This window comes from Streptomyces sp. NBC_01294 (assembly GCF_035917235.1).
Taxonomy (GTDB): domain Bacteria; phylum Actinomycetota; class Actinomycetes; order Streptomycetales; family Streptomycetaceae; genus Streptomyces; species Streptomyces caledonius.
This window is the reverse complement of sequence record NZ_CP108423.1, coordinates 1,137,204-1,250,696: the sequence shown is the minus strand read 5'-3', so window position 1 is coordinate 1,250,696 and position 113,493 is coordinate 1,137,204. Positions and strand designations below refer to the sequence as shown.

Annotated in this window: 101 protein-coding genes, 1 tRNA gene, 1 pseudogene and 1 riboswitch (2 of these 104 running past the window's edge); of the genes and pseudogenes, 66 read left to right on the top strand and 37 right to left on the bottom strand. The window is 72.5% G+C overall.

The window, feature by feature from the left end; translation table 11 throughout:
* Positions 1–352, bottom strand: the 5' portion of a protein-coding gene (locus OG534_RS05825; protein WP_326587000.1) for a helix-turn-helix domain-containing protein. It extends 266 nt beyond the left edge of the window; the window shows 352 of its 618 coding nt (coding positions 1–352); it begins with the start codon at positions 350–352; its stop codon lies off the left edge, out of view.
* A 65-nt stretch (positions 353–417) separates the two neighbouring features.
* Between OG534_RS05825 and OG534_RS05820 the strand changes: the two genes are divergently transcribed.
* Both OG534_RS05820 and OG534_RS05815 read left to right on the top strand, forming a co-directional pair.
* On the top strand, positions 418–1,422 hold the full coding sequence (locus OG534_RS05820) for an NAD(P)/FAD-dependent oxidoreductase (RefSeq protein WP_326586999.1): 1,005 nt from the start codon (positions 418–420) through the stop codon (positions 1,420–1,422).
* A gap of 116 nt (positions 1,423–1,538) precedes the next feature.
* Positions 1,539–3,017: an NAD(P)-binding protein gene (locus tag OG534_RS05815; RefSeq protein ID WP_326586998.1), complete on the top strand. Its 1,479-nt coding sequence runs from the start codon at positions 1,539–1,541 to the stop codon at positions 3,015–3,017.
* A 30-nt stretch (positions 3,018–3,047) separates the two neighbouring features.
* Here OG534_RS05815 and OG534_RS05810 read toward each other — a convergent pair whose 3' ends face one another.
* Positions 3,048–4,127, bottom strand: coding sequence for an ATP-dependent DNA ligase (locus tag OG534_RS05810; RefSeq protein WP_326586997.1), 1,080 nt, complete (start codon positions 4,125–4,127; stop codon positions 3,048–3,050).
* A gap of 75 nt (positions 4,128–4,202) precedes the next feature.
* Here OG534_RS05810 and ligD point away from each other — a divergent pair, with 75 nt between their 5' ends.
* Positions 4,203–5,222 (top strand): non-homologous end-joining DNA ligase, encoded by a 1,020-nt coding sequence (gene ligD, locus OG534_RS05805; RefSeq protein WP_326586996.1) that lies wholly within the window; start codon positions 4,203–4,205, stop codon positions 5,220–5,222.
* Positions 5,223–5,311: 89 nt separating this feature from the next.
* Here ligD and OG534_RS05800 read toward each other — a convergent pair whose 3' ends face one another.
* Complete coding sequence (locus OG534_RS05800) at positions 5,312–6,205, bottom strand: NAD(P)-dependent oxidoreductase (RefSeq protein WP_326586995.1); 894 nt, start codon at positions 6,203–6,205, stop codon at positions 5,312–5,314.
* 48 nt (positions 6,206–6,253) lie between these two features.
* Between OG534_RS05800 and OG534_RS05795 the strand changes: the two genes are divergently transcribed.
* Complete coding sequence (locus OG534_RS05795) at positions 6,254–6,607, top strand: winged helix-turn-helix transcriptional regulator (RefSeq protein ID WP_326586994.1); 354 nt, start codon at positions 6,254–6,256, stop codon at positions 6,605–6,607.
* A gap of 160 nt (positions 6,608–6,767) precedes the next feature.
* Positions 6,768–7,016, top strand: coding sequence for a WhiB family transcriptional regulator (locus OG534_RS05790; protein ID WP_326586993.1), 249 nt, complete (start codon positions 6,768–6,770; stop codon positions 7,014–7,016).
* A 1-nt stretch (position 7,017) separates the two neighbouring features.
* Here OG534_RS05790 and OG534_RS05785 read toward each other — a convergent pair whose 3' ends face one another.
* From OG534_RS05785 to OG534_RS05765, 5 genes are all read right to left on the bottom strand, one after another.
* On the bottom strand, positions 7,018–7,599 hold the full coding sequence (locus tag OG534_RS05785; protein ID WP_326586992.1) for a hypothetical protein: 582 nt from the start codon (positions 7,597–7,599) through the stop codon (positions 7,018–7,020).
* A complete protein-coding gene (locus OG534_RS05780; RefSeq protein ID WP_326586991.1) occupies positions 7,596–8,216 on the bottom strand; it encodes a hypothetical protein in 621 nt (206 codons plus the stop codon). The genes OG534_RS05785 and OG534_RS05780 overlap by 4 nt, the downstream gene beginning before the upstream one ends.
* A complete protein-coding gene (locus tag OG534_RS05775; RefSeq protein WP_326586990.1) occupies positions 8,213–9,346 on the bottom strand; it encodes a hypothetical protein in 1,134 nt (377 codons plus the stop codon). The genes OG534_RS05780 and OG534_RS05775 overlap by 4 nt, the downstream gene beginning before the upstream one ends.
* Positions 9,339–9,641, bottom strand: coding sequence for a hypothetical protein (locus tag OG534_RS05770; RefSeq protein WP_326586989.1), 303 nt, complete (start codon positions 9,639–9,641; stop codon positions 9,339–9,341). Before OG534_RS05770 ends, OG534_RS05775 begins: the two co-directional genes overlap by 8 nt.
* Before the next feature lie 142 nt (positions 9,642–9,783).
* Positions 9,784–10,755 carry an acyl-ACP desaturase gene (locus tag OG534_RS05765; protein ID WP_326586988.1) on the bottom strand — a complete coding sequence of 324 codons (972 nt, stop codon included), beginning with the start codon at positions 10,753–10,755 and terminating at the stop codon, positions 9,784–9,786.
* Positions 10,756–11,218: 463 nt separating this feature from the next.
* Between OG534_RS05765 and OG534_RS05760 the strand changes: the two genes are divergently transcribed.
* Positions 11,219–11,680: an ATP-binding protein gene (locus OG534_RS05760; RefSeq protein ID WP_326586987.1), complete on the top strand. Its 462-nt coding sequence runs from the start codon at positions 11,219–11,221 to the stop codon at positions 11,678–11,680.
* 92 nt (positions 11,681–11,772) lie between these two features.
* Here OG534_RS05760 and OG534_RS05755 read toward each other — a convergent pair whose 3' ends face one another.
* Positions 11,773–13,413, bottom strand: a complete 1,641-nt coding sequence (locus OG534_RS05755) for an ABC-F family ATP-binding cassette domain-containing protein (protein WP_326586986.1) — start codon at positions 13,411–13,413, stop codon at positions 11,773–11,775.
* A gap of 233 nt (positions 13,414–13,646) precedes the next feature.
* Positions 13,647–14,063: an SsgA family sporulation/cell division regulator gene (locus OG534_RS05750; RefSeq protein ID WP_326586985.1), complete on the bottom strand. Its 417-nt coding sequence runs from the start codon at positions 14,061–14,063 to the stop codon at positions 13,647–13,649.
* Positions 14,064–14,363: 300 nt separating this feature from the next.
* Between OG534_RS05750 and OG534_RS05745 the strand changes: the two genes are divergently transcribed.
* Positions 14,364–15,434, top strand: coding sequence for a WD40/YVTN/BNR-like repeat-containing protein (locus tag OG534_RS05745; RefSeq protein ID WP_326586984.1), 1,071 nt, complete (start codon positions 14,364–14,366; stop codon positions 15,432–15,434).
* A gap of 87 nt (positions 15,435–15,521) precedes the next feature.
* On the opposite strand, the gene OG534_RS05740 is transcribed toward OG534_RS05745, so the two are convergent.
* Complete coding sequence (locus tag OG534_RS05740; protein ID WP_326586983.1) at positions 15,522–15,821, bottom strand: YciI family protein; 300 nt, start codon at positions 15,819–15,821, stop codon at positions 15,522–15,524.
* 27 nt (positions 15,822–15,848) lie between these two features.
* Between OG534_RS05740 and OG534_RS05735 the strand changes: the two genes are divergently transcribed.
* Positions 15,849–16,526 (top strand): endonuclease V, encoded by a 678-nt coding sequence (locus OG534_RS05735; RefSeq protein WP_326586982.1) that lies wholly within the window; start codon positions 15,849–15,851, stop codon positions 16,524–16,526.
* Positions 16,527–16,541: 15 nt separating this feature from the next.
* On the opposite strand, the gene OG534_RS05730 is transcribed toward OG534_RS05735, so the two are convergent.
* The gene (locus tag OG534_RS05730; protein WP_326586981.1) at positions 16,542–17,777 is read right to left on the bottom strand and encodes a saccharopine dehydrogenase family protein; all 1,236 of its coding nucleotides are present in this window, start codon (positions 17,775–17,777) and stop codon (positions 16,542–16,544) included.
* A 156-nt stretch (positions 17,778–17,933) separates the two neighbouring features.
* Positions 17,934–19,526: a hypothetical protein gene (locus tag OG534_RS05725; RefSeq protein WP_326586980.1), complete on the bottom strand. Its 1,593-nt coding sequence runs from the start codon at positions 19,524–19,526 to the stop codon at positions 17,934–17,936.
* Between the two features lie 278 nt (positions 19,527–19,804).
* Here OG534_RS05725 and OG534_RS05720 point away from each other — a divergent pair, with 278 nt between their 5' ends.
* From OG534_RS05720 to OG534_RS05690, 7 genes are all read left to right on the top strand, one after another.
* Positions 19,805–20,197: an MmcQ/YjbR family DNA-binding protein gene (locus OG534_RS05720; RefSeq protein WP_326586979.1), complete on the top strand. Its 393-nt coding sequence runs from the start codon at positions 19,805–19,807 to the stop codon at positions 20,195–20,197.
* A 94-nt stretch (positions 20,198–20,291) separates the two neighbouring features.
* On the top strand, positions 20,292–21,446 hold the full coding sequence (locus OG534_RS05715; protein WP_326586978.1) for a CaiB/BaiF CoA transferase family protein: 1,155 nt from the start codon (positions 20,292–20,294) through the stop codon (positions 21,444–21,446).
* A complete protein-coding gene (locus tag OG534_RS05710) occupies positions 21,446–22,471 on the top strand; it encodes an LLM class F420-dependent oxidoreductase (protein WP_326586977.1) in 1,026 nt (341 codons plus the stop codon). The genes OG534_RS05715 and OG534_RS05710 overlap by 1 nt, the downstream gene beginning before the upstream one ends.
* A 28-nt stretch (positions 22,472–22,499) precedes the next feature.
* On the top strand, positions 22,500–23,642 hold the full coding sequence (locus OG534_RS05705; protein ID WP_326586976.1) for an acyl-CoA dehydrogenase family protein: 1,143 nt from the start codon (positions 22,500–22,502) through the stop codon (positions 23,640–23,642).
* A 47-nt stretch (positions 23,643–23,689) separates the two neighbouring features.
* Entirely contained in the window at positions 23,690–24,904 is a 1,215-nt protein-coding gene (locus tag OG534_RS05700) for an acetyl-CoA C-acetyltransferase (protein ID WP_326586975.1), read from the top strand.
* Positions 24,905–24,957: 53 nt separating this feature from the next.
* Positions 24,958–27,129: a 3-hydroxyacyl-CoA dehydrogenase NAD-binding domain-containing protein gene (locus OG534_RS05695; RefSeq protein WP_326586974.1), complete on the top strand. Its 2,172-nt coding sequence runs from the start codon at positions 24,958–24,960 to the stop codon at positions 27,127–27,129.
* A gap of 63 nt (positions 27,130–27,192) precedes the next feature.
* A protein-coding gene (locus OG534_RS05690) for an IS5 family transposase (protein ID WP_442807038.1) occupies positions 27,193–28,115 on the top strand; the annotation gives its coding sequence in 2 pieces (ribosomal slippage) (positions 27,193–27,582 and positions 27,585–28,115; 921 coding nt in all).
* A gap of 73 nt (positions 28,116–28,188) precedes the next feature.
* Here the strand turns inward: OG534_RS05690 and OG534_RS05685 are convergent.
* From OG534_RS05685 to OG534_RS05670, 4 genes are all read right to left on the bottom strand, one after another.
* Positions 28,189–29,160 (bottom strand): antibiotic biosynthesis monooxygenase, encoded by a 972-nt coding sequence (locus OG534_RS05685; RefSeq protein WP_326586973.1) that lies wholly within the window; start codon positions 29,158–29,160, stop codon positions 28,189–28,191.
* Positions 29,157–31,883, bottom strand: coding sequence for a molybdopterin-dependent oxidoreductase (locus tag OG534_RS05680; RefSeq protein WP_326586972.1), 2,727 nt, complete (start codon positions 31,881–31,883; stop codon positions 29,157–29,159). Before OG534_RS05680 ends, OG534_RS05685 begins: the two co-directional genes overlap by 4 nt.
* A complete protein-coding gene (locus tag OG534_RS05675; protein ID WP_326586971.1) occupies positions 31,880–32,707 on the bottom strand; it encodes an FAD binding domain-containing protein in 828 nt (275 codons plus the stop codon). The genes OG534_RS05680 and OG534_RS05675 overlap by 4 nt, the downstream gene beginning before the upstream one ends.
* A 178-nt stretch (positions 32,708–32,885) precedes the next feature.
* Positions 32,886–33,626: a MerR family transcriptional regulator gene (locus tag OG534_RS05670; RefSeq protein ID WP_326586970.1), complete on the bottom strand. Its 741-nt coding sequence runs from the start codon at positions 33,624–33,626 to the stop codon at positions 32,886–32,888.
* An 85-nt stretch (positions 33,627–33,711) separates the two neighbouring features.
* Here OG534_RS05670 and OG534_RS05665 point away from each other — a divergent pair, with 85 nt between their 5' ends.
* Positions 33,712–35,565: an AMP-dependent synthetase/ligase gene (locus OG534_RS05665; RefSeq protein WP_326586969.1), complete on the top strand. Its 1,854-nt coding sequence runs from the start codon at positions 33,712–33,714 to the stop codon at positions 35,563–35,565.
* Between the two features lie 58 nt (positions 35,566–35,623).
* Here the strand turns inward: OG534_RS05665 and sph are convergent, their stop codons facing one another.
* Together sph and OG534_RS05655 are read right to left on the bottom strand one after the other, a co-directional pair.
* Positions 35,624–36,610, bottom strand: a complete 987-nt coding sequence (gene sph, locus OG534_RS05660; protein ID WP_326586968.1) for a sphingomyelin phosphodiesterase — start codon at positions 36,608–36,610, stop codon at positions 35,624–35,626.
* Between the two features lie 125 nt (positions 36,611–36,735).
* Positions 36,736–36,939 carry a hypothetical protein gene (locus OG534_RS05655; RefSeq protein ID WP_326586967.1) on the bottom strand — a complete coding sequence of 68 codons (204 nt, stop codon included), beginning with the start codon at positions 36,937–36,939 and terminating at the stop codon, positions 36,736–36,738.
* A gap of 99 nt (positions 36,940–37,038) precedes the next feature.
* Here OG534_RS05655 and OG534_RS05650 point away from each other — a divergent pair, with 99 nt between their 5' ends.
* Positions 37,039–37,941 (top strand): oxygenase MpaB family protein, encoded by a 903-nt coding sequence (locus tag OG534_RS05650; RefSeq protein WP_326586966.1) that lies wholly within the window; start codon positions 37,039–37,041, stop codon positions 37,939–37,941.
* A gap of 318 nt (positions 37,942–38,259) precedes the next feature.
* Here OG534_RS05650 and OG534_RS05645 read toward each other — a convergent pair whose 3' ends face one another.
* Entirely contained in the window at positions 38,260–39,828 is a 1,569-nt protein-coding gene (locus OG534_RS05645; RefSeq protein ID WP_326586965.1) for a M1 family metallopeptidase, read from the bottom strand.
* Between the two features lie 121 nt (positions 39,829–39,949).
* Positions 39,950–40,585 carry a LysE family translocator gene (locus OG534_RS05640; protein WP_326586964.1) on the bottom strand — a complete coding sequence of 212 codons (636 nt, stop codon included), beginning with the start codon at positions 40,583–40,585 and terminating at the stop codon, positions 39,950–39,952.
* A 54-nt stretch (positions 40,586–40,639) separates the two neighbouring features.
* Here OG534_RS05640 and yczR point away from each other — a divergent pair, with 54 nt between their 5' ends.
* From yczR to OG534_RS05610, 6 genes are all read left to right on the top strand, one after another.
* Positions 40,640–42,103, top strand: a complete 1,464-nt coding sequence (yczR, locus tag OG534_RS05635) for an aminotransferase-like domain-containing protein (RefSeq protein ID WP_326586963.1) — start codon at positions 40,640–40,642, stop codon at positions 42,101–42,103.
* 102 nt (positions 42,104–42,205) lie between these two features.
* Positions 42,206–43,069, top strand: a complete 864-nt coding sequence (locus OG534_RS05630; RefSeq protein WP_326586962.1) for an SCO6745 family protein — start codon at positions 42,206–42,208, stop codon at positions 43,067–43,069.
* An 84-nt stretch (positions 43,070–43,153) separates the two neighbouring features.
* Positions 43,154–45,625, top strand: coding sequence for a Tex family protein (locus OG534_RS05625; protein WP_326586961.1), 2,472 nt, complete (start codon positions 43,154–43,156; stop codon positions 45,623–45,625).
* Positions 45,626–45,895: 270 nt separating this feature from the next.
* Complete coding sequence (locus OG534_RS05620) at positions 45,896–46,396, top strand: hypothetical protein (RefSeq protein WP_326586960.1); 501 nt, start codon at positions 45,896–45,898, stop codon at positions 46,394–46,396.
* Entirely contained in the window at positions 46,386–47,561 is a 1,176-nt protein-coding gene (locus OG534_RS05615) for an MAB_1171c family putative transporter (protein ID WP_326586959.1), read from the top strand. The genes OG534_RS05620 and OG534_RS05615 overlap by 11 nt, the downstream gene beginning before the upstream one ends.
* A 7-nt stretch (positions 47,562–47,568) precedes the next feature.
* On the top strand, positions 47,569–48,366 hold the full coding sequence (locus OG534_RS05610) for an SDR family NAD(P)-dependent oxidoreductase (RefSeq protein ID WP_326586958.1): 798 nt from the start codon (positions 47,569–47,571) through the stop codon (positions 48,364–48,366).
* A gap of 87 nt (positions 48,367–48,453) precedes the next feature.
* Here the strand turns inward: OG534_RS05610 and OG534_RS05605 are convergent, their stop codons facing one another.
* Positions 48,454–48,732: a hypothetical protein gene (locus OG534_RS05605; RefSeq protein WP_326586957.1), complete on the bottom strand. Its 279-nt coding sequence runs from the start codon at positions 48,730–48,732 to the stop codon at positions 48,454–48,456.
* A 337-nt stretch (positions 48,733–49,069) separates the two neighbouring features.
* Positions 49,070–50,707 (bottom strand): ABC-F family ATP-binding cassette domain-containing protein, encoded by a 1,638-nt coding sequence (locus tag OG534_RS05600; protein WP_326586956.1) that lies wholly within the window; start codon positions 50,705–50,707, stop codon positions 49,070–49,072.
* A gap of 110 nt (positions 50,708–50,817) precedes the next feature.
* On the opposite strand from OG534_RS05600, the gene OG534_RS05595 reads away from it, so the two are divergent.
* Positions 50,818–51,783: a GlxA family transcriptional regulator gene (locus OG534_RS05595; RefSeq protein ID WP_326586955.1), complete on the top strand. Its 966-nt coding sequence runs from the start codon at positions 50,818–50,820 to the stop codon at positions 51,781–51,783.
* 273 nt (positions 51,784–52,056) lie between these two features.
* Complete coding sequence (locus tag OG534_RS05590) at positions 52,057–52,686, top strand: DJ-1/PfpI family protein (RefSeq protein ID WP_326586954.1); 630 nt, start codon at positions 52,057–52,059, stop codon at positions 52,684–52,686.
* Positions 52,687–52,690: 4 nt separating this feature from the next.
* Here the strand turns inward: OG534_RS05590 and OG534_RS05585 are convergent, their stop codons facing one another.
* The gene (locus OG534_RS05585; protein WP_326593482.1) at positions 52,691–53,431 is read right to left on the bottom strand and encodes an enoyl-CoA hydratase/isomerase family protein; all 741 of its coding nucleotides are present in this window, start codon (positions 53,429–53,431) and stop codon (positions 52,691–52,693) included.
* A gap of 88 nt (positions 53,432–53,519) precedes the next feature.
* Between OG534_RS05585 and OG534_RS05580 the strand changes: the two genes are divergently transcribed.
* Both OG534_RS05580 and OG534_RS05575 read left to right on the top strand, forming a co-directional pair.
* The gene (locus OG534_RS05580; RefSeq protein WP_326586953.1) at positions 53,520–54,230 is read left to right on the top strand and encodes an HdeD family acid-resistance protein; all 711 of its coding nucleotides are present in this window, start codon (positions 53,520–53,522) and stop codon (positions 54,228–54,230) included.
* 130 nt (positions 54,231–54,360) lie between these two features.
* Entirely contained in the window at positions 54,361–54,867 is a 507-nt protein-coding gene (locus tag OG534_RS05575) for an ATP-binding protein (RefSeq protein WP_326593480.1), read from the top strand.
* A gap of 44 nt (positions 54,868–54,911) precedes the next feature.
* On the opposite strand, the gene idi is transcribed toward OG534_RS05575, so the two are convergent.
* Together idi and OG534_RS05565 are read right to left on the bottom strand one after the other, a co-directional pair.
* A complete protein-coding gene (gene idi, locus OG534_RS05570) occupies positions 54,912–55,511 on the bottom strand; it encodes an isopentenyl-diphosphate Delta-isomerase (RefSeq protein WP_326586952.1) in 600 nt (199 codons plus the stop codon).
* Between the two features lie 141 nt (positions 55,512–55,652).
* Positions 55,653–56,966, bottom strand: coding sequence for a bifunctional class I SAM-dependent methyltransferase/N-acetyltransferase (locus OG534_RS05565; protein ID WP_326586951.1), 1,314 nt, complete (start codon positions 56,964–56,966; stop codon positions 55,653–55,655).
* A gap of 370 nt (positions 56,967–57,336) precedes the next feature.
* Between OG534_RS05565 and OG534_RS05560 the strand changes: the two genes are divergently transcribed.
* The 16 genes from OG534_RS05560 to OG534_RS05485 all read left to right on the top strand — a co-directional run bounded on the left by OG534_RS05560 (position 57,337) and on the right by OG534_RS05485 (position 75,157).
* Positions 57,337–59,121: a DUF5941 domain-containing protein gene (locus tag OG534_RS05560; protein WP_326593479.1), complete on the top strand. Its 1,785-nt coding sequence runs from the start codon at positions 57,337–57,339 to the stop codon at positions 59,119–59,121.
* The gene (locus OG534_RS05555) at positions 59,118–59,870 is read left to right on the top strand and encodes a phosphocholine cytidylyltransferase family protein (RefSeq protein ID WP_326586950.1); all 753 of its coding nucleotides are present in this window, start codon (positions 59,118–59,120) and stop codon (positions 59,868–59,870) included. The genes OG534_RS05560 and OG534_RS05555 overlap by 4 nt, the downstream gene beginning before the upstream one ends.
* Positions 59,858–60,919: an iron-containing alcohol dehydrogenase family protein gene (locus OG534_RS05550; protein ID WP_326586949.1), complete on the top strand. Its 1,062-nt coding sequence runs from the start codon at positions 59,858–59,860 to the stop codon at positions 60,917–60,919. Before OG534_RS05555 ends, OG534_RS05550 begins: the two co-directional genes overlap by 13 nt.
* Positions 60,897–61,676, top strand: coding sequence for a CDP-alcohol phosphatidyltransferase family protein (locus tag OG534_RS05545; RefSeq protein WP_326586948.1), 780 nt, complete (start codon positions 60,897–60,899; stop codon positions 61,674–61,676). The genes OG534_RS05550 and OG534_RS05545 overlap by 23 nt, the downstream gene beginning before the upstream one ends.
* An 8-nt stretch (positions 61,677–61,684) precedes the next feature.
* A complete protein-coding gene (locus OG534_RS05540) occupies positions 61,685–62,557 on the top strand; it encodes a glycosyltransferase family 2 protein (RefSeq protein WP_326593478.1) in 873 nt (290 codons plus the stop codon).
* Between the two features lie 94 nt (positions 62,558–62,651).
* On the top strand, positions 62,652–63,581 hold the full coding sequence (locus OG534_RS05535) for an ABC transporter permease (protein WP_326586947.1): 930 nt from the start codon (positions 62,652–62,654) through the stop codon (positions 63,579–63,581).
* Positions 63,574–64,356, top strand: coding sequence for an ABC transporter ATP-binding protein (locus OG534_RS05530; RefSeq protein ID WP_326586946.1), 783 nt, complete (start codon positions 63,574–63,576; stop codon positions 64,354–64,356). Before OG534_RS05535 ends, OG534_RS05530 begins: the two co-directional genes overlap by 8 nt.
* Before the next feature lie 409 nt (positions 64,357–64,765).
* Positions 64,766–65,659 (top strand): squalene synthase HpnC, encoded by an 894-nt coding sequence (gene hpnC / locus OG534_RS05525; protein ID WP_326586945.1) that lies wholly within the window; start codon positions 64,766–64,768, stop codon positions 65,657–65,659.
* A 44-nt stretch (positions 65,660–65,703) separates the two neighbouring features.
* Complete coding sequence (gene hpnD, locus OG534_RS05520; protein ID WP_326586944.1) at positions 65,704–66,636, top strand: presqualene diphosphate synthase HpnD; 933 nt, start codon at positions 65,704–65,706, stop codon at positions 66,634–66,636.
* On the top strand, positions 66,636–67,022 hold the full coding sequence (locus tag OG534_RS05515; RefSeq protein WP_326586943.1) for a hypothetical protein: 387 nt from the start codon (positions 66,636–66,638) through the stop codon (positions 67,020–67,022). The genes hpnD and OG534_RS05515 overlap by 1 nt, the downstream gene beginning before the upstream one ends.
* On the top strand, positions 67,019–68,398 hold the full coding sequence (gene hpnE, locus OG534_RS05510; protein WP_326586942.1) for a hydroxysqualene dehydroxylase HpnE: 1,380 nt from the start codon (positions 67,019–67,021) through the stop codon (positions 68,396–68,398). Before OG534_RS05515 ends, hpnE begins: the two co-directional genes overlap by 4 nt.
* Positions 68,399–68,469: 71 nt before the next feature.
* Positions 68,470–69,570, top strand: a complete 1,101-nt coding sequence (locus OG534_RS05505) for a polyprenyl synthetase family protein (protein ID WP_374776764.1) — start codon at positions 68,470–68,472, stop codon at positions 69,568–69,570.
* A gap of 121 nt (positions 69,571–69,691) precedes the next feature.
* Positions 69,692–72,004 (top strand): squalene--hopene cyclase, encoded by a 2,313-nt coding sequence (gene shc / locus OG534_RS05500; protein WP_326586940.1) that lies wholly within the window; start codon positions 69,692–69,694, stop codon positions 72,002–72,004.
* Positions 72,004–72,669, top strand: coding sequence for a phosphorylase family protein (locus OG534_RS05495; RefSeq protein ID WP_326586939.1), 666 nt, complete (start codon positions 72,004–72,006; stop codon positions 72,667–72,669). The genes shc and OG534_RS05495 overlap by 1 nt, the downstream gene beginning before the upstream one ends.
* A 5-nt stretch (positions 72,670–72,674) precedes the next feature.
* On the top strand, positions 72,675–73,706 hold the full coding sequence (gene hpnH / locus OG534_RS05490; protein ID WP_326593476.1) for an adenosyl-hopene transferase HpnH: 1,032 nt from the start codon (positions 72,675–72,677) through the stop codon (positions 73,704–73,706).
* A gap of 35 nt (positions 73,707–73,741) precedes the next feature.
* Positions 73,742–75,157, top strand: coding sequence for an aspartate aminotransferase family protein (locus OG534_RS05485; RefSeq protein WP_326593474.1), 1,416 nt, complete (start codon positions 73,742–73,744; stop codon positions 75,155–75,157).
* 18 nt (positions 75,158–75,175) lie between these two features.
* On the opposite strand, the gene OG534_RS05480 is transcribed toward OG534_RS05485, so the two are convergent.
* On the bottom strand, positions 75,176–75,967 hold the full coding sequence (locus OG534_RS05480) for a tyrosine-protein phosphatase (protein ID WP_326586938.1): 792 nt from the start codon (positions 75,965–75,967) through the stop codon (positions 75,176–75,178).
* A gap of 316 nt (positions 75,968–76,283) precedes the next feature.
* A riboswitch (cyclic di-AMP (ydaO/yuaA leader) is annotated at positions 76,284–76,459 on the top strand.
* 2 nt (positions 76,460–76,461) lie between these two features.
* Here OG534_RS05480 and OG534_RS05475 point away from each other — a divergent pair.
* The 10 genes and pseudogenes from OG534_RS05475 (at position 76,462) to OG534_RS05430 (ending at position 85,479) form a co-directional block, all read left to right on the top strand.
* Positions 76,462–77,400: a LysM peptidoglycan-binding domain-containing M23 family metallopeptidase gene (locus tag OG534_RS05475; RefSeq protein ID WP_326586937.1), complete on the top strand. Its 939-nt coding sequence runs from the start codon at positions 76,462–76,464 to the stop codon at positions 77,398–77,400.
* A 162-nt stretch (positions 77,401–77,562) separates the two neighbouring features.
* The gene (locus OG534_RS05470) at positions 77,563–78,348 is read left to right on the top strand and encodes an SGNH/GDSL hydrolase family protein (RefSeq protein WP_326586936.1); all 786 of its coding nucleotides are present in this window, start codon (positions 77,563–77,565) and stop codon (positions 78,346–78,348) included.
* 208 nt (positions 78,349–78,556) lie between these two features.
* A complete protein-coding gene (locus OG534_RS05465; protein WP_326586935.1) occupies positions 78,557–79,756 on the top strand; it encodes an MBL fold metallo-hydrolase in 1,200 nt (399 codons plus the stop codon).
* 243 nt (positions 79,757–79,999) lie between these two features.
* On the top strand, positions 80,000–82,714 hold the full coding sequence (locus OG534_RS05460) for an ATP-binding protein (RefSeq protein WP_326586934.1): 2,715 nt from the start codon (positions 80,000–80,002) through the stop codon (positions 82,712–82,714).
* Positions 82,715–82,749: 35 nt separating this feature from the next.
* Complete coding sequence (locus tag OG534_RS05455; protein WP_326593473.1) at positions 82,750–83,184, top strand: roadblock/LC7 domain-containing protein; 435 nt, start codon at positions 82,750–82,752, stop codon at positions 83,182–83,184.
* Positions 83,181–83,594 (top strand): DUF742 domain-containing protein, encoded by a 414-nt coding sequence (locus OG534_RS05450; RefSeq protein ID WP_326586933.1) that lies wholly within the window; start codon positions 83,181–83,183, stop codon positions 83,592–83,594. Before OG534_RS05455 ends, OG534_RS05450 begins: the two co-directional genes overlap by 4 nt.
* Complete coding sequence (locus OG534_RS05445) at positions 83,572–84,186, top strand: GTP-binding protein (protein ID WP_326586932.1); 615 nt, start codon at positions 83,572–83,574, stop codon at positions 84,184–84,186. Before OG534_RS05450 ends, OG534_RS05445 begins: the two co-directional genes overlap by 23 nt.
* Positions 84,183–84,719: pseudogene (locus tag OG534_RS05440) on the top strand (GAF domain-containing protein); the annotation flags it as partial. The gene OG534_RS05445 and the pseudogene OG534_RS05440, both read left to right, overlap by 4 nt.
* A 186-nt stretch (positions 84,720–84,905) precedes the next feature.
* Complete coding sequence (locus OG534_RS05435) at positions 84,906–85,268, top strand: MmcQ/YjbR family DNA-binding protein (RefSeq protein WP_326586930.1); 363 nt, start codon at positions 84,906–84,908, stop codon at positions 85,266–85,268.
* A 137-nt stretch (positions 85,269–85,405) separates the two neighbouring features.
* Positions 85,406–85,479 (top strand) — tRNA-Pro (locus tag OG534_RS05430).
* Between the two features lie 80 nt (positions 85,480–85,559).
* Here OG534_RS05430 and OG534_RS05425 read toward each other — a convergent pair.
* Positions 85,560–86,321 carry an IclR family transcriptional regulator gene (locus OG534_RS05425; protein ID WP_326586929.1) on the bottom strand — a complete coding sequence of 254 codons (762 nt, stop codon included), beginning with the start codon at positions 86,319–86,321 and terminating at the stop codon, positions 85,560–85,562.
* Positions 86,322–86,713: 392 nt separating this feature from the next.
* Here OG534_RS05425 and OG534_RS05420 point away from each other — a divergent pair, with 392 nt between their 5' ends.
* The 4 genes from OG534_RS05420 to OG534_RS05405 all read left to right on the top strand — a co-directional run bounded on the left by OG534_RS05420 (position 86,714) and on the right by OG534_RS05405 (position 92,399).
* Positions 86,714–88,132 carry a phenylacetate--CoA ligase family protein gene (locus OG534_RS05420; RefSeq protein WP_326586928.1) on the top strand — a complete coding sequence of 473 codons (1,419 nt, stop codon included), beginning with the start codon at positions 86,714–86,716 and terminating at the stop codon, positions 88,130–88,132.
* A complete protein-coding gene (locus OG534_RS05415) occupies positions 88,129–89,061 on the top strand; it encodes a hypothetical protein (protein WP_326586927.1) in 933 nt (310 codons plus the stop codon). Before OG534_RS05420 ends, OG534_RS05415 begins: the two co-directional genes overlap by 4 nt.
* A gap of 147 nt (positions 89,062–89,208) precedes the next feature.
* Positions 89,209–90,822: a phospholipase D family protein gene (locus OG534_RS05410; protein ID WP_326586926.1), complete on the top strand. Its 1,614-nt coding sequence runs from the start codon at positions 89,209–89,211 to the stop codon at positions 90,820–90,822.
* Between the two features lie 131 nt (positions 90,823–90,953).
* Positions 90,954–92,399 carry a glyceraldehyde-3-phosphate dehydrogenase gene (locus tag OG534_RS05405; RefSeq protein ID WP_326586925.1) on the top strand — a complete coding sequence of 482 codons (1,446 nt, stop codon included), beginning with the start codon at positions 90,954–90,956 and terminating at the stop codon, positions 92,397–92,399.
* Positions 92,400–92,410: 11 nt separating this feature from the next.
* On the opposite strand, the gene OG534_RS05400 is transcribed toward OG534_RS05405, so the two are convergent.
* The gene (locus OG534_RS05400; RefSeq protein ID WP_326586924.1) at positions 92,411–93,715 is read right to left on the bottom strand and encodes an MFS transporter; all 1,305 of its coding nucleotides are present in this window, start codon (positions 93,713–93,715) and stop codon (positions 92,411–92,413) included.
* Between the two features lie 56 nt (positions 93,716–93,771).
* On the opposite strand from OG534_RS05400, the gene OG534_RS05395 reads away from it, so the two are divergent.
* Positions 93,772–94,761, top strand: a complete 990-nt coding sequence (locus OG534_RS05395) for an ArsR/SmtB family transcription factor (RefSeq protein ID WP_326586923.1) — start codon at positions 93,772–93,774, stop codon at positions 94,759–94,761.
* A gap of 42 nt (positions 94,762–94,803) precedes the next feature.
* On the opposite strand, the gene OG534_RS05390 is transcribed toward OG534_RS05395, so the two are convergent.
* The 3 genes from OG534_RS05390 to OG534_RS05380 form a co-directional block, all read right to left on the bottom strand.
* Positions 94,804–95,994, bottom strand: a complete 1,191-nt coding sequence (locus OG534_RS05390) for an MFS transporter (protein WP_326586922.1) — start codon at positions 95,992–95,994, stop codon at positions 94,804–94,806.
* 59 nt (positions 95,995–96,053) lie between these two features.
* Complete coding sequence (locus OG534_RS05385) at positions 96,054–97,088, bottom strand: NUDIX hydrolase (protein WP_326586921.1); 1,035 nt, start codon at positions 97,086–97,088, stop codon at positions 96,054–96,056.
* Positions 97,089–97,167: 79 nt separating this feature from the next.
* On the bottom strand, positions 97,168–97,791 hold the full coding sequence (locus OG534_RS05380) for a LysE/ArgO family amino acid transporter (RefSeq protein WP_326586920.1): 624 nt from the start codon (positions 97,789–97,791) through the stop codon (positions 97,168–97,170).
* A 69-nt stretch (positions 97,792–97,860) separates the two neighbouring features.
* On the opposite strand from OG534_RS05380, the gene OG534_RS05375 reads away from it, so the two are divergent.
* The 7 genes from OG534_RS05375 to OG534_RS05345 all read left to right on the top strand — a co-directional run bounded on the left by OG534_RS05375 (position 97,861) and on the right by OG534_RS05345 (position 105,185).
* Positions 97,861–98,766 carry a LysR family transcriptional regulator ArgP gene (locus OG534_RS05375; protein WP_326586919.1) on the top strand — a complete coding sequence of 302 codons (906 nt, stop codon included), beginning with the start codon at positions 97,861–97,863 and terminating at the stop codon, positions 98,764–98,766.
* A gap of 29 nt (positions 98,767–98,795) precedes the next feature.
* On the top strand, positions 98,796–99,188 hold the full coding sequence (locus OG534_RS05370) for a TOBE domain-containing protein (protein WP_326586918.1): 393 nt from the start codon (positions 98,796–98,798) through the stop codon (positions 99,186–99,188).
* Positions 99,189–99,306: 118 nt separating this feature from the next.
* Positions 99,307–100,386 carry a magnesium/cobalt transporter CorA gene (gene corA, locus OG534_RS05365; protein ID WP_326586917.1) on the top strand — a complete coding sequence of 360 codons (1,080 nt, stop codon included), beginning with the start codon at positions 99,307–99,309 and terminating at the stop codon, positions 100,384–100,386.
* Between the two features lie 88 nt (positions 100,387–100,474).
* On the top strand, positions 100,475–101,152 hold the full coding sequence (locus tag OG534_RS05360) for a GNAT family N-acetyltransferase (protein WP_326586916.1): 678 nt from the start codon (positions 100,475–100,477) through the stop codon (positions 101,150–101,152).
* A gap of 129 nt (positions 101,153–101,281) precedes the next feature.
* Positions 101,282–102,097 carry a chitosanase gene (locus OG534_RS05355; protein WP_326593471.1) on the top strand — a complete coding sequence of 272 codons (816 nt, stop codon included), beginning with the start codon at positions 101,282–101,284 and terminating at the stop codon, positions 102,095–102,097.
* 313 nt (positions 102,098–102,410) lie between these two features.
* A complete protein-coding gene (locus tag OG534_RS05350) occupies positions 102,411–102,764 on the top strand; it encodes a DUF805 domain-containing protein (RefSeq protein WP_326586915.1) in 354 nt (117 codons plus the stop codon).
* Between the two features lie 201 nt (positions 102,765–102,965).
* Entirely contained in the window at positions 102,966–105,185 is a 2,220-nt protein-coding gene (locus tag OG534_RS05345; protein WP_326586914.1) for an NADP-dependent isocitrate dehydrogenase, read from the top strand.
* A 142-nt stretch (positions 105,186–105,327) separates the two neighbouring features.
* On the opposite strand, the gene OG534_RS05340 is transcribed toward OG534_RS05345, so the two are convergent.
* The 4 genes from OG534_RS05340 to OG534_RS05325 all read right to left on the bottom strand — a co-directional run bounded on the left by OG534_RS05340 (position 105,328) and on the right by OG534_RS05325 (position 110,718).
* Entirely contained in the window at positions 105,328–105,789 is a 462-nt protein-coding gene (locus tag OG534_RS05340) for a hypothetical protein (RefSeq protein WP_326586913.1), read from the bottom strand.
* 140 nt (positions 105,790–105,929) lie between these two features.
* On the bottom strand, positions 105,930–108,179 hold the full coding sequence (locus OG534_RS05335; protein WP_326586912.1) for a terpene synthase family protein: 2,250 nt from the start codon (positions 108,177–108,179) through the stop codon (positions 105,930–105,932).
* Positions 108,180–108,191: 12 nt separating this feature from the next.
* Complete coding sequence (locus OG534_RS05330) at positions 108,192–109,601, bottom strand: family 2B encapsulin nanocompartment shell protein (protein WP_326586911.1); 1,410 nt, start codon at positions 109,599–109,601, stop codon at positions 108,192–108,194.
* A gap of 91 nt (positions 109,602–109,692) precedes the next feature.
* Positions 109,693–110,718 carry a polyprenyl synthetase family protein gene (locus OG534_RS05325; RefSeq protein WP_326586910.1) on the bottom strand — a complete coding sequence of 342 codons (1,026 nt, stop codon included), beginning with the start codon at positions 110,716–110,718 and terminating at the stop codon, positions 109,693–109,695.
* A gap of 254 nt (positions 110,719–110,972) precedes the next feature.
* Between OG534_RS05325 and OG534_RS05320 the strand changes: the two genes are divergently transcribed.
* Positions 110,973–112,343 carry a tetratricopeptide repeat protein gene (locus tag OG534_RS05320; RefSeq protein WP_326586909.1) on the top strand — a complete coding sequence of 457 codons (1,371 nt, stop codon included), beginning with the start codon at positions 110,973–110,975 and terminating at the stop codon, positions 112,341–112,343.
* Between the two features lie 39 nt (positions 112,344–112,382).
* On the opposite strand, the gene OG534_RS05315 is transcribed toward OG534_RS05320, so the two are convergent.
* Positions 112,383–113,493, bottom strand: the 3' portion of a protein-coding gene (locus OG534_RS05315; RefSeq protein ID WP_326586908.1) for a family 2 encapsulin nanocompartment cargo protein terpene cyclase. 32 nt of this gene lie beyond the right edge of the window; 1,111 of the gene's 1,143 nt are visible here — the last part of the coding sequence; the start codon falls outside the window, past its right edge — the gene reads right to left on this strand; it ends in the stop codon at positions 112,383–112,385.

Sequence of the window (113,493 nt, the reverse complement as noted above, 5' to 3'; positions counted from 1 at the left end):
GCGGCGGGAGGATCTGCTTGAAGGCGTGCACCCCGCCGAAGTTGCGGGTCAGCGGTACGAAGGTGTGGCCGTGCCGGACGAAGGGGCGCGGGCGGATCCGGGGATCCCCGGTCTCCGGCGCGCCGACCAGCTCGTCGAGCGCCACCCGGTGCGCCCTGGCCAGCGGAAGCAGCAGCTCCAGCGTCGGCCTGCGCTGCCCGGACTCCAGCCGCGAGAGGGTGGAGAGCGAGATGCCGGTGGTCTCGCTGAGCTGGGCCAGCGTGGTGCCGCGCTGCCGGCGCAGCGCGCGCAGCCGCGGGCCCACGGCGGTCAGCACGCCGGCGAGTTCCTCGTCCTGCTCCTCGGTGGCCATGGCTCCATTTGCCGCTTCGGCAAGAACATTTGTCAAGTGAGCCCCGAGGGCAGACGCTCACAGGCATGGACAACGCAATGGACAGGTCGTTCGACGTGGTGGTCGTGGGCGGCGGGGCCGCCGGGCTCGCCGGGGCGCTGACCCTGGTCAGGGCCCGTCGTTCGGTGCTGGTCATCGACTCGGGCAGCCCCCGCAACGCCCCGGCCGCGCACATGCACGGATACCTCGGCCAGGACGGGCAGAGCCCGGCCGGACTGCTGGCCAAGGGGCGCGCGGAGGTGGCCGGCTACGGCGGCGAGATCCGGCCGGGCACGGTCGTCGCCGCGGACCGGCTGCCGGACGGGAGCTACCTCGTCCGCTGCGGGGATGGCTCGACCGTCCGGGCGGGGCGGCTGCTGGTCGCCACCGGTCTGGTGGACGAGCTTCCCGCGGTGCCGGGCCTCGGGGCGCGCTGGGGGCGGGACGTGCTGCACTGCCCGTACTGCCACGGGTGGGAGGTCAGGGACCAGGCCGTCGCGGTGCTGGCCGACGGCCCCGTCGCCGTGCACCAGGCACAGCTCTGGCGGCACTGGAGCGAGCGGACCACCCTGCTGGCGCACACCTGGCGGCTCACCGACGAGGACCGGGAACTGCTGGCCGCCCTGGGCGTCCGGGTCGTCGAGGGCGAGGTGACCGGCCTCGCGGTCGAGGACGACCGGCTGACCGGGGTGATCCTGGCCGACGGCGCCGTGGTGGAGTGCCGGGCCCTGGTGGTGGCCCCGCGGTTCACCGCCCGGTCGGGTGTGCTGACCAGCCTGGGCCTGCCGACCGCCACCGTGGAGCGGGACGGCCACGTGATCGGCACCTGTGTCGAGTCCGACCCGGCCACCGGCGCCACCGCACTCCCCGGGGTGTGGGTGGCGGGCAACGTGACCAGCCCGATGGAGAAGGTCGCGGGCGCGGCCGCCCAGGGAGTGGCCGCGGCCGTCGCCGTCAACACCGACCTGATCGAGGCACAGACGTGCCGGGCCGTGGCGGCCTACCGTGCGGGAGCGGGAGCGGGAGCGGGAGCGGGAGCGGGGCGCGGCTGAGCGGGCCGGCGTACCACTCGAACTCGGACAACTGTGCGGGTTTCGGCCTGCTCCCGTACGCGCAGGCTCTGAGCGGTGTGATCGTCGTACGGTCCAACGGCTCGGGGGGACTCTCTATGGCACATGTGCTGGTCATCGGTGGAGGTGTCGCAGGGGCGGCCACCGCCCTGCTCGCCGCGCGGCAGGGACACACGGCCGAACTCTTCGAGCGCGACACGCGCGCCCCCGGCACCGCACTCGACCGCGACTTCTTCGGCTGGCGGCGGCCGACCGTGCCGCAAGCGGCGCAGCCGCACGCACTGCTCGGGGCCGCCCGCACCGTCCTGCGGGACGAACTGCCCGACGTCTACGAGGAGATGCTGCGGCTCGGCGCCCGTGAACGGCACGAGCTGGACTGGTTCGATGTACGGCCCCCCGAGCTCCCGGGCGACGAGGGCCTCGTCATGCTGCAGGCCCGGCGCATCGTCCTGGAGAGCGCGCTGGCCACGGCGCTGCGCGCGGAACCGGGGGTCGTCGTGCGCTACGGGGAGCTGGTCACCGGACTGACGACGGCCGCGGACCTCTCGCACCTCTCGCCCCTCTCGCACCTCTCGCCCCTCTCGCCCCTCACGGAGCTTTCGGAGTCGCAGGATCCGGAGCCGTACGCGACCGCCGGGATCCACGTCACGGGAGTGACCACCGAGGCCGGGAACTACGCGGGGGACCTCGTCGTGGACGCGGGCGGGCGGCGCGGGGGCATCGAGCGCAGGCTGGCCGCGGTGGGCTGCCGGCCGCCCGTCGTGGAACGGCACCGCACGGGGCTGGCGTACTTCTGCCGCTGGTACCGGCTGCCCGAGGGCATGGACGAGGGACCGCGCCGCCCCTGGGCGGTGACCGGCGGGGCCTTCGCCGGGTGCGCGGTCTTCCCGGCCGACAACCGGGTGTTCGCCGTGACGCTGTTCGTGCACACCACGGACACCACGCGCTCCGCGCTGCGCGACCCCGTGCTCTTCGAGCGGGCCGCGCGCGCCTTCCCGCCCGGCGCGGCCTGGCTGGCCCTGGGCGCCGAGCCGCTGTCGGGGGTACTGGCCACGGCGAGCCTGGACAACCGGTGGAGCGCCCTGGTCGACGAGCAGGGCCCGGTGGTGACCGGGCTGGTGCCGGCCGGGGACTCGATCACGCACACCAATCCGACCCTCGGGCAGGGCACCTCGCTCGCCCTGTGGGCCGCGCACAGGGTCGCCCGTACGGCACATCAGGACCCGGGATCGGCGCGTTTCGCCCTCGACCACCACGCCTGGGCGGTGCGCACCCTCAAGCCGTGGTTCGACTTCCAGGTGGTCGCGGACGCGGCCATCGGGGAGCGGTTCGCGACCCGGGCCGGGCGTACGGGTTCGGCGCGCGACGTGGCCGCGCTGTTCGACTGCGCGCTGGAGGATCCCGAGGTGATGCGGGCCCGCGCGAAGGTGCGGCACCTGGTGGAGCCGCCGGAGCGGGCGTACGCGGATCCGGAGATCCGGGCCCGGGTGGCGCGCTGGCTGGCCGCGCGGCCGGACTACGCGCCGAACGAGGTGGGGCCGGACCGGGAGGAGTGGGAAAAGCTGACGGCGGGGTGAGGCGGGCCGGGCCGGCGTGCCGCCGCCGACTCAGCCGGCGGTGCCGGCGGCCGGGCCGAGCACCTCGGCGAGGTCGTAGCCGACGACCTCCTCCAACTGGGCGTAGGTGCAGCTCTCCGGGGCCCGGTCGGCCCGCCAGCGGCCGAACTGGGCGGTGTGCCGGAAGCGGTCGCCCTCCATGTGGTCGTACTTCACCTCGACGACCCGCTCGGGGCGCAGCGGCACCCAGGACAGGTCCTTCTTGCCGGTCCAGCGGCTCTGCGCGCCGGGCAGCCGGGCGCTCTCGTGGGCGGACTCCTCGGCCCAGGCCGCCCAGGGGTGCCCGGTCGGGTCGGGCATCCGCAGGGGTTCGAGTTCCTCCACCAGCTCGGCGCGGCGCTTCATGGGGAAGGCGGCGCACACGCCCACGTGCTGGAGGGTGCCGTGGTCGTCGTACAGGCCGAGCAGCAGCGATCCGACAATCGGACCGCTCTTGTGGAAACGGAAACCCGCGACGACCACGTCGGCGGTACGTTCGTGCTTGATCTTGAACATGAGACGGGCATCGGGCCGGTAGAGGAGATCGAGGGGTTTGGCGATCACCCCGTCGAGCCCGGCGCCCTCGAACCGCTCGAACCACTCCTGCGCGAGCGCGGGATCCGTGGTCGCGGGCGCGAGATGGACGGGGGGACGGGCCGTGGAGAGGCACTGGACCAGGGCGGCACGGCGATCGGCGAGCGGGGTGTCGAGCAGCGACTCGTCGCCGAGCGCGAGCAGGTCGAAGGCGACGAAGCTGGCGGGGGTCGTCTCGGCCAGCAGGGCGACGCGGGACTGCGCGGGATGGATCCGCTCGGTCAGCCGGTCGAAATCGAGCCGCCCGCCATGAACGATCACGATCTCGCCGTCGACGACGCAGCGGCTGGGCAGATTGCTCTTCAGGGCCTCCGCCAGCTCGGGAAAGTACCTGGTCAGAGTCTTTCCCGTGCGGCTGCCCAGCTCGATCTCATCACCGTCGCGATGCACGATGGCCCGGAAGCCGTCCCACTTGGCCTCGTACTGCATGCCGGGCGGGATCTTCGCCACGGACTTGGCGAGCATCGGTTTCACGGGAGGCATCACGGGCAGATCCATGCCTCTGATTCTGCGGTGGTACGTCCGGACCCGCCCGGTATGCGCGTATGACCGGGCCCGCCTACCGTGGCGCACATGGGTGCTGCCGGTAATGCGATCGAGCTGGACGCGGGCGGGCGGACGGTACGCCTGTCCAGCCCGGACAAGGTGTACTTCCCGGAGCGCGGGCTCACCAAGCGGCACGTGGCCGAGTACTACCTCGCGGTCGCGGACGGCATCACGCGCGCCCTGCGCAACCGGCCGACGACCCTGGAGCGCTTCCCGGACGGGGTGGAGGGCGAGTCCTTCTTCCAGAAGAGGGCGCCGAAGAACCTTCCCGACTGGATTCCGACCGCCCACATCGCCTTCCCGAGCGGCCGCACGGCCGACGAGATCTGCCCGACCGAGCCGGCCGCCGTCCTGTGGGCCGCCAACCTGGGCTGCCTCACGTTCCACCCCTGGCCCGTGCGGCGCGACGACACCGACCGGCCCGACGAGCTCCGGATCGACCTGGACCCGCAGCCGGGCACCGACTACCACCACGCGGTGGCCGCCGCCCACGAGCTGCGCGCCCTGCTGGAGGAGCTGGGTCTGCGCGGCTGGCCCAAGACCTCGGGAGGCCGCGGGCTGCACGTCTTCGTGCCGATCGAGCCGCGCTGGACCTTCACCGAGGTCCGGCGGTGCGCCATCGCCCTCGGCCGGGAACTGGAGCGCCGGATGCCGGGCAAGGTCACGACGGCCTGGTGGAAGGAGGAACGAGGCGAGCGGATCTTCGTGGACTACAACCAGACGGCCCGCGACCGCACGATCGCCTCCGCGTACTCCGTCCGCCCCCGCCCGCACGCCCCGGTGTCGGCGCCGCTGCGCTGGGACGAGGTGGACGACGCGGAGCCCCGTGACTTCGACATCGTGACGATGCCGGCCCGCTTCGCCGAACTGGGCGACCTGCACGCGGACATGGACGAGCACGCCTTCTCCCTGGACGCCGCGCTGGAGCTCGCGGCCCGCGACGAACACGAGCACGGCCTGGGCGACATGCCCTACCCCCCGGACTACCCCAAGATGCCGGGCGAACCCAAGCGGGTCCAGCCCAGCCGGGCCAAGCACGAGGACTGAGGGTCCATCCGCTCCCGGCATCCGGGGACCGGACCTGATGCGCCTGCGGTCTCAGGCGACCGGTTCGTGGGTCGCCCCGCGCGGCTTCCTCAGCGGCGCCCCAGCAGCTCGGCGATCCGCATGAACCCGTCGGTTCCGTGGCCCTGCCCGATGGCCCGCCGGGCCAGGCCTTCGGCCGCGCGCATCACGCCAGCGTCGATGCCGTGGGCCTCGGAGGCGTGGACGATATGGGCCATGGACGACGCCGCCGAGGTGAGGGGGTTGCCCTCGCCGGAGAACGTTCCGTTGTCCACCTCCTCCGCGAGCCCTTCGAAGATCGGCGGCAGTATGTCGCCGATCCCCTTGGCGAACGGCGCCAGCTGTCGCGCGGTGACCCCTTCCGCTCGCGCCACCGCCACGGCGTGGGCATAGCCCGTCATGGCGGTCCAGAAGATGTCGAGCAGCGCGATGTCGTATGCCGCCGCCCGGCCGATCTCCTCGCCGAGGTGGGTGTGGGTGCCGCCCAACGCTTCCAGGACGGGCCGATGTTCGTGGTAGAGGTCCTCCGGGCCGCTGTGGATGAACACGGCGGCCGGAGTGCCGATGGTCGTGGTCGGCGTCATGATCGCACCGTCCAGGTAACGGATGCCGTGCTCGGCCGCCCACGCCGCGGCATCCCGGGCCCGGTCCGGCGTGTCTGCGGTCAGGTTGACCACCGTGCGCCCCTTGAGTGCGTCGGTGACCGCCGTGCGCCGCAGCACGGCGTCCACCGCGTCGTAGTTCACCACGCACACCACGGTCAGCCGGCTTGAGGCAGCGGCTTCCTCGGCCGACCGGGCACTGACCGCACCCCGCGCGATCAACTCCCGGTCCCGGCCCGGCGTCCGGTTCCAGACCGCGGTGCGCAGGCCGGCGTCCAGGAACGCACCCGCCAGGGATCGGCCCATCGGCCCCAGACCGAGGACGGTGACGGTGACGGCAGACTGTTCGGTGTGTAAAGACATGCTTCAGCTCCGTGCAGATATCGGCAACAGGTAAGGATTGGGGTGAAGATGACGCGCAGTCGTGCCCAGGACCCGAATGTCTGTGGGGTAACCGCCGCGATCGCTGTGATCGACGGGAAGTGGAAGACGGCTCTGCTCTGGCTGCTGGAATCCGGTCCGCACCGCCCGGGCGAACTGCGCCGTCGATTGCCGGGACTCAGCGAGAAGGTGCTGACCCAGGCGCTCCGCGACATGGAGACCGACGGGCTGGTGCACCGGGAGGTGCACGACGCACTCCCGCTGAAGACCGTGTACTCCTTGACCGCGTTCGGCCGGGAACTCTCCGAGGCGTTGGCTCCCCTCTCCGACTGGGGCCACCGACGCCTGGAAAAGCTCACCGACGCCCCGTCGTCGGCCTCCTGACGCATCACATGACCACTCCCCGCGTCACCAGGATCGGCCCGCTGCCGACCGCAGCCAAGTACCCACAAAAAAGTGGGTACGGCCCGCCGCGTCTGGTTGACGTGGCGCTGTTGATCAGTCGTTGATCGGACGTCCATCTGCGGCGGTCAGGCTCTCCGGCATGTCGATGAACACCACTGCCGCAGCTACTGACACCGCCTGGTACGACCTGGCCCTGTGCGCCCAGACGGGCCCGGGCTTCTTCTTCCCGGAGCCGGGCTCGTCCCTGCGCGACGCGAAGCGGCTGTGCGGGGCGTGCGAGGGGAGGGCGGCATGCCTGGAGTACGCGCTGGCCAATGACGAGCGCTTCGGGGTCTGGGGCGGCCTCTCGGAGGCCGAGCGCCTCGCGCTGCGCGCCCGCCGCCGTTGACTCAGGTGCGCGTGGCCTTTCCGCTGGCACGGACCAACCCCACCCGCCGGGCGAGGTCGAACCCCTCGCCCCCGCACTCCTCGCGGCGCGGCGTGTGGGGCACGACCCGCACCGGGTAGTGCCCCCCGACGGGAGAGACGACCCCACCGAAGCGAGGGTCCCCCGCGAACCAGATCCGGTCCGGGTGGTCACCGTCCAGTGCGGCGAGAACGACGGGGAACGGGATGATCCGGAACGTGGCCGTGAAGTTGTCCCCGAACGGGATGACGATGGTCGCGGGGCTTCCGGGCGGTCGTACAGGGTGTCGGCACGGCCACTCGCGCCAGGGGTAGGCCTGGAGTACGGCTGCGACCCGGAGTCGACGGAAGTAGGCGATGACCACCCAGGGGAGGTAGGGGAACACGAGCATGGTCATGAGGGCGAAGCACGTTCCGGCGTGGGGGATGCGGCCGATGCAGGCCAGGGCGATCAACGGAGGACCGCCCAGGCTGAGCACCCACCCAAGGCGGCGGGTGACCAATCGCTTGTAGCCGACAGCCGTCGGCGGGTGGTCCCAGGCCGCTTTGGTGAGTGCGAGGCTCACAGGAGCACCTCCAGGATGCGTGAGGTCCCGGCAGCCGGCGGCACACTCGGTTCGGGGTCGGAGAAGAGGAGGGTGTGCGCGACCGCTTCGAGGATGTCCGTGTAGGCGTCGGCGTGTTGGGTGGCGGCGCTGGTCAGATCGAGGACGAGCAGGTGGAGTCCATCCGGATGCACCGTTGCCACTCTGGCCTGAAAGAGGCGATGCTCCACATCGGGCACGGCGATGATCCCGGCGACCAGGCAGCACGGGAGAGCTGACGGCAGGTCGATGAATCGGCGGATGGAGCTGGTCCACAACGGAGAGTCGGCCATGGCCAGAGCCGTACGTGCAACGGCGAGTCGGGAGTTGGGCTGCTCGACAGGCCGAACGGTCAGCGAGAACAGTGACGTGGTGACGCCGACCGGATCCTCGGGGTGAAAGCCGAGCGCGGTGTGCACGACATGGTGCCCCGTCAGTTTCTCCAGATCATCCATGAGGTGGGACAGCTCCCGTTGCGCGTCGGAGCTGCCCAAGGCCTCGGCGAACGAGTTCAATGACGCCCTGTTTTCAGGGCCGATGTCGTGAAAACCCGGAGGCAGACGAAACCAGACCGGCGGGAGATTGCCCTGCTGCGTCACGGCCTCAGCACCGACCAGACATGGCCGGTCTTCTTGATGGCTGAGGGGGCATCCTCCAGGACACCGCGGGTGCCGTCCACTGCCGTCGCGCTGTGTTCGCGAGCCTCGTTATCCGGGGCGTAGTCGAGTCCGGCGGTCACAGCACCCGTGGCGGCCACGCCCACCCCTACCCGATCTCTGGTTTCCTGGGTCGATGTCCGCAGTGCCCATCCTGTGAGGGGGCTTTCCACCTGCCGCACGTCATCGGCGCTGGTCCATGCCGCATGTCGGAACGCAGTGGCTCCAGGTGCGAGCCCCGTCAGCGCGCTGCCTTCCGGGGCGGCCGCGATCGCTGCGCGAGCGGCCGCCGTGCCTGCCTTGGCGCCAGAGGCGACTGCCGCCAGGCCGGGTACAGTCCCGGCAGCGTCGCCGATCAGCGTCGCTCCGCTCTTCCAGAAGTCCGCGTCGAACTGGCCCTTGGTGAAGCCGTCCGTCAGGGATTTGCGGAACTTCGGGTCCGAGGTGTGCATCACCAGGGCTGCCAAGGACAGGCCGCTGCCGACGAGCATGATCGCGAGCCCCGCCGGCGGGCAGAGGAGGGCTACCCCGGCCCCGATCGCCCCCAGGATCGCCGACGCGTTCGACAGCGCGTCCGCCGGATCCTCGACGATCTTGTTCCAGATCGAGGCCAGTAGGCCCGGTTCCTTCGGGGCCAGCTTGTCCGTCGCCGCGTTCAGGGTCTGCGCCACCCGGCGGGCCGCCGCCGCGTGTTCCGTGGCGAGTTCCTGGGCCAGGCGGCGGACGTCGGTGAGGGCCTCTTCCGTCTTGGCCGCCGCGGCCTGGGACTCGTAGCGTGCGGCCAGCTCGCGGTGGGCGACCAGGGTGTCGTGCCACCCCGTGAGCCGGCGGGCGGCCTCCGCGAGGGAGGTGTGGGCCGAGCCGAGGTAGCGGGGGAGGTCGCGCGAGAGGGAGGCGCGGAAGGCCGTCGCGGCCTCGCCCTGCCACGCCGAGCTGTGGGAGACCAGGTCCTTCACGACGCGGGAGGCCTCCCCGAGGGAGGTCGCCGAGGCGCTGAGCTTCTTGGCCAGGGCCAGGACCGCCGCGGGGTTCCCGGGGGCCGGGTCGAAGCCCAGGGCCGCGTGGTCAGCCATGTGCGGCCGCCGCCCGGAGGAAGGCCGCGCGGATGGCCGCCTCCAGCTCCCCGTACTCCGCGGCGCTGCGGTCCACGCCTTCCCGTACGCCTTTGACGCGTTTGGTCAGCTCCCGCGTGCCGTGGGCCCAGCGCTCCTGGAAGCGGTCGCACGCCGCGTCGAGGTCCGCCGTGCCCAGCTGGTCGGGCCGTACGTGGTCCAGCGCGCGCCGGGCGTCCCGCAGGGAGACCAGGGAGGAATCCAGGGCGCGCGTCAGACGGGTCAGCTGGTCGATGTCCACCTGGAGCGAGGTCATGACGCGAAACCCTGGCAGAGCGGGGCTCTGCCAGGGCAATCGGCATCACTCGCCCGAGCGAGCGGAAATCGGTCAGGCCGTACCGGTCAGGCCGCACCGGTACGGCCGTGTCGGGTCAGGCGTGTCGCGTCAGGCGTGTCGGTCAGCCCTTGCGGGCCGCGATGCGCGCGGCGCGGGCGGCCAGGCGCTCGTCGAACTTGCGGGCCTCGGAGTCCAGGCCGTTCATGAACAGGCCGAGCTCCTCCTGAGCCTTCTGGCCCTCGGGGCCGAGGCCGTCGATGTCCATGATCTTCAGGAAGCGGATCACGGGGCTCAGCACGTCGTCGTGGTGGATCCTCAGGTTGTAGACCCCGCCGATCGCCATCTGCGCGGCCATCCGCTCGAAGCCGGGCATGCCGTGTCCGGGCATCCGGAAGTTGACCACGACGTCCCGCACGGCCTCCATGGTCAGGTCCGGGGCGAGCTCGAAGGCCGCGCCCAGCAGGTTGCGGTAGAAGACCATGTGCAGGTTCTCGTCCTGCGCGATGCGCGCCAGCATCCGGTCGCAGACGGGGTCACCGGACTGGTGGCCGGTGTTGCGGTGCGAGATGCGGGTGGCGAGCTCCTGGAAGGCCACGTACGCCACCGAGTGCAGCATGGAGTGGCGGTTGTCGGACTCGAACCCCTCCGACATGTGCTGCATGCGGAACGCTTCCAGCTTGTCCGGGTCCACGGCGCGCGAGGCCAGCAGGTAGTCGCGCATCACGATGCCGTGGCGGCCTTCCTCGGCCGTCCAGCGGTGCACCCAGGTGCCCCAGGCGCCGTTGCGGCCGAAGAGCGTCGCGATCTCGTGGTGGTAGCTGGGGAGGTTGTCCTCGGTCAGCAGGTTCACGACCAGCGCGATCTTGCCGATGTCGGTGACCTTGGACTGCTCCGGGTCCCAGGCCTCGCCGTCCTCGAAGAAGCCGGGGAAGTTCCGGCCGTCGCTCCACGGGACGTACTCGTGGGGCATCCAGTCCTTGGTGACCTTCAGGTGGCGGTTGAGCTCCTTCTCGACCACCTCTTCCAGCGCGAACAGCAACTTGGCGTCGGTCCACGCCTCCGAGCTGCCGAGGTGGGGCGAGGTGATCGTCACGGGTACTCCTGGGTGCAAAGCGAATTACCTACGGTTCCGTAGCCTACGGAGTCGTAGGTTAAGCGTGACATCAAGGCCAGCCAAGCCCCGGGCGGGTGTATGTCCGGTTACATCCAGTTATCTATGCAGTTTGTGAGGGCCCTGAGAGGGAAGCGGAGGGGCAAAATCACGCCGGCAGGTGGTCGGCGGCCCCTGCCTTGACGACTGAATTGATACATCGGAGGCGTGAGTGGGCCACGCCCTTCCGGAATGGCCGCGGGGGTCGGCGTGCAGTCGCACCCGGCGGTCGTATCAGCAGTCGTATCAGTAGTCGTATCGTGCACATCGGGTTACGCTACGGTCGGTAGTGAAAGTCTCACACGGGGCGACCCGACGGCTCTCGTGACCACTCCACGACCATGCCGCGACCACCCCGGTCTTTGATCGCATCGCCGTCGATCACACCCGTACTTGGAGCAGCACGATGATGGGCACTCTCCGTGGCCTGCGGTCGGACCACGAACCTCGGCAGGTCCCGCCCGAGGTGGAGAAGCTGAACTACGCGATACGCCTGCCCGGCGGCGTCTCCTGCGTGGGCACCGCACGCTCCGCCGTCCGGTCCCTGGTCACCCGGCACGACCTGGGGGAGCTGTCCGACACCGCGGCCCTCGCCGTCTCCGAACTCGTCGCGTGCGCCCACTGGTTCACACCCGACAAGGAGATGATGCTGAAGATCCGCTGGCAGTTCGGTGCGCTGCGGATCGTCGTCTACGACCAGCACCCGCTGCACTCCTCGCCCGAGGTGAGCGAGGAGTGCCGGCGCCGGCGCAGCCGCGGGATGTGGCTGCTCGCCGCGGCCGTCGGGACCTGTGGCGGGGACTGGGGGCTGACTCCTGTCATGACCTCCGCCGGAGGCAGCAAGTCCTGGGCCTTACTGCCCGGTTAGCGCCGTCCCGCCCGTCCCGCCCGTCCGTCCCGTCCGTCCCGTCCGTCCCGTCCGTCCCGTCCGGTGGTCACCACCCGGCACGCTGTCACCTGTCACTCGTGCCACAGCGTCTCCCGGACCTCCTCGGCCGTGGTCGGCCGCAGCTCCCCGTCCAGCAGCAGCCAGCGGGTGATGCCGATCGACTCCAGGAACGGCACGTCGTGGCTCGCCACCACGAGCGCGCCCTCGTACGACTCCAGCGCGTCCGTCAACTGCCGGACGCTCGCCAGGTCCAGATTGTTCGTCGGCTCGTCCAGCATGAGCAGCTGCGGAGCCGGCTCCGCCAGCAGCAGCGCCGCCAGCGCCGCACGGAACCGTTCGCCGCCCGACAGGGTGCCGGCCGGCCGGTCCGCCCGGGCGCCCCGGAACAGGAAGTGCGCGAGCCGCGCCCGGATCAGGTTGTTCGTGGCCTGCGGGGCGAACCGCGCCACGTTCTCCACCACCGACCGGCTCTCGTCCAGTACGTCCAGGCGCTGCGGCAGGAACCGCGTGGTCACGTGCGCCTCGGCTGCCCCGGACACCGGCGCGAGCTGCCCCGCCACCGTGCGCAGCAGTGTGGTCTTGCCCGAGCCGTTGCGGCCCACCAGGGCGATCCGCTCCGGGCCCCGCAGCTCCCACTCGCCCGGTACGGCGGCCCCGTGGGCCAGACGCAGATCGCTCAGCGTCAGGACGCGCCGCCCCGGCGGGACCCGGGTCGCGGGCAGCTCGATCCGGATCTCGTCGTCGTCGCGCACCGCCTCCACCGCGTGGTCCAGGCGCTCCTTCGCCTGCGCCAGCCTCTCGGTGTGCATGATCCGGTGCTTGCCGGCCGACTCCTGCGCCGCCCGCTTGCGCGCTCCCATCACGATCTTCGGCTCGCGCTTGTTCTCGTACATCTTCTGGCCGTACCGCTTGCGCCGCGCCAACTTGACCTGGGCGTCGGCCAGTTCGCGCTTCTGTCGCTGTACGTCGGCCTCCGCGACCCGGACCATCCGCTCGGCCGCCTCCTGCTCGGCGGCGAGCATCTCCTCGTAGTCCGTGAAGTTCCCTCCGTACCAGCGGACTTCGCCGTCGCGCAGGTCGGCGATCTGGTCGACCCGCTCCAGCAGCTCCCGGTCGTGGCTGACCAGGAGCATCACCCCGGACCAGGACTCGACCGCCGCGTACAGGCGGCCCCGGGCCCGCAGGTCGAGGTTGTTGGTCGGCTCGTCCAGCAGCAGGACGTCGGGACGCGCCAGCAGCAGGGCGGCCAGACGCAGGAGTACGGACTCGCCGCCGGAGAGCTCGCCGACGGTACGGTCCAGCCCGATCCGGCCGAGACCCAGCTGGTCGAGCGCGGCAAGGGCCCGCTCCTCCACGTCCCAGTCGTCGCCGACCGCCGTGAAGTTCGCCTCGGTGGCCTCACCCGCCTCGATGGCGTGCAGGGCGGCGCGGGCGGTGCGGATGCCGAGCGCCTCGTCCACGCGCAGCGCGGTGTCGAGGGTGACGTTCTGCGGGAGGTAGCCGACCGAGCCGGCGACGGAGGCCTGGCCCTCGGAGGGCGTCAGGTCACCGGCGATCAGCTTCAGCAGGGTGGACTTCCCGCAGCCGTTGAGCCCGATCAGGCCGGTGCGGCCGGGGCCGACGGCGAGCTGGAACCCGTCGAAGACGGAAGTGCCGTCGGGCCAGTCGAAGGACAGGGAGGAGCAGGTGATGAAAGCAGGGGCATGACTCATGGAGGCCTCCAGGTTGCGTGAGTGGTGCGTGCAACGCGGGGAGACAGCCGACGACTCGGATGGTGACGGTGGTCGGTGTCTCGAACCTCAGACGAGCAATGTCCTGCTCCGTTTCGACGGCGATGGGGCGTCTACGAAGCTACGGGCGGCCGGAGCCGCCCGCAATCGAATAACGGGCGGCGGATCAGCGGGTGTCGCGCATCGGCTCAGCAGGTGGCGCGGCGCGCATCGGATCAGCAGGTGTCGCGCATCAGCTCGGCCAGACTGTGGTCCATGTCGAGGTAGAGGTGTTCGAGGCCGGGCGCGACCACGGTCGCGGCCCGCTCCAGGAACCGGTGCAGCTCGGCCGTCAGCATCAGCACGATCGCGACGCCCTCCGTCGCGTGGAACTCGATCGTGGTCCGGTCGCCGTCGTACGGGCGCACGCGCACGTCGCCGCAGCCCGACGGGCGGTCCAGGCCGGACTCCAGCAGCTCGCGCGAGAAGGTCCACGAGACCGCGACGCCCTCCAGCGTCGCCGGGGCGGGGAAGGCCATGCGCACGGCGAACGGATCCGCACGGTCGTAGCAGAGGGTGACGGGCACGGTCTCGACCTTCGGCGCGGTGGCGACCAGACGGGCCTGTGCGGCCTGCTCGATGACAGTGATCAAGGCTCACTCCCTTGCGGCGGATCTGCGGCCGGACTGTGGGGTGGAGGCCCGGCAATCCGATAGACGCGGGAAACGGCACATCCGTGCACGGGTGGTTGCGTGAGCTGTGTCACCGATTGGCCGGAACCGATCCGTCTGATCGCACAGAGTGACCGGGGGAGTAAAGGATCGCCGGGTTCCGCGGGTTCCGGACAGGTCTCAGAAGGGCTGGTTACCGCTCACTCCACAGGCGCAACGCACTCTGGACGGCGCTCGCGGGGTGCGTTAGCTTCCGGCGCCATGAGACTTCTGGGAATTGGCATGTGCGCGGCAGCCCTGCTGGTGGGCGTGGTGGCCGCCCCCGCCCAGGCCGATACGGGCCGGGACCCCGCGGCGCAGGGCTTACGCGGCGCGGGCTGGGCGCTGAAGGACACCGGGAAGGACGCCCGCTTCCGGGGGCTGGCGGCGGTCAGCCGCACCACGGCCTGGGTGGCCGGTTCCAAGGGGACGGTGCTGCGCACCCTGAACGGCGGCCGCAGCTGGCAGGACGTCTCCCCGCCCGGCGCGGTCGCGGAGGGGCTGGAACTGCGCGACATCGAGGCCTTTGACGCGCGCCGCGCCGTCGCCCTGTCCATCGGGGAGGGCGAGGCCTCCCGGGTGCTGCGCACCGAGGACGGCGGAGCCACCTGGACCGAGACCTTCCGCAACCCCGACCCGCGCGCCTTCTACGACTGCCTGACCTTCTTCGACGCCCGGCACGGACTGGCGATGAGCGACCCGGTGGACGGGAGGTTCCGCATCCTGTCCACGGACGACGGCGGCCGGAACTGGCGGGTCCTGCCGAGCGCGGGCATGCCCGACGCCCTGCCGGGCGAGGCGGGCTTCGCCGCGAGCGGCCAGTGCCTGGTCAGCGCGGGCCCGCGGGACGTCTGGCTGGCCACGGGCGGCGGCGCGAGCGCGCGGGTCCTGCACTCCGCGGACCGCGGCGTGACCTGGCGGGTCGCCGAGTCCACCGTTCCGGCGGGCGACCCGGCGCGCGGCGTCTTCGCCCTCGCCTTCCGGGACCGTACGAGGGGACTCGCGGTCGGCGGCGACTACCGCACCGGACAGGCCTCCCCGCAGGCCGCCGCCGTCTCCGCCGACGGGGGACGCACCTGGCGCCAGGCGCAGACCCCGCCGCCGGCCTACCGCTCGGGCGCGGCCTGGTACCCGTACAGCCGGGGAACGGCCCTCGCGGTGGGGCCGACGGGCACGGACCTGACCACGGACGGGGGCCGCAGCTGGCGCGCGCTGGAGGCGGGTTCGTTCGACACCGTCGACTGCGCGCCGGACACGGGGTGCTGGGCGTCGGGGGAGAAGGGGCGCGTGGCCCGGCTGGAGCACCTCGGCTGAGCCGGGGCGCACCCGCCCACGCCGCCCACCGCGCCTGCTCCGCGCACTCCGCCTACTCCGTCTGCTCCGGCTGCTCCACCCACGCCGCTACACCGCCGGGTTCTCCCGCACCGTCGACAGGTCCGCCGAGGTCTTCGTGGCGATGAACTCGGTGATGCGGTAACTGCAGACGCCCGCCACCGTGAAGGGGTCCTCGGCCGCGATCCTCTCGACCTCGGCCCGGGACACCCCGCCCGCCAGGATGACGCCACCGTCGCGCGGGACCTTGCGTCCCGACGCGAGGAACACGCCGGAGGCGTAGTAGCCGTCCAGCCAGGCGATGTGGGCGTCTATCTCGTCCTCGACGGCTTCGACGGGCGCGGTGTAGGTGAGCTCCATGACGAACATGATCGCCAGGCTACTGTTCGCACCATCATGACGAGTGTGCAGACCCCCGCCGACGAGGCCGAGGCCCGGGCGATACAGGACGAACTACGCCATCAGGTCGTGCTCACCCAGCCCGGCCCCCCACCCGGCCGCGGTCTCGTCGCGGGAGTGGACGTCGCCTATGACGACGCCCGCGACCTGGTCGCCGCCGCGGCCGTGGTGCTCGACGCCGCCACCCTGGAGGTCGTCGAGGAGGCCACCGCCGTCGGGCACGTCAGCTTCCCCTACGTGCCCGGGCTGCTCGCCTTCCGCGAGCTGCCGACCGTACTGGCCGCCCTCGACGCCCTGACCACCGAGCCCGGCCTCGTCGTCTGCGACGGCTACGGCCTGGCGCACCCCCGCGGCTTCGGCCTCGCCTGCCACCTCGGCGTGGTCACCGGACTCCCGGCCATCGGCGTCGCGAAGAACCCGTTCACCTTCACCTACGAGGAGCCGGGCGCCCGGCGCGGCGACGCCTCCGCGCTGCGCGCGGCCGACGGCGCCGAGGTCGGGCGGGCGCTGCGGACGCAGGACGGGATCAAGCCGGTCTACGTCTCCGTCGGGCACCGGGTCTCCCTGGACAATGCGTGCGCCCACGCCCTGGCCCTGAGCCCGAGCTTCCGGATCCCCGAGACCACCCGCCACGCCGACTCCCTGTGCCGGATGGCGCTGCGGGAGGCCTCGTGAGCCGGTGGCGGACCGTCAGCGGACGTCCGCCACCCGGAAGGTGATCCCCGCCTTCTGCAGGCGGTCGATCAGCGCGTCGCCCATGGCCACGGCCGTCGTCAGCTGTCCGGCGGCCTCCGGCAGGGCGTCGTGGGCCAGGCATAGCGCCGCATGCGCCAGCATCTTCGCCGTCTCCCCGTAGCCCGGGTCGCCGCCCGACACCTCGGTGAGCACGCGCCGGCCGCCGCCCTCGCCGACGAACCGCACGGTGAACCAGCTGCGCGCGCGGCGTTCCGCGTCCGGCCCGCTGCCCGGCTCCCAGCGGTTCATCAGCCACCGCCGGGCCGGCGGCACCTGGGCCAGGGCCACCGTCGCGCCCAGCGCCGCCGTACCGCCCACCGCGACCGGGAGGTGCTTGACGGAGGCGTAGTGCCGGTAGCGGAAGTCCGGGCCGTAGCGCTCCAGCGCGGCCGCCGACCGGGCCACGATCTTCGGGTCCAGGGAGGGCAGCGGCAGCGCCCAGGTGCCCGTCTCCCGGCTGAACCGCGGCGCCCCCACCGGCCCGCGCGCCCGCCGCCCCAGCAGCCGGGGCTCGTGCAGCCGGCGGGCGCGTGCGGCCGCCAGGGTCTGGGGGCCGCGGGACAGCGCGGTCAGTGCCGAGCTCAGGGTCCCGCCGGAGAAGAAGGCGTTGGACCGCATGAACCCGTCGACCGTCAGCGGGACCCCCTCCGGCAGCTGCCGGACGGTGAAGTACGCGCCGAGGTCGGCCGGGATCGAGTCGAAGCCGCAGGCGTGCACGATCCGCGCCCCGGTCTCGCGGGCCCGCGCGTCGTGCTCGACGTACATCCGGTCCACGAACTCCGGCTCGCCGGTGAGGTCCACGTAGTCGGTGCCCGCCTCGGCGCAGGCGGCCACGAGCTCCGCCCCGTACCAGATGTACGGACCCACCGTCGTGGCCACCACCCGGGTGGACGCGGCCAGCTCGCGCACCGCCGCCGGGTCGGAGGCGTCCGCGCGCAGCAGCGGCAGCCCGGCGCACGCCGGATCGATGGCGGCCAGCCGCTCGCGCAGCCGCTCCAGCTTCGCGAGGTCCCGGCCGGCGAGGGCCCACCGGCAGCCGGCGGGCGCGTGCGCGGCCAGGTACTCGGCGGTCAGCGCCCCCACGAAGCCGGTCGCGCCGAAGAGCACGACGTCGTAGGCCCGTTCGGGTGCCTCTCCGGGTCCCCGTGCAGGTTCACGTTCGGGCCGGTCCTGCCGATCCGTTGCGTTCATGACCGCTCCTCCCAGCTGGTGTCGGTGGCCGAGGCTAGCGCGGGTCCGCACCGCCCGCGCACCCAGGTGCCGTCTGTCCGGTGGCGAACGGGCCGCGCCCCGGGGACGGCCTGGACGGCCGTTCCCGGGGCGCTGTCGTTCACACCTGCCGGCGGATCAGTTCGTCTGGTAGCCGCCGAAGATGTCGACCACGAGGTCGATGTCGTCCCAGCCGCGGTTCCAGAAGTCGACGATGCCGTTGTTGCCCATGCCGGCCTGGACCAGGTTCGGGACGGTCTCGGACCGCTTCCAGTTCAGGTTGGAGGAGTTGGGCGGGGTGGGCCAGGTGTCCCAGCCGCCCTGGTAGGCGCTCAGCGTGTTCGGGTCCGGGGAGACCGTGAGGTACCCCTCGCCACGGGTGTTGGTGACCGTGGTGTTCAGCACGTAGGCCGTGTTGGTGGGGGTCTTGGTGGACAGCGGCATGTAGATGTAGCCCTGGCCCCCCAGCGGGCCCCACGCCCAGTCCGAGCTGTCACGGGTGTCGAGCAGACGCTCCGGGACGAAGGGCAGATAGGCGCCCCGGCTGCCGACGCGGTAGTAGCCGACGACGTCGACGATGACGTCGGTGCCGTTCCAGGCGCCGTTGCGGAAGTTGACCGAGCCGTCGGGGCCGACCGGCACGATCACCGAGTTGGCGACCGTCTGGCCGGCGCGGAAGTTCACGTTGGACGTGATCGGAACCGCGCCCCCGCTCGGGAAGACGGTCAGGTGGCCGTCCTCGCGCGGGTTGGTCACGGTCACGTTCAGCGCGACCGCCGTGGCGTCGTCCGGGATGCCGTTCCTGCCGGTGAACTTGGCGCCGAACGTGGTCTGCCCGCGGACCTGGCCCGGGGCGGTGCCGGTGCCGTTGCGGGTGTCGACGAAGCGCGACGGCTCCAGCGGGGTGTAGCCGCTGGACGTGGTCCGGGTGAAGTAGCCGGAGACGTCGGCGATCAGGTCGACCGACTCCCAGCCGCCGTTGTAAAGGCTGACGTAGCCGTTCTTGTTGACCGGCACGATCACCAGGTTCGGGACGGTCTGCCCCTTGGCGAAGTTGACGTTCGACGTGATCGGACGCTCGCTGCCCTCGGGCCAGACCGTGACGTGACCGCCGCTGGTGGTGTTGGTCGCGGTGACGTTGAGCACCACGGCCGTGACCCCGGCGGGAATGTCGCCGTTGCCGGAGATCTTCACCCGGGTGGTGCCGTACGCGGGGACCTTGGCCTTCGGACCACCCGTGCCGAGACGGGTGTCCAGGAGGCGGGTGGGCTTGTACGGCGTGAAGTCGGAGCCCGGCGTGACGACGTCGAGGGTGTTGATGCCGCGGTCGCCCGAAGCGTCCTTGAGGGTGACCTTGATCGTGTAGGAGCCGATCTCCGAGTAGGAGTGGGCCACGGTCTGGTTGGTGGGTCCGTAGGTGTCGAAGACGTCGTTGCTGCCGTCGCCCCATTCGATGAACGCCGTGATCTGGGCGTCCGGGTCGATGGCGACGGCCAGGTCCAGGCTGATCCCGCGGGCGCTGGTCCCCTTGGCGCTCAGGCCGACCGTCGGCTCCGAGGCGGCGGTCCCCTGCGCCGCGGCCTTGTCCTTGCCGGCCGGCGCGGTCCGGACCGTGCGCTCGGCGGCGCTGGTGAAGGTGCTGAAGTTCGACGCCGCGGCCTTGCCCAGGTCTGCGTCCGGAGCGCTCAGTCCCTGTGCGTCGGGCTTGGCCGGATCGGCGGCCTGGGCCATGCCCGGTACGAGACCTACGCCGGCCGCGATGACGGCAGCGGAAGCTATGAGTCGGCGATTGCGCACCGGCCCCCCCATTTTCTGTTAAGGCTTGAACGAGTTCGAAAGCTCGCTCAGAGTACACAGACTTCGAACGTTTGATCACCGGGATTTCGGTGCCGGGCGGCACTGTCTTCCGGGTGCCGGAGGTGTCCCGCCCACCTGGTGCGGTGTTGCCCCGAATGTCCGGGCGGGCTCCGTTAGCGTGGGCTGACGACCGACGCCGACGGGAGGCGCTGATGAAGTCCGGAGTGCGCAAGTGGGAGGCGGTACGGGAGTTCGCCCTCGGGCTTCCGGAGGTCGTGGAGGACCATCCGTGGGGTCCCGAGGACTGTGTGATGAAGGTGAACAAGAAGATCTTCGTCTTCCTGGGGAACGCCGACGGGCCCGAGCCGCCCGGCCTGTCCGTCAAGCTCAAGGACGAGGCGCTGCACGGGCACGCGATGACCGCGCCCGGAGCGGAGCCCACCGGATACGGCCTCGGCCGGTCCGGCTGGGTGTCCGTCCCGCTGGGGGAGAAGGGGGCGCCCTCCGCGCAGGTGCTGTGCGAATGGGTGGAGGAGAGCTACCGCACCGTGGCCCTCAAGCGGCACGTCAGGGAGCTGGACGACCGGATCCGGGCAAATGGCTAAGCGCTTGCTCTTGTGCTGAGTGGAACGCGTTCCTAGCATCGCCGGTGTTACATCAGTTGTGTCACACCGTGCGGCTACAGATGCTGGGGGCTCGATGGCAGTGACAGGGAACGGAAGCGGGTACGCGGGCGGGAACGGCCCGCTCGCCGGAGTGCGCGTCGTCGAGCTGGCGGGCATCGGCCCGGGACCGTTCGCCGCCATGCTCCTCGCCGACCTCGGCGCGGACGTCGTGCGCGTCGACCGGCCGGGCGGGGGCGGCCTCGCCGTCAACCCCGCCTACGACCTCACCAACCGCGGCAAGCGCTCCGTCCTGATCGACCTCAAGTCCGCCGACGGCCCCGCCCGCGTCCTCGACCTGGTCGAGCGCGCCGACATCCTGATCGAGGGCTTCCGGCCCGGGGTCGCCGAGCGGCTCGGCGTCGGCCCGGCCGCGTGCCACGCCCGCAACCCGAAGCTCGTCTACGGGCGGATGACCGGCTGGGGCCAGGAGGGCCCGCTCGCGCAGACCGCCGGGCACGACATCGCGTACATCGCCGTCACCGGGGCGCTGGGCATGATCGGCGACCCGGGCGGGCCCCCGGCCGTCCCCGCCAACCTGGTCGGGGACTACGCGGGCGGCTCGCTCTACCTGGTCGTCGGGGTCCTCGCCGCCCTCCAGCACGCCCGTACCCCCGAAGGCGCCGGCCAGGTCGTCGACGCGGCCATCGTGGACGGCACCGCCCACCTCACCGCCATGATCCACGGAATGATGGCGGCGGGCGGCTGGCAGGACCGCCGCGGCGCCAACCTCCTTGACGGCGGCTGCCCCTTCTACGGCACCTACGAGACCTCCGACGGCCGGTACATGGCGGTCGGCGCGCTGGAGCAGCAGTTCTACGACACCTTCGTGGAGCTCCTCGGCATCGAGGACCAGGCCCCGGCCCGCAAGGACCTCGCCCGCTGGGGCGAGCTGCGCGAGGCCGTCGCCGCCCGGTTCAAGACCCGTACGCGCGAGGAGTGGACGGCGGTCTTCGAGGGGAGCGACGCCTGCGTGGCGCCCGTGCTCTCGCTGCGCGAGGCCCCGGACCACCCGCACCTCGCCGCCCGCGGGACCTTCACCGAATTCGGCGGGATCGTCCAGCCCGCCCCCGCGCCGCGGTTCTCGGCGACCCCGGTCGCCGTCACCGGCGGCCCGGCCCGACCGGGCGCGCACACCGGGTCCGTGGCCGCCGACTGGGACGTGCCGTCCCTGCTCCCCGAGGAGAGCTGATGGAACTGTCGATGATGCTCGACTACGCCGGGGACCCGCGCCGGGCCGCCGACGAGGCGGCGGCGCTGGAGTCGGCCGGGCTCGACGCCGTGTGGGTCGCCGAGGCGTGGGGCTTCGACTCCCCGACGATCATGGGCTACCTCGCCGCCCGCACCGAGCGGCTGAAGATCGGCTCGGCGATCCTCAACGTCTACTCGCGCACCCCCGGCCTCATCGCCCAGACCGCCGCCGGCCTGGACGCGCTCTCGGGCGGCCGGGCGATGCTCGGCCTCGGCGCCTCCGGCCCGCAGGTCGTCGAGGGCTGGCACGGGATGCCGTACGACAAGCCGCTCGGCCGGACCCGCGAGACGGTCGAGCTGTGCCGCCGCATCTGGCGCCGCGAGACGATCGACCACCACGGCATCACCGACATGCCGCTGCCGCCCGAGAAGGGCGGCCGGCACGGCAAGCCGCTGAAGATCCTCACCCGGCCGGTCCGCCCCGGGATCCCCGTGTACATCGCCTCGCTCGGCCCGGCCAACGTGCGGATGACCGCCGAGATCGCCGACGGCTGGCTGCCGACCCTCTTCATCCCGGAGAAGGCCCACGCGGTGTGGGGCGGCCCGCTCGCCGAGGGCGCGGCGAAGCGCGCGCCGGAACTCGGCCCGCTGCAGACCGTCGCGGGCGGCCTGCTGGCCATCGGTGACGACGCGGCGGCCGTACGGGACCTGGCGCGCCCGCAGATCGCGCTGTACGTCGGCGGCATGGGCGCCGTCGGCAAGAACTTCTACAACGACCTCGCCGTGGCCTACGGCTACGAGGAGGAGGCCCGGAAGATCCAGGACCTCTACCTCTCCGGGCGCAAGCGCGACGCCGCGGCCGCCGTCCCGGACGAGTTCTGCGAGCTGATGACGCTGTGCGGGCCCGAGGGCTACGTGCGCGAGCGTGTCGAGGCCTTCCGCGAGGCGGGCGTCACCATGCTCAACGTCACCCCCGTCGGCCCCGAGCCGGCCCGCCTGATCGAAACCGTCAAGAACTGGCTTTAGGGAGCCCTCCGATGAAGCGAGCCGTCCGATGAAACGCCGGATCTTCGACGCCGACCACGAGGCGTTCCGCGAGACCGTGCGCACCTTCCTCACCAAGGAGGTGCTGCCGTACTACGAACAGTGGGAGAAGGACGGCATCGTCAGCCGCGAGGCCTGGCGCGCCGCGGGCCGTCAGGGGCTGCTGGGCCTGGCCGTTCCGGAGGAGTACGGCGGCGGCGGGAACACCGACTTCCGCTACGCCGCCGTGATCGCCGAGGAGTTCACCCGGGCGGGCGCCCCCGGGCTCGCCATCGGCCTGCACAACGACATCATCGGCCCCTATCTGACCTCGCTCGCCACCGAGGAGCAGAAGCGCCGCTGGCTGCCCGGCTTCTGCTCCGGGGAGACCATCACCGCCATCGCGATGACCGAGCCGGGCGCGGGCTCCGACCTCCAGGGGATCCGGACCACCGCCGAGGACCGCGGCGACCACTGGGTGCTGAACGGCTCCAAGACGTTCATCTCCAACGGCATCCTCGCCGACCTGGTGATCGTGGTCGCCAAGACCACCCCCGAGGGCGGGGCGCACGGCCTGTCGCTGCTGGTCGTCGAGCGCGGGGCCGAGGGCTTCGAGCGCGGCCGCAACCTCGACAAGATCGGGCAGAAGTCCCAGGACACCGCCGAGCTGTTCTTCCACGACGTCCGCGTCCCCAAGGAGAACCTGCTCGGCGAGCTGAACGGCGCCTTCGTCCACCTGATGACCAATCTCGCGCAGGAGCGGATGGGCATAGCGATGGCCGGCATCGCCGCCGCCGAGTACCTGCTGGAGATCACCACGCAGTACGTGAAGGAGCGCGAGGCCTTCGGCCGTCCGCTGTCCAAGCTCCAGCACATCCGGTTCGAGATCGCCGAGATGGCCACCGAGGTCGCCGTCACCCGGACCTTCCTCGACCGGTGCATCACCGACCACTCCAACGGCGAACTGGACCACGTGCACGCCTCGATGGCCAAGTGGTGGGCCACCGAGCTGCAGAAGCGCGTCGCCGACCGCTGTCTGCAACTGCACGGCGGATACGGATACATGACCGAATACCGGGTCGCGCGGGCCTTCACCGACGGCCGCATCCAGACCATCTACGGCGGCACGACCGAGATCATGAAAGAGATCATCGGCCGCTCCCTCCTCGGCTGAACCTCCCCGGAACCCCTCCGCCCAGCACACTCCGAAAGGCCTGACCAGTGAGCACCGAAGCTTACGTATACGACGCGATCCGCACCCCGCGCGGCCGGGGCAAGGCCAACGGCGCCCTGCACGGCACCAAGCCGATCGACCTGGTCGTCGGACTCATCCACGCCCTGCGCGAGCGCAACCCCGGCCTGGACCCCGCCACCATCGACGACATCGTGCTCGGAGTCGTCGGCCCGGTCGGCGACCAGGGCTCCGACATCGCCCGGATCGCGGCCATCGCCGCCGGGCTCCCGGACACGGTGGCCGGCGTGCAGGAGAACCGCTTCTGTGCCTCCGGTCTGGAGGCCGTCAACCTGGCCGCCGCCAAGGTCCGCTCCGGCTGGGAGGACCTGGTCCTCGCGGGCGGCGTCGAGTCCATGTCCCGCGTCCCGATGGCCTCCGACGGCGGCGCCTGGTTCGCCGACCCGATGACCAACTGGGACACCGGCTTCGTCCCGCAGGGCATCGGCGCCGACCTGATCGCCACCATCGAGGGATTCTCCCGGCGCGACGTGGACGAGTACGCGGCCCTCTCACAGGAGCGCGCGGCCGCCGCCATCAAGGACGGCCGCTTCGCGAAGTCGGTCGTCCCGGTGACCGACCGCAACGGCCTGGTCGTCCTGGACCACGACGAGTTCGTCCGCCCCGGCACGACCGCCGACACCCTCGCCAAGCTCAAGCCGTCCTTCGCGGACATCGGCGACCTCGGCGGCTTCGACGCCGTCGCGCTGCAGAAGTACCACTGGATCGAGAAGATCGACCACGTCCACCACGCGGGCAACTCCTCCGGCATCGTCGACGGCGCCTCGCTCGTCGCCATCGGCTCCCGCGAGGCGGGGGAGCGCAACGGGTTGACCCCGCGCGCCCGGATCGTCTCGGCGGCCGTCTCCGGATCCGAGCCCACCATCATGCTCACCGGCCCCGCCCCCGCCACCCGCAAGGCACTGGCCAAGGCCGGCCTGACCATCGACGACATCGACCTGGTCGAGATCAACGAGGCCTTCGCCGGCGTCGTCCTGCGCTTCGTCAAGGACATGGGCCTGTCCCTCGACAAGGTCAACGTCAACGGCGGCGCCATCGCGCTGGGCCACCCGCTCGGCGCCACCGGCGCGATGATCCTCGGCACGATCGTCGACGAGCTGGAGCGCCAGGACAAGCGCTACGGCCTCGTCACCCTCTGCGTCGGCGGCGGCATGGGCGTCGCCACCATCGTCGAACGCCTCTGAACCGTCCTGTCCCCAGACCCTCCTCCGCACGGACCGACACGAAAGCAGTGACCATGAGCGAGTCCACCACGATCCGCTGGGAACAGGACGAGACGGGCGTCGTCACCCTGGTCCTCGACGACCCCGACCAGTCCGCCAACACGATGAACCAGGCCTTCAAGGACTCCATCGCAGGCGTAGCCGACCGCGCCGAGGCCGAGAAGGACTCCATCCGCGGCATCATCTTCACCTCCGCCAAGAAGACCTTCTTCGCCGGCGGCGACCTCAAGGACATGATCCGGCTGCGCCCCGAGCACGCGCAGCTCGCCTTCGACACCGGCACCGAGATCAAGCGCTCGCTGCGCCGCATCGAGACCCTGGGCAAGCCCGTCGTCGCCGCCATCAACGGCGCCGCGCTGGGCGGCGGTTACGAGATCTGCCTCGCCTCCCACCACCGCGTCGCCCTCGACGCGCCCGGCTCCAAGATCGGCCTGCCCGAGGTCACCCTCGGTCTGCTCCCCGCCGGCGGCGGTGTCACCCGTACCGTGCGGCTGATGGGCATCGCGGACGCGCTGCTCAAGGTGCTGCTGCAGGGGACCCAGTACGACCCCCGGCGCGCCCTGGAGAACGGCCTGGTCCACGAACTGGCCGCCACTCCCGAGGAGATGCTGGCCAAGGCCCGCGCCTTCATCGACGCCAACCCGGAGTCGAAGCAGCCCTGGGACGTACCCGGCTACAAGATCCCGGGCGGCACGCCGTCCAACCCGCGGTTCGCCGCCAACCTCCCGGCCTTCCCGGCCAACCTGAAGAAGCAGCTCAACGGGGCCCCGTACCCGGCCCCGCGCAACATCCTGGCCTGCGCCGTCGAGGGCTCCCAGGTGGACTTCGAGACCGCGCTGACCATCGAGGCCCGCTACTTCACCGAGCTCGTCACCGGGCAGACCGCCAAGAACATGATCCAGGCGTTCTTCTTCGACCTCCAGGCCGTCAACGCGGGCCGCAGCCGCCCGCAGGGGATCGAGCCGCGCAAGGTCCGCAAGGTCGCCGTCCTCGGCGCCGGCATGATGGGCGCCGGCATCGCCTACTCCTGCGCCCGCGCGGGCATCGAGGTGGTCCTCAAGGACGTCACCGCCGAGGCCGCCGCCAAGGGCAAGGCGTACTCGGAGAAGCTGCTCGACAAGGCCCTCTCGCGCGGGCGGACCACCGAGGCCAAGCGCGCCGAGCTGCTCGCCCGGATCACCCCGACCGCCGACGCCGCCGACCTCGCGGGCTGCGACGCCGTCATCGAGGCCGTCTTCGAGGACACCGGGCTCAAGCACAAGGTGTTCCAGGAGATCCAGGACGTCATCGCGCCCGACGCGCTGCTGTGCTCCAACACCTCCACCCTGCCCATCTCCGGGCTGGCGGAGGGCGTGAAGCGGCCCGCCGACTTCATCGGGCTGCACTTCTTCTCGCCCGTCGACAAGATGCCGCTCGTCGAGATCATCAAGGGGGAGCAGACCGGCGACGAGGCCATCGCCCGCGCCTTCGACCTGGTCCGCCAGATCAACAAGACCCCGATCGTGGTCAACGACTCGCGCGGCTTCTTCACCTCGCGCGTCATCGGCCAGTTCATCAACGAGGGCGTGGCGATGGTCGGCGAGGGCGCCGAGCCCGCCTCGATCGAGCAGGCCGCCGCCCAGGCCGGCTACCCGGCCAAGGTGCTCTCCCTGATGGACGAGCTCACCCTGACGCTGCCGCGCAAGATCCGCAACGAGAGCCGCAAGGCCTTCGAGGCGGAGGGCCGTACGTGGACCGAGCACCCCGCCGACACCGTCATCGACCGGATGGTCGACGAGTTCGGCCGCCCCGGCCGCAGCGGCGGGGCCGGCTTCTACGAGTACGACGAGGCGGGCAAGCGCGCCCGCATCTGGCCCGGCCTGCGCGAGCACTTCGCCAAGCCCGGGTACGAGATCCCCTTCGAGGACATGAAGGAGCGGATGCTCTTCTCCGAGGCGCTGGACACCGTCCGCTGCCTCGACGAGGGCGTCCTCACCTCGATCGCCGACGCCAACATCGGCTCCATCATGGGCATCGGCTTCCCGGCCTGGACCGGCGGCGTGATCCAGTACGTCAACGGCTACGAGGGCGGCCTGCCCGGCTTCGTCGCCCGCGCCCGCGAGCTCGCCGAGAAGTACGGCGAGCGCTTCACCCCGCCCGCCTCCCTCGTGGAGAAGGCCGAGCGGGGCGAGACGTACGGCGACTAGGCAGTGTCTGATGGCTCTTGCCCGGGGTGGTGGATCTGCTGTCGTTCTGGGCATGAGCCGGTCATGGTGCGTCGGCATGAACTGACGAATGCTCAGTGGGAGCGCATAGCTCCGCTGCTGCCGGAGACTGGCGGGCCGGGTGGGCGGTGGGCCGACCACCGCACCGTGGTCAACGGTGTGCTCTACCGGACACGGACCGGGATTCCCTGGCGTGACCTGCCCGAACGCTACGGATCCTGGCAGACCGTCTACGAACGCCACCGCCGCTGGTCGGCCGACGGCACCTGGTCGAACATCCTGCGAGCGTTGCAGGCCGGTGCCGACTCCACCGCGCGAGACGCGGACGGCTCGTGGGCGGTCAACGCCGACTCCACCACCTGCCGGGCCCACCAGCACGCGGCCGGGGCTCGGCATTCCGCCCCGGCTGACCACCCCGAAAAAGGGGCGGGACCCGTGTGGATGCAGAGGGCCGCGAGGCCCTGGGACGTTCCCGGGGCGGGCTGACCAGCAAGGTCCACCTCCTGGCGGATGACCGCTGCCGACCCCTGGTCTGGCTGACCTCGCCCGGCCAGCGCGGAGACAGCCCGATGTTCATCCCGCTCATGCAGGTCCTGAACGTGGCCCGCACCGGGGCCGGGCGTCCCCGCACCCGACCGGACCGTGCCCGCGGCGACAAGGCGTACTCCAGCCGTGCCAACCGCGTCTACCTGCGTAAACGCGGGATCAAGGCAACGATCGCCCAGCCGGACGACCAGCGTGCGAACCGCCGTCGGCGCGGACGGGCCGGCGGCCGCCCGCCGTCCTTCGACCGCGAGCAGTACCGCCGACGCAACACCGTCGAACGCTGCATCGGGAAGCTGAAACAGCACCGGGCCGTCGCCACTCGGTACGACAAACGCGACTACATCTTCAACGGCACCCTGGCCACCGCAGCCATCGTGATCTGGCTCCGCGACCTCATCAAAGAGCCATCAGACACTGCCTAGTACGGTGACGGGGAAGGCGGGCCGGCTTGTCCCCGGCCCGCCTTCGCCGTGCGGTGCCCGCACGGGCCCCGGGTCAGGGCAGCGTCCAGAACACCTGCGTCACGAGGTAGAAGACGACGGCCCAGAACAGGAGCAGTCCGGCGACGATGCCGCCGCCGACGAGGTTGGTCCGGGCGGGCGGTTCGTCAGACGGGGGCCACAGCCACCGCCGCAGCAGCCGGTTCACGTAGTGGGGCATCGTGAAGAAACTCATGATGAAGCTCGACAGCAGGTTGCCCACGAGCAGTCCGAACCAGAGCGGCATGCCCAGCGGGTGCAGGGCGAGCGTCAGCAGCACGACGGTCGGGTAGAGGCCGACCCAGACCGCGATGGAGGTCTTGGTCTCCGAGGGCGGCGGCGCCTCCCTGCCGTTCTCCTCGAAGGCGAACCAGCTGCCGAACGAGTTGTCGATCGTGCGCAGTCTGAAGTCGTTGAACCTCTCCCCCTCGGCGAGCATCTCCCGCCGCTTCGCCGACGTCAGCCAGGCGTCGAGGTGTTCGGCGTTGTCGTAGCGGTACAGGGTGGTCCACTCGTCCTGAAGGCCTTCGACGGGGCGGAAGATCTCCGTGCCGCGAAAGCCCTCGAACTTGCTCTCCTCCTGGCTCATGCGCTCCTGCCACGCAAGGAAGTCGTCGATGTTGTCCGGGTTGACGCGGTGGCTCACCACCACGGTCACGAGCGGGTCCGTCGGCTGCGTGCCGCCGCTGATCACCTGCTGGGTGGCGGGACCGTCGAAGTAGTGCGCGCCGACGTCGAGGAGCCTCTGCCTGGTCGCGCCGTTCATCCACGCCTGCAGATGGGCCACCGAGTCGAACCGGTAGACGATCACCCAGTCGGGCTGCAGGGCGGTCGGTTTGGACACCTCGGCGCCGAGGTGACCGGCGTAGCGGGCGGCGGCGGCGTTGACCTCGTCCTGCCACTTCTCGTACGCCCGCTCCATCCCGGGGCGGACCTTCCGGCCGATGATGACCGTCGCCGCGGCGTCCGTCTGCCCTTGCGTCGTCATCGTCGCGTGCCCGTCCGTGCCGACCGGCTCTCGACGAGCCGTCCGTAGATCCGTTCCGGAGTGAGGGGCAGCTCGCGGTAGCGGATGCCCGTGGCGTCGCGGAGCGCGTTCGCCAGGGCCGGGGCCACCGGGTTGATGCAGCACTCCGCCATCCCCTTCGACCGCATGGCCCCGACGGAGTCCGACGAGCCCACCAGGAGCACGTCGGTGCGGGGGACGTCGGCGTAGGTGGGGATGCGGTAGTTGCGGAGGTTCGGGTTGGCCATGACACCGTCCGCGTCGACCTGGAAGTTCTCGGTCAGCGCGAATCCGATGCCCTGGGCGACACCGCCCTCCACCTGTCCCCGGACCTGTTCCGGGTTGATGAGCACACCGGCGTCGGTCGCCTGGACGCTGTACAGGACACGGATCTCACCCGTCACCCGGTGCACGGCGATGCGGAAGCCCTGCGTGTTGGAGGTGACGCTGCGCGGCGAGCCGTACGCCCTGCGGGCGGCCGTGAACCGGATGCCGCGCGCCCGGGCCTCGGCGACGAGCGCGGCCAGTGAGACGCGCTGGTCCCCGCAGACGACGTGGTCGTCTTCCATCGAGCACATCACGACGTGGACGCCCGTGTGCGTGGCGGCGAAGTCCAGGATGCGGTCGCGCACCGCGTTGGCTGCCCGCAGGACCGCGTTGCCCGCCACGAAGAGTCCGGCACTCGCGAAGGCGCCGGTGTCGAAGCCCGTGCGGTCGGTGTCGGACTGCACCAGGCGGATCCGCGACGGCGTCGTGCCCAGCTGGTTGGCCGCGATCTGGACGTGCGCGGTCGACGTGCCCTCCCCGAATTCGACGGTGCCGACGGCCAGCTCGTACACGAGGTCGTCGCCGAGCGTGAGCCAGGCCTCGGAGACGTGCTCGGTCGGGGGCGCCGTCTCGTGCATGGAGCTGGCGACACCGACCCCGACGAGCCATCCGGGGCCGGGGGAGGGCTGATCGGCCGTACGGGCCAGCTCGCCGGCCACGAGGTCGATGCACTTGCCGAGCCCGTCCTCGTGGAACACCACGTCGTCGGGCCCGTCGTGCAGGGCGACGAGCGGCTCGCCAGGGCGCACGATGTTGCGGCGCCGCAGTTCGAGCGGATCCATGTGCAGGGCGAGGGCCAGTTCGTCCATCGCCGATTCCACGGCGAAGGCCGGCTGGGTCATCCCGTACCCGCGCAGCGCGCCGCTCGGCACGGTGTTCGTGTAGACGGAGAAGGCGTCGTACTTCTTGTTGGGGCAGCGATAGATCATGACGGCGGCGCCGCCCGCGTACAGGGTCTCGCCGCCGTGGTTGCCGTACGCGCCCGTGTTGGACACGTTGCGGACCTGGAACGCGGTGAGCGTGCCGTCGGCCTTCGCGCCGAGCCTGACCGTCAGCTTCATCGGGTGCCGCGGCGAAGCCGTGGTGAACTCCTCCTCGCGCGTGTACTCGAAACAGACCGGCCGCCCGGTGTCGAGGGCGGCGAGCGCGGCCAGGTCCTCCGAGATGACCTCCTGCTTTCCGCCGAAACCGCCGCCGACGCGCTTGCAGAACACACGGAGCTGGTCCGGGCGCAGCGCGAACAGGTAGGCCAGCTTGACCTTCGCGATCGACGGAGACTGCGAACTGGTGCGGACGTTCAGCCGCCCGTCCTCCATCCACGCGATCGAACCGTGGGTCTCCAGGTGTGCGTGCTGCACGCGCGGTGAGAAGTAGGTGCCCTCGTGGATCACGTCGGCCGCCGCGAAGCCCGCGTCGACATCGCCGATGTGCGAGTGGATCTCCAGCAGCAGGTTGTGGACGTAGTCGCGGGCGAACGGGTCCTCCGAGCCGTGCAGTTGCGGTGCCCCGTCGGCCATCGCCTTCTCGGGGTCGAACACCGCCGGCAGCACCTCGTACTCCACGGCCACCTTCCGGCAGCCCTCCTCGGCCGCCCCGACCGTGTCGGCGAGCACCGCGACGACGCGCTGGCCGACGAAGCGGACCGTGTCGTCGAGGATGTAGGTGTCGTCCGGATCGACGAGGTGGTCGGTGTGGATCGCCGTGGTGAAGCGTCTGCGCGGGACGTCCTCCCAGGTGTAGACGCGATGCACGCCGGGTACCGCGAGCGCGGCGGTCTTGTCGATCGAGAGGATCCGGGCGTGCGCGTGGGGCGAGTGCAGCACCTTGAGGTGCAGCATGCCCTCCATGCGGGTGTCCATCGTGAATTCGGCGCGACCGGTCACCACGTCCTCGGCCGCCGGCGCACCGACGCTCGTTCCGACGGCCCGTCCCGGCGCGGCCGCCTGCACACCGGTGACGCCCTTCACCGCGTCCTCGATTGCCCTGTAGCCGGTGCAACGGCAGAGATTGCCCTTCAACGCCCGGGGCAGGTCCGCCTTCTGGGCCTCGGTGAACGTCGCCGACGTCATGATCATCCCCGCGGTGCAGAAGCCGCACTGGAACCCGGGGGCGTCCCGGAACCGGCGCTGCGCGGGATGCAGGTCACCAGGTGATCCGAGACCCTCGATCGTGGTCACCTCCCGGCCTTCCGCGCGGAAGGCGGGGGTGATGCAGCTGTGGACCGGAGTGCCGTCCAGCCACACCGTGCACGCGCCGCAATCGCCCGCGTCGCAGCCCTTCTTGACACCGAAGTGGCCGAGCGCGCGCAGGAAGGTGCGCAGACACTGCCCGGGGTCCGGTTCCTCGGCAAAGGTCCTGCCGTTGACGGTGTAGGTCATGCCGCGCCCCCAGCCGTGAGTTCGTGGCGGATCTCTTCGGCGAAGTGCAGGGTCAGGTGGTGACGGTGCTCCGGGGTTCCGTTGGGGTCGGCGAACCAGACGTTGGCAGGGATGACGTTGATGCTCTGCTGCAGGGTGCGGGCATCGGGCATGGTGTCGAAAGCGACGCGCACCGGGCGTGTGGTGCCCGCCGTGACGGTGAGCAGCAGGTCGTTCGTTCCCGGCGTCTGAGTGCCGATGAGGAAGACGGTCGAACGGCCGAGATGGGTCAGCGCGAAGCGGCGGTGTGCGGTGCGCTTGCGCAGGGCGCGCGCCGGAATGTCGATGCGCCGCAGGATTTCCCCGGGAGAGAGGACGTTGCGATGGTTCCCGGTCACGAAGTCGAGCGCATCGACGGTGCGCACGGACCCGTCGGGGGCCCACAGCTCGTACTCGGCCTCCAGCGCGACCGTCAGCGTGATCATGGGGCCGGCAGGCAAGGACATGCAGATGTTCCCGCCGACGGTCGCCGAGTTCCAGACCTTGAACGAGGACAGGAACGCGTCGCAGCCCGCCGCGAAGAGGGGGCCCGCGGTCCAGTCGGCGGGCGGCGTGAAGGAGTACAGGTCGCGGATGGTGCACGTGGCGCCGATCCCGAGGCCCGCGTCGCCCGGCACCAGGGGATCCCAGCCCAACGCCGTCAGATCGATCAGGCGGCGCAGGCCCGGCTGCTCGGCGGAGAACAGCCACGTGCCGCCCGCGAGCCAGGCATCGCCCTCGCGCCAGTGCACGCCCGGCGGGTCGGACGGACGCCGGACGACTTCGTTGATGGTGGTGAGGTCCATGGAAACACCTGCCGGATGCGTGCAGGGGTGGCCGCCGCCTTGAGCGGCGGAATCCGCTGGGGCCGCTGGGGCCGACCCGCTTAGAGCAGGGGCCGGCGGGCGCAAAGACTCTCCTCCAGCGTACTGAGAACGCGTCGGCCCCGCTCGCCAAAGCAGGGCCGGGGGTGCGGCAGGACGGCTAATGCCCGTCGGGCGCCTCGCCGGACACGAACGCCGCCCGCAGTTCCTCCCGCAGCGACCGCTGGAAGGCCGTCACCAGCGCCTGCACCACCATCGGCTGCATGTGCGCCGACAGCGCCTTCATCGACTCCACCCGCTCGGGATCGCTCTCGTCCCGGGTGAACGGCCCCCACACCTCGTCCCGGAACAGCGCCGTCAGCTCGTGCGCCGCCGACCTGGTGTGCTCGATGAGCACCTTTCGCGCCGCCAGGATCGTCTCGTGCGCGATCGGTACGTCGAGCAGCGCGACCCCCAGCCGCAGCAGCCCCACGTCCACCCGGAACCCGCCCCCCGAGGCGGACAGCACGTTCATCGCCGTCAGCCGCCGGACGTCGGTGTCCGACAGGCTCCGCCCCGCCCGCTTCTCCAACTCCTCGCGCGAGACCTCCTGGGCCGCGTCCGGAGCCCAACTGGACACCATCGCCCGGTGGATCGCGAGATCGTGCGCGCTCAGATCGTCGGGCAGGGCGTCCAGATAGCGCTCGATGGCCGACAACGTCATGCCCTGGTGCTGCAGTTCCTCGATCAGGGCGAGGCGGGACACGTGCTCCGGTCCGTAGTGCCCGACCCGACGAGGGCCGATCACGGGAGGGGGCAAAAGCCCGCGGGTGCTGTAGAACCGTACGGTGCGCACGGTGACGCCCGCCCTGGCCGCCAGCTCGTCGACGGTGAGCATCGGCTCGGGTGCCTGGTCGGCCATCGTGTGCGCCTCGCTCTCTGCTCCACAGCTTGGGTTCAACAGTATTGCTGTCGCACCAACGATGTGAAACGGCCAGGAGCTGCCCATGACCACGAACCTGCGACTGCCCGGACGACCCGAAGAGATCACCTTCCCCGCCCTGCTGGCCCGCAACGCCGCCGAGTACGGGGAACTCCCCGCCCTCTCGTGGCGGGCCGGCCCCGACGCGGCCGAATGGACGACCCTCACCTGGAGCGAGGTGCGCCGCCAGGTCGCCGTCCTCGCCGCCGGGTACGCCGCCCTCGGCGTCGAGCGCGGCGAGCACGTGCTGCTGATGATGGGCAACCGCCCCGAGCACTGGCTCAGCGACCTCGCCCTCGTCCACCTCGGCGCCGTGCCCGTGACCGTGTACGGGACCTCCGCGCCCGAGCAGATCGCCCACATCGCCCGCCACAGCCGGGCCAGGGTCGCCGTCGTCGAGGGCGCCCGCGAACTCCTGCGGTGGGAACCGCTGCTGACCGACGACGGTGTGCCGCTGGAGCGCCTCGTCGTGGCCGAGGTCGCCGACGCGGGCGAGCACTCCACGTACGCCTCCGTGTACGCGGGCGGCGCCCGGCTGCACCGCGCCGACGCCTTCGAGAAGGCCTGGCAGGAGACCCGCCCCGAGGACGCGCTGACCGTCGTCTACACCTCGGGCACCACCGGCGACCCCAAGGGCGTGCGGCTGACCCACCGCAACCTGATGCTCCAGGCGGTCCGCCTCGACCGGCACGTGGAACTGCCCGAGCACGCCGAGCACATCTGCTACCTGCCCTTCGCGCACATCGCCGAGCGGGTCCTCGGCATCTACCTGCCCCTGCTGAGGGCCTCGCACGTGCGGCTGTGCGCCGACCCCACGGCCGTGGCGGGGGCGGTCCGCGAACTGCACCCGGTGCAGTTCTTCGGCGTGCCCCGGGTGTGGGAGAAGCTCGCCGCCTCCGTACGCGCCGTCCTGGCGCAGCTTCCCGGGGAACAGCGCCGGGCGATCGAGGGCGCGAACGACCTCGCCCGCGCCCGGGCCGGCCACCGGGAGCGCGGCGAGGAGGTGCCGGCCGCGCTCGAAGCCTCGTACGCACGGGCCAAGGAACAGGCGCTGGACCCGCTGCTGCGCCTGGCGGGCCTGGACCGGCTGGTCTGGACGGCCAGCGCCACCGCGCCGATGCCGATCGACGTGGTCCGCTTCTGGGCCGGCTGGGGCATCACCATCATGGACGCCTGGGGGCTCACCGAGACGGCCGGTGTGTGCACGGTCAACAGCCCGGACGGCTTCCGGCTCGGCTCGGTCGGCCGCCCGATCGAGGGGCTGGAGCTGCGGATGGCCGAGGACGGGGAGATCCTCACCCGCGGCGCGACCGTCTTCGCCGGCTATCTGCTGCCGGACGGCTCGGTGGAGAGCGCCTCGGACGCGGAGGGCTGGTTCCCCACGGGGGACGTCGGCCGGCTCGACGAGGACGGGTTCCTCTGGCTGACCGACCGCAAGAAGGAACTGATCATCACCTCGAACGGCAAGAACGTCTCGCCGGCGCTGGTGGAGAACACCGTCAAGGAGCACCCGCTGATCGGCCAGGCCCTGGTGCACGGCGACGGCCGCTCCTACCTCGTCGCCCTGCTGGTCCTGGATCCGGAGCTGGCCCCGGTCTGGGCCGCCGCCCGGGGCATCGAGGCCGCTTCCCCGAGCGCGCTGGCCGGGCACCCGGCCGTCCGGGAGGAGATCGCCCGCGCGGTCGAGGCCGCCAACGCCCGGCTCAACCGGACCGAGCAGATCAAGCGGTACCGGCTGCTGACCGAGGAGTGGGGCCCCGAGACCGGGGAGCTCACCCCCTCGCTCAAGCTCCGCCGCCGGGTGGTCCGTGACAAGTACGGCGCGCTGATCGACGGGCTGTACGAGGAGCCGCACGCGGAGCCGTACGAGTCCGTGTGACGCGTGCGCCGCGGGTCCGGTGGGCGCAGGCCCGCCCACCGGACCCGCGGCGCCGGGCCTAGCGTCCGATCAGCGGGTAGTGGTCGGAGAGGTTGTCGTAGGTGTAGGAGGTGCCCCAGCTGGAGACCGTCCAGGGCGCCGACTGCTCCTTGACCACGTTGTTCTCCCAGCCCGCCGGGCGGGCGTTGCCCTTGCGGTAGAGGACGTAGTCGAGGTCCTCGCGCGGGTCGGTCGGGTAGCGGTACTGCGCTATCGAGTTCAGCGCGGTGTCGAAGGAGTACGGGTGACCCGTGCGCGTGTCGGAGTCGGCCAGGTCGGCGTTGGCGAGCAGGGTGGCGTACTCGGGCGTGCGCGAGTCGACGTTGAGGTCGCCCGCCACGATGACCTGCTCGTTCGCCGGGATGTTCTTCCCGTCCAGGAAGGCGTCGACGGACCGGAACTGACGGGCCCGCATCTCGGCCGCCTCGCCCGCGCCGCAGCCCGGGTCGGTGGACTGCGCGTGCGTGCCGACCACGTGCACCTTGGCGCCGTTCACGTTCAGCACCACGTAGGCGAAGCCCTTGTTGGACCACCAGTCGGCGCCGCAGGCGTCCTTGAAGACGACCTGCTCCTTGCGCACGATGGGCCACTTGCTGAGGATCGTGACGCCGCCGTCCTCCGGGGTGGTGGAGGAGTACGCGCCGCCCGTGGCGTCCCAGCCGCTCTTGCTGCGCCCGACGACCGGGGTCTGGTACGGGTACTGCGCGGCGGAGTTGGCCTTCAGCGCGTCCGAGGAGCCGTTGTCGAAGGCCTCCTGGAGCACGACCACGTCGTGGCCGCGGTAGAAGGAGGCCTTGGGGATCTCCGCGGCCCGGTGGTCCTGGCCCCAGTTCGGGTAGAGGTTCTTGCTCATCAGGAACACGTTGTACGACAGGACGCTGAGCCGCGGGGCGGCGGCGCCCTCCGCGGCCGTGGCGGCGGGCGCGGTGGTGGCGGCCAGGGTGCCGGCGGCGATCGCCGCGACGGTCGCGGCGGCCCGGTGACGGCGGTGGGAGGTGTGCAGCATGAGGTCTCCATCATTCCTGCGGGGGAAGATCGGCTCCGTCATCCAAGCAGCCGCGGTTACCTCTGGGTAACACCCGTGCAGCCACTTTCTGTCCACCCCGCGACGATCACGCGGCGCGGCTGCCGTCAGTCCTCCGTGGAGGTCCAGGTGAACCCGGCGAGACCGCCCGCGGCCTCCTCCCGGGACGCCCGGCCGCGCCGCCGCAGTACCAGGCGCAGCAGGACGAGGGCGCCCGCAACGGCCGCGCAGACGAGGGCGGATGTGACGGCGACGACCGCGAGCACGGAGGGCAGGAGCGCTTCCAGCCATGCGGAGGGAGACAGGTCCATCGCCGCAGGATGGCGTGCGCACCGGCCCGACGGAAGGCTTCCTGCCCAGGTCATACTGGGAATCGGAGAATCCGAAGAGATCGAGGCTTGGGGGCGCGCATGACCGGGACCGACCGTCGGGCCGCGGGTGTGGCACCGGGGCCGTCCGCCGCCCGCGCCGACCCCGAGCCGCCCCCGCCCGGCGGGGTGCTCTGGACGATCGCCGGCGATGTCAGGGCCCTGCTGATGCTGCCCGCCGCCTTCACCATGCAGGTCGCCCACCCCGCGATCGCGGCCGGCGTCGACCAGTACTCCGTCTTCCGCACCGACCCCTGGGGCCGCGGCGAGCGGTCGCTGCGCTCGGTCCAGCTGTGGGTGTACGGCGGCGAGGAGGCCGCCGAGGAGGGCCGCCGGGTCCGCCGCCTGCACAAGGACATCCAGGGCACCGACACCCGCGGCCGGCGCTACCACTCCCTCGACCCCGCCTGCTACGCCTGGGTGCACGCCACCGGCTTCCCGGTCTACCTCTACGCCGGGCGCTACCTCCTGCGCCGCTTCACCCCCGCCCAGGAGCGGCAGCTCTACCGGGAATGGCTCCAGGTGGGCCGGATCCTCGGCCTGCACGACCGGGACATGCCGCAGAGCATCGAGGAGTACTGGACGTACTGGGGCCGGATGCTGGCCGAGGAGATCGAGCCGACGAAGGTCGCCCGCGAGCTGGTCGCCACCGACGTGCCGCTGCCCCGGCCCGAGGTCGGCTCGCCCGTCGCACGCCTGCTGCTGCGGCTCACCTGGCCCGTGCTGCGGGCGGCGTTCCTGCGGCTGCGGGCCTTCGTCACCGCCGGCTACATGCCGCCCGAGGCGCGCGCCGCGATCGGGCTGGAGTGGAGCCCGGCCCAGGAGCGCCGGCTGCGGCGGTTCAGCACGGCCGTCCGGCTCCTCGTACCGCTGCTGCCGGAGCGGCTGCGGTACCTGCCGATCGCCTACCGGGCGCGGACCGAGTGGCGTGCGGGCGGCCGCTGACGGACCCCGGCACACGCGCCCCGGCACACGCGCCCCGGCACACGCGGCCCCGGCACACGCGCCCCGGCACACGCGGCCCCGGCACACGCGGCCCCGGCACACGCGGCCCCGGCACACGCGGCCCCGGCACACGCGGCCCCGGCACACGCGGCCCCGGCACACGCGGCCCCGGCACACGCGGCCCCGGCACACGCGGCCCCGGCACACGCGGCCCCGGCACACGCGGCCCCGGCACACGCGGCCCCGGCACACGCGGCCCCGGCACACGCGGCCCCGCCGGATGCGGGGGCCGCGTGCGGTGAGCGGGCCGGCGCGGACTCAGTGCCGGTGGCCGGGCCCGGAGCCGTGCCCGGTGCCGTCGGTGTCGTGGATCGTGTTGGTCTCCGCGATCTTCTTCCAGGACCTCGGCTCCGCGGCGGCCCTCGCCGGTACGGACTGCGCCGGGGCGGACTGCGCCGATCGGGCCGCCGGCTTCGCGGCCGCCGGGTTCAGCGCCGAGGCCTCCGGCTTGCCCGGCGTGTAGAGCCAGGTCTCGAACAGCTGGGCCAGCGGCTTGCCGGAGACCTTCTCCGCGTACCGGACGAAGTCACCGACCTTGGCGTTGCCGTAGGCCCGCTCCGTCGGCCAGCCCTTGAGGATCCGGAAGAACTTCTCGTCGCCGATCTCGTTGCGCAGCGCCTGCAGGGCGATGGCGCCCCGGTCGTAGACGGCCCCGTGGAACTGGTTCTCCGGACCGGGGTCACCCGGCTTGACCTGCCAGAAGGCGTCCTCGGCCGGACGCAGGGCGTACGCCCAGTCGGCGAGCTCCTGCGCCGTGCCCTCGCCCTCCTTCTCCGACCACAGCCACTGGCTGTAGCGGGCGAAGCCCTCGTTGATCCAGATGTCCTTCCAGCCCTCGACGGACACGCTGTCGCCGTACCACTGGTGGGCCAGCTCGTGCACGACCACCGAGACGTTGGCGCCGTTCTGGAACTGGCGCGGGCCGTAGAACGGCCGCGTCTGGGTCTCCAGGGCGAAGCCCGCGTTCACGTTCGGCACGTAGCCGCCCAGCGCGTTGAAGGGGTACGGCCCGAAGACCCCCTCCAGCCACTCGGTGACCTCCCCGGTCCGCTCCACGCTCGCGCGCGCCGCCCCCGCGTGGTCGCCGAGGTCCTTGCTGTACGCGTTGAGGATCGGCAGCCCGCTCGCCGTCCGGTCGGTGGTGATGTCGAACTTGCCGACGGCGAGGGTGGCCAGGTACGTGGCCTGCGGCTTGTTGGAGCGCCAGTTGTACCGGGTCCAGCCGAGCCGCGAGGACTGCGACTGGAGCACACCGTTGCTGATCGCCTGGGTTCCGTCGGGAACGTTGACGGAGACGTCGAAGGTGGCCTTGTCCAGCGGGTGGTCGTTGCTCGGGAACCACCAGACCGCCGAGTGGGGCTCCTGCGCCGCCACTCCGCCGTCGGGCGTGCGGTGCCAGGCGGTGAAGCCGTCCACCTTCAGCTCGGAGGGCTTCCCGGCGTACTTGACGACGACGGTCAGCGGGGTGTTGCGCGCCAGCGGCTTCGCCGGGGTGACCTCCAGCTCCTGGGCACCGGCCGCGGCGAACTTCGCCTTGACGCCGTTGACCCGGATCTCGCTGACCTGGAGGCCGAAGTCGAGGTTGAAGCGGGACAGGTCCTGCTTGGCGGTGGCGAGGAGGGTGGCGGTGCCTTCGAGGAGGTCGGTCTTCGGCTGGTACTGCAGGCGCAGGTCGTAGTGCGACACGTCGTATCCGCCGTTGCCGCTGGTCGGGTAGTAGGGGTCGCCGATACCCGGGGCGCCCGGACCGGAACTCGCCGCCGATGCCGGGATCACCAGCAGCAGGGAGGCGGCGAGCACGCTCGGGGCGATGACTTTGCGGTGCACGAATGGCTCCAAGTGGTAGGGGAGACAAGTCGGTTCGAGGTCTCGTCGTTCGACCGTATTCACCCGTGGCCGCTCAGGTCATGTCCATGGGCCCTGCTGTCACACGATCGCCATTCGGCCGTCACGGGCCGAGGGGCGGCGCGGTGACGACGCCGAGGGCGCCGAGCGCCAGGTAGACCCCGCCGACGGCCCAGTGCTGCCGGGCCAGGGCCCGCGGCCTGCGGCGCAGCAGGCGGCTCACGGCCCCGCCGGCGCACGCGTAGCCGATGTCGAGGAGGGCGCCGAGGGCGAGGAACACACCGCTGAGGAACAGCATCCGGCCTTGCGGATCGGCCGAATCGGGCCGCACGAACTGGGGGAGGAAGGCCAGGAAGAACAGCGTCACCTTGGGATTGAGCAGGTTGGCCAGGGCGCCGTCGAGGTAGGCGCGGCCCCACCGCACGGGCGCCGCCTCCCCGGGGCCGGGCAGGAACGGTCCGGCGCGCAGCGCCCGTACGCCCAGGAACAGCAGGTAGGCCGCGCCCGCGTAGCTGAGGACCAGGAAGGCGGCCGGGGAACGGGACAGCAGCCCGGCGACCCCCGACACGGCGACGGCGATGTGCACCACGGTGGCGCTCTCCACCCCCGCGGCGGTGGCCAGCCCCGCCCGCCGGCCCTGGGCGGCGGCCCGCGTGACGATCAGGACCATGTTGGGACCGGGGACGAGGATCAGCGCGGCAGCGGCGGCGAGGAAGGCGAGGAACGTGGTGGTGGGCATGGGCTTTAGCCTGGTGGGGCCCGGTGGGAGAGACCCGGGCCAATGGAGGGGGAAGTGGACCGTTCCGCGCCGCGCAGCTGGTCGCCGGCCGAACTGGACGGCGTACTCGGCGGCTGGACGGCGGGCTGCGGCCCGCTGTACCGGAGCCTCGCCGCCGCCCTGCGCAGTGCCGTCCGTACGGGCGACCTCGCGCCCGGTGACCGGCTGCCCGCCGAGCGCACCCTCGCCGCGGCCCTGGGGGTCAGCCGGGCCACCGTGGCCGCCGCCTACGACGAACTGCGCGGCGCCGGCGCGGTGGACAGCCGGCGGGGGAGCGGGACCCGGGTCGCCAGGCTCCCGGGCGGCGCGCTGCGGCCGGCGGACGGCCGGGTCCGCGGGGGCACCTCCGCGGCCCTGGTGCAGCGCCTGGTGGACGGCCCGGCCGAGGTGATCTCCCTGTCGGTCGCGGCCGAGGGAGCGGCCCCGGAGGTACGGGAGGCACTGACCGCCCTGCTGGCCGACGGCCTGGATCCGCTGCTGGCGCAGACGGGCTACCACCCGGGCGGCCTCCCGGAGCTGCGGGCGGCGCTCGCCGAGCGCCACACCGCCGCGGGACTGCCGACGCGGCCCGGGCAGATCCTGGTCACCACCGGGGCCACCCAGGCGCTGGAGCTGGTCGCCCGGCTGTACGTGCGGCGCGGCTCGGCCGTGGTCGTGGAGACGCCGAGCTGGCCGGGCTGTCTGGACGCCCTGCTGGCCGCCGGGGCGCGGCCGCGGAGGGTCCCGCTTGACGAGGACGGGGTGGAGCCGGGCGGTTTCCGCGCGGCGCTGCCCGCGGCGGCGCTGGCCCACGTCACGCCGACCTTCCACAATCCGACCGGGATCCTGATGTCCGCCGGGCGGCGGGAGCGGATCGCGGAGCTCGCCGCGCGGGCGGGCGTCCCGCTGGTGGAGGACCTCGCCTACGACACCCGGCTGTGGGACGGCCCGGAGCCGGGCCCGGTGGCCGCCCACGCCCCGGCGGGCGCAGAGGTGCTGAGCGTGGGCTCGCTGGCGAAGTCGGTGTGGGGCGGGCTGCGGATCGGCTGGCTGCGCGGGCCGGGCCCGGTGGTCGAGCGCCTCGCCCGGCTCAAGGCCCGGGCCGACCTGGGCAGCCCGCTGCTGGACCAGGCCCTGGCGGTGCGGCTGCTGCCGCGGGTGGACGCCCTGCGGGCCGGGCGGGCGGTCGTGCTGCGCGACCGGCTGGCCGGCCTGGAAGCCTCGCTGTCGCGGGAGCTGCCCGGCTGGACCTGGCAACGCCCGGCCGGCGGCGGCGCGTTGTGGATCCGGCTGCCGGGCGGTGCGCGGGCCGCGGTATTCGCCCAGGTCGCGCTCCGGCACGGGGTCGAGCTGATTCCCGGCTCGGCGACCGACCCCTCGGGCGCCCACGACGCGTACGTCCGGCTCCCCTTCACGCTGCCCGAACCGCGGCTGGCGGAGCTGGTGACCCGCCTCTCGACGGCCTGGGCGGCGTACGGGGGCACGCCGTCCGCAGAGTGAGAGGGGAGCGGGAGGGGAGCGGGAGGGGAGGGAGGGGAGTGAGACCGGCACCACGGGACCTCGCCCTACCCGACGTACCGAACAGTCGGTAGCCTGCGGCGCATGACGCTTCCCCCGTTCGCCGCCCGTCGCTGCTGGCACGCCGCCATCAACCCGCTGCACGCCACCGTCTACTTCTCGCCGGAGATCGCCAAGGAATTCGCCGCCCTCGGGATAACCGACCGCGTCGCCGTCAACCTCGCCCACCGCTCCGCCGCGATGGGCGCCGTCGGGGCCGGTGCGGTCACCGCCGCCTTCTACAACTACCGCCACGACCTCGTCGCCCGGCACGTGCCCGCCGTCTGGGACACCACCACCCCCGAGCAGGCCCTCGCCGCCCGGCTGCGGGCCGCCGACGGCACCCTGCGCCGCCTCCTCGGCACCGGGACCGTCGAGTCGCCCGAGCTCGCCGAGGCCGCCGACCTGGCGATGCGCGCCACCGAGGCCTGCACCCGGCACGCCCGCCCCCTCTACGCCGCCCACGCCGACCTCCCCGTGCCCGAGGAGCCGCACCTGCGGCTGTGGCACGCCACCACCCTGCTGCGCGAGCACCGCGGCGACGGCCACCTCGCCGCGCTGCTCCTCGCGGGCCTCGACCCGGTGGAGGCGCTCATCAGCCACACCGCCACCGGCAAGGGCATGAGCCCGAAGTGGCTCAAGGCCCAGCGCGGCTGGACGCAGGACGACCTCGACGCCGCGGCCGACCGGCTGCGCGAGCGCGGGATCCTCGACGCGGACGGCGAGCTCACCGAGGAGGGCAAGGCCGTCCGCGAACGCCTGGAGGCCGACACCGACCGCCTCGACGCAGCCCCGTACGAGCACCTCGGCGCGGACGGCCTGGCCCGTCTCACCGAGCTCGGCGGCGCCCTCGTGGTCAAGGCCGTGACCGCCGGGGCCTTCCCGAGGGACCTCATGGGCAAGGGCTGACGGGCAGGGTTCCCGCCGTCCGTCACCGCCACCTGCCACAATTGGCAGTCTTCCAGTGCAAACGAAGGCAGGCGGGACCCGATCGTGACGATGTCCATCGAAGGCAGGATCGCCGAGGAGCTCGGCGTACGGGAGCGGCAGGTCAAGTCCGCCGTCGAGCTGCTGGACGGCGGCTCCACCGTGCCGTTCATCGCGCGCTACCGCAAGGAAGCGACCGAGATGCTCGACGACGCCCAGCTGCGCACCCTCGAGGAGCGGCTGCGGTATCTGCGCGAGCTGGAGGAGCGCCGCGCGGCGATCCTGGACTCCGTACGGGAGCAGGGCAAGCTCACCGACGAGCTGGCGGCCCGGATCAACGCGGCCGACACCAAGGCCCGGCTGGAGGACATCTACCTGCCCTTCAAGCCCAAGCGGCGCACCAAGGCGCAGATCGCCCGCGAGGCCGGTCTGGAGCCACTCGCCGAGGGCCTGCTGGCCGACCCGTCGGTCGAACCGGCCGCCGCGGCGGCCGCGTTCGTCGACGCCGACAAGGGCGTGGCCGACCCGGCCGCCGCCCTGGAGGGCGCCCGGGCCATCCTCACCGAGCGGTTCGGCGAGGACGCCGACCTGATCGGCGAACTGCGCGAGCGCATGTGGGGCCGCGGGCGGCTCGCCGCGAAGGTCCGGGAGGGCAAGGAGGAGGCGGGCGCCAAGTTCGCCGACTACTTCGACTTCGCCGAGCCGTTCACCGCCCTGCCCTCGCACCGCGTGCTCGCCATGCTGCGCGGTGAGAAGGAGGACGTCCTCGACCTCACCCTGGAGCCCGAGGAGCCGAGCGACGTCCCCGGCCCCTCCACGTACGAGGGCATGGTCGCCCGCCGCTTCGGCATCGGTGACCGCGGCCGCCCCGGCGACAAGTGGCTGGCCGACACGGTCCGCTGGGCCTGGCGCACGAAGATCCAGGTGCACCTCGGCATCGACCTGCGGATGCGGCTGCGCCAGGCCGCCGAGGACGAGGCCGTACGGGTCTTCGCGTCGAACCTGCGCGACCTGCTGCTCGCGGCGCCCGCCGGCACCCGGTCGACGCTCGGCCTGGACCCGGGCTTCCGTACCGGGGTGAAGGTCGCCGTCGTGGACGCGACCGGCAAGGTCGTGGCCACGGACGTGATCTACCCGCACGTGCCCGCCAACAAGTGGGACGAGTCCCTCGCCAAGCTGGCCCGCCTCGCGAAGGAGCACGCGGTCGAGCTGGTCGCCATCGGCAACGGCACGGCCTCGCGCGAGACCGACAAGCTCGCCGGGGACCTCATCACCCGCCACCCCGAGCTGAACCTCACGAAGGTGATGGTCTCCGAGGCGGGAGCCTCCGTGTACTCGGCCTCCGCCTTCGCCTCGCAGGAACTCCCCGGCATGGACGTGTCGCTGCGCGGCGCGGTCTCCATCGCCCGCCGCCTGCAGGACCCGCTCGCCGAGCTGGTCAAGATCGACCCGAAGTCGATCGGCGTCGGCCAGTACCAGCACGACCTGTCCGAGGTGAAGCTCTCGCGCTCGCTCGACGCGGTCGTCGAGGACTGCGTGAACGGCGTCGGCGTGGACGTCAACACCGCCTCCGCGCCGCTGCTCTCGCGCGTGTCGGGCATCAGCGGCACCCTCGCCGAGAACATCGTGTCCCACCGCGACGCCAACGGCCCCTTCCGCAGCCGCAAGGGACTCAAGGACGTGGCCCGCCTCGGCCCGAAGGCGTACGAGCAGTGCGCGGGCTTCCTGCGGATCCGCGGCGGCGACGACCCGCTGGACGCGTCGTCCGTCCACCCCGAGGCGTACCCCGTCGTGCGGGCGATGGGCAAGACGGCGGGCGGCGAGGTGGCGGCGCTGATCGGCAACAGCGGCGTCCTGCGCTCCCTGCGCCCGGAGCAGTTCGTCACCGAGGCCTTCGGCCTGCCCACCGTCACCGACATCCTGCGCGAGCTGGAGAAGCCGGGCCGCGACCCGCGCCCCGCCTTCAAGACGGCGACCTTCAAGGAGGGCGTGGAGAAGATCGGCGACCTGGCCCCCGGGATGATCCTGGAGGGAGTCGTCACCAATGTGGCCGCCTTCGGCGCCTTCATCGACATCGGCGTCCACCAGGACGGGCTGGCGCACGTCTCGGCGCTGTCGAAGAACTTCGTCAAGGACCCCCGGGACGTGGTCAAGCCGGGCGACATCGTCCGCGTGAAGGTCATGGACGTGGACATTCCGCGCAAGCGGATCTCGCTGACCCTGCGCCTGGAGGACGAGGCCGGGGCGGAGCGCGGCGCGGGCGCTCCCCGGCAGCGCGAGGACCGGCGGGGCGGCGGCGGTGGCGGCGGCGGTGGTGGCCGTCCGCCGCAGCAGCGCGGCGGCGCGGGTGGCCGCGAGGGCGGCAGGAGCCAGGGCCAGGGTCAGGGCGAGCGGGGCCAGGGCCAGGGCGGTCAGGGTCAGGGCGGCCAGGGCCGGCGGCAGGGCGGCGCCGGCGCTCCCGCCCCCGCGAACAGCGCGATGGCGGACGCCCTGCGCCGCGCGGGCCTCACCACCCCCGAGGAGCGCCGCAAGAAGTAGCCGCCGACACGGGTGTGTTGCGGCCACCCGGCGCGTCGAGGTCTCCGTACGCAGTGGCCGAATAGGGTCCCCACCTGGGGACTTGCCTTGCCAACTCCCGTACAAGATCTGTAGGCATGGTGGAACGCCCGTTCGTCACCCGGCGGACGGGCTTCCGCGTTTCCCCTCAGGACCGCATTCCCCGAGGCCGCCTTGAAGGCACAGGACGTCATGCCCATGCCCGTACACGCCTACCGACGCTGCCCCGGAAAGGGTCCGAAGAGGGATCACATGCCCCACCGGCAACTCAGCATTCGCAAGAGGTGCGAGAACATTCTCGGCCATCTGGATCTGACCCGTCCGTTCTCCCTCGACGTCCTCTGCGACCGGATAGCCGAGCAGCGCGGCCGCCCCATCCGGCTCCACCCGCTCCCCAAGGAGGCGGCGGAATCCGGGGTCTGCGGACTGTGGGTGGGCACGGCGAGCGTGGACTACGTGTTCTACGAGGCGCAGACCACCCCGCTCCACCGGGAGCACATCATCCTCCACGAGCTCGGCCACATCCTCTTCGGCCACCACTCGCTGGAGGGCGAGGAGACCGACGGGAACGCCCCCACCGTGCTCGGGCGCACCAACTACACCACCCGCCAGGAGCAGGAGGCGGAGATGCTCGCCAGCATGATCCGCATCCGCACGGCGAACACCGGCCCGCGCTCGGCGGCCCCCGGCCGGGGCACCCTCGCCCGGCTGGAGTCGGCCATGGGTTACGAGTGGGGCAACGATGGCAACTGACCTGACCGACTTCGGCAACTGGCTCGCCGTCCCCAGCGTCGTGTGCCTGTGGATCGCCGTCCTGCTCCGCGCCCCCGGCGCCCTGCGCTCCCCCCAGCAGCGCGGCCTGTGGCTCGCCGTCGCGACCGCCGCCGCCGCTATGACCCTGAACCTCCCGGACGTCGTCGCGTACGCGATGAGCCGCGGCGCCGGCTACGCCCACACCATCGGCCTCGTCCGCAACCTCATCGGCGTCCTGTCGGCGGGCGCCGTGCTCTACTTCGTCGCCGCCGCCACCCGCGGCAGCCGGCTCCAGCGAGCCTCCTGGATCGCCACGCTGGCGTGGCTGAGCACCCTCGTGGCCCTGGACGCGGCCGCGCCCGGCCACGGCACGCACACCATGCCGCCGGTCGGCGACCCGGTGCCCTCCCTCGCGTACTGGCTCGTCCTGATCTCCGCGCACGTGATCGCCAACACCGTCTGCGTGGCCCTGTGCTGGCGCTACAGCCGCCGCACCGAGAGCCGGGGCCTGGCCGCAGGGCTGCGGCTGTTCGGCCTCGGGACCGCGCTCGCCGGACTGTTCTGGCTGGCCTACCTGCTCAAGGCCCTGTTCGGCAGCACCTGGGCGATGCCCGCCCTCCCGCTGCTGATGAACCTGCACGGCCTGCTGCGCGCCGCCGCGATCCTCGTGCCCACCCTGTTCACCCTGCGCCGCACCGCCGCCGACACCGCCACCGCCTGGCGGCTGTGGCCGCTGTGGCGCGACCTGGTCGAGGCGGTTCCGCACGTGGCCCTCAACAAGCCGCGCGCCGGCCGGGTGGTGGAGCTGCTGTGGCCGCCGGTCCCGCGCAACCTGCTCGTGTACCGCAAGGTCATCGAGACGCGCGACGCGATCCTGATCCTGGGGGAGTACGTGGCCCCGGGCGCCCTGGAACGCGCCCGCGGCCAGGCCTCCGGGCACGGGGTACCCGAGCAGCGGGCCAGCGCGGCCGCGCTGGCCCGCGTACTGAAGGAGGCGCGGCAGGCGAAGCTCGACGGCCTGCCCGGGCAGCCGGGCGAGGCGGCCGCACTGGAGCTGCCCGCCTCGATCCACACGTCGCATGAGGGCGGGGACCTCGCGGACGAGGCCCGGTTCCTCGTCGACGTCGCCCAGGCCTACGCCGCGCCCGCCACCACCAGGAAGTGAAGCCGTCGTGACGACCGTACCGACCACCGTACTGATCACAGGCGCCAGCGCCGGACTGGGCGCGGCCTTCGCCCGGGGCTTCGCGGCCAAGGGCTGCGACCTGGTCCTCGTCGCCCGCGACAAGGACCGGCTCGACGCTGTCGCCGAGGAACTGGGCCGCCTGTACGGCACCGTGTCCGAGGTGCTGCCCGCCGACCTGCTGGACGCGGGGGACTGCGCGGCGGTCGCCGCGCGGCTCGCCGACCGGGCCCGGCCCGTGGACATCCTGGTCAACAACGCGGGCTTCGGACTGCCCGCGCCCTTCCCGTACAGCCCGGTCGAGGACGAGGAGCGGATGCTCGACCTGCTGGTCAAGGTGCCGCTGCGGCTCACCCACGCCGTACTGCCGGGCCTGCGCGAGCGGCGCCGGGGCGCGGTCCTCAACGTCTCCTCGGTGGCCGGACTCCTGCCGACCGGGACGTACGGGGCCGCCAAGGCCTGGATCACCGCGTTCAGCGAGTCGCTCCGGGTGGACATGGAGCCGTACGGGGTCCGGGTCCTGGCCGTGGTCCCCGGCTTCACCCGCACCGAGTTCCAGGAACGCGCCGGGATGGACGTCAGCGCCCTGCGCGACGCGGTCTGGCTGGAACCGGAGGCGGTGGTCGCCCAGGCGCTGAAGGACCTCGTGCTGCGCCGCCCGCTCAGCATCACCGGCCGCCGCTACCGCGCGTACGCGCTCGCCGCCCGCCACCTCCCGCGCACGTTCGTGGCCCGCAGGATGGCCCGGACCCGGCGCGCTCCGGCAGACCGGCCGGACGGGAACTGAAGCGCCGCGGCGGCCGGATGCGGGGCACGGCAGCCCGATGCGCGGCCCGGTGACGGGTCGCGCAGGGCCTGCTGTGTTGGGGACGATTCAGTGGCCGTGTCCTCGGCCGTAGCCGTGTCCTCCGTAACCCTTGTCGTCGTCATCGTGGTCCCAGCCGCCGTGGCGCCAGCCGCTGTGCTGACCGCGGTGGTCATCGTCGTCGTCATAGCCACCGCCGCCACCGCAGCCGCCACCGTTGACGTAGCTGACGGGCTGGGCCGGCGCTGCGGCCGAGGCGGTTCCCGCCGTGCCGAGCGCGGCCCCACCGGCCATCAGGAGACCGGCGGTGGAGGCCACGAAGAGACGCTTCACTCTCTTTGCCTGCATGGGTATTCCCTTTCCTTCCCCCTCTCGCGCCTCTGCGGGGCATGAGGGGGAACCGCGGCCGCCATTGCTGGATGCGCAGCGCGGATCGGGTGCAGAGCCGCGGGAAGTGCGAAGGCACATTTCCGGCCACAAGGGGCTCAGGCGCCACATGGGTCCCGAAGCAGGTACGCGTCGGCACTACCACCCCTGCCAACGCGGGACTCCGGCCATGGAGGCGTGCTCCGCGGTTGCGGCTCTCACCCACAAAGGCTAGTCGCGCACGGGCCGGTCGGCACCTCGGGGCGCCGGCGCGCGGCCCCCGCTCCCGCGCCCGCCGCCAACTGCCCGCCCCCGACGGCTAGATCTCGGTGACCTTGCCGCCCTCGACCTGCAGGCGGCGGGTCACGTGGACGGCGTCCAGCATGCGGCGGTCGTGGGTGACCAGCAGCAGGGTGCCCTCGTAGGCGTCGAGTGCGGCCTCCAGCTGCTCGATCGCCGGAAGGTCGAGGTGGTTGGTGGGCTCGTCCAGGACCAGCAGGTTCACCCCGCGGCCCTGGAGCAGCGCCAGCGCGGCACGCGTGCGCTCGCCCGGGGAGAGGGTCGCCGCCGGGCGCAGCACGTGGGCCGACTTGAGGCCGAACTTGGCCAGCAGGGTGCGGACCTCGGCCGGCTCGGTCTCCGGGACCGCCGCGCAGAAGGCCTCCAGCAGCGGTTCGTCACCGAGGAACAGACCGCGTGCCTGGTCCACCTCGCCGACCAGGACGCCGGAGCCGAGGGTGGCGGAGCCGGAGTCCGGGGCCAGCCGGCCCAGCAGGACGGCGAGGAGGGTGGACTTCCCGGCGCCGTTGGCCCCGGTGATCGCCACCCGGTCCGCCCAGTCGATCTGCAGGCTGGCCGGGCCCAGGACGAAGTCCCCGCGCTTGACGGCCGCCTCGCGCAGGGTGGCCACCACCGAGCCGGAGCGCGGGGCCGCCGCGATCTCCATGCGCAGCTCCCACTCCTTGCGGGGCTCCTCGACGACCTCCAGCCGCTCGATCGCCCGCTGCGTCTGGCGGGCCTTGGCGGCCTGCTTCTCGCTGGACTCGCCGCGCAGGTTCTTGCCGATCTTGTCGTTGTCGGACGCCTTGCGGCGGGCGTTGCGCACACCCTTGTCCATCCAGTTGCGCTGCATCTGGGCGCGGCCCTCGAGCGCGGACTTCCTGCCCGCGTACTCGTCGAACTCCTCGCGGGCGTGGTCACGGGCGCGCTCGCGCTCCTCCAGGTAGGCGTCGTAGCCGCCGCCGTAGAGGTTGATCTGCTGCTGGGCCAGGTCGAGTTCGAGGACCTTGGTGACGGTCCGCGCCAGGAACTCGCGGTCGTGGCTGATCACGACCGTGCCCGCGCGCAGCCCCTTGACGAACCGCTCCAGCCGCTCCAGACCCTCCAGGTCCAGGTCGTTGGTGGGCTCGTCCAGCAGGAACACGTCGTAGCGGGACAGGAGCAGCGAGGCGAGGCCCGCGCGGGCCGCCTGGCCGCCGGAGAGCGCCGTCATCGGCAGGTCCAGGCCCACGGTGAGGCCGAGCTCGGCGGCGACCTCCTCGGCCCGTTCGTCGAGGTCGGCGCCGCCGAGGTCCAGCCACCGGTCCAGTGCGGTCGCGTACGCGTCGTCCGCGCCCGGAGTCCCGTCCACCAGGCCCTGCGTCGCCGCGTCGAGCTCCGCCTGGGCGACGGCCACGCCCGTACGGCGGGCCAGGAAGTCCCGGACCGACTCGGCGGGCCGGCGCTCCGGCTCCTGCGGGAGGTGGCCGACGGCGGCGCCGGGCGGGGACAGCCGCAGCTCACCGGTCTCGGGGGTGTCCAGCCCGGCGAGCAGCCGCAGCAGGGTGGACTTCCCGGCGCCGTTCACGCCGACGAGGCCGATGACGTCGCCGGGAGCGACGACGAGGTCGAGATCGGCGAAGAGCGTGCGCTCACCGTGCGCGGCGGTGAGCTTCTTGGCGACGAGGGTTGCAGTCATGATGCCCCCGATCCTATCCGGGCACGGGAGGCGCCCTCCCGTGCCGGATGGCCGGATAGGTGGGAAGCACGTCATTGCGGCCATGGGGGCCGACGTCACACCATGAGGCCATGTCGTTGCGAAACGTGCTCGTCGTCCTCTACGACGGGGTGCAGAGCCTGGACGTGACCGGGCCGGTGGAGGTGTTCTCCGGCGCCTCCCGGTTCCCCGGGCTCGCGGGGTACGCGATCAGGACGGTGTCGCCGGGAGGTGCGCCGGTCCGGACGGACAGCGGGCTGACGCTGGTGCCGGACGGGGACCTGGAGGGTGCCCGGCCGGGCACAGGTACCACGCTGCTGGTGCCCGGGGGCCGGTTCACGGCCGACTTCGAGCCGCGTCTCACCGACTGGCTGCGCGTGTACGGGGGTGATGCGGAGCGGCTGGTGTCCGTGTGCACGGGAGGCCTGCTGCTGGCCGAGGCGGGGCTCCTGGACGGGCGGCGGGCGACGACGCACTGGTACGCCTGCGCGCAGATGGCGCGGGACTACCCGGCCGTGGCGGTGGAGCCCGACCCCATCTACGTGCGGGACGGGCCGGTGTCCACCTCGGCCGGGGTCACGGCCGGGATCGACCTCGCGCTCGCGCTGGTGGAGGAGGACCACGGGCGGGACGTCGCACTGACCATCGCCCGGCACCTGGTGGTGTTCCTGCGCAGGCCGGGCAACCAGGCGCAGTTCAGCGCGCAGCTGTCGGCGCAGACCGCGCGGCGGGAGCCGCTGCGGGACGTCCAGCAGTGGATCACCGAGCACCCGGGCGCGGACCTGGGCGTGGAGGCGCTGGCGGCGCGGGCGCGGCTGTCGCCGCGGCACTTCTCGCGCGCGTTCCAGGCGGAAACGGGAGTGACGCCGGGGCGCTACGTCGAGCGGGTGCGGGTGGAGCACGCGCGACGGCTGCTGGAGGAGGGCGGGGAGGGGGTCGCCGAGATATCCCGGGCGTGCGGGTACGGGACGCCGGAGGCGCTGCGGCGCGCGTTCCTGAAGACCCTGGGCCAGTCCCCGACCGAGTACCGCCGCCGCTTCGGCCTGCCCCACCACTAGGGCGAGTCTTCCGGATCTCGCCGGGCCCGCGCTGCCCGGCACCGCACCTCGCCGCGTTGTCGGGGCTCCCAAGTACGTCCAGTACGAGCGGAGCACCTCCGCCTTGCGATGCACGGCACCGGACAACGCGGGCTCGGCCGACAAGATCCGAAAGACGCGCCCTAGGGACCCAGGGGCCGGCCCGTCACCCCCGGGCTCGCCCGTCTCGGACCACTCAGAACGGCCGGCCCGCCACGGGCCGTGCCGCCAATCGTCAACCGCTCCGGAGGAGCCATGCAGATCGCCGTACTGCTCTACGACCGCTTCACCGCCCTGGACGCCGTCGGGCCCTTCGACACGCTCGGGCGGCTTCCGGGCGCCGAGGTGGTGTTCGTCTCCGAGCGCCCCGGGCCCGTGCGCACGGACAGCGGGTCGCTCGCGCTCGTCGCCGACAAGGCGCTCGGCGAGGTGACCCGGCCCGACATCGTCATCGTGCCCGGCGGACCCCACCCCGAGGTGGAGATGAAGAATCCCGCCGTCCTGGAGTGGCTGCGGGCCGTCGACGCCACCAGCACGTGGACCACCTCCGTGTGCACCGGCTCGCTCCTGCTCGCCGCCGCCGGGCTCCTCGACGGGAGGCGGGCCGCCGGCCACTGGCTGTACCTCGACCGGCTGCCGCAGTTCGGGGCCGAGCCCACCGGCGAGCGCGTGGTGTTCGACGGGAAGTACGTCACCGCCGCCGGGGTGTCCTCCGGGATCGACATGGGTCTCACGCTGCTCGGCAGGATCGCCGGGGACGAGCTCGCCCAGACGGTCCAGCTGATGACCGAGTACGACCCCCAGCCGCCCTACGACGCGGGATCGCCCGACAAGGCCCCCGCCGAGCTCGTCGCCCGGCTGCGGGCGGCCAACCCCCTGGGATAGGCCGTCACGGAGTCCAGGTGAAGCGCGGCGCCCGGCGCTCCAGGAACGCGGCGACACCCTCCGCGGTGTCGTCGCTTCCGGCCGCCTGGTCCTCCCAGTACCCGTCCCGGTCCGTGCGGCCGTCGGCGAACTCCTTGGCCGCCACCTGCGTCAGCTGCGAGCGCGAGGCCAGGATCCGGGTGAACTCCGCGACGCGCTTGTCCAGTTGGCCGGCGGGCAGCAGCTCGTTCAGGAACCCGGCGCGCAGCGCCTGGTCCGCGCCGAGCAACTCCGCCGAGAAGAGAAGGTACTTGGCCCACGCCGGGCCGACCACGGACGCCAGCCTCCGGGTCGAGGAGGCCGGGTAGACGATGCCCAGCTTCGCCGGGGTCACCCCGAATGACGCGCCCTCCTCCGCGAACCGCAGATCGCAGGCCGCCGCCAGCTGGCTGCCGCCGCCCACGCAGAATCCCCGGATCGCCGCCAGCGTCGGCTTCGGGAAGGCGGCCAGGGCCTCCTCCGCCGTCACGGCGAGGGCCCGCGGGTCCTCGCCGCCGGTCAGCGAGGAGATGTCCGCACCCGCGCAGAAGGTCGGTCCGTCCCCGGTCAGCACGAGCACCCGGACCGCCGGGTCGCCCGCCAGGCCCGTCAGCAGCTCCGGGAGCGCCCGCCACATCGAGGCGGTCATGGCATTGCGCTTGGCGGGATGCGAGATGACGACGGTGGCCACCCCGTCGGCGACCGTGTGCAGGAGGGTTGCGTCCAGGGCTGCGTCCATGCGCCGGATGCTATCCCGGGCCGCCAAACCTATGATCAAGGGAGTCCGTCCGGGGGTGCGAGGAGGTGGCACGTCCATGGGCACAGACCGCACAGACCGCACAGACCGTGTAGACAGCACGGGGGCCGGGGCCGGGGGCCGTGGGTCGCAGCAGGAGAGGAAGAAGCTCAGCCGCAGCTTCGGACTGCTGACGCTGCTCGGCGTGCTCCTGGTGCTGGCCGGTCTGGTCGGGCTGGTCTACGCCGGCGTCGCCACGCTCACCTCGATGTTCCTCTTCGGCTGGCTGCTGCTGATCGGCGGTGTGGTGGGCCTGCTGCAGGCCGTGCAGTCCCGCAAGAGCAACTACTTCTGGCTCGCCGTCATCGTCGCCGCGATCAACATCGCGGCGGGTTTCGTGATCCTGCGCCGCCCCGAGGCGAGCGCCGAGGCGCTGACGATGTTCGCCGCGCTGCTCTTCCTCACCGGAGGGCTGTTCCGGCTGGTCGGAGCGCTGGTGGTGCGCGGCGCGAACTTCGGGCTCGCGCTCGTCCAGGGCGCCTTCGGAGTGCTGCTGGGCCTCCTGATCCTCTCCAACTGGCCCGGCAACAGTCTGTACGTGATCGGAACCTTCTTCTCCCTCGCCCTCCTGTTCGACGGCCTGAGCCTGGTGGCCATGGGCCTGGGGGCGCGGCGCATCCTGGGCTTGGTCAGGGAAGACGAGGCGGCGGAGGAGGATGCCGCGGCGGACGGGGCGCGCGAGGCGGCCGAGAAGCGTCCGGCAGAAGATCAGGAACAGTCGAACAACTGACTCTGTCATACGCCAGCGGTCAGAAAGTGTCCGAATGACGCTGACTTCTGGTCAGCAGTCCGGCCCGGACCAGCCCGTTCCCCACTCTTGACGCGTGGAGACGATCGAGCGTGAAGACGGGGGACGGAAGATGGATGTCAGCGGGAGCGTCCCGCCAGCCAGGGAGGGGGAGCCGGAGGCTCCGGCCGACCCCCTCGCGTACGAGGGCGTGTGGCGGTTCACCGCGCCCGCCGTAGAAGAATCCGTTCCGCAGGCCCGCCGTGCGGTCCGGGACCTGCTCGGGCGCCAGGGGGTGCCCGCTCACCAGGACCTCGTGTACTCGCTGCTCCTGATCGTCTCCGAACTGGTGACGAACTCGGTCCGGCACGCGGCCCTGCTCTCGCCGGAGGTCGCGGTCGAGGTGGCCATCGGCCGGGCCTGGGTACGGGTGGCCGTCGAGGACAACCACCCGTACCGCCCCAAGGCGCTGGAGGCCGACTTCGGCCAGACCGGCGGCCGGGGCCTGCTCCTGGTGAGGGAGGTCACGCTGGAGGCCGGCGGGGTCTGCGACGTCGAGCACACCTCGACCGGAGGCAAGGTCATCTGGGCGGCCCTGCCGCTGACCACCCCGCCGGCCGCCCCGACGTCCGCCGGCTGAGCGGCGGACGGCGCGGGGGGCGGCCGAGCAGGACGGCGTACGGGCTACCAGCCCGCGGCGTCGCCGGTCAGCTCGCGGATCGCGGGCCGTGCCGCGTCCAGCACGGTCATGAACCAGGCCGAGAACGGCACTTCGGCGTGCCGCTTCGCCAGCTCCTCGGCGGTGACGAAGACGGTGCCCCCGACCTCCTCCGGATCCGGCCGCACGGGCTCCTGCGCGAGTCCCACGAAGAGGTGATTGAACTCCTGCTCCACGAGACCCGACGCGGGGTCCGGGTGGTTGTAGCGCACCGTTCCCGCCTGCGCGAGCAGCGAGGGCGACAGCCCCAGCTCCTCGTGGGTCCGCCGGGCCGCGGCCGCGAACGGAGACTCCCCGGGATAGGGGTGACCGCAACAGGTGTTCGACCAGACGCCGGGTGAGTGGTACTTCCCGAGGGCCCGCTGCTGGAGCAGCAGACGGCCCTGCTCGTCGAAGAGGAACACGGAGAACGCCCGGTGCAGCAGACCGGGCGCCTGATGGGCGGAGAGCTTCTCCGCCGTGCCGATGGTATTGCCGGACTCGTCGACCAGTTCGAGCATGATCGGTTCTTGAGTACCGGTGCCGTTGGGCGCGCTGGTCGCGGCGGTGGCTGGTGTGGTCGGCATACCCATCCTTCGCTTCGGACTTCGGCCTTCAGTCTGCCGTACAAAAGAGGCTTGTCCCCACTTCGGACATCCGCGCATGTCCGCCCCCCGCCGCGTGCTAGGCGGCGGGGGGCGGATCACCTCAGGGGCCGCGCCCTGGCGTCAGACGCCGAACGGGGCCGGGTAGGCGATCGTGCCCGCCGGGACCGGAACGGAATCGTCCAGCACCAGCGCCATCATGGCCTCGTCCGGGACGTCGAAGGGTGCCCGGATCCCGAAGCGCGAGGCCGGTACGAACCCGAAGCGCGGGTAGTACGCCGGGTGCCCGAGGACCAGGACCAGCGACTCCCCGCGTTCCTTCGCCGCCGCGAGCAGGGCCCGGACGACCGAGCTGCCCGCGCCCGAGCCCTGGAGCGCGGGATCGGCGGCCACCGGTGCGAGCGCGAGCGCCGGGACGCCGTCGACCTCGCACCGGGTCAGCAGGGCGTGCGCCGCCACCGACCCGTCCGGGGCCTCGGCCACGTACGACAGGCCGGGCAGCCAGGAGCCGTCCGCGCGCAGCGCGTCCACGAGGTCCGCCTCCAGCGGCGTGTCGAACGCCGCCAGGTTGACCTCCCGTACGGCGGCCTCATCGGCCGCGGTCTCCGGGCGGGCCGGCCAGGCGTCGCCGTCCCCGGCGGTCACCGGGCGCAGGACGTAGCCCGTGTATCCGTACTCGTGGCCATGGCGCTCCCGTGCGTCGAGCTCCTCGCGCGTGGCGGCCCGTGCCCGCGCCATCGCGGGGGTCTCGGCTTCGGGGCGGTTGCGGACCCGCTCGGCGAGCGGGCCGTAGTACTCGGCCCAGTCGGAGTCGGGCAGGTCGTACACGCCGAGCACCCGGTACCCGGCGGCCTGGGCGGCGCCGAGGTTGCGGGCGGTGGAGCGCAGCGGGTACTTCGGGTCCCAGAAGGCGCGCGCCCCCGCGGACGGTTCCCCGACGTTCCACTGGCACTCGGTCACCACGAGCGTGCCGCCCGGGGCGAGCAGCCGCTGCCACCGGGCGAGCGCGGTGTCGAAGCCGAGGAGGTAGGCGGAGCCCTCCGCCCACACGAGGTCGTAGGAAGCGTCCTCGAAGTCCGCCGGGGAGAGTGCGCCGATGTCCGCCTCGACGGTACGGACGCGGTCGGCGAGCCCGCGGGCCCGGGCGGCCGTACGGAGCTCGTCGAGGAAGGGGGAGTGGAGGTCGACGGCGGTCACCTCGGCGCCGCCCCGGCCCGGGCCGCCCGCCTCGGCGGCGAGGAGCAGGGCGCTGCGGCCCGGACCGCAGCCCAGGTCGAGGACGCGCGGCCGCTCGGGCAGCGGTCCGCACAGGGACAGCAGGTGACGGGTGCTCGCGTAGGAGCCGGGAGCCTGCCGGGGCAGGCCGTGGTGCAGGTCGAAGAAGGCCTGCCGGGAGGTGTCGTCGGTGAAGTCGGTGTGGGTGGTGTGGTCGGTCAACGTGAACCCTTGAACGGGGGCTCCGGCCGACGAGGCCCAGCGGTGTGGCTCAGGCCCGGCCGGATGCCCGGAAGAAATGGGGGATGCACCGGAGTTCGCTGCGCATGGCCGCGACCACTACGACGGTCACCAACCCACCTCTTTCCGCTCGACACCTGCAGGGGCGTGTCCACCGTAACATCCGGGCCGTTTGTGGTACCGCGCCGTGATCGTCAATGATGATCAGGACCCCGCCCGGGGCCGGAATATTCGGCTTATCGGGGCGTAAACGGGTGGTGAACCCTTGCTTCCATTCATCCGATAGCCTCTGCCGACGTGCCGCCGCCCTATGAGGCGCGCGTTCGGAATCCGTTACAAGGAGTGAGTTCGTCTGCCGACCGTCATCCTCACCGGCCTGCCGGTCCCCGGATCGCCGCTCGCGGACGAGCTGCGCGGCCTCGGCTTCGACGTCCGCCCGGCCACCGGTCCCCAGGACACCGCCTCCGTACTGGCCGGCGTACCCGCCGACCAGCGGGTGGCCGTCGTGGACAGCGCCTTCGTCGGGCACGTGCACGCCCTGCGCCTCGCGCTGACCGACCCGCGCTTCGACGCCTGCGCCGTCACCGGCGCCTTCGCCGTCCAGCCGGGCGCCCGCGACGTCCTCGACAAGGCCGCGGCCCTCGCACCCGAGGGCCCCGGCCCGTACGCCGACCGGCTCGCCGACGCGGTCGAGGCCGCCGGGACCTCCGTCCAGCGCCCCGAACTGGGCACGCTCGTCGCCACCGTCCCCGCGGGCCCGGCGGAACGGGACGCGGCGACCGCCGCCGTCGCGGCCGTCGACGACGAGGCCGTGCGCCTGCGGACCGCCGTGAAGTCCCGCGACGGCTTCTTCACCACCTTCTTCATCAGCCCCTACTCGCGCTACATCGCCCGCTGGTGCGCGCGCCGCGGCCTGACCCCGAACCAGGTCACCACCGCCTCGCTGATCACCGCGCTGATCGCGGCGGGCTGCGCGGCCACGGGCGAACGCTGGGGCTACGTCGCGGCCGGTGTGCTGCTCCTCGTCTCCTTCGTCCTGGACTGCACGGACGGGCAGCTCGCCCGCTACTCGCTCCAGTACTCGACGATGGGCGCCTGGCTCGACGCCACCTTCGACCGCGCGAAGGAGTACTCCTTCTACGCGGGCCTCGCCCTCGGCGCCGCGAGCAACGGTGACGACGTCTGGGGCCTCGCCCTCGGCTCCATGATCCTCATGACCTGCCGGCACGTGGTCGACTTCTCCTTCAATGAGGCCAACCACGACGCGACCGCGAACACGAGCCCCACGGCCGCCCTCTCCGACCGGCTCGACAGCGTCGGCTGGACGGTCTGGGTCCGGCGGATGATCATCCTGCCCATCGGTGAGCGCTGGGCGATGATCGCGGTGCTGACCGCCTTCACCACCCCCCGCATCGTCTTCTACGCCCTCCTGATCGGCTGTGCCTTCGGCGCCCTCTACACCACCGCCGGCCGGGTGCTGCGCTCGCTGACGCGCAAGGCGACCCGCACCGACCGTGCGGCCCAGGCCCTGGCCGACCTCGCCGACTCCGGTCCGCTCGCCGAGCTCCAGGCCCGGCTGCTGCGCGGCCGCGCCGGATCCTTCGGCTCCGTGTACGTGGCGGCTCTGGGCACGCTGCTGATGGTCGGGGCGGCCCTGTACCTGCCCTTCGGGGACCCGCGGCTGATCGCCGTCGCGGTGGTCTATGCCATGGCCGCCGGGCTGGCCGTCGCCGCACCGCTCAAGGGCGCCCTGGACTGGCTGATCCCGCCGCTGTTCCGGGCCGCCGAGTACGTCACGGTCCTCGTCCTCGCCGCCAAGGCGGACGTCCCCGGGGCGCTTCCGGCGGCATTCGGCCTGATCGCGGCGGTCGCCTACCATCACTACGACACGGTGTACCGCATCCGCGGCGGCACCGGCGCGCCCCCGCACTGGCTGGTGCGGACGATCGGCGGCCACGAAGGCCGGGTCCTGCTGATCACGGTCCTGGCGGCCGTCCTGGTATCGCGCGCAGCGGACTTCCCCGTCGCGCTCACGGTCACAGCCGTGTTCGTGGCACTCGTGGTGCTCGTGGAGAGCATCCGGTTCTGGGTCTCCTCCGGAGCACCCGCCGTACATGACGAAGGAGAACCAGCATGATCGGCCTTGTACTCGCTGCCGGTGCCGGACGCCGTCTGCGTCCCTACACCGACACCCTGCCCAAGGCCCTCGTGCCCGTCGGCCCCGAGGGCGACGAGGAGAGCATCACGGTTCTCGACCTGACCCTCGGCAACTTCGCCGAGGTCGGCCTCACCGAGGTCGCCATCGTCGTCGGCTACCGCAAGGAAGCCGTGTACGCGCGCCTGGAGGCCCTGGAGGCCAAGTACGGCGTCAAGATCACGCTGATCGACAACGACAAGGCCGAGGAGTGGAACAACGCCTACTCCCTGTGGTGCGCGCGTGAGGTCCTCAAGCAGGGTGTGATCCTCGCCAACGGCGACACCGTCCACCCGGTCTCCGTCGAGAAGACCCTGCTCGCGGCCCGCGGCAACGGCCAGAAGATCATCCTCGCCCTCGACGCGGTCAAGCACCTGGCCGACGAGGAGATGAAGGTCATCACGGCCGACGGCAAGGGCGTGCAGAAGATCACCAAGCTGATGGACCCGGCCACCGCCACGGGCGAGTACATCGGTGTCACCCTCATCGAGGCCGAGGCCGCCGAGCAGCTGGCCGACGCGCTGAAGACCACCTTCGAGCGCGACCCCGACCTCTACTACGAGGACGGCTACCAGCAGCTCGTCAACGACGGCTTCACCATCGACGTGGCCCCCATCGGCGACGTCAAGTGGGTCGAGATCGACAACCACGACGACCTCGCCAAGGGCCGGACGATCGCATGCCAGTACTGACGAGGCTCATCCCCTCGCCCGTCGTCGTCGACATCAGTCGCGGGGCGATGGACGATCTGGCCGGCCTCCTGGCCGACCAGCGGATCTCCGCCTCAGGCAAGCTGGCCATAGCGATCAGCGGAGGCTCCGGCGTGGCGCTGCGCGCCAAGCTGGAGCCCGTTCTGCCGCACGCCGACTGGTACGCCGTCGTCGACGGGACCATCGACTCCGCGGTCAAGCTGGCCGACGACATAAAGGGCCGCCGCTACGACGCCGTCGTGGGCCTGGGCGGCGGCAAGATCATCGACGTGGCCAAGTACGCCGCGGCGCGGGTCGGGCTGCCCATGGTGGCCGTCGCCACCAACCTCTCCCACGACGGCATCTGCTCGCCGGTGTCCATCCTGGACAACGACAACGGCCGCGGTTCCTACGGCGTGCCCACCCCGATCGCCATGGTGATCGACCTCGACGTGATCAAGCACGCCCCGGTGCGGTTCATCCGCGCCGGCATCGGCGACGCGATCTCCAACATCTCGGCCATCGCCGACTGGGAGCTCTCGCACGAGATCACCGGCGAGCCCGTCGACGGCCTGGCCGCCGCCATGGCCCGTACCGCCGGCGAGTCCGTGCTGCGTCACCCCGGCGGCTGCGGCGACGACGAGTTCCTCACCGTGCTCGCCGAGTCGCTCGTCCTCACCGGCATCGCCATGTCGATCAGCGGGGACACCCGCCCCGCGTCGGGGGCCTGCCACGAGATCAGCCACGCCTTCGACCTGCTCTACCCGGGGCGCTCCGCGCTCCACGGCGAGCAGGTCGGCCTCGGCGCCGCCTTCGCGATGCACCTGCGGGGGGCCGAGGAGAAGTCCGGGCTCTTCGTGGAGGTGCTGCGCCGGCACGGCCTGCCGGTGGCGCCGGAGGAGATCGGCTTCAGCATCGACGAGTTCGTCGCGGCCGTCGAGTACGCCCCCCAGACCCGACCGGGACGTTTCACGATCCTGGAGCACCTCAACCTGTCCGCAGCCGAGATCAGGGACGCTTACGCCGACTATGCCAAGACCATCCGTAGCTGAACTCCGGCCCGTCGTTCACCCGGCGGGCGTCAAGGACCGGGTCAGCGGCGAGCACTGGGGCGGGCGCCTCTACATGCGCGAGATCTCCCTGCGCATCACCCGCCTCCTGGTCACCACCAAGGTCACGCCGAACCAGCTGACCTACGTGATGACCCTCGCCGGCGTGCTGGCCCTCCCGGCCCTGCTGGTGCCCGGCATCTGGGGCGCCGTCCTCGGCGTGGTGGCCGTCCAGCTGTACCTGCTGCTCGACTGCGTCGACGGCGAGGTCGCCCGCTGGAAGAAGCAGTACTCGCTCTCCGGGGTCTACCTGGACCGGGTCGGCGCCTACCTGTGCGACGCGGCCGTGCTGGTCGGCTTCGGCCTGCGCGCCGCGGACCTGTGGGGCACCGGGCGCGTCGACTGGCTGTGGGCCTTCCTGGGCACCCTCGCGGCGCTCGGCGCGATCCTGATCAAGGCCGAGACCGACCTGGTCGGCGTCGCCCGCCACCAGGCCGGGAAGCCGGTGGTCAAGGACGCCGCGGCCGAGCCGCGCGCGAAGGGCATGGCGCTCGCCCGCCGGGCCGCCGCCGCCCTCAAGTTCCACCGCCTGATCCTCGGCATCGAGGCCTCGCTGCTCATCCTGGTGCTGGCCGTCCTGGACCAGATGCGCGGCGACCTGTACTGGTCCCGGGTCGGGGTCGCCGTACTGGCCGCCATCGCCGTGCTCCAGACGGTGCTGCACCTCGTGTCGGTCCTGGCCTCCAGCAGGCTCAAGTGACCGCCCCGATGCGGCTGGGCGCCGTGATCATCACGATGGGCAACCGGCCCGACGAGCTCAAGGCGCTCCTCGACTCGGTGGCCCGCCAGGAGGGCGACCCCGTCGAGGTCGTCGTCGTGGGCCAGGGCGTGCAGGTCACCGGGCTGCCCGAGGGCGTCCGCAGCATCGACCTGCCGGAGAACCTGGGCATCCCGGGCGGGCGCAACGTCGGCATCGAGGCCTTCGGCCCCGGCGGCCGTGACGTGGACGCGCTGCTCTTCCTGGACGACGACGGCCTGCTGGAGCGCACCGACACCGCCGAGCTGTGCCGGCAGGCGTTCGCCGAGGACCCCGCGCTCGGGATCATCAGCTTCCGGATCGCCGATCCGGAGACCGGTGTGACGCAACGCCGGCACGTGCCGCGGCTGCGCGCCTCCGACCCGATGCGCTCCTCCCGCGTGACCACCTTCCTGGGCGGCGCCAACGCGGTCCGCACGACGGTGTTCGAGCAGGTCGGAGCGCTGCCGGGGGAGTTCTTCTACGCTCACGAGGAGACCGATCTGGCCTGGCGGGCGCTCGACGCCGGGTGGCTGATCGACTACCGCGCGGACATGGTGCTGCTGCACCCGACGACTGCCCCCTCCCGGCACGGGGTCTATCACCGTATGGTGGCTCGTAACCGGGTGTGGCTCGCCCGCCGCAACCTGCCCGCTCCGCTGGTCCCGGTCTACCTGGGCGTCTGGCTCCTGCTGACGCTCGTGCGCAAGCCGTCGGGACCCGCGCTCAAGGCCTGGTTCGGCGGTTTCCGGGAGGGTTGGAACACTCCCTGCGGACCTCGCCGCCCGATGAGATGGCGTACGGTCTGGCGTTTGACCCGGCTGGGCCGACCACCTGTCATCTGACGACCCCGCGTCTGGGAACATGGCGCGATCACGGGCCTCGCGCCACCAGCCTGATGCCCACCTGGCCGCATCTTGAAGACGAAAGTTTCATCTTGTGAGTGACACAACCCACGACGGCGCTCTCGCCACGAGCAAGCCGCCGTCCGCAGACGCGGGGCTCAGCGCCGCGGAGCTCGCCAGGAAATACGGCCTCTCGGTCAGCGGTGCCCGGCCCGGTCTGGGCGATTACGTGCGGCAGCTCTGGGGCCGGCGCCACTTCATCATGGCCTTTTCCCGGGCCAAGCTGGTCGCGCAGTACAGCCAGGCGAAGCTCGGCCAGGTCTGGCAGGTGGCGACCCCACTGCTGAACGCGGTCGTCTACTGGCTGATCTTCGGCGTGATCCTCGGCGCGGGCCGCGAGATGCCCAAGGACGTCTACGTCCCGTTCCTGGTGATGGGCATCTTCGTCTTCACCTTCACCCAGAGCTCGCTGATGGCGGGCGTCCGGGCGATCTCGGGCAACCTCGGGCTGGTGCGCGCGCTGCACTTCCCGCGCGCCGCCCTGCCGGTGTCCTTCTCACTCCAGCAGCTCCAGCAGCTGATGTACTCGATGATCGTCGTCTTCGTGATCGCCGTCAGCTTCGGCAACTACCCGCGGCTGTCCTGGCTGCTGGTGCTCCCGACGCTGGCGCTGCAGTTCGTCTTCAACACCGGCCTCGCCATGATCTTCGCGCGGCTAGGCTCCAAGACCCCCGACCTGGCGCAGCTGATGCCGTTCGTGATGCGTACGTGGATGTACGCCTCCGGTGTCATGTTCCCGATCGGGATCTACCTCAAGGACCAGCCGCAGTGGATCAGCGACCTGCTGCTGTGGAACCCGGTGGCGATCTACATGGACCTGATCCGGTTCGCGCTGATCGACGACTACGCCAGCAGCAACCTGCCGCCGCACGTGTGGCTCTTCGCCGTGGGCTGGGCCGTGGTCATCGGCCTCGGCGGCTTCGTGTACTTCTGGAAGTCTGAGGAGCGTTACGGCCGTGGCTGACAAGACCGAGGGGCGCGTCCCCACCGTGATCGCGGACGGCGTCCACATCGTCTACCGCGTCAACACCGGCAGCGCCGGCAGGGGTGCGGCCACCGCCGCACTCAGCAAGATAGTCCGCCGGAAGAAGGGCGACGCCCCGGGCGTCCGCCGCGTCCACGCCGTGCGCGGCGTCTCCTTCACCGCCTACCGCGGCGAGGCGATCGGCCTCATCGGCTCCAACGGCTCCGGCAAGTCCACGCTGCTGCGTGCCATCGCGGGCCTGCTGCCCTGCGAGGAGGGCAAGGTCTACACCGACGGCCAGCCCTCGCTGCTGGGCGTGAACGCGGCGCTGATGAACGACCTCACCGGTGAGCGCAACATCGTTCTCGGCGGTCTCGCGATGGGCATGAGCCGCGAGCAGATCAAAGAGCGCTACCAGAGCATCGTCGACTTCTCGGGCATCAACGAGAAGGGCGATTTCATCTCCCTGCCGATGCGCACCTACTCCTCCGGCATGGGGGCCCGCCTGCGCTTCTCCATCGCGGCCGCCAAGGACCACGATGTCCTGATGATCGACGAGGCGCTGGCCACCGGTGACCGCAGCTTCCAGGTGCGTTCCGAGAACCGTATCCGCGAACTGCGGCAGAAGGCCGGCACGGTCTTCCTGGTGAGCCACAACAACAAGTCCATCCGCGACACCTGTGACCGGGTGCTGTGGCTGGAGAAGGGCGAACTCCTGATGGACGGGCCCACGGAGGAAGTCGTCTCGGCATACGAGAAGGCGACCAACGGCTGACCTCCGGGTCGCGCGCGGCGCCCTTTCCGGCGTTTACCGCTTCTCCCGAAGGCCCCCGCCGCTCTGCACGGCGGGGGCCTTCGGCGTGCTTTCGCATTCCGCGGCGACATTCGGTGGCGGAGCGAATACCCGAGAGGGCTCCGCGGCGTTCTACAGCGTAAGCTGAGGCGGTCCTGAATCGCGGCAAGAGGGGACGATTCCCCGCAGGTGAACGGCCCTGGGGCACCCCGGGGAAAACCCCGGCGGCGTGTCCGAAATAGGATGTATTGGGTCGGCAGTGTAGAACGGGAGATGTGACGGCAATGGCTACGGGAATTCTCCGGCCCCCAGGCACGACGGCCGTCCCCGCCCCAGGCGGCGGGCGGTGACCCCGGGGTACGGCATCCGACCCCTGTCCGACACGGTCCACGTGAGCGCCACCCTCGACAAGGCGACGGCGGAGAACTTTCCGGTCGCCCCCGCGTTCCTTCCCCGGGCTTGGCGTGACGGCCTGACGGCCGTCTACGGCTACGCCCGTCTCGTCGACGACATCGGCGACGGCGACCTCGCCCCCGGCGGACGCGACGCCGTGCTCCTCGGCCTGGACCCGGCCGCCGTCGACGACCGGCTCGCCATGCTCGACGCCCTCGAGGCCGATCTGCACCGTGTCTTCAACGGTTCCGGCGGCCCCGCCGGCCCGCCGCGCCACCCCCTGCTCCTGGCCCTCCGGCCCGTCGTCCGCGCCCACGGGCTCACGCCCGAGCCGTTCCTCGGACTCATCGAGGCCAACCGCCAGGACCAGCGCGTCACGCGCTACGAGACCTACGCGGACCTGGCCGCCTACTGCGAGCTCTCCGCGAACCCGGTCGGCCGCCTCGTGCTCTCCCTCACCGGGACCAGCACCCCCGAACGGATCCGCCGTTCCGACGCCGTCTGCACCGCACTGCAGATCGTCGAGCACGTCCAGGACGTCGCCGAGGACCTCGGCCGCGACCGGATCTACCTGCCCGCCGAGGACATGCGGCGCTTCCACGTGTCCGAGGCCGACCTGGCGGCCCCGTCCGCCGGCGCGTCCGTGCGCGCCCTGGTCGCCTTCGAAAGCGAGCGCGCCCGCGAGCTGCTGAATGAAGGCACCCCCCTCGTGGGTAGCGTGCACGGCAGACTCCGGCTGCTGCTCGCGGGTTTCGTGGGAGGAGGGCGTGCAGCCCTGCGAGCCGTCACCGCCGCCGGCTTCGACGTACTCCCCGGCCCGCCCAAGCCCACCAAGAGCGGCCTGCTCCGCGAGGTTGCCGCCGTCCTGCGCACAGCGCCGAGAAAGGGGTGAGCCCCACCGTGGAGGGCCCCACACACGCGTCCGCAACGACTGCGATGTCCGCACCGATTTCCGCCGCCTACAGCTACTGCGAGGCCGTCACCGGTGCGCAGGCGCGCAATTTCGCGTACGGAATCCGCCTGCTGCCCGCCGACAAGCGGCAGGCGATGTCCGCGCTCTACGCCTTCTCCCGGCGGGTCGACGACATCGGCGACGGCACACTGCCGGCCGAGGCGAAGTTCGCCCGGCTGGAGGAGACCCGCGCCCTGCTCGGCCGGATCCGGGCCGAGGAGATCGACGAGGACGACACCGACCCGGTCGCCGTCGCGCTCGCGCACGCCGCGCGCCGGTTCCCGATCCCGCTCGGCGGCCTCGACGAGCTCATCGACGGCGTCCTGATGGACGTCCGCGGCGAGACCTACGAGACCTGGGACGACCTCAAGACCTACTGCCGCTGCGTGGCCGGAGCCATCGGGCGGCTCTCGCTCGGCGTGTTCGGCACGGTGAACGCCTCGGGCCCGGGGGCGTCCGAGGCCGCGCGCGCCGCGGAGTACGCCGACACGCTCGGCCTCGCCCTGCAACTCACCAACATCCTGCGCGACGTTCGTGAGGACGCGGCCAACGGGCGCACCTACCTGCCCGCCGAGGACCTCGCCAAGTTCGGCTGCTCGGACGGCTTCCACGGCGACCGGGCGCCCGCCGGCTCCGACTTCGCCGGACTGGTCCACCACGAAGTGCGGCGCGCCCGCGCCCTGTTCGCCGAGGGCTACCGGCTGCTGCCGATGCTCGACCGGCGCAGCGGCGCCTGCGTCGCCGCGATGGCCGGCATCTACCGGCGCCTCCTCGACCGCATCGAGCGGGAGCCGGAGGCCGTGCTGCGCGGCCGCGTGTCGCTGCCGCCGCACGAGAAGGCGTACGTCGCCGTGCGCGGCCTGTCCGGCCTCGACGCGCGGACCGTCTCCCGCCAGAGCACCCGGAGGCGGCCCTGATGGCCGCCGTCACCCGGCCACCGCAGCCGTCCCCGCAGCCCGACCCGGTCTCCCCGGCCGCTCCGCCCGCGGCCGCCGGGCCGCACCGGGCCGCGCGGGTCGAGCGCACGGGTGCGTCCGCCGGCCTGCGCCGCGCGACCGCAGCCGCGTCCGGCGCCCCGGCGACGCCTCCGGGCGCGCCCTCGGCGTGCGCGTCCGCCGCGCCGCGCCCGCGCCCGCGTCCGGCGGGCCGTCCCGGCCGCCACGGCGCCCGGGCAACCACCATGACGGCGGTCGCGTCTCTTCCGGCGGGCGCCGGGCGCGCCGCCGCACGCGGGAAGGCCGCGCCCACCCTGGGCCGAGCGTCCGGCCCGGAGGAAAGGCACACCACGGGGGAGGTCGCATGACCGGCACCGACCAGCACGCCGTCGTCGTGGGCGGCGGGCTCGCCGGAGTCACGACCGCGCTCGAACTCGCCGACGCCGGACTGCGGGTCACCCTGCTGGAAGGCCGCCCGCGGCTCGGCGGGCTCGCCTTCTCCTTCAAGCGCGGCGAACTCGACGTCGACAACGGCCAGCACGTCTACCTGCGGTGCTGCACCGCCTACCGGTGGTTCCTCGACCGGGTCGACGGCGCCGCCCTCGCGCCCCTGCAGGACCGGCTCGACGTACCCGTCCTCGACGTCGCCCACCCCGGCGGCCCGCGCCTGGGACGGCTGCGCCGCAGCGCCCTGCCCGTGCCCCTGCACCTGGCCGGATCGCTGGCCTGCTACCCGCACCTCTCCCTCGCCGAGCGCGCGAGCGTCGGCCGCGCCGCCCTCGCGCTGCGCCGCCTCGACCCCGCAGACCCGGCGCTGGACGGCCTGGACTTCGCGACCTGGCTCCGCCGCTACGGCCAGTCCGCCCGCACGATCGAGGCCCTCTGGGACCTCGTCGGCATCGCCACCCTCAACGCCACCGCCGAGCAGTCCTCGCTGGGCCTGGCCGCGATGGTCTTCAAGACGGGCCTGCTCTCCGAGAAGGGCGCGGCCGACATCGGCTGGGCCCGCGTACCGCTCGGGGAACTGCACGACACCCTCGCCCGCAAGGCCCTCGACGCCGCCGGCGTACGGACCGAACTGCGCACCCGGGTCACGGCCGTCACCCGCACGCCCGAAGGGGCCTGGCGGGTCGACACCGAGGACGAGTCCCTGGAGGCGGGCACCGTCGTCCTCGCCGTCCCGCAGCGCGAGGCGCACGGACTGCTGCCGTCCGGCGCCCTCGCCGACCCCGACAAGCTCCTCGACATCGCCACCGCGCCGATCCTCAACGTCCACGTCGTCTACGACCGCAAGGTGCTCAAGCAGCCCTTCTTCGCCGCACTCGGCTCCCCGGTGCAGTGGGTCTTCGACCGCACCGACTCCTCCGGACTCCCCGACGGCGGCCAGTACCTGGCGCTGTCCCAGTCCGTCGCCCAGGACGACATCGACGAGCCCGTCTCGGTCCTGCGCGCCAAGTACCTGCCCGAGCTGGAGCGGTTGCTGCCCGCCGCGCGGGGCGCCAAGGTACGGGACTTCTTCGTCACCCGGGAGCGGACGGCCACCTTCGCCCCCACCCCCGGCGTCGGCCGGCTGCGCCCCGGGGCGCGCACCGACACGCCGGGGCTCTACCTGGCCGGTGCGTGGACTGCCACCGGTTGGCCCGCGACCATGGAGAGCGCCGTCCGGAGCGGTCTGAGCGCGGCGCACGCCGCACTCGCCGCGCTCGGCCGCCCCCGCGAACACCCTCTGCAGGAGGCGGCATGACGAGCACCATCAGCAGCACCGGCACCACCAGCACCACCGGCACAACACGTACAGGAACAAGAGGAGAGCCAGTGAACCCGGGGAATCCGGCTGTCGAGAACACGGATGCCAGTGTGGGCACAGCCGGAAGGGGCGTGGAGAAGGCGGACACGATCGCCCTCCTGGAGCGCGGCCGTACGCTGTCGACCCCGGCGCTCCGCGCTGCCGTGGACCGGCTCGCGGCGCCCATGGACACCGTCGCCGCCTACCACTTCGGCTGGATCGACGCCCAGGGCAACGTGGCCGACGGCGACGGCGGCAAGGCCGTGCGTCCCGCCCTCGCGCTGCTCTCCGCCGAGGCCGCGGGCGCCGCGGCCGAGGTCGGCATCCCCGGCGCCGTCGCGGTCGAGCTCGTGCACAACTTCTCGCTGCTGCACGACGACCTGATGGACGGCGACGAGCAGCGCCGCCACCGCGACACCGTGTGGAAGGTCCACGGACCGGCCCTCGCCATCCTGGTCGGCGACGCCCTCTTCGCCCTCGCCAACGAAGTACTGCTGGAGCTCGGCACCGTCGAGGCGGGCCGTGCGACCCGCCGGCTGACCACCGCCAGCCGCAAGCTCATCGACGGCCAGGCCCAGGACATCTCCTACGAGCACCGCGAGCGCGTCAGCGTCGAGGAGTGCCTGGAGATGGAGGGCAACAAGACCGGCGCCCTGCTCGCCTGCGCGGTCTCCATCGGCGCGGTGCTCGGCGGCGCGGACGACCGCACGGCCGACAAGCTGGAGGAGTACGGCTACCACCTGGGCCTCGCCTTCCAGGCCGTCGACGACCTGCTCGGCATCTGGGGCGACCCGGAGGCCACCGGCAAGCAGACCTGGAGCGACCTGCGCCAGCGCAAGAAGTCCCTGCCGGTGGTCGCCGCCCTCGCGGCCGGCGGGCCGGCCTCCGAGCAGCTCGCCGAACTGCTCGCCGCCGATGCCAAGAGCAACGACTTCGAGAGCTTCTCGGAGGAGGAGTTCGCGGCGCGCGCGGCGCTCATCGAGGCGGCCGGCGGCCGCCAGTGGACCGCCGACGAGGCGCGCCGCCAGCACGCCGTGGCGATCCGGGCCCTGGACGACGTCGACATGCCGCAGCGCGTGCGCGACCAGCTCGTGGCCCTCGCCGACTTCGTCGTCGTGCGCAAGAGGTGATCGCCACCCGACAGCGGATATGCATCGCGAGTCGCCGGCCGGCGCCCGCCACCTGAGCGTGGCGCGCACCGGCCGACGGCAGACCCCAGCACAGCAGAGGACACTGTTCTAAGGGGAAGCCATGACAGCGACGACCGACGGCAGCGCGGAGAGCGCTGGCGCTGGCAGCGAATCCACCCCGGGCGCTCCGCCGCCCGGCCCCGCCGGGGCGGCCACCCCGCGGATCGAGTACGGGCTCCCGGGCGCGCCCGCCCCGGCCGCCGAAGCGGGGCCCTCGCTCCGGCCGGCCCCCTCCGCGCCCGGCCGGGGCGGCGCCGACCGGCCCGGCAGCGGCCGGGTCCGCGTCGGAACGCTCGCGGACCCGCCCGCCGGCCCGCGGCCGCCCCGGCCCGGGCCCGATGACCCGGCGGCGCTCACGGGCCGGATCGCCGCGCCGCCCGCCCCCGCCCGGGAGGCCCGACCGCGGACCGACTACCGGCCACCGGGCCGGCCCGGAGCGGGACGGGCCGCGACGGATCTGCCCGGGCCGCCGGACGGCAGTCCGCAGGAGGTGTACGAGGCCGCCGCGCGTGCGACCCGGCACCTGCTGGAGCGCCAGGACCCCGCGGGCTGGTGGAAGGGCGACCTGGAGACCAACGTCACCATGGACGCGGAGGACCTGCTGCTGCGGCAGTTCCTCGGCATCCGGGACGCGGCCACCACCCACGCCGCCGCCCTCTTCATCCGCGGTGAGCAGCGGGAGGACGGCACCTGGGCCACCTTCCACGGCGGACCGCCCGAACTCTCCGCCACCATCGAGGCCTACGTCGCCCTGCGCCTCGCCGGGGACGCGCCGGACGCCCCGCACATGACCCGCGCCTCGGCCTGGATCCGGGCCCACGGAGGGATCGCCGCCGCCCGCGTCTTCACCCGGATCTGGCTGGCGCTCTTCGGCTGGTGGAGCTGGGACCACCTGCCCGAACTCCCGCCCGAGCTGGTGTTCCTGCCGCCCTGGGTGCCCCTGAACATCTACGACTTCGGCTGCTGGGCCCGCCAGACCATCGTCCCGCTCACCGTGGTCTCGGCGCTGCGCCCCGTCCGCCCGGCCCCCTTCACCCTGGACGAACTGCACGCCGACGCGCGGGTGCCGAACCCGGCCCGCCGCCTGGCCCCGCTGACCAGCTGGGACGGCGCCTTCCAGCGGATGGACAAGGCCCTGCGCGTCTACCGGCGCTTCGCCCCGCGCCGGCTGCGCAAGGCGGCGATGGCCACCGCCGGCCGCTGGATCGTCGAACGCCAGGAGAACGACGGCTGCTGGGGCGGGATCCAGCCGCCCGCCGTGTACTCCGTCATCGCCCTGCACCTGCTCGGCTACGACCTCGGGCACCCGGTGATGCGCGCCGGACTGGAGTCCCTGAACCGGTTCGCGGTCTGGCGCGAGGACGGCGCCCGGATGATCGAGGCCTGCCAGTCCCCGGTGTGGGACACCTGCCTCGCAGCGATCGCACTGGCCGACGCGGGCCTGCGCCCCGACCACCCGGCACTGGTCAAGGCCGCCGACTGGATGCTCGACGAGGAGATCGTCCGCAGCGGGGACTGGGCGGTGCGCAGGCCCGGGCTCGCCCCCGGCGGCTGGGCCTTCGAGTTCCACAACGACACCTACCCCGACATCGACGACACCGCCGAGGTGGTCCTCGCACTGCGCCGGATCAAGCACCCCGACCCGGCCCGGGTCGAGGGGGCCATCGCCCGCGGGGTGTCCTGGAACCTCGGCATGCAGTCGAGGAACGGCGCGTGGGGCGCCTTCGACGCCGACAACACCAGCCCCTTCCCGAACAGACTGCCCTTCTGCGACTTCGGCGAGGTCATCGACCCGCCCTCGGCCGACGTCACCGCCCACGTGGTGGAGATGCTCGCCTTCGAGGGCAAGGCGGGCGACGCGCGGACCCGGCGCGGCATCGCCTGGCTGCTCGCCGAACAGGAGCCGAACGGCGGCTGGTTCGGCCGCTGGGGCACCAACTACGTCTACGGGACCGGATCGGTGGTGCCGGCCCTGACCGCGGCGGGCATCGCCCCGGGGCATCCCGCGATCCGGCGGGCCGTGCGCTGGCTGGAATCCGTACAGAACGAGGACGGAGGGTGGGGCGAGGACCAGCGTTCCTACGAGGACCCGTCCTGGGCCGGGAAGGGCGCCTCCACCGCCTCGCAGACCGCGTGGGCGCTGATGGCGCTGCTGTCGGCCGGCGAGCGGGACGGCAAGGCCGTCGAACGGGGCATCGCCCACCTGGTGCGCACCCAGAAGGAGGACGGCTCCTGGGACGAGCCGTACTTCACCGGCACCGGCTTCCCCTGGGACTTCTCCATCAACTACCACCTGTACCGGCAGGTGTTCCCGCTCACCGCGCTCGGCCGCTACCTGTACGGGGAACCGTCCGCACCGGCCGGGGACGCCTGATGTCCGCCGCCGGCGGCGCCGCCGGGGACCGGCCGGCCGCGCACCCCGACCCGCTGCTGGTCGCCTGCGCACTGCGCATCGAGCAGGCGGCGCTGCGCAGCGCGGGCCGCGGTTCGGCCGGGGCCCACACCCTGCTGCGCACCGGGATGGGTCCGCGCGCGGCCGAGCGGGCCCTGACCCGGGCGCTGGAGCGGCCGGGGATGGACCGGGCCGCCGTCCTCGCGACGGGATTCTGCGCCGGGCTGGTCCCCGGCATGCACCCCGGCGACCTGGTGGTCGCCGACGAGACCCGGGACCCGCAGGGGGCCGTCGCCTGCACCGGCAGCGCCCTGCTCGCCGAGGCACTCGCCCGGGCCGCCCCCGGCCGGACCGTGCACATCGGCGCACTGACCGGATCCGACCACGTCGTCCGCGGCCAGGAGCGCGCCCAACTGCGCACCACCGGCGCGATCGCGGTCGACATGGAGTCCGCGGCCACCCTGCGGACCGCCGCCCGGGGAGGCAGCCGCCCCGTTGCGGCCGTCCGGGTGATCGTGGACGCTCCGGAGCATGAGCTCGTCCGTATCGGCACGGTTCGCGGGGGAATATCGGCCTTCCGTGTTCTGCGTGCCGTACTGCCCGCGTTTTACGAATGGCACCGTTCTTTGCTGCTCCCCAGGAGGTGAGCCAGATGGCCATGCCGCTGCGCCAGACCATCAGGGTCGGGACCTATCTTCTCGAACAGAAGCTCCGCAAGCGTGAGAAGTTCCCGCTGATCGTCGAGCTGGAACCGCTCTACGCCTGCAACCTGGCCTGCGAGGGGTGCGGGAAGATCCAGCACCCGGCCGGGGTGCTCAAGCAGCGCATGCCGGTCGCCCAGGCGGTCGGCGCCGTGCTGGAGTCCGGCGCGCCCATGGTGTCCATCGCGGGCGGCGAGCCCTTGATGCACCCGCAGATCCACGAGATCGTCCGGCAGTTGGTGGCGAGGCGGAAGTACGTATTCCTCTGCACCAACGCGATGCTGCTGCGCAAGAAGATCGAGAAGTTCACCCCCTCCCCGTATTTCGCCTTCGCCGTGCACATCGACGGCCTGCGCGAGCGCCACGACGAGTCCGTGGCGAAGGAAGGCGTCTTCGACGAGGCGGTCGCCGCCATCAAGGAGGCGAAGAGGCGTGGTTTCCGGGTGACCACCAACTCCACCTTCTTCAACACCGACACCCCGCAGACCATCATTGAGGTACTCAACTACCTCAATGACGACCTGCAGGTGGACGAGATGATGATCTCGCCGGCCTACGCCTACGAAAAGGCTCCGGACCAGGAGCACTTCCTGGGGGTCGAACAGACACGGGAACTCTTCAGGAAGGCCTTCGCGGGCGGCAACCGGCGGCGCTGGCGGCTCAACCACTCTCCGCTCTTCCTGGACTTCCTGGAAGGAAAGGCCGATTTCCCCTGCACGGCCTGGGCCATTCCGAATTACTCCCTCTTCGGCTGGCAGCGCCCCTGCTATCTGATGAGCGACGGCTACGTGCCGACGTACAGGGAGCTCATCAACGACACCGACTGGAGCAAGTACGGCCGCGGAAAGGACCCGCGCTGCGCGAACTGCATGGCGCACTGCGGCTACGAGCCGACCGCCGTCCTCGCCACCATGGGCTCCCTCAAGGAATCCCTGCGGGCGGCCCGGGAGACGATCGGCGGCAACCGGGACAAGCCGGCATGACCCCGGCGGAACAGGGCCCGATGGAACAGGGCCCGATGGAAAAGGGCCCGGTGGAACAGGGTGAGGGGGGCGGGGGTTTCGACCTCGGCGCCCTGCTTGCCGCCCGCGGGTCCGAGCGCTACGAGCTGCACGCGCGCCACCTCAACCACCAACTGCCGCGGATGCTCCGCACCATCGGCTTCGACAAGGTCTACGAGCGCGCCGAAGGTGCCCACTTCTGGGATGCCGACGGCAACGACTACCTCGACATGCTGGCCGGCTTCGGGGTCATGGGCCTGGGCCGGCACCACCCGGTCGTCCGCCGGGCCCTGCACGACGTCCTGGACGCCCAGCTCGCCGACCTGACCCGCTTCGACTGCCAGCCGCTGCCCGGGCTGCTGGCCGAGAAGCTGCTCTCGTACAGCCCGCACCTGGACCGGGTCTTCTTCGGCAACAGCGGCACCGAGGCGGTCGAGACGGCCCTGAAGTTCGCCCGGTACGCCACCGGGCGGCCCAGGGTCCTCTACTGCGACCACGCCTTCCACGGGCTCACCGCCGGCTCGCTCTCGGTGAACGGGGAGGGCGGCTTCCGGGACGGCTTCGCGCCGCTGCTCCCCGACACGCGGATCGCGCTGGGCGACCTGGCCGCCCTGGAGCGCGAGCTGAAGCGCGGGGACGTGGCGGCCCTGGTCGTCGAACCGATCCAGGGCAAGGGGGTGCTCGCCGCCCCGCCCGGATTCCTGCTCGCCGCGCAGGAAATGCTGCACCGGAACAAGGCGCTGCTGATCGCGGACGAGGTGCAGACCGGCCTGGGGCGAACCGGCGACTTCTACGCGTACCAGCACGAGCCGGGAGTGGAGCCGGACCTCGTGTGCGTGGCCAAGGCGCTGTCGGGCGGCTACGTGCCGGTCGGCGCGACCCTGGGCAAGGACTGGATCTTCAAGAAGGTCTACTCGTCGATGGACCGGGTGCTCGTGCACTCCGCGAGCTTCGGGTCCAACGCGCAGGCGATGGCGGCCGGGCTGGCCGTCCTGTCGGTCATGGACGACGAGGGGCTCGTGGCCCGGGCCCGGGCGATGGGCGACCTGCTGCGCGGGCGGCTCGCGGCCCTGGTGGACGAGTACGAGCTGCTGCACGAGGTGCGCGGGCGCGGCCTGATGATCGGCATCGAGTTCGGCCGGCCCTCCTCGCTGGGGCTGCGCAGCCGGTGGACCGTGCTGCAGGCGGCCCGCAAGGGGCTCTTCGCGCAGATGGTCGTGGTGCCGCTGCTCCAGAAGCACCGGATCCTCACCCAGGTCTCCGGGGACCATCTGGAAGTCATCAAGCTGATTCCGCCGCTGGTCGTGGACGAGGCGGACGTGGACCGGTTCGTCGGCGCCTTCCGCGAGGTCATGGACGAGGCGCACGGCGGGTCCGGGCTGATGTGGGACTTCGGCAGGACGCTGGTGAAGCAGGCCGTCGCCCAGCGCTGACGGCCCGCTCCGGGCGGACTAGGACAGGAGCCGGTCCCGCAGCCGGTCGAGGGTCTCGGGCTCCAGCCCGAGGCCCTCCGCCAGATAGCGGTCCACGCCGCCCCAGAGGGTGTCGATGGTGTCGAAGGCCGCGAGCAGGTACTCGGCGCGGGCGTCGAAGAGCGGCGCGAGCAGCTCCATCACCTCGGGGGAGCGGGCCTCGGCCGACTCGCCGCTGCGGCGGACCCGGTAGCGGCGGTGCGGGGCGTTCGACTCCAGGTAGTCCGTCACGATCGCCTCGCGCTCGACCCCCAGAGCGAGCAGGGTGACGGCGATCGAGAGGCCAGCCCGGTCCTTGCCGGCCGCGCAGTGCATGAGGGCGGGGACGCTGTCCTGCGCCAGGGCGTGCACGACCCGGCTGTGCTCGGCGGTGCGCTGCTCGATGATCCCGCGGTAGGAGTTCGCCATCCGGGCCGCGGCCTTGCCGTCGCCCAGGATCGAGCGCAGCTGTTCGAGGTCCCCCTCGCGGACGAGCCTCCAGAACTCCCGGCCGTCGGCCGGGTCCGAGAGCGGGATGTTCACGTTCCGTACGCCGGGCAGCTCGACGTCCGGGCCCTCCAGCGCGTGGTCGGCGCCGTTGCGGAAATCGAAGATGGTGTGGAGGCCGAGCGAACCGAGAAATTCTGCATCGGTTTCGGTGGCATGTGCTAGATGTCCGCTTCGGAACAGTCGTCCCGTCTTGACCCTTCGTCCATCAGAAGTCGGCAATCCGCCCACATCGCGGAAATTGCGCACTCCGGTCAGCTCCGGCTCCTGTATCTGCTGGGTCACGGGGACTCCTTCGTATCACGTTGAGACTTCTGTCCGAATTGAGCTGTTTGACGCCAACTTGCCATATCCGGAGGCGAGATCGGGGGCGTCCCCGTGAGCCAGATCATACGGTGACCGTGAGTGCCTGATCACGAAAGCCGAATCGCCCGGTCGCAGGGGCTGTTGCCGGTGGGGAATGGACGCAGGGTGACGTAAATTCCGTCGTTCCCTCACCCCTGTTATTCCGTCAGGGAATTCATGGCTTGTTACCCGCGGTCCCCAGGGATTACCTTCGCGATCGATCCGGGTGGACCGCCTAATCCTGCCGCCTCCCGGGAAACCGCACTCGACCATTTCGCGCGGCAGGAGCGGGGGAACCAGGTAAGCCGCTGTCCCGGAGATCTTTTCGACGGGATCGCTCGGGGTGCAGCCGTACATGCCTCGTACATGTACAGCCGGACATCTCCAGTCCGAACCCGACAGCTCACCTCGCAGGCGCCGGAGAGGAATTCGACATGCCTGCAAAGGGTAAGCACCGCCGTCCCAAGTCCCTTTCCCTTTCTCGCGGTATCGCCTTCGCCGGCACCGGCGGCGCGGCCCTCGCGCTGCCGCTGATGGGCGCCGCCGGCGCCCAGGCGGCCGGGGCCCCGGCCGCCGCGACCGCGGTGGCTCCCGCGGTGGCCCCGCAGGTTCCGGCCTCGCTGAAGGCGGCGCCCGTCGCCGCCGTGCAGGCCGCGCCGGCCGTCTACACGGTCCTGCCGGGCGACTGCCTCTCCAAGATCGCCGAAGAGCGCAACCTGTCCGGCGGCTGGGAGGACCTGTACGCCGACAACCGCGAGGCGGTCGGCACCGACCCGTCGCTGATCCACCCGGGTCTGAAGCTGACCCTCGGTGGCCGGGGCCAGGCGGCTCCGGTCGAGGCCGCCCCCGAGGCCGCGCCGCGGCCGGCCCCGAAGGCCGCGGCGGAGCAGGCTCCGGAGCAGGCCGAGCAGGCCGCCCCGGCGCAGCCGGAGTCCGCCCCCGAGGCGCCCGCCGAGCAGCAGTCGGCCTCCGGCTTCGTGGCCCCGCTGGGCGGCGGCATCTCCACGAACTACAAGGTCGCGGGCAGCATGTGGTCCTCCGGCTACCACACCGGAGTCGACTTCATCGCGCGCGCCGGCACCACGGTCAAGGCCGTCGGCGCGGGCACCGTCGTCTCCTCCGGCTGGGCCGGCTCGTACGGCAACGAGGTCGTCATCCAGCACGCGGACGGCAAGTACTCCCAGTACGCCCACCTGTCCTCGCTCGCCGTCTCGGCCGGCCAGAGCGTCACCGCCGGCCAGAGCCTCGGCCTCTCCGGCTCGACCGGCAACTCGACCGGCCCGCACCTCCACTTCGAGATCCGCACGGGCCCGTCGTACGGCTCGGACATCGACCCGGTGAGCTACCTCCGCTCGAAGGGCGTGACCATCTGACGGCACCCGCCGCCGGAGCACGAACACGTGTGAGGCCGGGACCCGAGGGGGGTCCCGGCCTCACGTGTACATATTCCTTATCCCCCGGGTGGTATAGATCACGGCCCGTCAACCCCTCATTACGTTGGCGTAGGTTGGTTACGGGAGTGAAGGATGTCTCCCGTGGCAGCGACGACGACGAAACTCAAGACCATCGGCTCGTACGCGGCGATCGGGGACAGCTTCACCGAGGGCGTGGGGGACCCGGGACCCGGGGAATCATTTCTCGGCTGGGCGGACCGGCTCGCCGTACTCCTGGCCGACCAGCGCGAAGAGCACGACTTCCGGTATGCGAATCTCGCGGTGCGCGGGAAGCTCCTCGACCAGATCGTGGCCGACCAGCTCCCGCGGGCCAAGGCCCTCGCACCGGACCTGGTCACCTTCTGCGCGGGCGGCAACGACATCATCCGGCCCGGCAGCGACCCGGACGACGTGGCGGAACGGTTCGAGGCGGCCGTGGCCGATCTCACCGGAGCCGTCGGCCACGTCATGATCACCACCGGCTTCGACACCCGCGGGGTGCCCGTCCTCAAGCACATCCGGGGCAAGGTCGCGACGTACAGCGCGCACGTGCGCGCCATCGCCGACCGCTACGACTGCCCGGTGCTCGACCTCTGGTCGCTGAAGTCCGTACAGGACCGGCGGGCCTGGGACGCGGACCGGCTGCACCTTTCGCCCGAGGGCCACACCCGCGTCGCACTGCGCGCCGCACAGGTGCTCGGCCTGGAGGTGCCGGCCGACCCCGACCAGCCGTGGCCGCAGCTGCGTCCGCGCGGCTCGGTGGACGTGACCCGCGACAACATCCAGTGGGCCCGCGAGTACCTGGTGCCGTGGATCGGCCGCCGGCTGCGCGGTGAGTCCTCCGGCGACCACGTCGAGGCGAAGCGGCCGGACCTGCTGCCGCTGTAGGACGCGGCGACGCGGTGGTCACGGGGGTGGCCGCGGTGGTCGCGCGGTGGTCGCGGGGGTGGCCGCGGCGGTCACGGGGGGCGGCCGCGGCGCGGCGCCGGGGACACGCGAGCGGACGGGGGCGGCAAGCGGAATCCTTCGGGGCCGGTGTGCGTTGGGATGGTCGTAGAGATACGACCATCCCGACACGATCCTCCCTGGAGGCGCTTTGACCGGCTCCCGTCCCTTGCGTCCCCGGCTGCGCGCCCTGCGGCCCGAAGCCTTCGGTGCGGACCCGTCCGGTGCCCGGCTGGAGCGGATCCGCCGCTCGCCGAACTTCGCCGACGGCGTCTTCCAGAATCCGGTCGGCGCCCGGAACAGGCCCTCGGGGTCGATGGCGGAGTTCGCCAAGATCTACTTCCACAGAGAACAGCGGGTGCGGCGCAGCCCCGCGGCGCCGATCCCCGTGTACCCGACCACGCTCGCGGACCTGGCGAAGCCGCCCGCGAGCGGGCTGCGGCTGACCTGGATGGGCCACTCCAGCGTGCTCGCGGAGATCGACGGGCACCGGGTGCTGTTCGACCCGGTGTGGGGAGAGCGGTGCTCTCCCTTCCCCTTCGTGGGCCCCAAGCGGCTGCACCCCGTACCGGTCCCGCTGGCCTCGCTGGGGAAGGTCGACATCGTGGTGATCTCGCACGACCACTACGACCACCTCGACCTGCCCACGATCAAGGCCCTGGCCGGCACGGACACGCTCTTCGCCGTGCCGCTGGGCGTCGGCGCGCACCTGGAGCGCTGGGGCGTTTCCGCCGACCGGCTGCGCGAGCTGGACTGGAACGAGAGCACCAAGATCGCCGGGCTCTCCCTCACGGCGACCCCCGCGCGGCACTTCTGCGGACGCGGCCTGCGCAACCAGCAGCACACCCTGTGGGCCTCCTGGGTCGTCGCGGGCGACGAGCACCGGATCTACCACAGCGGGGACACCGGCTACTTCCCCGGCTTCGGGGAGATCGGCGCCGAGCACGGGCCCTTCGACGCCACGATGATCCAGATCGGGGCCTACTCGGAGTACTGGCCCGACATCCACATGACCCCCGAGGAGGGCATGCGCGCCCACCTCGACCTGCAGGGCGGCATCCCGCACGGCACGATGCTGCCGATCCACTGGGGCACCTTCAACCTGGCCCTGCACCCGTGGGACGAACCGGGCGAGGGCACGCTGAGCGCGGCCGACGGGGCCGGAGCGGCCATCGCGCTGCCGATCCCGGGCCAGCCGTTCGAGCCCGGCGCCGCCGACGCCCCGCGCGCGCCGTGGTGGCGTCCGTTCGTCGCGGGGGGCACGCCCGCGCCCCCCGTGGCGGCCCGGACCGGGCTTTCCGACCGGGCGCCGGCCGTCATCCGCGAGGAGCCCGAGGCCGTCGGTTCGTAGCGGTCGGCCGCACGGCGGGCCCGCCGCGGGGGGCGCGGTGGGCCCGCACCCGGGGCGCGGCACGCGGCCCGACCGGCGCATTCGGGCGGTTGTGCGAGCGCTCCACCGGGAGCGGGAAGCACCCCCTCGAAGTTCGCCAACTGGCAGTCCGGGGCGGGACGGTGGGGTCTAGCGTGGGTATTCGGTGATCAACACCGGGCCCCGGGAACGCTGGGGGCCGGGCCCCACGTACCGAGGACGCCGATGTCCGGACCCCGCGCCGCCCGCCACGCCCCGTCGAGACACGCCGTCACCGGTCCGGGCCGGCAGATACGCCCCCAGCTGGTACGCGCCGCCGTACTGCCCACGCTCGCCGCAGGGCTCAGCGGCGCCGCCGCGGTGATCTTCACGCTGCAGCTCGGCGGGGGAGCCGGTGACCGCGACGCCCGGCTGTGGCCCGTGCTCACCGGCTGCGCCCTGCTCGTGGTCGGCGCCCTGGCCGCGGCCCTGCTCGGAGCCCAGCGCGGCGCCAAGGCCGTACGGGACCGGTGCGAGGGGCTGCGCCGCTCCAGCGCGCGCGGCCGCCAGGAGCTGCGCACGGTCGCGGATCGGCTGGAGCGCGGCGAGAGCCCGCCGCGTCCGATGCGGGGCGGGCCGACCGCACCGCAGGTCGGCGGCGACCCGGCGGGCATCGACGAGTTCTGGCTGCTCTCCCAGGAGCTGCGCGGCGCCCGCGAACAGGCGCACACGACGCTCGTACGGCTGGCCGGACCGGCCGGCCCGTCCGACAGCGAGCGCAAGGTCGAGGTCTTCGTCAACCTCGCGCGCCGCCTGCAGTCCCTCGTCCACCGGGAGATCTCGCTCCTGGACGACCTGGAGGACACGGTCGAGGACCCGGACCTGCTCAAGGAGCTCTTCCACGTCGACCACCTCGCGACCCGCATCCGCCGCCACGCCGAGAACCTCGCGGTGCTGGGCGGCGCCGCCTCCCGACGCCAGTGGACCCGTCCGATCGACCTGAGCGAGGTGCTCCGCTCCTCGGTCGCGGAGGTCGAGCAGTACACCCGGGTCAAGGTCGTGCCCCCGGCCGGCGGCAGCGTCCGCGGGCACGCCGTCGCGGACGTCGTGCACCTGCTGGCCGAACTCGTCGAGAACGCCACGGTGTTCTCCGCCCCCGACACGGACGTGGTGCTGCGCGCCGAGCGGGTCACCTCCGGGATCGCGGTCGAGGTGGAGGACCGGGGACTGGGCATGCCGCCCGAGGAACAGCATCGGATGAACGCGCTGCTCGGCGACCCCGACCAGATCAGCGTCCGGCATCTCCTCGCCGACGGGCGGATCGGCCTGTACGTCGTCTCGGCGCTGGCCCGTCGGCACGGGATCGCCGTCGAGCTCAAGTCGAACATCTACGGCGGCGTGCTCGCCGTGCTGGTGCTTCCGCTGGAGCTGCTGGGCGCGGAGGCGCCGACCGCGGCGGACGTGGCGGGGGGCTCGCGGGCCACGTCGTGGGGGACGGGGGAGGGAGCGGCGATGCCGCCGCTGGAACCGGTCCGCATGCGCGGCCCCGCACCGGAGCCCTGGCCGGCGGGCCGCGCCGCGTCCCCGCCCGGGACCGGAGGCCGAGCCGGAGCGACGGCCCCGTCCGAGCCCCTGACCGAATTCTGGGCCGAACCCCTCCCCGGCACCGCGCCCCAGCCGCCCGACCGCCGGTCCACGGCCCCGGCGAAGCCGCTTCCCGGCACCACGCCTTCCTCCGGGCCGACGGCGTCAGCCGCCCCCCTGGCGGAGTCCACGGCTGCCGACCGATTGCCGGCCTCGCCCGCCTCCCGGCCGGCCGCCGTACCCCCGTCGGGTCCTGCGACCCGGCCCGAGCCCTGGCCTGAAACCACGTCGCAGTCCGAGCCGCCGCCGGGGCATGCCGACCGACCCGAATCACCGGCATCGGCCAGCCTCCTGGCGGAGTGGCGGACCCAGCCTGCACCCGGCGCCGGGCCCACGCCCCGCGTCGGGGCGACCGCCTCGACGGGGTCCCCGCCCGGCTCTGCGACCGACCCGCGGACTGAGCCCGCGATCTCGGCCGCACCGCTGCACGGTCCACGGGCCACGTCCGTGCCCGCACCCCGACCCGGTCCGGGGGCTTCGTCCGGGCCTGCGGCCCGCGCCGGCGTGCCGGCCTCGACCGGTCCCGCGACCGCCCCTCGGGCCGAGCCGGTGGCCTCGGTGGCGCCGCTGGCCGAACCTGTGTCCGGAGCCGGAGCCGGAGCCGGAGCCGGAGCCGGAACCGGAACCGGGCCTACGCCTGTGCCCACAGCCCGGGGCGGGGCCACTGCCCCGACCGGGTCCACGACCGACCCTCGGGTCGAGCCCGTGGCTTCGGCTGCGCTGTTGGACGGGACTTGGGCCGAGTCTGTGTCCGGAGCCGGAGCCGGAGCCGGAGCCGGAGCCGGAGCCGGAACCGGGCCCACGTCCCGAGGCGGGGCGGCTGCCTCGGCCGGGTCCCTGTCCGGTTCTCCGACCGACTCTCGGTTCGAGCTCGCGGGCTCGGACGTGCCGCCGGCTGGGTCTTGGGCCCGGCCGGGGGGCGGATCGGGGGACGGGGCTGTGGCCCGTACCGGAGTGATGGCCTCGGCCGGGTCAGCGGCCGCCCCTCGGGTCGAGCCCCTGGCTTCGGTCGCGCCGTTGGACGGGCTTTGGGCCGAGGCTTTGCCCGGAGCCGGGACCACGCCCCGAGGCGGGGCGACGGCCTCGGCCCGGGCTGCGGGCGAGCCTCGGGTTGGGCCCGTGGTGCCGGGGGCGCGGGGCGGGGGAGAGCGGCCGCCCTTGCCCCGGCGGCGGGCCCAGCAGCACCTCGCGCCCCAGCTGCGCGAGGCGCCCGCCCCGCGGCGGGCCGCGGATTCCGATCAACCCGTACACGATCCGGGCCTGATGGCCGCCTTCCAACGGGGCTTCGGCCTCGCCCAGTCGGAGAACCAGGTATGACCCCGACCCCTCACCTCAGCAAGGAGCGCACCCCCATGGGCGGCGAAGTGGCGACGAAGACCGGCAGCCGGCTCTCGGACCTCGACTGGCTGCTCAGCGGCCTGGTGCAGCGCGTGCCGTACACGCGCAGCGCCGTACTGCTCACCGCCGACGGGCTCGTGACCTGCGTGCACGGCCTGGACGCCGACAGCGCCGACCACCTGGCGGCCCTCGCGTCAGGCCTGTACTCGCTGGGCCGCAGCGCCGGCTCCCGCTTCGGGGCCGGCGCGGAGGTGCGGCAGGTCGTGGTCGAGCTCGACACCGCGCTCGTCTTCGTCTCCGCCGCCGGATCCGGCACCTGCCTGGCCGTGCTCGCCGACCGCGAGGCCGACGCCGGGGTCCTCGGCTACGAGATGGCGATGCTGGTCAAGAGCGTCCGGCCGTACCTGGCGGCCCCGCCGCGGCGGCCCGTCGCCGACCCGGAGCGATGAGGGCCCGCGGATCGGGGGCGTGCGCGAAGGGGCGGGACACACCGTGGCTCGACGACTCGGCGGGCCGGGTGATGCGCCCGTACACCGCCAGCGGCGGCCGGACCAGGCCGGGCGTCGCGCTCGACCTGCTCTCGCTGGTGACCGCGACCGGCGTACGGCCGCGCGTCCCGCTCGGGGCGGAGCACACGCTCGCCCTGCGGCTGTGCGCCGGCGCCGCGGCCGTCACGGTCGCCGAGGTGGCCGGACAGCTGCGGCTGCCGGCCGTGGTGGTGAAGGTGATCCTGTCGGATCTGATGGAACACGGGGCCGTGATGGCGCAGTCGCCGCGGTTCCCGGGCGGCGGCCCGTTCGCCGCCGATGACCGGTCCCTGCTTCTGGCGGTGCTCGATGGCCTACGCAAACGGCTGTGACGCCCCCGCGACGCTGAAGATCCTCGTCGCGGGCGGTTTCGGGGCGGGCAAGACCACCTTCGTGAGCGCGGTGAGCGAGATCGAGCCGCTGAGCACGGAGGAACTCCTCAGCGACCTCAGCGCGGCCGCCGACCCGCTGAACGGCGTCGAGGCGAAGTCCACGACGACCGTGGCGCTGGACTTCGGCCGGCTCACCCTGGACGAGCGCCACGTGCTCTACCTCTTCGGCACGCCCGGACAGCACCGCTTCTGGTTCCTGTGGGAGGAGCTGTGCGCGGGCGCGCTCGGGGCGGTGGTGCTCGCCGACACCCGCCGCCTCGCCGACTGCTTCCCCGCCGTGGACTTCTTCGAGCGGCGCGGGATCGGCTTCGTCGTCGCCGTCAACGAGTTCGACGACGGCCACCGCTACGGGCCCGAGGAGGTCCGCGAGGCGGTGGGGCTCGGGCCCGAGGTGCCCGTCGTACGGTGCGACGCGCGCCTGGCGAGCTCCGGGACGGGGACGCTGGCCGCCCTCGTCCGCCATCTGTTGTGCATGTCCACCGCCGGCTCTTCGGCCGGCTCTTCGTCTTCGGAGTCGGGGGAACCGTCATGACGTACTACGAATCGACCGGACACCTGCTGCTCACGCCGGTGGACCGGGAGGCGCCCGCGCGCGTCGTCCGGCTGCGCGAGCTGGGCCTGGGGGAGCGGACGGACGCCGAACTGGACGCCTTCGCGCGGCGCGTGGCCGACGCGCTCGGCGCACCGTACGCGGGGGTCAACTTCATCGGCGAGGAACGGCAGTTCTTCGCCGGGCTGCACCACGCGGCCGAGGCACCGCCGAGCGGGTACCCGGCGCGGGTCCTGGCCCGCGACCACGGCTACTGCCCGCACGTGGTGGTGCGGCGGCGGGCGCTGGTGCTGGAGGACGTACGGGACTTCGCGCGCTTCGCGGGCAACGCGGTGGTGGACGAGAGCGGGGTGCGCTCGTACGTGGGAGCCCCTCTGACGGACCGGCGCGGGATCGTCCTCGGCACGGTGTGCGCGGTGGACGTGGTGCCGCGGCGGTGGGGGACGGCGGGACTCGCCACGGTCAAGGAGCTGGCGGCGGAGCTGGTGGCGCTGCTGCACGAGCGGGAGGACCGCGGGCAGGCCCGTGAGAGCTGCGGGGAGGGCCGGGGGCAGGCGGCCCGGGAGGCCGGGGTGGAGGGCTGGGGGCAGGCGCCCGCGCAGGTCATGAGGCAGGTCCGGCGGGGGTGATCCCGATTGTCGGTGGCGGGGGCTACGGTCGTCGGACGAGGGTTCACCGGTGGCTGGAGAGGAGTCTCGGGGATGGCCGTGACCGCGCAGGACGTCCGCCTGATCGCGCTGTCGCTCCCGGACAGCAGCGAGAAGCTCGCCTGGGGCATGCCGACCTTCCGGGTGGGCGGGAAGATCTTCGTGGCGCTCGCCGACGACGACACCTCGATCGGGGTGAAGTGCCCCAAGGAGGACCGGGCCGAGCTGATCGCGGCGGAGCCGGAGAAGTTCTTCATGCGGGCCGGGCACGACGACAACTACGCGTGGATCCGGGTCCGGCTGGCGGCCGTGCAGGACGAGGTCGAACTGCGCTCGATCCTGACCGACGCCTGGCTCCAGGCGGCCCCGAAACGCCTGATCGCGGCCCATCCGGACCTGTCCGGCGAGACGGACTGAGGCATCGGCGCCGGTGGACGGGGCCGGCACGGTCCCCGCGGATCGCGGTGGCGCAAAAGGTGCGCGCGACCACCCCGTGAAATGCGGTATCGTTCTCCTGCGCGTTCAACCAGGGGAAACCCCAGGTCAGCGGGCATCGGGACGTGGCGCAGCTTGGTAGCGCACTTGACTGGGGGTCAAGGGGTCGCAGGTTCAAATCCTGTCGTCCCGACTAGAGGTTCGCCTCGTAGTCGCAGTTCAGGGGCCGGTTCGGAGCAATCCGAACCGGCCCCTGAACGTTTTCCGGGACGCTCAGCGGGCTTTTTCGTAGGCGGGCCACTCCCCGGGGGCCTGGGCCGCTGGGGCCGGCAGCCGGGCCAGGTTGGCGCTGATCATCGCCGCCGCGCGGCGCACGGCATCACCCAGAGGGGCGATCTGCTTGCCGTCCAGCGCGGACGCGGCCACGGCGGCCATCACCTGACCGGATGCGGAGAGTACAGGCGCGGCCACGCACGAGAGCGTGCTCACGCACTGTCCGTACTCGAAGGCGAGGCCCTGTTCCCGGGCCCGCGCGACCTCCCGCGCCCATGAGGCCTCCGTCCGCCCCTCGGGCAGCTCCGCGACCGGGTTGGAGGCCGCGAGGACCAGCTCGGCCGCGCTCCCGGGGGGCAGGACGACCCCGGAGCGCAGCGGGAAGACCTCGTCCACCGCGCCGCGCATGCCCCCGACGATGATCGTGTGCCCCGCCTCGGCCACCGACACGCTGAGGCTCAACCGGCCGCTCGCGGACGCGAGTTCCCGCAGCGGCCGGGCCGAGGCCGCGCGCAGGGCGCGCGCCGGGTGCCAGGCCTGTCCCAGGCGGAAGGTCCTCGGCCCGAGGCGGTAGCGGCCAGATCGGCTCTGCACCGCGCCGAGTGCGACCAGCTGCCCGAGCAGGCGGTGGGCGGTGGCCTTCGGCAGTTCGGCGTCGCTCGCCAGGCGGGTCAGCCCGACCTCGTCGCCGTGCGCGAGCGCTTCCATCAGCGCGAACGCGCCCTCCAGTACGCCCCGCCCCTCCGTGCCGGATCTGGCCATGAGCGGTCCCCCCTCTCACGCCTGGCCCCATCGGTCGGATGGTTCCAGAAGTCCCCGTTCGTACCGGCTCATCGGGGAGAACGGTGTTGCCGTCCCCCGCTCACCGGTCCGTTGAATGGACCCGATCATTGCCCGTGGGGCGCAATCGCGCCACTGTGTTGTCGCCCAAGTGGCGGAACGTTACGGCGACTTGAGGGAACCGGAACGTCCGCCCGCCGGAACGACACAAGGAGGATCCGATGAGCGCGATCAAGACGAGCGCCAAGCAGTTCAAGTACGTCATGGGCGCCATGACGGCGGTCTTCTTCGCCACCTGCTCCGCCAGCTGACGCAGAAGTCCCGGGGTGGGGGCGGTACGCCGCCCCCACCCTTCTGTCACGTCCCAGGGAGGCATGAGAGTGCTGGAGACCGGTGTCCGGCAGGTACGGGTGGCGCTGTCCATGGTGTTCGGCCGGCGGCTGAACGTACGCGCCGTGGAGCGGCTGGTCGCCGACGCCCTCCTCACGCTGGAGGAGTTCGGCTCGCTCGGCGACGACGTCGACGAGCTGGCCGACGGGCCGTTCGCCGATCCGGACGAGCGCCGCGACCTGCAGAACCGTGCGCTCCAGCGGACCGTGCGCAGGCTCGCCAAGCGCTCCCCGTTCTACCGGGAGCGGCTCGCCGGCCTGGACCTCGACGGGCTGACCGCCGAGACGCTCACCCGGATCCCGGTGACCCGCAAGGCCGACCTGATCGCACGCCCCGCGGACTTCCTGTGCAGTGCGCCGTACCTGTCGACGCAGACGACCGGCACCACCGGCCGCCCCGTACAGATCTGGCTCTCCCGCTACGAGATGGAGCTCTGGCCCGCGCTGATCTCGCTGTCCATGGTGCTGCGCGGCGATCTCGGCCCCGGCGACCGGATGCAGATCAACCTCAGCTCACGGGCGACGGCCGCCGTGCAGGAGGACGTCGAGGTGTGCCGGCTCGCCAACGCCTCGTGCCACGTCGTCGGACAGATCCCGGCGGACGAGTCCGTCGAGCACCTGCTCGGCCGGGGCGGCAACCGGCCCACCGTGCTCACCGGCAACCCCAGCTACCTGGGCCTGATGGTGACGGCCGCCCGGCAACGCGGCTACGGACCTGACGATTTCGGACTCCGGGCGATCTACGCCGGCGGGGAGATGCTGTCACGGTCCCTGGCGCAGGCCCTGCGCGAGACCTTCGGGGCCGCGGAGGTCGGCGACACCTTCGGCATGACCGAGCTGCTGCCGGTCGGCGGCCGCACCTGCGGCCGGGGTCACCTGCACATCGACCCCAACATGGGGTACACCGAGGTGCTCGACCTGGAGACGGGCGAGCCCGCCGGACCCGGCCGGCTCGGCGAGCTGACGGTCACCCCGTACTACCCCTACCGGGAGTGCATGCCGGTCCTCCGCTACAACACCGGTGACGTGGTCCGCACCCTGGACGGCGAGCCGGAGTGCGAACTGGCCGCGGTGCCCGCGGTCTCCCGGATCCTCGGCAAGGCGGGCACGCTGCACCGCACCGCCGGGGCGGTGGTGACCCCGCGCGACATCCTGGAGGCGCTGGACGGCACCCCCGGCCTGCCGTGGCCGCTGCGCCACCGGGCCGGCGTCGGGGACGACGGCCGGCTCCACGTGGAGGTCGCCTCCAGGAACGTCGGCGCGGCGGAGGTGACCGAGCGGCTGCGGGCCCGGGACATCGACGCGCGCGTCACCGTCCTGCCGGTCGGCGACGAGGAGGCCGCGCGCCGGTTCCCCCTCCGCTGCGACCTGTTGGAGCACACCTTCACCCGGAGCCACGCATGACGGTCTTCTTCCAGCTCGCGGTCACCATCGCCCTGGCGCTCGCGGTGTGCGCCGGCGCGATCACCTACTTCCGCGCCGTGCGCACGCCGAGGCCGCCCGTCGGCGTCTTCAACGGCAGCGACATCTTCATGATGATGGGCTTCGTCCTGGCGCTGCCGTACGTCTACCTCACCCTGCCCGGCGCCGTCCTCCCGGTCGTGCTCGCCCTGGTCTTCGCCGGGGGACTGTCCATCGGCTACCAGCCCGTGATCGGAAACGGCCGGCTGCGCTGGGCGCTGATCGCCGTGCTGATCGCGAGCGTCCTCGCCTCCCATCTGGCCTTCGGCGAGACCGCACCGCCGTACTGGGTTGCCAACAGCTGCGTCGTCGGCCTGATCGTCGTCTCCGCCACGAACCTCAACGTGCAGGGCGGCATGCGGCTGAAGAACGTCGCCTGGTTCCTCCTCGCGCTCACCGCGTACGACGCCTTCTTCGCCTGGGTCGTCCCGCTGACCCAGGAACTGTCCGACGCCATCCAGGGTTATCCGTACGCCCCCGCCGCGGGCCTGCGCATCGGCGAGGACCTGGGCGCCGTCGTCGGCATGGGCGACCTGCTGGCGTACGCCCTCTTCACCACCACCGCGTACAAGGCGTACGGGAAGCCGGGGCTGCGGGCCGGAGCCGGGCTGGTCGTCCTCTTCGGCGCCGTGGCACCCGTCGCCACGCTGCACATCGCCGCCGCGGTCACCGGCCACGCCCTCGCCCTCATTCCCGCCCAGGTGTTCTTCGGCCCGGCGGCCTTCATCGGCTACCTGTACCTGCGCCGGCGCGGCCCGGAGCGGCGGATGGCCGACGTGGCGTTCCGCGGGAACCGCGGGGAGGCTCCCCGGCCCGCCCCGGCCCGGGAGGCCGCCGCGAGCCCCGCGGGCCGGGCGGGCTCCCGGGCCTGAGTCCGCCCCGGCAGCGCGGTACGCAGACCAGGGAGATCGTCCGGGGGCCGGGTTCCGCGGATGCGGCTAGCCTGGGGACTACTGGTGACGCGCGGACGTACCGGAACGTGCGGTGGCGTGGGCGCGCGCGGCTGGAGGGCCGGTGCCGTGACGCATGCCGACTGGCTTCTCGTTTCCGGGGAACGCGGCAACGCCGCGACCCGCCTGGACGAGCGCCGCCCGGACGGCGAGGCCTGGTCCCGGGGCAACGACGCACGGCCCCTGGTGCACGGCGCCGTCTACTTCGCGGAACTCCTGGCGGGCATCAGCGCGATGCGCGCGGGCGACCTGCTCCTGTTCACCGACTGGCGCGGCGACCCCGACGAGCGGCTGGGCGGGCCCGGCACGGAGATCGGCACGGTCCTGGGCCGGGCGGCCGAGCGCGGTGTCGTCGTCAAGGGGCTGCTGTGGCGCTCGCACCTCGACAGCATCCACTTCAGCCAGGAGGAGAACCGGCACCTCGGCGAGGAGATCGCGGAGGCCGGCGGCGAGTGCCTGCTCGACATGCGGGTGCGGCCCGGCGGCTCCCACCACCAGAAGCTGGTGGTGCTGCGCCACCGCGGCCGCCCGGAGCTGGACGTCGCCTACGTCGGCGGCATCGACCTCTGCCGCAACCGCAACGACGACGCCACGCACCGCGGCGACCGCCAGTCGCTGCCCCTGGCCTCGGCCTACGGGCCGCACCCGCCGTGGCACGACGTCCAGCTCGCCCTGCGCGGTCCGGTCGTCGGCGACGTCGAGGCCGTCTTCCGCGAACGGTGGCAGGACCCGTCGCCGCTCAGCCGCAGCCCGCTCTCCCGCCTGCGGTCCCTGGTGCACCGCGACGACACCGTCGCGGACACCCTGCCGCCGCAGACGGCCGATCCGGAGCCCTGCGGCGCGCACACCGTCCAAGTGCTGCGGACCTATCCGAACCGCCTGCTGCGCGGCTACCCCTTCGCCCCCGACGGCGAGCGCAGCATCGCGCGGGGGTACCACAAGGCGCTGCGGCGCGCCCGGTCGCTGATCTACCTCGAGGACCAGTACCTGTGGTCGCCCCGGGTGGTGGACTGCTTCGCCGAGGCGCTGCGCAGGCATCCGCGGCTGCGGCTGATCAGCGTCATCCCCGCGGTCCCCGAGCAGGCCGGGTGGCTCACCCTGCCCATGAACCTGATCGGGCGGGTCAAGGCCCTGGACGAGCTGCGCCGGGCCGGCGGCGACCGGGTCGCGACGTACGGGCTGGAGAACCCTGCCGGAACCCCGGTCTACGTCCACGCCAAGGTGTGCGTGATCGACGACGTGTGGGCCTCGGTCGGTTCCGACAACATCAACCTCCGTTCGTGGACCCACGACTCCGAACTCAGCTGCGTCGTCCACGACGAGAGCCCGGACCCGCGGCCGCCCCGGGACCCGGGCGGTCTCGGCGACGGGGCGCGTCCCTTCGCCCGGGACCTGCGCCTGGAGCTGATGCGCGAGCACCTGGACGCCGGGGAGCCGGGGGCGCCGGCGTCGGACGGGCTGTGCGACCCGGTGGCCGCCTTCGAGGCCTTCGCCGGGGCGGCCGACGCACTGGACGCCTGGCACGGGGGCGGCCGCCGCGGTCCACGGCCGCCGGGCCGGCTGCGCCGCTACGTGCCGCCGGACCTGCCCGCGCTGCAGCGGTTCCTCGCGACCCCGCTGAACCACGTCCTGGTCGACCCGGACGGCCGCCCGATGGGGATGAGGCGCCGCAACACGTTCTGAGGCGAACCCCTGCGAACCGGGACACCCATACGGTGCATAGCGCCCGTTCCCCGCTCTGCGGGGTACCCCTTGAGTGGCCAGAGTGGCGGCGGGTTAGCATATGAGCACCGCCTAGCTCGAAAGATAATCCTGTGACTGTCAATGAGGACTCGTTCACCAGCTGGAAGCACCGCGAGGAGATCGCGGAGTCGATGATCCCGATCATCGGGAAGCTGCACAGGGAGCAGGACGTCACGATCCTGCTCCACAGCCGCTCCCTGGTGAACAAGTCGGTGGTCAGCATCCTCAAGACCCACCGATTCGCCCGGCAGATCGACGGTGAGGAGCTCTCGGTCACCGAGACGCTGCCGTTCCTGCAGGCTCTGACCGCCCTCGATCTCGGCCCGTCCCAGATCGACATCGGCATGCTCGCCGCGACGTACAAGAACGACGACCGCGGCCTGTCGGTGGAGGAGTTCACCGCCGGAGCCGTCGCCGGCGCCACGGGTGACAACAAGGTCGAGCGGCGCGAGGGGCGCGACGTCGTCCTGTACGGCTTCGGCCGCATCGGCCGTCTCGTCGCCCGCCTGCTGATCGAGAAGGCCGGCTCCGGCAACGGCCTGCGCCTGCGCGCCATCGTCGTCCGCGGTGGCGGCGAGCAGGACCTGGTCAAGCGCGCCTCCCTGCTGCGCCGCGACTCCATCCACGGTCAGTTCCAGGGCACCATCACGGTGGACGAGGCGACCAGCACGATCGTCGCCAACGGCAACAGCATCAAGGTGATCTACGCCAACGACCCCTCCGAGGTCGACTACACGGCGTACGGCATCAAGGACGCCATCCTCATCGACAACACGGGCAAGTGGCGCGACCGCGAGGGCCTGTCGAAGCACCTGCGTCCCGGCATCGACAAGGTCGTCCTGACCGCGCCGGGCAAGGGCGACGTCCCGAACATCGTCCACGGCGTCAACCACGACACGATCAAGCCGGACGAGCAGATCATCTCCTGCGCGTCCTGCACCACCAACGCGATCGTCCCGCCGCTGAAGGCGATGGACGACGAGTACGGTGTGCTGCGCGGCCACGTGGAGACCGTCCACTCGTTCACGAACGACCAGAACCTGCTGGACAACTACCACAAGGCCGACCGTCGGGGCCGCTCCGCGCCGCTCAACATGGTCATCACCGAGACGGGTGCCGCCTCGGCCGTCGCCAAGGCGCTGCCCGAGCTCAAGGCGCCGATCACCGGCAGCTCGATCCGTGTCCCGGTGCCGGACGTCTCGATCGCGATCCTCAGCCTGCGGCTCGGTCGCGAGACCACCCGCGAGGAGGTCCTCGACTACCTCCGGGGCGTCTCGCTGAACTCGCCGCTCAAGCGCCAGATCGACTTCACCACGGCCCCCGACGCCGTCTCGATGGACTTCGTCGGTTCGCGCCACTCGTCGATCGTCGACGCCGGCGCCACCAAGGTCGACGGCGACAACGCGATCCTCTACCTCTGGTACGACAACGAGTTCGGCTACTCCTGCCAGGTCATCCGCGTCGTCCAGCACGTGTCCGGCGTGGAGTACCCGACCTACCCGGTCCCGGCGGTCTGATCCCGGCGGGGTCAGACGGTCCGATCCGCCGTTGCGACAGGCGGGGCGGCGGTGGGGTGGGCAACCGGTCCGAAACGGGATCCGGTCGCCACCCCGCCGCCCCCCGCCTGTCGCGCGTCCGGCCTGCGGGCGTACAGCGCCACGAGGTGGCGGGTCAGGGCGACGGCGGCGAGCAACGCCACCAGCGCGCACACGCCCCGCCAGCCGGCCCCGCCGTAGACCCGGACGCCGAGCCAGGAACCCGCGCTGCCGCCCAGGTAGGCGCCGGTCATGTAGGCCGTGTTGAGCCGGCTGCGGGCATCGGGACGCAGCGCGTACACCCGGGCCTGGTTGGCGACCATGCCGGACTGCATCGCGATGTCGAGCAGCAGCGTCCCGGCCGCCAGCGCGGCCAGACCCGCCGCGCCGCCCCGGGCGCCCGCCGCGAGGACCGCGGCCGAGACGAGGACCCCGAGCAGGCTGAAGAGGTTCACCCCGTCGGCTCCCCTGCGGTCCACCAGGCGTCCGGCGAACGGCGTGCAGAGCATGGTCACCGCCCCCACCAGGGCGAGCATCCCCACCGCGTGGGCGCCCAGACCGTAGGCCGGGCCGGTCAGCAGGAGCGCCAGGCACGTCCAGACGGCCGAGAACCCGCCGAAGACCATCGCCTGGTAGAGGCAGGAACGGCGCAGGTCCGGCTCGGTGCGCAGCAGGCGCAGGGGCTCGGCCAGGAGCGACGGGTACGACTGGCGCGAGGTCGGGACGGTCACCGGCAGGGCCCGGGCCAGGACGGCCGCGAGGAGCAGGATCAGGGCCGCCGCCACCAGGTAGGGGGCGCGCCACCCCAGCCATTCGCCGAGCGCCCCGCCGAAGGTGCGGGCCAGCAGCATGCCGCCGGTCGAACCGCTCAGCAGCGTGCCCAGTACCGCTCCCCGGCGGTCGGCGGCCACCAGACCGGCCGCCAGCGGACCGATCACCTGCGCGGCCACCGTGGTGACGCCGACGACGGCGCCGGCGGCGACGAGGGGCCCCAGACTCGGAGCGCACCCCGCGGCCAGCAGGCCGGCGCCGGTCAGGACGAGCAGGGTGACGAGGAAGGGGCGGTGCGGCAGCCGGTCGCCGAGCGGCACCAGCAGGAAGATCCCGACCGTGTAGCCGACCTGGATCGCGGTCACCACCAGGGCGGCGGAACCGGGCGACGCGTGCAGGGCCGCGACGACCAGCGGGCTGATCGCCTGCGGGAAGTAGACGGTGCCCACACCGACGGCGCAGGTCAGGGCGAGGAGCAGAACCAGCCGGCGGCTCAACTCGCCCTGCCGGTGAACTGTGTCTGTCATGAGGGGGAGTTCACGGCACGCGCGCTCCGGTGCCAATCGATGTAGCGTATGCCTTAATGATCAGCTTCGAGCTCGGCGTCGAGGACCTCGCCGACACGCGGTTCGCCCTCTCACCCCTGTACGAGACCGTGCTCAGCCTGCGGGTGCTGCGCGAGCCGGGACTGTCCGCGCTGCACCTCCCGTGGCGCAGGTCGGTTGTCGGCAGGCTCGACGCACTCGACACCGGTCTGCTGATGTCCCTGGTCGCGGCGCGGCGCACCCTGCCCGACTTCCTGACCCCGCGGCCCGCGAGCTTCGCCCCGGCCTTCGAGGAGGAGCTCGCCGCCGTCCGCCGGACGCCGCCCGGGCTCGTCCGCCGCGATCTGCTGGCCGCGCACGCCCCGGATCCGCTCCCCGACGCGCTGCGGGGCGCCCTCGCCGCCGACGACGCGCCCGTCGTCGCACTGCGCGACGCCGTCTGCGCACTGCTGCGGCAGTACTGGGAGGTCGCCGTCCAGCCGATGTGGCCGCAGATGCGCCTGCTGCTGGAGGCCGACATGACCTACCGCGCGCGGCAACTGGCCATGGGCGGCGCCCGCCTGCTCTTCGCCGACATGCACCCCAACCTGCGCTGGCGGGACGGCGTGCTGCACATCGGCCAGATGATCAGCAGGCACCGCGTCGTGGCGTCCGGCCGGGGGCTGCTGCTCGTACCGTCCGTGTTCGCGCACAAGCCCGCGCCCCCCGTCAGCCCCGAGGAGGCGCCGACGCTCGCGTACCCCAGCCGCGGGGTGGCGACGCTCTGGGTCCGGGAGCCCGTCGCCGACACGGCCGCCCTCGTGTCCCTGCTGGGCGCGCCCAAAGCGAGACTGCTCGGCCTCCTCGACGAGCCGCTGCCCACGGTCGAGATCGCCCGCCGCCTCAGGGTCACCGCGAGCGCCGTGTCCCAGCACCTGGGCGTGCTGTACGCCACCGGCCTCGTCACCCGGGCGCGCGACGGACGGCAGGTCCTGTACCGCCGCAGCCCGCTCGGAGACCGGCTGACCGGTCTTGGCCGCCCGGAATGACGGGCAGCGGCGGGCGGGTCGTACGAGGTGCCGGGTACGGGTTCAGGTACGCGCGCGGACCGGCCGCCGCAGGAGGTAGGCGGCCGCGGTCGAGACCAGGACGGCCATGCACGCGATGAACACCAGGCCCGCCCCCTCCAGTCCGATCGGGCCGACCAGCAGACCCACACCGATCACCGGGACCGAGATGCCCGCGTACGCCACCACGAACAGCATCGAGATCACCGCGGCGTGCCGGTCCGCCGGAGAGGCCGCGGCCACCGCGGCCAGCGCCCCGCGAAACGACAGGCCCTGCCCGACTCCGCCGACGAGCGAGCTCGCCACCACCAGCGCCAGCAGGTCCCACCACAGCGCGCCCGCGAGGAGTGCCAGCCCGGCGAGGAGCACGACGCAGCCCAGCGGCAGCGAGCGCCCCACCCCGATCCGGCCGACCGCCAGCTGCCCGGCGCACGAGGCGAAGAAGGCCAGCGAGACGACCAGCCCGCTCACCGCCCGGTTGTGCACGTCGAGGGACTGGGCGAGGAACGCCGGGCTGACCGACGTGAACACCCCCAACAGGGCGAAGCCCACGAACGCGGCGGTCGCCGCGGGCGCGAACACCGCCCGCACCTGCGGGGGCAGGACGGGCCGCCGCGGCCGTACCGAACTCAGCGGCCGCCGCTCCCGCACGGTCTCGGCCAGCCGCAGCAGGACGACGACCGAAACGGCCACCAGGACGAGGTGCACGGCGAACGGCAGGTACAGCGGCCAGACCGCGTACTGCGCGAGCACTCCGGCGAGCAGCGGACCGCAGCCCAGCCCGCCCATGTTGGAGGCCGTCGCCACGAACGTGGCCCGGGACGCGCCGCCGTGCGGCGCCAGCTCCATCACGTAGGCGGTGGCGGCTCCGGTGAACAGCCCGGCGGAGAACCCCGACAGCAGCCGCCCGGCGTACAGCCAGCCCACCCCGGTGGCGCACAGGAAGCAGACGGCGCTGGCCGCCGCGAAGACCAGGCCCACCAGCAGCACCGGCCGCCGGCCCACGACGTCCGAGGCGTTGCCCACCAGCAGCAGTACGCCGATCACGCCGACGGCGTACACGGCGAACACGGCGGTCACCACCAGCTCGGAGAACCCGAACTTCTCCTGGTAGAGGCCGTAGAGGGGGGTCGGCAGCGTGGTGCCGGCCATGCACACGGCGAAGACCGCCCCGCTGAGGAAGCACTGCCGCCACACTCGGCGATCACCATCCATGCCGCCGACGCTAACCCCGGAGCCCCGCCCCGGCGCGCCGGGGCGGGCGGGCCCGTCCGTCAGGGGCGGCCCGCGTGGAGTTCCAGCGGGCCGGTGCCCGTGGCGCGGGCGGTGAGGCAGGCGGTGATCTGGCGGCGCAGGGCGGGTTTGACCAGGGCGGGGAGCTCCGCCGGGGTGACGGTGCGCCACTCGGTGAGTTCGGTGGGGTTCAGCCGGATCCGGGCGAGGACGGGCTCGTCGAGGACGCCGCCGTCGTACAGGAAGCGGATGCGGGCCGGGCGGCCCGGTTTGTGGGACCAGTTCACGGCGAGCAGCCGGCCCGGGGCGAGGTCGAGGCCGAGTTCCTCGTGGACCTCCCGCCGGGCGGCGGCGCGCGGCGTCTCCCCGAGGTCGCTGTCGATGCCGCCCCCGGGCAGGTGCCAGCGGTCGGCCCTGCCGTACGCGGGCCGGACCAGCAGGACCCGGCCGTCGGCGCCGGTGAACAGCACGCTCGCCGCCGTCAGGGCCTTGGGACGGTTGGCCCGGTGGCTGGCCGCGTCGAGCGTGCCCGCGTGTTCCAGGGCGGCGCGCCGGGCCGGGTCCAGGCCGGCCGGGGAGCCCGGCTGGGGCAGACCGTCGACGAGGTGGGCGAACGAGCCGGTGTGCAGGGCGGCCAGAGCGGCGCGCAGCCGGGGCGCGATGCGGGCCGGCAGGACCGCGTCGGCCTCGTCCGGCCGCAGCCAGCACGCCTCGGTGATCTCGCCGTCAGGGAAGGAGATCGCCGCGGCCTGCTCCGGCGACAGCGGGCCGACGAGGTGGACGTGCACGATCAGGGAGCGGCCGAGCGGGCCGGGCGGCCGGGAGTCCACCGCCAGCAGCCGGCCGACCGGCACGCCGAGGCCGAGCTCCTCCCGCAGCTCGCGGGCCAGCCCTTCCTCCGGGGTCTCGGTGTCCTCGACCGTGCCGCCCGGAAGCTCCAGGTCCGGCTTGTACGAGGTGGTCAGTACGAGGACCCGCCCGCGCGTGTCCAGGACGATCCCGGTGGCGGCCACCAGCGGGGCGGGCCGGGTGGCGTAGTAGGCGCGCACCGCGTCGGGGGAGGGGCGGTCGGGCACGGCGGGCTCCTGGAGGTCGGGTCGTCGGCAGGAGCACTATGCCGGGCGCCGGCCGGGGGCCCGGCGCCGACATGCGGGCTCAGGCGCGGGCCAGCAGGAGGCCGCCCATGGTGACCATCGTCGCCGCGACGAACCCGTCCAGGACCCGCCAGGCCGACGGACGGGAGAGGAGGCCGCTCAGCAGCCGCGCCCCGTAGCCCAGGCCGGCGAACCAGGTCAGGCTGGCCAGGCACGCCCCGATGCCGAAGGCCCAGCGCAGGTCGCCCCGGTCGGCGGCGAGGGAACCGACGAGCAGGACGGTGTCCAGGTAGACGTGCGGGTTGAGCCAGGTCATGGCCAGACACGTCAGCACGGCCCGGCGGCCGGACCCGGCGGCGGCCCCCTCCACGGTGAGGGCGGCGCCGGGTACGGGCCGCAGCACCCGGCGGGCGGCGAGGACTCCGTAGCAGACCAGGAACCCGCCGCCGGCCAGCCCGACCAGGGTCAGGGCGGCCGGCCAGGCGGTGACGAAGGCGCCGACGCCGGCGACGCCGAGGGCGATGAGGAGCGCGTCCGAGACGGCGCAGATGGCGACCACGGCGAGGACCGCGTGCCGGCGCACGCCCTGGCGCAGGACGAAGGCGTTCTGCGCGCCGATGGCGACGATGAGGGAGAGTCCGGTGCCGAAGCCGGCGAGGGCCGCGGTGGTGATGCCGTGTGTCATGGGTTCGACCGTAGGCAGCGCGGACGGTTCAGTACAGCTAAAGATTTTTACGTACCATTAGCGCTCGTGATGGATGAGCTTCCCCTGGACCAGGTGCGTACGCTGCTCGCGGTGGTGGACGAGGGCACCTTCGACGCGGCGGCGGCCGCCCTGCACGTGACCCCCTCCGCGGTCAGCCAGCGGGTCAAGGCACTGGAGCAGCGCACCGGGCGGGTGCTGCTGATGCGGACGAAGCCGGTGCGGGCGACGGAATCCGGGGAGGTGGTGATCCGCTTCGCCCGGCAGCTGGCCCGGCTGGAGCGCGACGCGCGGGCCGATCTGGGGATGGCCGACGGGATGGGCCCGGTCCGGCTGCCGATCGCGGTGAACGCGGACTCCCTCGCCACCTGGTTCCTGCCCGCCCTGACGCGGGTGCCGCAGGATCCGCCGGTCTGCATCGAGCTGCACCGCGAGGACGAGTCGCACACGACGGCGCTGCTGCGGGAGGGCCAGGTGATGGCGGCGGTGACCTCCTCGCCGGACCCGGTGGCCGGGTGCAGCGTACGGATGCTGGGCCTGGCGCGGTACCTGCCGACGGCGAGCCCCGGATTCGCGGCGCGGTACCTGACCGGGGCGCCGGAGCGGGACCTGCGGGAGGCACCGACGATCGTCTTCGACCGGAAGGACGACCTCCAGGACGCGTTCGTCCGGTCGCTGACGGGGGACGCGACGGCCGGGGCGGGGCCGGTGCGGCACTACGTCCCGACGTCGGAGGGGTTCCGTGACGCGGTGGTCGCGGGACTGGGATGGGGGCTGGTGCCGGAGCAGCAGTCGAGGCCGCTGGTACGGACGGGGGAGCTGGTGCTGCTGGCCGCGCGGCCGCTGGACGTGCCCCTGTACTGGCAGCAGTGGAAGCTCGATTCGCCGGCCCTGTCGATGGTGGCGGACGTGGTCGCGGCGGCGGCCGCCGGGTCACTGCGCAGCCCTTCGCCGTGATCGCAGCGGCACCCCCTAAGCTGCGGGCCATGGAGTCCTACACGATCGGCCAGGCGGCGCGGCTGCTCGGCGTCAGCGTCGACACGGCCCGGCGGTGGGCGGATGCCGAACGGTTCCCCACCCACCGGGAGGGGACGCGGCGGATGGTGGCCGGGCCCGACCTGGCCGCGTTCTGCGTCGAGGCCGCGCAGGAGAGCGCGGACGGCGAGGAGGCCCCGTACACCTCGGCGCGCAACGCCTTCCCGGGGATCGTCACCGGGGTGAAACTGGGCACGGTCGACGCCCAGGTGGAGATCCAGGCCGGGCCGCACCGCATCGTGTCGCTGCTGACGCGGGAGGCGGTGGAGGAACTCGGGCTGGAGGTGGGCTCGCGGGCCACCGCGCGGGTGAAGTCGACGAGCGTGTTCATCGACCGGGTCTGAGATCCGGAGCCGTCGCGGGGAGTCGTCGCAGGCGGACGGCGGTGAGCCCGGGCGAAGGCGGTGCGGCGGCGATGGCAGACTGGCCGGTGTTCCGCCGAAGGGGAGTACACCGTTGTCCATGTTCAGCAACCTGCGCCGGGCCGTGCGCCGCGGCTACCGGCGGGCCGTCGACCTCAGCCACCCGGCCCGCTCCCCGCTCGGCAGTGCGGTGGTCAACTGCGTGATCTACCGGGACGGCGTACGGCAGGACGACTGCGGGGAGGTCGAGGAGGCGCTGCGCCGGGTCCGCAAGGGCGACGGGTTCGTCTGGATCGGCCTGCACGAGCCGACGGAGTCGGAACTCGCCGGACTCGCCGAGCTGTTCGGCCTGCACCCGCTCGCCGTCGAGGACGCCGTGAACGCGCACCAGCGTCCCAAGGTGGAGCGGTACGACGACACGCTGTTCTCCGTCTTCAAGACCGTGCGCTACGTGGAGCACGAGGAGCTGACCGCGACCAGCGAGGTGGTGGAGACCGGCGAGCTGATGGCCTTCACCGGCCACGACTTCGTCATCACCATCCGGCACGGCGGCCGCGGCACCCTCGGCCCCGTCCGCGAGGAGCTGGAAGCCTCCCCGGACCTCCTGGCCAAGGGGCCCGCGGCGGTCCTGCACGCCATGGCCGACCACGTGGTCGACGACTACATGGCCGTCACGGACGCGGTGCAGAACGACATAGACGCCGTCGAGACCGCGGTGTTCAGCGAGACCGGCGGCCGCGGCGACGCCGGCCGGATCTACCAGCTCAAGCGCGAACTCCTGGAGCTCCGGCGGGCGGTGGCGCCGCTGAGCCGCCCGCTCCAGCAGCTGGCCACGCAGCCGATACCGGTCATCCCGCCGGAGGTCCGCGCCTACTTCCGGGACGTGGCCGACCACGTGACCCGGGCCACCGAGCAGATCGGCGCCTACGACAACCTGCTCGACTCCATCCTCCAGGCCCACCTCGCGCAGGTGACCGTCGCCCAGAACGAGGACATGCGCAAGATCACGGCATGGGCGGCGATCGTCGCCGTCCCGACCATGGTCTGCGGCGTCTACGGCATGAACTTCGACCACATGCCCGAACTGCACTGGACCTACGGCTACCCGCTCGTCCTCGGCGTGATGGCGGTCGCCTGCTTCGTCATCCACCGCGGCTTCCGGCGCAACGGCTGGCTCTGACCCCGGCAAAACCCAGGTGAGGCGGGTGGCGCGGGCCGGATAGGGTCCGCCCGTCACCGGTGGTCAACAGGGAACGGGCGGGGCGGACATGGAACGGACATCGGCGGAGCGGGACGGCGGCGGGACGACCGGCGGGGTGGTCGACGCGACGGCCGGCGCGACGGCCGGCGCCGCGGCCGGCGGGCCGACCGGGGCGCTCGTCGGCGCGCGGGTGCGGCTGGAGCCGCTCGCGCACCGGCACCACGACGGCCTGTGCGAGGCCGTCCGCGACGGTCGGCTGTGGGAGCTCCCGGTCACGATCGTCCCGCACCCGGACGAGGTGCGCGGCTTCGTCGACGACGCGCTGGCGGCGCGGGCGCAGGGCACGCAGATCGCGTACGCGACGGTGGACGTCGCGACGGGCCGGATCGCCGGATCGACCCGGCTCATGGCCGTCAACACGGCGTACCGGCGGCTGGAGATCGGCTTCACCTTCCTCGGCGCGTCCTGGCAGGGGACCGGTGTGAACACCGAGGCCAAACTGCTCATGCTCACGCACGCCTTCGAGGCGATGGGGATGAACCGCGTCGAGTTCCTCACCGACGTGCGCAACGCGAGGTCGAGGGCGGCGATATCCGGGCTCGGCGCGACGCACGAAGGGACTCTGCGCCACCACATGGTGATGCGCGACGGCTGGATCCGCGACAGCGCGGTCTACAGCATCACGCGGCCCGAATGGCCGGACGCCAAACGCGTGTTGACGGACCGTCTGGCCCACAGGAGCTGAGCGGACGGGGAAATTCCCCGTGGACGCAGGGGTCTTGAGCTGTCGTCAGCTCTGGTAGTAAAGTTTCCTAACGAAGCCGGGACGCCTCAACTACCCCACGGAGGCCTTGTGTTCACCCCCCACCGCAAGATGCTGGCGATCGGCGCGCTGCTCGGCAGCGCGCTCGTCGCCGTCCCCGTCGCCGCCCACGCCACCGCCGCTCCCGCCCCCACGGCGCGGAGTGCGGCGGCAGCGGCCGCAGGACTCGACGATCCGGCGAAGAAGGAGATCGCCATGAAGATCGTCTCCAGCGCGGAGAACTCCACGCTGGACTGGAAGGCGCAGTACAAGTACATCGAGGACATAGGCGACGGCCGCGGCTACACGGCCGGCATCATCGGCTTCTGCTCCGGCACCGGCGACATGCTCGACCTCGTCGAGTACTACACCCAGGTCAAGCCGGGCAACGTCCTCGCCAAGTACCTCCCCGCCCTGCGCGACGTCGACGGCAGCGACTCGCACGCCGGCCTCGACCCCAACTTCACCGGGGACTGGGCGAAGGCGGCCCAGGACGCCGAGTTCCGCAAGGCCCAGGACCGCGAGCGCGACCGGGTCTACTTCAACCCGTCCGTGAAGCAGGCCAAGTCCGACGGGCTCGGCGTGCTGGGCCAGTTCATCTACTACGACGCCATCGTCATGCACGGCGACGGCACCGACCCCACCAGCTTCCGCAACATCCGCAAGCGGGCCCTGTCCAAGGCCAAGCCCCCGTCCCAGGGCGGCAACGAGACCGCGTACCTCCACGCCTTCCTCGACGCCCGGGTCTGGGCGATGAAGCAGGAGGAGGCGCACAGCGACACCAGCCGGGTCGACACCGCGCAGCGGGTCTTCCTCAAGAAGGGCAACCTGAACCTCAACACCCCGCTCGACTGGAAGGTCTACGGGGACTCCTTCCGCATCGGCTGACGACCGCGCCGCGGCCCGGGACTGGAACCCTTTTCCGGCCCCGGGCCGCGGTGTCGCAGTGCGGTAACGATGTGGGTAACGATCGAAGTCGCTCCCGGGGTGTCAAGTGGGCGTGCGGCCCGGACGTTTCGGACTTCCCGGGACACGACGTCACTCCCGTGTCGCGCAGCCCCATGTGTGATGCCGGAAATCTTGCGGTCCGGCCGATTTGGCGTCACGACAACTGGCTTGACCGCGACGTAAGGGGGGCATAAGTTCTGCCCCGGCTTGCTCCAGCAGGACGGGCCGAACCAACCGTCCTCTGGGGGGACCCATGAACCACTACGTCGACGTCCTGAAGAAGTACACCGTTTTCTCCGGCCGCGCCCGCCGCCAGGAGTACTGGATGTTCGTCCTCTTCAACATCGCGGCCCTGATCGTCGTCGCGATCCTGGACGCCGTGCTCGGCACCACTCCGTGGCTGTACGCGCTCTACTTCCTGGGCACCTTCCTCCCGAACCTCGCCGTGACCGTGCGCCGCCTGCACGACACCGGCAAGTCCGGCTGGTGGATCTTCATCGGCGCCGTGCCGCTCGTCGGCTTCATCTGGATCATCGTCCTGCTCGCCACCGCGGGCAACGACCAGCCGAACGCGTACGGTCTGAACCCGAAGGCCGTCCAGGCCTGATCGGTCCCGTAGGCCGTCATGCCTGAGCGCCGCCCTGGCTGGAAACAGCCGTGGGCGGCGCTTTCGCCGTTCCGGGGGCCCGCGTGACACGCGTCTCCCGGGCTTGCGGCAGGGGGCTGTCCAGACCGGCCCGATCACGAGATATCTTGATGTCGAGCAATGTTGCAGACGAGAGACGCAGACTGTGGAGCGGAGCATCCGGTGACTGACTCGACCATCATCTACACGCACACTGACGAGGCCCCGGCCCTCGCGACGTATTCCTTCCTGCCTGTGATCCAGGCGTACGCGTCGACGGCCGGTGTGAATGTCGAGACCCGTGACATCTCCCTGGCCGGTCGGATCATCGCCAGCTTCCCGGAGCACCTCCAGGAGAGCCAGCGGATCGCCGACGCCCTGGCCGAGCTGGGCGAGCTGGCGAAGACGCCGGAAGCGAACATCATCAAGCTGCCCAACGTCTCGGCCTCGATCCCGCAGCTGAAGGCCGCGGTCGCCGAGCTCCAGGCCCAGGGCTACGCCCTCCCGGACTACCCGGACGACCCGAAGACCGACGAGGAGCGCGAGATCCGCGCCCGCTACGACAAGATCAAGGGCAGCGCCGTCAACCCGGTCCTGCGCGAGGGCAACTCCGACCGCCGCGCCCCCGCCTCGGTCAAGAACTACGCCAAGACGAACCCGCACCGCATGGGCGCCTGGACCGCCGAGTCCAAGACGAACGTCGCCACCATGGGTGCCAACGACTTCCGCTCCACCGAGAAGTCCACCGTCATGGCCGAGGCCGACACCCTGCGCATCGAGTACGTCGCCGCCGACGGCGCCGTCACCGTGCTGCGCGAGTCCGTACCGGTCCTCGCCGGTGAGGTCGTGGACGCGTCCGTCCTGCACGTCGACGCGCTGCGCACCTTCCTCAACGACCAGATCGAGCGCGCCAAGGCCGAGAACGTGCTGTTCTCCGTGCACCTCAAGGCCACCATGATGAAGGTCTCCGACCCGATCATCTTCGGCCACGTGGTCCGCGCCTTCCTCCCGAAGACCTTCGCCCGCTACGGCGAGACCCTCGCCGCCGCCGGCCTGTCGCCCAACGACGGCCTCGGCGCCGTCCTGAACGGCCTGGGCGCGCTGCCCGACGGCGACGCGATCAAGGCCTCCATCGACGCCGAGATCGCCGAGGGCCCGGCCCTCGCGATGGTCGACTCCGACAAGGGCATCACCAACCTGCACGTGCCGTCCGACGTCATCGTCGACGCCTCCATGCCGGCCATGATCCGTACCTCCGGCCACATGTGGGGCCCGGACGGTGCCGAGGCCGACACCCTCGCCGTCCTCCCGGACAGCAGCTACGCCGGTGTCTACCAGGTCGTCGTCGACGACTGCCGCGCCCACGGCGCCTTCGACCCCTCGACGATGGGCTCGGTGCCGAACGTCGGCCTCATGGCCCAGAAGGCCGAGGAGTACGGCAGCCACGACAAGACCTTCGAGATCGCCGCCGCGGGCACCGTCCGCCTCGTCGACGCCGCAGGCAACACGGTCCTGGAGCAGGAGGTCGCCGCCGGTGACATCTTCCGCGCCTGCCAGACCAAGGACCTGCCGATCCAGGACTGGGTCAAGCTCGCCGTCACCCGCGCCCGTGCGACCGGCGTCCCGGCCGTCTTCTGGCTCGACGAGACCCGCGCGCACGACGCGCAGCTGATCGCCAAGGTCAAGACGTACCTGGCCGACCACGACACCGAGGGTCTGACCATCAAGATCCTCTCCCCGGTCGAGGCCACCGCCTTCTCCCTGGAGCGCATCCGCCGCGGCGAGGACACCATCTCGGTGACCGGCAACGTGCTGCGTGACTACCTGACCGACCTCTTCCCGATCCTGGAGCTGGGCACCAGCGCCAAGATGCTGTCGGTCGTCCCGCTGATGAACGGCGGCGGCCTCTTCGAGACGGGCGCCGGCGGCTCCGCCCCGAAGCACGTCCAGCAGCTCGTCAAGGAGAACTACCTGCGCTGGGACAGCCTGGGCGAGTTCTTCGCGCTGGCGGCGAGCTTCGAGCACCTCGCGACCACCACCGGCAACGCCCGCGCCCAGGTGCTGGCCGACACCCTGGACCGCGCGACCGGCACCTTCCTGAGCGAGGACAAGTCGCCGAGCCGCAAGCTGGGCGGCATCGACAACCGCGGCAGCCACTTCTTCCTCGCCCTGTACTGGGCGCAGGAGCTGGCCAGGCAGACCGACGACGCCGAGCTGGCCAAGGCCTTCGAGCCGCTCGCCAAGACCCTCGCCGAGCAGGAGAGCGCCATCGTCTCCGAGCTCATCGCGGTGCAGGGCTCCCCGGCCGAGATCGGCGGCTACTACCAGCCCGACGCCACGAAGGCCGCGGCGATCATGCGCCCGTCCGCGACCTTCAACCAGGCGCTCGCCCTCCTCGGCTGACACCGTCAGCTGATGCGCGCGCGTCCCTGACGCGATCCGCCCCGGTCGGCCCCGTGCCCGGCCGGGGCGGACCCGTGTCCGGGGCCGGGGGCCTGCACGGCCCGGGGGCCTGCACGCCCCGGGCCGGTGGCGGCCCAGGGCGTCAGAGTCGGTGGATCCGTTCCTGTTCGAAGGCCAGCGGAGTCCGGCCGGCGGCCAGGATCCGCAGCCCTGGGGCCACGGCCAGCAGGTTCCGCAGCCAGGCCAGGGCGTCCGGGCCGAGCTGCTCGGCGCCGTCCAGGACGAGCAGCATGTCCCGTTCGGCCAGCCACCAGGTGGCGTTGGCCGTCCCCGACGGCGGCAGGGGCGCGGCGGGTACGCGGCCCAGCTCCGCCGTCAGTTCGCGGACCCCGTAGCCGCCGTGGTGCGGGTCCATGGCGACGACGGCGACCCCGTCGTAGAAGTTGGACGCGATCCGCCGGGCGATCTCCCGCACCAGCAGGCTGCGCGGCTCGCGCAACCCGCCCGCCACGGTCAGTACCCGGCCCCGTCGGACGGCGGTGAGCAGCCGGGACATCTCCGCGGAGGTCGCCGGCAGTGTTGTGGTCGTCCCTGATTCCCTCATCGGCACGATGCCCCCCATTGCATGCGTGACCAAGCGCGGCAACAGGGTTCGTTCGAGCCGCGTGACGTCGATTATGCGCCACTTGGGGCGTAAGACCAGGGGAATGTCGCATTCCGCAGCAGCGTCCGCTGCCGCCCAGGTCAGGCCCACACCATGCGGTGCGGAGCCGGGGGCAGCACCCGGCCCCTGGCGGGCGGATTCGGCGTGACGGCGCCCGCCGCCACGGCCGGGCGGTGCGCGTGGTGGCGCTTGAGGTCCTCCTCCCGGTAGCGCCGCGTCTGCGCGTGCCAGACGGCGATGCCCGTCATCCACTGCTTCAGCTCCTCCACGTGGCGGTCCAGGGCCGCACGGGCCGCCGCGTCCAGCCCGTGGTCGGCGTACATGACGGGGAGTTCCTTCGCCACCACGTGCTCGAACTGCTGCATCCGCGAGGTCATCAGGTCGTTCACGACCCGCAGCGCCGTCGGATAGTCGCAGTCGAAGAAGTTCTCCACGACGATCAGGAGGTTGTGCAGCTCGCCCTCGTACTCCGCCTCCTTCTGGTACGAGTACACGTCGTTCATCACGGCCGAGTAGTCGAAGGCCGCGGCCTGCAGGGACTGCATGGCCGAACTCTCGTAGACCTCCTGCGGAACGACGTCCAGGTGCGCCATCCGCGCGAGCGAGATCGTCATCGGCGACCCGAAGGTCACCCGGCGCATCTCCAGGTAGTCCACCGGGTCCGGCACCCGGTTCGCCGCCTGGTTGTCCAGCTCCCACAGCCAGCTGTCCAGCACCTGGTCCACGGCCGTCCGGAACATCTCCCGGCCGCGCGGCCCCATCGGGCCGGCCGTGCGCCGCCACAGGTCGGCCAGCCCCCGCTCCATCGCGTTGACCGGGGCCGGCGGCGCGGACAGGTCGAGCGGCATGCAGGCCCGCAACCGGTCCGTCTGCACCTGGGCGGCGCCCAGGGCGCGGGCGGTGCCGAAGACCAGCGGATACAGGTCGTCGGCGTACGTGCCCCAGCTCAGCCAGCCCGCGCTGATGTCCAGCGCCTGCGCCGAGCACGTCGGGTCCATGCCCGCCGAGCACAGCGCGAAGTCGTAGCCCCGCGCCTTCTCCTCCCACCAGATGCCCTCGTCCAGCTGGCCCATCGCCCGGTTCCACTCGATGAGCCGCTCCCGGGCGCCCTCCAGATGCGGGTTGAGCACGTTGCGGTACGGCAGGTAGAAGTCCGGGATCACCGAAGGGCCCACCGGACGCGGGGTGTTGCCGTGCCGGCGCACCCGCCGCGCACCGCCCGTCAGGCCCAGCAGCGCCTTCACGTTGGCGCCGGTCGTGCCCAGCCCCGAGGGGCCGCGCAGCCACCCGGGCAGGCCCGCGTCCGTACGGCCCGGCCGGGTGTTCATGTACCGGCTGGAGCGCATGTGCCACTCGTGCCCGCCGGACTGCCAGTCCTGCAGCCCGCGGGCGTAGGTGAGGACCGCGAGGATCCCGTCCGGGCCCAGGCCCTTCTGCGCGAACAGCACGGGCAGTTCGGTGAAGAAGGTGCTCTCGAACTGCTGGAGCCGCGAGGTGAGCATGTTGTTCAGCTGGTCGGCGGCCTCCTGGGTGGAACAGCCGAAGAACCTCTCCAGGACCAGCACCCCGTTGCTCAGCTCCCCCTCCTTCCCGATCTCCCGCTCATACGAGAACAGGTCGTTGCGGAAGTGGACCGAGTCGGCGAAGCAGTCCCGCAGGACGCGCAGCGCCCGCTCCCCGGAGACGGCCGGGGGAACCTCCACGCCCACCGCGTGCTCGACGATCCCCGCCGACCAGGGTGCGCCGCCCACCTTGCGGCGCTGCTCGACGTACTCCATCGGGTTCGACACCCGGCCGATGTTGATGTTGTCGAGCTCCCAGAGCGACTCGTGGAGGAGGTTGCGGGTGCTGAGGGTGAAGCGCCCGGTCCAGTCCTGCGAGTGGCCCGGCACCGTGCGCCGCCACAGGTCGGCCAGCCCCGCCTCGACCGGATTGGCCGGCTCGGGCATCGGCGCGCCCGGATCGGCCGGCATGAACGGGGCGAGCCGCTCCAGCGCGGCCCGCCCCGCCGCCCGGTCACCGGTGCGCTTGAACCGCTCCAGGAACCAGTCGTCGAAGAAGAACACCCACACGTACCAGTCGGTGACGAGCGAGAGCATCGGGCCGTCGCACTCGGGATGGGTGTAGGCGCACAGCAGCGCGTAGTCGTGCGCCTCCAGATCGGCCGTGTCCCACACGCCCGAGCCTTCCAGCATCCCCAGCTCCCCGGCCCACGCACGGGTGTGCGTCCGGGCCTCCTCCAGATGGGGGTTGAGGCGCGCGGGATGCGGGAGGTAGAACTCGGGCAGCTCGAAGGGCTGCCGCGGGGAGGTCTCCTGCCGAGCGGTCATGACACGGCCCCCTCAGTCGTCGAATCGGGAGATCTCTACGTTCTCCAGCACCCCGACGGCGTCGGGCACCAGGATCGCCGCGGAGTAATAGGCGGTGACCAGGTAGGAGATGATCGCCTGCTCGTTGATGTTCATGAAACGGACGGACAGGCCCGGCTGGTACTCGTCGGGCAGCGCCACCGGGTGCAGTCCGACGACCCCCTCGTTGTCCTCGCCCGTGCGCAGGACCAGGATCGAACTGGTCCGCTCCGGGGTCACCGGGATCTTGTTGCAGGGCAGCAGCGGCACCCCGCGCCAGGACGGGAGCCGGTGGCCCTGGAAGTCCACGCTGTCCGGGTACAGGCCGCGCCGGCTGCACTCGCGGCCGAAGGCGGCGATGGTGCGCGGGTGGGCGAGGAAGTACTGCGAACCGCGGCGACGGCTGAGGAGTTCGTCCAGGTCGTCGGGGGTGGGCGGGCCCGTGCGGGCGTACACCCGCTGCTCGTAGTCGGCGTTGTGCAGCAGCCCGAACTCCGCGTTGTTGATCAGCTCGCTCTCCTGGCGCTCCTTCAACGCCTCGATCGTGAGCCGCAGTTGCTGCTCGGACTGGTTCATCGGCTGGTTGTAGAGATCCGAGACCCGGGAATGCACGCGCAGCACGGTCTGCGCGACGCTGAGCTCGTACTCGCGCGGGCTCACCTCGTAGTCGACGTACGTGCCGGGCAGCAGCACCTCGCCCGTGTGGCCGGCGGACAGGGCGACGGCGTCGCTGCCCCGGCGGCCGACGCGCTCGGCCTCCAGGTAGGCCTCGGCGTGCCGGCGCAGCGCCGCGGAACTGTTCAGCGCCGCGTCCCAGTCACCGCGGTTGAAGGTCATCGTCACCACGTCCGTCTGCGCCCGCGCCGTGAACTCCCAGCGGGCGTCCGGCAGCGGGTGGTGGCCGAAGTGGTCGCCGTCGCTCAGCACGTCCAGGCTCGCCTCGTCCCCGTAGGCACCGGTGCCGAGCCGCTCGATCCGCCCGTGGGCGATCAGGAAGATCTTGTCGACGGGCTCGCCGCGCCGCACGATGACGTCGCCCCTGCGGAACTCCTCCTTCACGAACCGGTCGGCGATCGCCTTCACCACCTGGTCGTCGGGGAAGCTTCGGAGCATGCCGAGCTCGCGCAGCATCGGCGGGATGACCCGCAGTTCGGTCCCGGTCTTGACGAAGGTGATGCGCCCGTCGCCGAGGGTGTAGCTCACCGTCCGGTTGACCCGGTAGGTGCCGCCGCCGGTCTGCACCCACGGCAGGATCCTCAGCAGCCAGCGCGAGCTGATCCCCTGCATCTGCGGCGCGGACTTGGTCGTGGTGGCCAGATTGCGGGCGGCTTCGGTGCTCAGGCTCTGGCGGGTGGCGGCGGTCAGCTGCTCGGCGCTCGGTTCGGCGCTGGGATCGACGGGCATGGCGGGCCTTCCTCTCGGTCGGTCTTCCTCGGGGTGGCACGGGGGCCGGGAGCGGTGCGGGGGCCGCCCGCGACGACGGGTGCTGCGCCGGTCAGCGGTCCCTCCGGGTGATCAGCTCGCACAGCGACACCAGCTCGGCGGTCGCCGCCGGGTCGGGGACGGCCTCGGCCAGGCATTCCAGCGCCCGGGCCGCCCGTACGCACGCCTCGCGCTGCGCCCAGTCCCGCCCGCCGGCCCGCTCGACCAGGACCGTCGCGCGGGCGACCCCGGCCGCGCCGAGCGGGCGGGTCCCGGCGTACAGGGCGGCGAGCTCGGCGCCCGCCTCCGTTCCCGACAGCAGGGCGGCGACCACCGGCATGGACTTCTTGCGGGCCGCGAGGTCGGCGCCGACGGGCTTCCCGGTGATCTCCGGGTCGCCCCAGATCCCGAGCAGGTCGTCGATCAGCTGGAAACCGACCCCGATGCCGCGCCCGAAGGCGTCGAGGGCGGCCGTGACCTCCGGCGCAGCGCCCCCGTACAGCCCGCCGAGGGCGCAGGCCGCGCCCAGCAGGGCCCCGGTCTTCGCCTCCGCCGTGGTCATCGCCTCGGCCAGGGCGACCGCCGTCCGGGTCTCGAAGGCGCAGTCGTCGTGCTGGCCCTCGCACAGCTCGACCACGCAGTCCGACAACCGGACCACGGCCTCGGTCCGGTCGGCGACCAGCCGCACCGCGAGCGCGGCCATCGCGTCGCCCGCGACGATCGCCCGGGCGTCGCCGAACACCGTCCAGGCGGTCGGCCGGTGCCGGCGCGTCGGATCGCGATCGATGACGTCGTCGTGCAACAGCGTGAAGTTGTGGACGAGTTCGGTGGCCGCGGCGGCCCCGAGGGCGTCCTCCTCGCGGCCGCCGACCGCCCGCGCCGCGGCCAGCACCAGCGCCGGCCGTATCGCCTTCCCCGCCCCGGCGGCGACCGGAGCCCCGGTGTGGTCGCGCCACCCGAGGTGGTACTCGGACACCGCCCGCACTCCGCCGGGCAGCGAACGCACGGCCGCGCGCAGCAGTGGTTCCACCGCCGCCCGGGTGCGGCCGAGCACGGCGGTGGTGCCGTGGTCGTCCCGGTCCTTCACGTACGTGGTCATGGATGGACGCACCTCCTGGGCAGCGGGCCGGGCGGGGGGTGGTGTGCGGGAGTGACCGGACGGGGCGGCGTGCTCCGTGCGGTCTGCTGTGCTCCCGTACGCCAGGGCCACGCGGTGTGACCGTGTGCCACCCGGCGCACACGTCTTAGTTAGGGGCAGGACGGCCGCACCCGGTACATCCGTCCCCACCCCTCCGTGTTGAATGTCCGACCGCGTTGAATGGATGGACACGTGTACGAGCTGGGCAGTTTCTGATGGCCAGGCGTGAACCCAACGGACGACTCCGCACCCTCCTCGCCGACGCCCGCTGGAGCGGGCAGGACTTCGCACGTGCCGTCAACGGCGTCGCCGCCGAAACCGGCCTCACCCTGCGTTACGACCGGACCTCGATCTCCCACTGGCTCGCCGGAACCCGCCCACCCGCGCACGTCGTCGCCCTCGCCGCCGAGGCGCTCAGCCGCCGGACCGGGCGGCGGGTCAGCCCGGCGGACACCGGACTCGCGCGCCCGGCCGGCGCCGCCCGGGCACGGGACCGCCCCGGACCCGGACCGCACGGCGCGGACGCCCTCGCACCGCAACCCGCGGCCGTGGGCGGGCCGGGCGCCGGGGACGCCGCCGCCTACGCGGAGTCCCTGCTGGGCGAGATCCCCGTCTACTCCTCCGCCTGGCGGCCCCCCGGCTGGCCGCCGTCGCACGGGACCGGGACTCCGACCGGGGCTCCCGCCCGGCCGGCCGGCCGGATCGGAGCCGACCACGTGGAGGCCGCCGAGGCCGTGCTGCCGGTCTTCCGCAACGCCGACATGATGTTCGGCAGCGGCCTGGCCCGCCCCGCCCTGACCCGCTACCTCGCCACCACCGTGGCGCCCTGGCTGCGCGCCGACGCCGCGCCCGCGGTACGCCACCGGCTGCTGGGCTGCGCCGCGCGGCTCGCGTACACGGCGGGCTTCCTGTGCTTCGACGGCAACCAGCAGGGCACGGCCCAGGCCTACTACCGGGCGGGGCTGCGGCTCGGCCAGGAGGCCGGGGACCCGCAGTGCTGGGCGCCCGTCCTGCGGGCCATGAGCGTCCAGGCCCACCACCTGGGCCACCGCAAACAGGCGTGGGAACTGGCGGAGGCCGCGGCCCGGGAGGCGGGGCGGCTGCCCTCCCTGCAGGCCGCGTTCGTCACCGGGCAGCTGGCGGTCGCCGAGGCCGGCTGCGGCGACCGGCGGGCGGCCCTGACCCATCTGGGCGAGGCGGAGAGGCTGTTGGAGCGCTCGGCCGGCCAGCACGCGGCCATCGGGGACTACCATCCGGCCGCGCTCGCCCACCAGCAGGCCGAGGCGCTGGCGGCCCTCGGGGACGCGCGCGGTGCGATCACCGCGCTCGGCACGTCCCTGCGGCACCGGCCGGCCGGCGAGCGCCGGGCGCGGGCCGTCACCCTCGCGCGGCTCGCCGAACTCCACCTGGGCCAAGGCCATGTGGAGCGGGCCTGTGCCACCTGGCACGAGATGCTGGACGCGGTACCCCAGCTGGACTCCGCGCGGGTGGACGACGCCGTACGCCGCCTGCGCGGCCGCCTCCAGCCCGTCCGCGGCAACCGCACGGCGCGGGCGCTGCTGGAACGGGTCCGCGGGCTCGGCTGAGACGCCCCCGGCCGGACAGAGCAGGGGGCGAGGCCGGGTCTAAGGTGTGCCTCCGCTCGGTCGGCCGTGGTAGCGGGGGGTCGTGGCGTGCCACTCCTTCGACCCGCCCATCCAGTTCCAGATCCCCTCCAGGAAGCGGCCCAGCGCGGGCGAGCCGAGGGCGGCCAGGGCGGCCGACTCCGCCTCGACGGTGTGCATCACCTCGTCGTGGATCGCGGCCGTGCGGTTCACCGCCTCCTGGAGCGAGCAGTGCTCCTCGGCCGCGATCACACGGGGGAGGTTGGTGTCGCCCGGGTCCTCCCGGGCCATCGAGTACAGGTCGTTGAGCAGACAGTTGGCCGCGCCCGCGTACATGTACGTGCGCCGCACCCGGGCGTCCGCGAACTCGTGCGCGGGGACCTCGTAGCCGCCGACCGGATCGGTCAGGGCCATGCAGGGGAAGAAGCCGTTCTCGTACCGGTGCACCAGGTACTCCCACACCGACGGCCTGCGGGCGGAGGTCCGCCACTCGGCCTCCTGGTTGTACCCGACGAACATCACGGCCAGCTGGTACCGCAGGCGGGTCACCTGGGTGGGGGAGGCGAACTCGGCGAGGTGCTCCAGAGCGGAGCGGAAGGCGCGCAGCACGGGTTCGGCCGCCACCCGCTCCTCGAACTGCCGCTCGTAGCGCGGCGGCAGCCGCACCGGGTCGACCACGGCGTGCGCGAGCGCCGTGCGCAGGCCGATCAGCCCCGGGTCGGCGTGCTCCCCCTCGTCGACCCAGTGGTCGTCCACGGCCCACTCGGAGACCCCGCACTTGGCGGCCGCCAGCAGCCGGTCGGCGGAGTCGCAGTCCGGGTGCGCGAGCATCATCAGCCGGCCGAACCCGCACGCGCGCAGCATGTCCAGGCGGCCCGTGTAGATCCCGATCCCGGCGGCCCACCGGACGAGTTCCTCGTTCACCTCGTCGGCCAGCGCCGGGTCGTCCCGGACGGCGTCGGGGCAGTACAGCGGGGGAATGACGATGCCGGTGCCGGCGGCCGCGCCCGTGCCCGCAGGGCCCGTGCCCGCAGGGACGGGAGCGGCCCGCGGGGGAGCGGTTCCCAGGGCGCTGCGGCCGTGGAGCAGTCGGCTCAGGACGTCCGCCGGATCGGCGGCGGCCGCCCGGGGG

Bases quoted from the DNA above. Each gene is read 5' to 3' on its own strand.
- OG534_RS05810 (WP_326586997.1), bottom strand. From the start codon at position 4,127: ATGGATCTGCCCGTGATGCCTCCCGTGAAACCGATGCTCGCCAAGTCC.
- OG534_RS05740 (WP_326586983.1), bottom strand. From the start codon at position 15,821: ATGTTCGTCATGGAGCTCACCTACACCGCGCCCGTCGAAGCCGTCGAG.
- OG534_RS05670 (WP_326586970.1), bottom strand. From the start codon at position 33,626: ATGGCCGACCAGGCACCCGAGCCGATGCTCACCGTCGACGAGCTGGCG.
- OG534_RS05550 (WP_326586949.1), top strand. From the start codon at position 59,858: ATGCCAGTACTGACGAGGCTCATCCCCTCGCCCGTCGTCGTCGACATC.
- hpnE (WP_326586942.1), top strand. From the start codon at position 67,019: ATGACCGGCACCGACCAGCACGCCGTCGTCGTGGGCGGCGGGCTCGCC.
- OG534_RS05380 (WP_326586920.1), bottom strand. From the start codon at position 97,791: ATGACACACGGCATCACCACCGCGGCCCTCGCCGGCTTCGGCACCGGA.
- OG534_RS05640 (WP_326586964.1), bottom strand. From the start codon at position 40,585: ATGCCCACCACCACGTTCCTCGCCTTCCTCGCCGCCGCTGCCGCGCTG.
- OG534_RS05715 (WP_326586978.1), top strand. From the start codon at position 20,292: ATGGCAGTGACAGGGAACGGAAGCGGGTACGCGGGCGGGAACGGCCCG.
- OG534_RS05735 (WP_326586982.1), top strand. From the start codon at position 15,849: ATGACGAGTGTGCAGACCCCCGCCGACGAGGCCGAGGCCCGGGCGATA.
- OG534_RS05435 (WP_326586930.1), top strand. From the start codon at position 84,906: ATGGCCGTGACCGCGCAGGACGTCCGCCTGATCGCGCTGTCGCTCCCG.
- OG534_RS05590 (WP_326586954.1), top strand. From the start codon at position 52,057: ATGCAGATCGCCGTACTGCTCTACGACCGCTTCACCGCCCTGGACGCC.
- OG534_RS05675 (WP_326586971.1), bottom strand. From the start codon at position 32,707: ATGGACCTCACCACCATCAACGAAGTCGTCCGGCGTCCGTCCGACCCG.
- ligD (WP_326586996.1), top strand. From the start codon at position 4,203: ATGGGTGCTGCCGGTAATGCGATCGAGCTGGACGCGGGCGGGCGGACG.
- OG534_RS05460 (WP_326586934.1), top strand. From the start codon at position 80,000: ATGTCCGGACCCCGCGCCGCCCGCCACGCCCCGTCGAGACACGCCGTC.
- OG534_RS05695 (WP_326586974.1), top strand. From the start codon at position 24,958: ATGAGCGAGTCCACCACGATCCGCTGGGAACAGGACGAGACGGGCGTC.
- OG534_RS05340 (WP_326586913.1), bottom strand. From the start codon at position 105,789: ATGAGGGAATCAGGGACGACCACAACACTGCCGGCGACCTCCGCGGAG.
- hpnD (WP_326586944.1), top strand. From the start codon at position 65,704: ATGTCCGCACCGATTTCCGCCGCCTACAGCTACTGCGAGGCCGTCACC.
- OG534_RS05775 (WP_326586990.1), bottom strand. From the start codon at position 9,346: ATGGCTGACCACGCGGCCCTGGGCTTCGACCCGGCCCCCGGGAACCCC.
- OG534_RS05475 (WP_326586937.1), top strand. From the start codon at position 76,462: ATGCCTGCAAAGGGTAAGCACCGCCGTCCCAAGTCCCTTTCCCTTTCT.
- OG534_RS05400 (WP_326586924.1), bottom strand. From the start codon at position 93,715: ATGACAGACACAGTTCACCGGCAGGGCGAGTTGAGCCGCCGGCTGGTT.
- OG534_RS05545 (WP_326586948.1), top strand. From the start codon at position 60,897: ATGCCAAGACCATCCGTAGCTGAACTCCGGCCCGTCGTTCACCCGGCG.
- OG534_RS05655 (WP_326586967.1), bottom strand. From the start codon at position 36,939: ATGGACCTGTCTCCCTCCGCATGGCTGGAAGCGCTCCTGCCCTCCGTG.
- OG534_RS05415 (WP_326586927.1), top strand. From the start codon at position 88,129: ATGACGGTCTTCTTCCAGCTCGCGGTCACCATCGCCCTGGCGCTCGCG.
- OG534_RS05665 (WP_326586969.1), top strand. From the start codon at position 33,712: ATGACCACGAACCTGCGACTGCCCGGACGACCCGAAGAGATCACCTTC.
- shc (WP_326586940.1), top strand. From the start codon at position 69,692: ATGACAGCGACGACCGACGGCAGCGCGGAGAGCGCTGGCGCTGGCAGC.
- OG534_RS05730 (WP_326586981.1), bottom strand. From the start codon at position 17,777: ATGAACGCAACGGATCGGCAGGACCGGCCCGAACGTGAACCTGCACGG.
- OG534_RS05455 (WP_326593473.1), top strand. From the start codon at position 82,750: ATGGGCGGCGAAGTGGCGACGAAGACCGGCAGCCGGCTCTCGGACCTC.
- OG534_RS05355 (WP_326593471.1), top strand. From the start codon at position 101,282: ATGCTGGCGATCGGCGCGCTGCTCGGCAGCGCGCTCGTCGCCGTCCCC.
- OG534_RS05330 (WP_326586911.1), bottom strand. From the start codon at position 109,601: ATGCCCGTCGATCCCAGCGCCGAACCGAGCGCCGAGCAGCTGACCGCC.
- idi (WP_326586952.1), bottom strand. From the start codon at position 55,511: ATGCCGACCACACCAGCCACCGCCGCGACCAGCGCGCCCAACGGCACC.
- OG534_RS05815 (WP_326586998.1), top strand. From the start codon at position 1,539: ATGGCACATGTGCTGGTCATCGGTGGAGGTGTCGCAGGGGCGGCCACC.
- hpnH (WP_326593476.1), top strand. From the start codon at position 72,675: ATGGCCATGCCGCTGCGCCAGACCATCAGGGTCGGGACCTATCTTCTC.
- OG534_RS05445 (WP_326586932.1), top strand. From the start codon at position 83,572: ATGGCCTACGCAAACGGCTGTGACGCCCCCGCGACGCTGAAGATCCTC.
- OG534_RS05725 (WP_326586980.1), bottom strand. From the start codon at position 19,526: ATGGCCCAGGCCGCCGATCCGGCCAAGCCCGACGCACAGGGACTGAGC.
- OG534_RS05580 (WP_326586953.1), top strand. From the start codon at position 53,520: ATGGGCACAGACCGCACAGACCGCACAGACCGTGTAGACAGCACGGGG.
- OG534_RS05335 (WP_326586912.1), bottom strand. From the start codon at position 108,179: ATGACCGCTCGGCAGGAGACCTCCCCGCGGCAGCCCTTCGAGCTGCCC.
- sph (WP_326586968.1), bottom strand. From the start codon at position 36,610: ATGCTGCACACCTCCCACCGCCGTCACCGGGCCGCCGCGACCGTCGCG.
- OG534_RS05630 (WP_326586962.1), top strand. From the start codon at position 42,206: ATGACGCTTCCCCCGTTCGCCGCCCGTCGCTGCTGGCACGCCGCCATC.
- OG534_RS05770 (WP_326586989.1), bottom strand. From the start codon at position 9,641: ATGACCTCGCTCCAGGTGGACATCGACCAGCTGACCCGTCTGACGCGC.
- OG534_RS05420 (WP_326586928.1), top strand. From the start codon at position 86,714: ATGAGAGTGCTGGAGACCGGTGTCCGGCAGGTACGGGTGGCGCTGTCC.
- OG534_RS05755 (WP_326586986.1), bottom strand. From the start codon at position 13,413: ATGAGTCATGCCCCTGCTTTCATCACCTGCTCCTCCCTGTCCTTCGAC.
- OG534_RS05360 (WP_326586916.1), top strand. From the start codon at position 100,475: ATGGAACGGACATCGGCGGAGCGGGACGGCGGCGGGACGACCGGCGGG.
- OG534_RS05745 (WP_326586984.1), top strand. From the start codon at position 14,364: ATGTGCGCGGCAGCCCTGCTGGTGGGCGTGGTGGCCGCCCCCGCCCAG.
- OG534_RS05425 (WP_326586929.1), bottom strand. From the start codon at position 86,321: ATGGCCAGATCCGGCACGGAGGGGCGGGGCGTACTGGAGGGCGCGTTC.
- OG534_RS05390 (WP_326586922.1), bottom strand. From the start codon at position 95,994: ATGGATGGTGATCGCCGAGTGTGGCGGCAGTGCTTCCTCAGCGGGGCG.
- OG534_RS05605 (WP_326586957.1), bottom strand. From the start codon at position 48,732: ATGCAGGCAAAGAGAGTGAAGCGTCTCTTCGTGGCCTCCACCGCCGGT.
- OG534_RS05575 (WP_326593480.1), top strand. From the start codon at position 54,361: ATGGATGTCAGCGGGAGCGTCCCGCCAGCCAGGGAGGGGGAGCCGGAG.
- OG534_RS05600 (WP_326586956.1), bottom strand. From the start codon at position 50,707: ATGACTGCAACCCTCGTCGCCAAGAAGCTCACCGCCGCGCACGGTGAG.
- OG534_RS05790 (WP_326586993.1), top strand. From the start codon at position 6,768: ATGTCGATGAACACCACTGCCGCAGCTACTGACACCGCCTGGTACGAC.
- OG534_RS05685 (WP_326586973.1), bottom strand. From the start codon at position 29,160: ATGACGACGCAAGGGCAGACGGACGCCGCGGCGACGGTCATCATCGGC.
- OG534_RS05325 (WP_326586910.1), bottom strand. From the start codon at position 110,718: ATGACCACGTACGTGAAGGACCGGGACGACCACGGCACCACCGCCGTG.
- OG534_RS05395 (WP_326586923.1), top strand. From the start codon at position 93,772: ATGATCAGCTTCGAGCTCGGCGTCGAGGACCTCGCCGACACGCGGTTC.
- OG534_RS05710 (WP_326586977.1), top strand. From the start codon at position 21,446: ATGGAACTGTCGATGATGCTCGACTACGCCGGGGACCCGCGCCGGGCC.
- OG534_RS05320 (WP_326586909.1), top strand. From the start codon at position 110,973: ATGGCCAGGCGTGAACCCAACGGACGACTCCGCACCCTCCTCGCCGAC.
- OG534_RS05820 (WP_326586999.1), top strand. From the start codon at position 418: ATGGACAACGCAATGGACAGGTCGTTCGACGTGGTGGTCGTGGGCGGC.
- OG534_RS05495 (WP_326586939.1), top strand. From the start codon at position 72,004: ATGTCCGCCGCCGGCGGCGCCGCCGGGGACCGGCCGGCCGCGCACCCC.
- OG534_RS05615 (WP_326586959.1), top strand. From the start codon at position 46,386: ATGGCAACTGACCTGACCGACTTCGGCAACTGGCTCGCCGTCCCCAGC.
- OG534_RS05720 (WP_326586979.1), top strand. From the start codon at position 19,805: ATGAAGTCCGGAGTGCGCAAGTGGGAGGCGGTACGGGAGTTCGCCCTC.
- OG534_RS05760 (WP_326586987.1), top strand. From the start codon at position 11,219: ATGATGGGCACTCTCCGTGGCCTGCGGTCGGACCACGAACCTCGGCAG.
- OG534_RS05680 (WP_326586972.1), bottom strand. From the start codon at position 31,883: ATGACCTACACCGTCAACGGCAGGACCTTTGCCGAGGAACCGGACCCC.
- OG534_RS05800 (WP_326586995.1), bottom strand. From the start codon at position 6,205: ATGTCTTTACACACCGAACAGTCTGCCGTCACCGTCACCGTCCTCGGT.
- OG534_RS05595 (WP_326586955.1), top strand. From the start codon at position 50,818: ATGTCGTTGCGAAACGTGCTCGTCGTCCTCTACGACGGGGTGCAGAGC.
- OG534_RS05650 (WP_326586966.1), top strand. From the start codon at position 37,039: ATGACCGGGACCGACCGTCGGGCCGCGGGTGTGGCACCGGGGCCGTCC.
- OG534_RS05375 (WP_326586919.1), top strand. From the start codon at position 97,861: ATGGATGAGCTTCCCCTGGACCAGGTGCGTACGCTGCTCGCGGTGGTG.
- OG534_RS05620 (WP_326586960.1), top strand. From the start codon at position 45,896: ATGCCCCACCGGCAACTCAGCATTCGCAAGAGGTGCGAGAACATTCTC.
- OG534_RS05705 (WP_326586976.1), top strand. From the start codon at position 22,500: ATGAAACGCCGGATCTTCGACGCCGACCACGAGGCGTTCCGCGAGACC.
- OG534_RS05450 (WP_326586933.1), top strand. From the start codon at position 83,181: ATGAGGGCCCGCGGATCGGGGGCGTGCGCGAAGGGGCGGGACACACCG.
- corA (WP_326586917.1), top strand. From the start codon at position 99,307: ATGTTCAGCAACCTGCGCCGGGCCGTGCGCCGCGGCTACCGGCGGGCC.
- OG534_RS05795 (WP_326586994.1), top strand. From the start codon at position 6,254: ATGACGCGCAGTCGTGCCCAGGACCCGAATGTCTGTGGGGTAACCGCC.
- OG534_RS05540 (WP_326593478.1), top strand. From the start codon at position 61,685: ATGCGGCTGGGCGCCGTGATCATCACGATGGGCAACCGGCCCGACGAG.
- OG534_RS05350 (WP_326586915.1), top strand. From the start codon at position 102,411: ATGAACCACTACGTCGACGTCCTGAAGAAGTACACCGTTTTCTCCGGC.
- OG534_RS05485 (WP_326593474.1), top strand. From the start codon at position 73,742: ATGGAAAAGGGCCCGGTGGAACAGGGTGAGGGGGGCGGGGGTTTCGAC.
- OG534_RS05515 (WP_326586943.1), top strand. From the start codon at position 66,636: ATGGCCGCCGTCACCCGGCCACCGCAGCCGTCCCCGCAGCCCGACCCG.
- OG534_RS05370 (WP_326586918.1), top strand. From the start codon at position 98,796: ATGGAGTCCTACACGATCGGCCAGGCGGCGCGGCTGCTCGGCGTCAGC.
- OG534_RS05555 (WP_326586950.1), top strand. From the start codon at position 59,118: ATGATCGGCCTTGTACTCGCTGCCGGTGCCGGACGCCGTCTGCGTCCC.